At 61.4% G+C, this 114299-nt stretch carries 105 protein-coding genes and 2 other RNA genes (2 of these 107 cut by a window edge); 47 read left to right on the forward strand and 60 right to left on the reverse strand.

Translation table 11 applies throughout. The features are described 5' to 3' along the window. Positions 1–888, reverse strand: partial view of a tRNA (adenosine(37)-N6)-dimethylallyltransferase MiaA gene (gene miaA, locus PR017_RS08940; RefSeq protein WP_111223026.1) — the 5' portion only. It extends 6 nt beyond the left edge of the window; 888 of the gene's 894 nt are visible here — the first part of the coding sequence; its start codon is at positions 886–888; its stop codon lies beyond the left edge, outside the window. Here miaA and serB point away from each other — a divergent pair. Both serB and PR017_RS08950 read left to right on the forward strand, forming a co-directional pair. Then, complete coding sequence (serB, locus tag PR017_RS08945; RefSeq protein WP_111222898.1) at positions 887–1777, forward strand: phosphoserine phosphatase SerB; 891 nt, start codon at positions 887–889, stop codon at positions 1775–1777. The two genes, miaA and serB, sit on opposite strands and share 2 nt — an antisense overlap. A gap of 49 nt (positions 1778–1826) precedes the next feature. After that, positions 1827–2396: a GNAT family N-acetyltransferase gene (locus PR017_RS08950; protein WP_111223025.1), complete on the forward strand. Its 570-nt coding sequence runs from the start codon at positions 1827–1829 to the stop codon at positions 2394–2396. Positions 2397–2399: 3 nt separating this feature from the next. Here the strand turns inward: PR017_RS08950 and PR017_RS08955 are convergent, their stop codons facing one another. From PR017_RS08955 to PR017_RS08970, 4 genes are all read right to left on the reverse strand, one after another. After that, positions 2400–4130: a Do family serine endopeptidase gene (locus PR017_RS08955; RefSeq protein WP_111222897.1), complete on the reverse strand. Its 1731-nt coding sequence runs from the start codon at positions 4128–4130 to the stop codon at positions 2400–2402. A gap of 209 nt (positions 4131–4339) precedes the next feature. After that, positions 4340–5311: a protease modulator HflC gene (gene hflC, locus PR017_RS08960; protein WP_111222896.1), complete on the reverse strand. Its 972-nt coding sequence runs from the start codon at positions 5309–5311 to the stop codon at positions 4340–4342. A 1-nt stretch (position 5312) separates the two neighbouring features. Continuing rightward, positions 5313–6434 (reverse strand): FtsH protease activity modulator HflK, encoded by a 1122-nt coding sequence (gene hflK / locus PR017_RS08965; RefSeq protein ID WP_111222895.1) that lies wholly within the window; start codon positions 6432–6434, stop codon positions 5313–5315. 240 nt (positions 6435–6674) lie between these two features. Next, positions 6675–7187, reverse strand: coding sequence for a dihydrofolate reductase (locus tag PR017_RS08970; RefSeq protein WP_111222894.1), 513 nt, complete (start codon positions 7185–7187; stop codon positions 6675–6677). Between the two features lie 224 nt (positions 7188–7411). Between PR017_RS08970 and yghU the strand changes: the two genes are divergently transcribed. Beyond that, on the forward strand, positions 7412–8281 hold the full coding sequence (gene yghU / locus PR017_RS08975) for a glutathione-dependent disulfide-bond oxidoreductase (RefSeq protein ID WP_111222893.1): 870 nt from the start codon (positions 7412–7414) through the stop codon (positions 8279–8281). A 59-nt stretch (positions 8282–8340) separates the two neighbouring features. Here yghU and PR017_RS08980 read toward each other — a convergent pair whose 3' ends face one another. After that, positions 8341–8712, reverse strand: coding sequence for a c-type cytochrome (locus tag PR017_RS08980; RefSeq protein ID WP_240539171.1), 372 nt, complete (start codon positions 8710–8712; stop codon positions 8341–8343). A gap of 246 nt (positions 8713–8958) precedes the next feature. Here PR017_RS08980 and nhaA point away from each other — a divergent pair, with 246 nt between their 5' ends. Continuing rightward, positions 8959–10173 carry a Na+/H+ antiporter NhaA gene (nhaA, locus tag PR017_RS08985; protein ID WP_111222892.1) on the forward strand — a complete coding sequence of 405 codons (1215 nt, stop codon included), beginning with the start codon at positions 8959–8961 and terminating at the stop codon, positions 10171–10173. Positions 10174–10194: 21 nt separating this feature from the next. On the opposite strand, the gene PR017_RS08990 is transcribed toward nhaA, so the two are convergent. After that, positions 10195–11130: a thymidylate synthase gene (locus tag PR017_RS08990; RefSeq protein WP_111222891.1), complete on the reverse strand. Its 936-nt coding sequence runs from the start codon at positions 11128–11130 to the stop codon at positions 10195–10197. A gap of 130 nt (positions 11131–11260) precedes the next feature. Between PR017_RS08990 and ssrA the strand changes: the two genes are divergently transcribed. From ssrA to PR017_RS09010, 4 genes are all read left to right on the forward strand, one after another. Continuing rightward, positions 11261–11621: a transfer-messenger RNA gene (ssrA, locus tag PR017_RS08995) on the forward strand. 118 nt (positions 11622–11739) lie between these two features. Beyond that, positions 11740–12246, forward strand: a complete 507-nt coding sequence (locus PR017_RS09000) for an SspB family protein (RefSeq protein WP_111222890.1) — start codon at positions 11740–11742, stop codon at positions 12244–12246. Between the two features lie 40 nt (positions 12247–12286). Then, positions 12287–12481, forward strand: coding sequence for a DUF4169 family protein (locus PR017_RS09005; protein WP_111222889.1), 195 nt, complete (start codon positions 12287–12289; stop codon positions 12479–12481). Positions 12482–12566: 85 nt separating this feature from the next. After that, positions 12567–12788, forward strand: a complete 222-nt coding sequence (locus PR017_RS09010) for a ribbon-helix-helix domain-containing protein (RefSeq protein WP_111223023.1) — start codon at positions 12567–12569, stop codon at positions 12786–12788. 23 nt (positions 12789–12811) lie between these two features. Here PR017_RS09010 and PR017_RS09015 read toward each other — a convergent pair whose 3' ends face one another. Beyond that, a complete protein-coding gene (locus PR017_RS09015; RefSeq protein WP_111222888.1) occupies positions 12812–16708 on the reverse strand; it encodes an AsmA family protein in 3897 nt (1298 codons plus the stop codon). An 88-nt stretch (positions 16709–16796) separates the two neighbouring features. Beyond that, a complete protein-coding gene (locus PR017_RS09020; RefSeq protein WP_111222887.1) occupies positions 16797–18209 on the reverse strand; it encodes an FAD-binding oxidoreductase in 1413 nt (470 codons plus the stop codon). A 348-nt stretch (positions 18210–18557) separates the two neighbouring features. On the opposite strand from PR017_RS09020, the gene PR017_RS09025 reads away from it, so the two are divergent. From PR017_RS09025 to PR017_RS09040, 4 genes are all read left to right on the forward strand, one after another. Further along, positions 18558–19352 (forward strand): transporter substrate-binding domain-containing protein, encoded by a 795-nt coding sequence (locus PR017_RS09025; protein ID WP_111222886.1) that lies wholly within the window; start codon positions 18558–18560, stop codon positions 19350–19352. A 65-nt stretch (positions 19353–19417) separates the two neighbouring features. After that, entirely contained in the window at positions 19418–20089 is a 672-nt protein-coding gene (locus PR017_RS09030) for an amino acid ABC transporter permease (RefSeq protein WP_111222885.1), read from the forward strand. Continuing rightward, entirely contained in the window at positions 20086–20745 is a 660-nt protein-coding gene (locus tag PR017_RS09035) for an amino acid ABC transporter permease (protein WP_111222884.1), read from the forward strand. The genes PR017_RS09030 and PR017_RS09035 overlap by 4 nt, the downstream gene beginning before the upstream one ends. Continuing rightward, positions 20723–21448, forward strand: coding sequence for an amino acid ABC transporter ATP-binding protein (locus PR017_RS09040; RefSeq protein ID WP_111222883.1), 726 nt, complete (start codon positions 20723–20725; stop codon positions 21446–21448). The genes PR017_RS09035 and PR017_RS09040 overlap by 23 nt, the downstream gene beginning before the upstream one ends. 9 nt (positions 21449–21457) lie before the next feature. Here the strand turns inward: PR017_RS09040 and PR017_RS09045 are convergent, their stop codons facing one another. After that, positions 21458–22495, reverse strand: a complete 1038-nt coding sequence (locus PR017_RS09045) for an aldo/keto reductase (RefSeq protein WP_111222882.1) — start codon at positions 22493–22495, stop codon at positions 21458–21460. Between the two features lie 91 nt (positions 22496–22586). On the opposite strand from PR017_RS09045, the gene PR017_RS09050 reads away from it, so the two are divergent. From PR017_RS09050 to PR017_RS09060, 3 genes are all read left to right on the forward strand, one after another. Next, positions 22587–23492: a LysR family transcriptional regulator gene (locus tag PR017_RS09050; RefSeq protein WP_111222881.1), complete on the forward strand. Its 906-nt coding sequence runs from the start codon at positions 22587–22589 to the stop codon at positions 23490–23492. Positions 23493–23645: 153 nt separating this feature from the next. After that, complete coding sequence (locus tag PR017_RS09055) at positions 23646–23993, forward strand: HNH endonuclease (protein ID WP_111222880.1); 348 nt, start codon at positions 23646–23648, stop codon at positions 23991–23993. 18 nt (positions 23994–24011) lie between these two features. Beyond that, entirely contained in the window at positions 24012–24257 is a 246-nt protein-coding gene (locus PR017_RS09060) for a hypothetical protein (RefSeq protein WP_111222879.1), read from the forward strand. 70 nt (positions 24258–24327) lie between these two features. On the opposite strand, the gene PR017_RS09065 is transcribed toward PR017_RS09060, so the two are convergent. Beyond that, the gene (locus tag PR017_RS09065; protein ID WP_111222878.1) at positions 24328–24996 is read right to left on the reverse strand and encodes a YiaD family glycine zipper/OmpA-like lipoprotein; all 669 of its coding nucleotides are present in this window, start codon (positions 24994–24996) and stop codon (positions 24328–24330) included. Positions 24997–25290: 294 nt separating this feature from the next. Between PR017_RS09065 and PR017_RS09070 the strand changes: the two genes are divergently transcribed. Next, positions 25291–27762: an ATP-dependent helicase gene (locus PR017_RS09070; protein WP_111222877.1), complete on the forward strand. Its 2472-nt coding sequence runs from the start codon at positions 25291–25293 to the stop codon at positions 27760–27762. Positions 27763–27805: 43 nt separating this feature from the next. Here the strand turns inward: PR017_RS09070 and PR017_RS09075 are convergent, their stop codons facing one another. Next, positions 27806–28225 (reverse strand): GNAT family N-acetyltransferase, encoded by a 420-nt coding sequence (locus PR017_RS09075; protein WP_111222876.1) that lies wholly within the window; start codon positions 28223–28225, stop codon positions 27806–27808. Between the two features lie 45 nt (positions 28226–28270). Next, entirely contained in the window at positions 28271–28768 is a 498-nt protein-coding gene (locus PR017_RS09080; RefSeq protein ID WP_111223022.1) for a GNAT family N-acetyltransferase, read from the reverse strand. A gap of 316 nt (positions 28769–29084) precedes the next feature. On the opposite strand from PR017_RS09080, the gene PR017_RS09085 reads away from it, so the two are divergent. From PR017_RS09085 to PR017_RS09095, 3 genes are all read left to right on the forward strand, one after another. Then, entirely contained in the window at positions 29085–30362 is a 1278-nt protein-coding gene (locus PR017_RS09085) for a sugar MFS transporter (RefSeq protein ID WP_111222875.1), read from the forward strand. A gap of 106 nt (positions 30363–30468) precedes the next feature. Beyond that, entirely contained in the window at positions 30469–31095 is a 627-nt protein-coding gene (gene pncA, locus PR017_RS09090) for a bifunctional nicotinamidase/pyrazinamidase (RefSeq protein WP_111222874.1), read from the forward strand. A gap of 44 nt (positions 31096–31139) precedes the next feature. Continuing rightward, complete coding sequence (locus PR017_RS09095; protein ID WP_240539158.1) at positions 31140–32255, forward strand: glycosyltransferase family 4 protein; 1116 nt, start codon at positions 31140–31142, stop codon at positions 32253–32255. Between the two features lie 10 nt (positions 32256–32265). Here PR017_RS09095 and PR017_RS09100 read toward each other — a convergent pair whose 3' ends face one another. After that, the gene (locus tag PR017_RS09100; protein ID WP_240539157.1) at positions 32266–33645 is read right to left on the reverse strand and encodes a polysaccharide biosynthesis protein; all 1380 of its coding nucleotides are present in this window, start codon (positions 33643–33645) and stop codon (positions 32266–32268) included. A 207-nt stretch (positions 33646–33852) separates the two neighbouring features. On the opposite strand from PR017_RS09100, the gene panC reads away from it, so the two are divergent. Beyond that, positions 33853–34728 carry a pantoate--beta-alanine ligase gene (gene panC / locus PR017_RS09105; RefSeq protein WP_111222872.1) on the forward strand — a complete coding sequence of 292 codons (876 nt, stop codon included), beginning with the start codon at positions 33853–33855 and terminating at the stop codon, positions 34726–34728. A 1-nt stretch (position 34729) separates the two neighbouring features. Continuing rightward, on the forward strand, positions 34730–35551 hold the full coding sequence (gene panB, locus PR017_RS09110; RefSeq protein WP_111222871.1) for a 3-methyl-2-oxobutanoate hydroxymethyltransferase: 822 nt from the start codon (positions 34730–34732) through the stop codon (positions 35549–35551). A gap of 9 nt (positions 35552–35560) precedes the next feature. On the opposite strand, the gene PR017_RS09115 is transcribed toward panB, so the two are convergent. Next, positions 35561–35815 (reverse strand): DUF2164 domain-containing protein, encoded by a 255-nt coding sequence (locus tag PR017_RS09115; protein ID WP_111222870.1) that lies wholly within the window; start codon positions 35813–35815, stop codon positions 35561–35563. Between the two features lie 125 nt (positions 35816–35940). On the opposite strand from PR017_RS09115, the gene PR017_RS09120 reads away from it, so the two are divergent. Both PR017_RS09120 and PR017_RS09125 read left to right on the forward strand, forming a co-directional pair. Next, on the forward strand, positions 35941–36663 hold the full coding sequence (locus PR017_RS09120; protein WP_111222869.1) for an AzlC family ABC transporter permease: 723 nt from the start codon (positions 35941–35943) through the stop codon (positions 36661–36663). A gap of 2 nt (positions 36664–36665) precedes the next feature. Next, complete coding sequence (locus PR017_RS09125) at positions 36666–36977, forward strand: AzlD family protein (protein WP_111222868.1); 312 nt, start codon at positions 36666–36668, stop codon at positions 36975–36977. Between the two features lie 27 nt (positions 36978–37004). On the opposite strand, the gene PR017_RS09130 is transcribed toward PR017_RS09125, so the two are convergent. Beyond that, positions 37005–38840: an aminopeptidase P family protein gene (locus PR017_RS09130; protein WP_111222867.1), complete on the reverse strand. Its 1836-nt coding sequence runs from the start codon at positions 38838–38840 to the stop codon at positions 37005–37007. A 288-nt stretch (positions 38841–39128) separates the two neighbouring features. On the opposite strand from PR017_RS09130, the gene PR017_RS09135 reads away from it, so the two are divergent. Beyond that, complete coding sequence (locus tag PR017_RS09135) at positions 39129–39293, forward strand: hypothetical protein (RefSeq protein WP_162854792.1); 165 nt, start codon at positions 39129–39131, stop codon at positions 39291–39293. Positions 39294–39497: 204 nt separating this feature from the next. Here PR017_RS09135 and PR017_RS09140 read toward each other — a convergent pair whose 3' ends face one another. After that, positions 39498–40376 (reverse strand): 50S ribosomal protein L11 methyltransferase, encoded by an 879-nt coding sequence (locus PR017_RS09140; RefSeq protein ID WP_111222866.1) that lies wholly within the window; start codon positions 40374–40376, stop codon positions 39498–39500. Between the two features lie 217 nt (positions 40377–40593). Continuing rightward, positions 40594–41199 carry an SCO family protein gene (locus PR017_RS09145; RefSeq protein WP_111222865.1) on the reverse strand — a complete coding sequence of 202 codons (606 nt, stop codon included), beginning with the start codon at positions 41197–41199 and terminating at the stop codon, positions 40594–40596. 231 nt (positions 41200–41430) lie between these two features. Between PR017_RS09145 and PR017_RS09150 the strand changes: the two genes are divergently transcribed. Then, on the forward strand, positions 41431–41895 hold the full coding sequence (locus PR017_RS09150) for a chemotaxis protein CheW (RefSeq protein WP_111222864.1): 465 nt from the start codon (positions 41431–41433) through the stop codon (positions 41893–41895). A gap of 211 nt (positions 41896–42106) precedes the next feature. Here PR017_RS09150 and PR017_RS09155 read toward each other — a convergent pair whose 3' ends face one another. Further along, positions 42107–42595 carry a CreA family protein gene (locus PR017_RS09155; RefSeq protein WP_111222863.1) on the reverse strand — a complete coding sequence of 163 codons (489 nt, stop codon included), beginning with the start codon at positions 42593–42595 and terminating at the stop codon, positions 42107–42109. Positions 42596–42659: 64 nt separating this feature from the next. After that, entirely contained in the window at positions 42660–43250 is a 591-nt protein-coding gene (locus tag PR017_RS09160) for a 3'-5' exonuclease (protein WP_111222862.1), read from the reverse strand. 269 nt (positions 43251–43519) lie between these two features. Here PR017_RS09160 and PR017_RS09165 point away from each other — a divergent pair, with 269 nt between their 5' ends. Next, the gene (locus PR017_RS09165; RefSeq protein WP_111222861.1) at positions 43520–44056 is read left to right on the forward strand and encodes a GNAT family N-acetyltransferase; all 537 of its coding nucleotides are present in this window, start codon (positions 43520–43522) and stop codon (positions 44054–44056) included. Positions 44057–44081: 25 nt separating this feature from the next. On the opposite strand, the gene ligA is transcribed toward PR017_RS09165, so the two are convergent. The 8 genes from ligA to PR017_RS09205 form a co-directional block, all read right to left on the reverse strand. Then, the gene (ligA, locus tag PR017_RS09170) at positions 44082–46232 is read right to left on the reverse strand and encodes an NAD-dependent DNA ligase LigA (RefSeq protein WP_111222860.1); all 2151 of its coding nucleotides are present in this window, start codon (positions 46230–46232) and stop codon (positions 44082–44084) included. Positions 46233–46309: 77 nt separating this feature from the next. Beyond that, complete coding sequence (gene recN / locus PR017_RS09175; protein ID WP_111222859.1) at positions 46310–47983, reverse strand: DNA repair protein RecN; 1674 nt, start codon at positions 47981–47983, stop codon at positions 46310–46312. A 13-nt stretch (positions 47984–47996) separates the two neighbouring features. Then, positions 47997–48869 carry an outer membrane protein assembly factor BamD gene (locus PR017_RS09180; protein ID WP_206423232.1) on the reverse strand — a complete coding sequence of 291 codons (873 nt, stop codon included), beginning with the start codon at positions 48867–48869 and terminating at the stop codon, positions 47997–47999. Between the two features lie 223 nt (positions 48870–49092). Then, a complete protein-coding gene (lpxC, locus tag PR017_RS09185; RefSeq protein ID WP_111222858.1) occupies positions 49093–50049 on the reverse strand; it encodes a UDP-3-O-acyl-N-acetylglucosamine deacetylase in 957 nt (318 codons plus the stop codon). 302 nt (positions 50050–50351) lie between these two features. Next, positions 50352–52091: a cell division protein FtsZ gene (gene ftsZ / locus PR017_RS09190; RefSeq protein WP_111222857.1), complete on the reverse strand. Its 1740-nt coding sequence runs from the start codon at positions 52089–52091 to the stop codon at positions 50352–50354. 98 nt (positions 52092–52189) lie between these two features. Beyond that, positions 52190–53521 carry a cell division protein FtsA gene (ftsA, locus tag PR017_RS09195; protein ID WP_111222856.1) on the reverse strand — a complete coding sequence of 444 codons (1332 nt, stop codon included), beginning with the start codon at positions 53519–53521 and terminating at the stop codon, positions 52190–52192. Beyond that, the gene (locus PR017_RS09200; RefSeq protein WP_111222855.1) at positions 53518–54450 is read right to left on the reverse strand and encodes a cell division protein FtsQ/DivIB; all 933 of its coding nucleotides are present in this window, start codon (positions 54448–54450) and stop codon (positions 53518–53520) included. The genes ftsA and PR017_RS09200 overlap by 4 nt, the downstream gene beginning before the upstream one ends. Beyond that, the gene (locus tag PR017_RS09205; RefSeq protein WP_111222854.1) at positions 54438–55364 is read right to left on the reverse strand and encodes a D-alanine--D-alanine ligase; all 927 of its coding nucleotides are present in this window, start codon (positions 55362–55364) and stop codon (positions 54438–54440) included. The genes PR017_RS09200 and PR017_RS09205 overlap by 13 nt, the downstream gene beginning before the upstream one ends. Before the next feature lie 133 nt (positions 55365–55497). On the opposite strand from PR017_RS09205, the gene PR017_RS09210 reads away from it, so the two are divergent. Beyond that, entirely contained in the window at positions 55498–55872 is a 375-nt protein-coding gene (locus PR017_RS09210) for a hypothetical protein (protein ID WP_133255668.1), read from the forward strand. Further along, complete coding sequence (locus PR017_RS09215; protein WP_111222853.1) at positions 55869–57173, forward strand: MFS transporter; 1305 nt, start codon at positions 55869–55871, stop codon at positions 57171–57173. Before PR017_RS09210 ends, PR017_RS09215 begins: the two co-directional genes overlap by 4 nt. A 95-nt stretch (positions 57174–57268) precedes the next feature. Here PR017_RS09215 and murB read toward each other — a convergent pair whose 3' ends face one another. The 17 genes from murB to PR017_RS09300 form a co-directional block, all read right to left on the reverse strand. Next, positions 57269–58243: a UDP-N-acetylmuramate dehydrogenase gene (murB, locus tag PR017_RS09220; protein ID WP_111222852.1), complete on the reverse strand. Its 975-nt coding sequence runs from the start codon at positions 58241–58243 to the stop codon at positions 57269–57271. Continuing rightward, positions 58240–59655, reverse strand: a complete 1416-nt coding sequence (murC, locus tag PR017_RS09225) for a UDP-N-acetylmuramate--L-alanine ligase (RefSeq protein WP_111222851.1) — start codon at positions 59653–59655, stop codon at positions 58240–58242. Before murC ends, murB begins: the two co-directional genes overlap by 4 nt. Further along, entirely contained in the window at positions 59652–60776 is a 1125-nt protein-coding gene (gene murG / locus PR017_RS09230; protein WP_111222850.1) for an undecaprenyldiphospho-muramoylpentapeptide beta-N-acetylglucosaminyltransferase, read from the reverse strand. The genes murC and murG overlap by 4 nt, the downstream gene beginning before the upstream one ends. A gap of 4 nt (positions 60777–60780) precedes the next feature. Beyond that, positions 60781–61935, reverse strand: a complete 1155-nt coding sequence (ftsW, locus tag PR017_RS09235; protein WP_111222849.1) for a putative lipid II flippase FtsW — start codon at positions 61933–61935, stop codon at positions 60781–60783. Between the two features lies 1 nt (position 61936). Then, positions 61937–63349, reverse strand: coding sequence for a UDP-N-acetylmuramoyl-L-alanine--D-glutamate ligase (murD, locus tag PR017_RS09240; RefSeq protein ID WP_111222848.1), 1413 nt, complete (start codon positions 63347–63349; stop codon positions 61937–61939). Between the two features lie 7 nt (positions 63350–63356). Continuing rightward, entirely contained in the window at positions 63357–64457 is a 1101-nt protein-coding gene (gene mraY, locus PR017_RS09245) for a phospho-N-acetylmuramoyl-pentapeptide-transferase (RefSeq protein WP_111222847.1), read from the reverse strand. Positions 64458–64486: 29 nt separating this feature from the next. Beyond that, positions 64487–65920: a UDP-N-acetylmuramoylalanyl-D-glutamyl-2,6-diaminopimelate--D-alanyl-D-alanine ligase gene (locus tag PR017_RS09250; RefSeq protein ID WP_111222846.1), complete on the reverse strand. Its 1434-nt coding sequence runs from the start codon at positions 65918–65920 to the stop codon at positions 64487–64489. Then, positions 65917–67380 (reverse strand): UDP-N-acetylmuramoyl-L-alanyl-D-glutamate--2,6-diaminopimelate ligase, encoded by a 1464-nt coding sequence (locus PR017_RS09255; RefSeq protein ID WP_111222845.1) that lies wholly within the window; start codon positions 67378–67380, stop codon positions 65917–65919. The genes PR017_RS09250 and PR017_RS09255 overlap by 4 nt, the downstream gene beginning before the upstream one ends. Before the next feature lie 65 nt (positions 67381–67445). Continuing rightward, positions 67446–69197, reverse strand: a complete 1752-nt coding sequence (locus PR017_RS09260) for a peptidoglycan D,D-transpeptidase FtsI family protein (protein WP_111222844.1) — start codon at positions 69195–69197, stop codon at positions 67446–67448. Next, on the reverse strand, positions 69197–69691 hold the full coding sequence (gene ftsL / locus PR017_RS09265) for a cell division protein FtsL (RefSeq protein ID WP_111222843.1): 495 nt from the start codon (positions 69689–69691) through the stop codon (positions 69197–69199). Before ftsL ends, PR017_RS09260 begins: the two co-directional genes overlap by 1 nt. A 1-nt stretch (position 69692) precedes the next feature. Further along, on the reverse strand, positions 69693–70718 hold the full coding sequence (gene rsmH / locus PR017_RS09270; protein ID WP_111222842.1) for a 16S rRNA (cytosine(1402)-N(4))-methyltransferase RsmH: 1026 nt from the start codon (positions 70716–70718) through the stop codon (positions 69693–69695). A 17-nt stretch (positions 70719–70735) separates the two neighbouring features. Then, positions 70736–71173 (reverse strand): division/cell wall cluster transcriptional repressor MraZ, encoded by a 438-nt coding sequence (gene mraZ / locus PR017_RS09275; RefSeq protein WP_111222841.1) that lies wholly within the window; start codon positions 71171–71173, stop codon positions 70736–70738. Positions 71174–71578: 405 nt separating this feature from the next. Next, positions 71579–71975: RNase P RNA component class A (gene rnpB, locus PR017_RS09280), an RNA gene on the reverse strand. Positions 71976–72042: 67 nt separating this feature from the next. After that, on the reverse strand, positions 72043–73236 hold the full coding sequence (locus tag PR017_RS09285) for an NAD(P)/FAD-dependent oxidoreductase (protein ID WP_111222840.1): 1194 nt from the start codon (positions 73234–73236) through the stop codon (positions 72043–72045). Positions 73237–73336: 100 nt separating this feature from the next. Beyond that, a complete protein-coding gene (locus PR017_RS09290; RefSeq protein ID WP_111222839.1) occupies positions 73337–73894 on the reverse strand; it encodes a lytic transglycosylase domain-containing protein in 558 nt (185 codons plus the stop codon). 283 nt (positions 73895–74177) lie between these two features. Beyond that, positions 74178–74939, reverse strand: a complete 762-nt coding sequence (locus PR017_RS09295; RefSeq protein ID WP_111222838.1) for an N-acetylmuramoyl-L-alanine amidase — start codon at positions 74937–74939, stop codon at positions 74178–74180. Continuing rightward, positions 74936–75643 carry a J domain-containing protein gene (locus PR017_RS09300; RefSeq protein WP_111222837.1) on the reverse strand — a complete coding sequence of 236 codons (708 nt, stop codon included), beginning with the start codon at positions 75641–75643 and terminating at the stop codon, positions 74936–74938. Before PR017_RS09300 ends, PR017_RS09295 begins: the two co-directional genes overlap by 4 nt. 227 nt (positions 75644–75870) lie before the next feature. Between PR017_RS09300 and PR017_RS09305 the strand changes: the two genes are divergently transcribed. The 4 genes from PR017_RS09305 to PR017_RS09320 all read left to right on the forward strand — a co-directional run bounded on the left by PR017_RS09305 (position 75871) and on the right by PR017_RS09320 (position 79989). Continuing rightward, positions 75871–76746 carry a DMT family transporter gene (locus PR017_RS09305; RefSeq protein WP_111223019.1) on the forward strand — a complete coding sequence of 292 codons (876 nt, stop codon included), beginning with the start codon at positions 75871–75873 and terminating at the stop codon, positions 76744–76746. A gap of 83 nt (positions 76747–76829) precedes the next feature. Continuing rightward, a complete protein-coding gene (locus PR017_RS09310; protein ID WP_111222836.1) occupies positions 76830–78041 on the forward strand; it encodes a pyrophosphate--fructose-6-phosphate 1-phosphotransferase in 1212 nt (403 codons plus the stop codon). A 57-nt stretch (positions 78042–78098) separates the two neighbouring features. Continuing rightward, positions 78099–78734, forward strand: coding sequence for a LysE family translocator (locus tag PR017_RS09315; protein ID WP_111223018.1), 636 nt, complete (start codon positions 78099–78101; stop codon positions 78732–78734). A gap of 112 nt (positions 78735–78846) precedes the next feature. Continuing rightward, on the forward strand, positions 78847–79989 hold the full coding sequence (locus PR017_RS09320; protein WP_111222835.1) for a lytic transglycosylase domain-containing protein: 1143 nt from the start codon (positions 78847–78849) through the stop codon (positions 79987–79989). Between the two features lie 8 nt (positions 79990–79997). On the opposite strand, the gene PR017_RS09325 is transcribed toward PR017_RS09320, so the two are convergent. After that, positions 79998–81377: a serine hydrolase domain-containing protein gene (locus tag PR017_RS09325; protein WP_111222834.1), complete on the reverse strand. Its 1380-nt coding sequence runs from the start codon at positions 81375–81377 to the stop codon at positions 79998–80000. 174 nt (positions 81378–81551) lie between these two features. Between PR017_RS09325 and PR017_RS09330 the strand changes: the two genes are divergently transcribed. From PR017_RS09330 to PR017_RS09355, 6 genes are all read left to right on the forward strand, one after another. Then, the gene (locus PR017_RS09330; protein WP_111222833.1) at positions 81552–82799 is read left to right on the forward strand and encodes a BtaA family protein; all 1248 of its coding nucleotides are present in this window, start codon (positions 81552–81554) and stop codon (positions 82797–82799) included. Then, positions 82796–83470, forward strand: a complete 675-nt coding sequence (locus PR017_RS09335; protein WP_111222832.1) for a class I SAM-dependent methyltransferase — start codon at positions 82796–82798, stop codon at positions 83468–83470. Before PR017_RS09330 ends, PR017_RS09335 begins: the two co-directional genes overlap by 4 nt. Before the next feature lie 135 nt (positions 83471–83605). Next, positions 83606–84397, forward strand: a complete 792-nt coding sequence (locus PR017_RS09340; RefSeq protein ID WP_111222831.1) for a glycoside hydrolase family 25 protein — start codon at positions 83606–83608, stop codon at positions 84395–84397. Positions 84398–84475: 78 nt separating this feature from the next. Then, positions 84476–85705 (forward strand): lytic murein transglycosylase, encoded by a 1230-nt coding sequence (locus tag PR017_RS09345; protein ID WP_111222830.1) that lies wholly within the window; start codon positions 84476–84478, stop codon positions 85703–85705. Between the two features lie 224 nt (positions 85706–85929). After that, on the forward strand, positions 85930–86520 hold the full coding sequence (locus PR017_RS09350) for an AAA family ATPase (protein ID WP_161959394.1): 591 nt from the start codon (positions 85930–85932) through the stop codon (positions 86518–86520). A gap of 147 nt (positions 86521–86667) precedes the next feature. Then, positions 86668–87588: a DMT family transporter gene (locus PR017_RS09355; protein ID WP_111222828.1), complete on the forward strand. Its 921-nt coding sequence runs from the start codon at positions 86668–86670 to the stop codon at positions 87586–87588. Positions 87589–87961: 373 nt separating this feature from the next. On the opposite strand, the gene metF is transcribed toward PR017_RS09355, so the two are convergent. From metF to PR017_RS09375, 4 genes are all read right to left on the reverse strand, one after another. Then, positions 87962–88867 (reverse strand): methylenetetrahydrofolate reductase [NAD(P)H], encoded by a 906-nt coding sequence (metF, locus tag PR017_RS09360; RefSeq protein WP_111222827.1) that lies wholly within the window; start codon positions 88865–88867, stop codon positions 87962–87964. Between the two features lies 1 nt (position 88868). Continuing rightward, positions 88869–89894, reverse strand: coding sequence for an ArsR/SmtB family transcription factor (locus tag PR017_RS09365; protein ID WP_111222826.1), 1026 nt, complete (start codon positions 89892–89894; stop codon positions 88869–88871). 178 nt (positions 89895–90072) lie between these two features. Further along, complete coding sequence (gene ettA / locus PR017_RS09370) at positions 90073–91722, reverse strand: energy-dependent translational throttle protein EttA (RefSeq protein ID WP_111222825.1); 1650 nt, start codon at positions 91720–91722, stop codon at positions 90073–90075. A gap of 200 nt (positions 91723–91922) precedes the next feature. Then, the gene (locus tag PR017_RS09375; RefSeq protein ID WP_111223017.1) at positions 91923–92672 is read right to left on the reverse strand and encodes a ribonuclease T2 family protein; all 750 of its coding nucleotides are present in this window, start codon (positions 92670–92672) and stop codon (positions 91923–91925) included. A 167-nt stretch (positions 92673–92839) separates the two neighbouring features. Here PR017_RS09375 and PR017_RS09380 point away from each other — a divergent pair, with 167 nt between their 5' ends. Genes PR017_RS09380 through PR017_RS09395 form a run of 4 tightly spaced genes read left to right on the forward strand, consistent with a single transcriptional unit; the run spans position 92840 to position 97617 of the window. Further along, positions 92840–93772 (forward strand): alpha/beta fold hydrolase, encoded by a 933-nt coding sequence (locus PR017_RS09380; RefSeq protein ID WP_111222824.1) that lies wholly within the window; start codon positions 92840–92842, stop codon positions 93770–93772. A gap of 16 nt (positions 93773–93788) precedes the next feature. Beyond that, positions 93789–94748, forward strand: coding sequence for a DMT family transporter (locus PR017_RS09385; protein WP_111222823.1), 960 nt, complete (start codon positions 93789–93791; stop codon positions 94746–94748). A gap of 17 nt (positions 94749–94765) precedes the next feature. Continuing rightward, positions 94766–95968 (forward strand): succinate--glutarate CoA-transferase, encoded by a 1203-nt coding sequence (gene caiB / locus PR017_RS09390; RefSeq protein ID WP_111222822.1) that lies wholly within the window; start codon positions 94766–94768, stop codon positions 95966–95968. Continuing rightward, positions 95965–97617, forward strand: a complete 1653-nt coding sequence (locus PR017_RS09395; RefSeq protein ID WP_111222821.1) for a thiamine pyrophosphate-binding protein — start codon at positions 95965–95967, stop codon at positions 97615–97617. Before caiB ends, PR017_RS09395 begins: the two co-directional genes overlap by 4 nt. 45 nt (positions 97618–97662) lie before the next feature. Here the strand turns inward: PR017_RS09395 and PR017_RS09400 are convergent, their stop codons facing one another. The 4 genes from PR017_RS09400 to PR017_RS09415 form a co-directional block, all read right to left on the reverse strand. Continuing rightward, entirely contained in the window at positions 97663–99387 is a 1725-nt protein-coding gene (locus PR017_RS09400) for a peptidoglycan D,D-transpeptidase FtsI family protein (RefSeq protein WP_111222820.1), read from the reverse strand. Positions 99388–99580: 193 nt separating this feature from the next. After that, positions 99581–99925 (reverse strand): RidA family protein, encoded by a 345-nt coding sequence (locus PR017_RS09405; RefSeq protein ID WP_111223016.1) that lies wholly within the window; start codon positions 99923–99925, stop codon positions 99581–99583. Positions 99926–100007: 82 nt separating this feature from the next. After that, positions 100008–100346 carry a protein tyrosine phosphatase family protein gene (locus PR017_RS09410; RefSeq protein ID WP_111222819.1) on the reverse strand — a complete coding sequence of 113 codons (339 nt, stop codon included), beginning with the start codon at positions 100344–100346 and terminating at the stop codon, positions 100008–100010. Positions 100347–100438: 92 nt separating this feature from the next. Beyond that, a complete protein-coding gene (locus PR017_RS09415; RefSeq protein ID WP_111222818.1) occupies positions 100439–101287 on the reverse strand; it encodes a DUF4432 family protein in 849 nt (282 codons plus the stop codon). 249 nt (positions 101288–101536) lie between these two features. Between PR017_RS09415 and PR017_RS09420 the strand changes: the two genes are divergently transcribed. Beyond that, on the forward strand, positions 101537–102958 hold the full coding sequence (locus PR017_RS09420) for a L,D-transpeptidase (RefSeq protein ID WP_111222817.1): 1422 nt from the start codon (positions 101537–101539) through the stop codon (positions 102956–102958). A gap of 73 nt (positions 102959–103031) precedes the next feature. Here the strand turns inward: PR017_RS09420 and PR017_RS09425 are convergent, their stop codons facing one another. From PR017_RS09425 to PR017_RS09450, 6 genes are all read right to left on the reverse strand, one after another. After that, entirely contained in the window at positions 103032–103748 is a 717-nt protein-coding gene (locus PR017_RS09425) for a ParA family protein (protein WP_111222816.1), read from the reverse strand. A 219-nt stretch (positions 103749–103967) separates the two neighbouring features. Continuing rightward, positions 103968–105116, reverse strand: coding sequence for an iron-containing alcohol dehydrogenase (locus PR017_RS09430; protein ID WP_111222815.1), 1149 nt, complete (start codon positions 105114–105116; stop codon positions 103968–103970). Then, on the reverse strand, positions 105113–106498 hold the full coding sequence (locus tag PR017_RS09435; protein WP_111222814.1) for an aldehyde dehydrogenase family protein: 1386 nt from the start codon (positions 106496–106498) through the stop codon (positions 105113–105115). Before PR017_RS09435 ends, PR017_RS09430 begins: the two co-directional genes overlap by 4 nt. 263 nt (positions 106499–106761) lie before the next feature. Next, positions 106762–108132: a glutamine synthetase family protein gene (locus tag PR017_RS09440; protein WP_111222812.1), complete on the reverse strand. Its 1371-nt coding sequence runs from the start codon at positions 108130–108132 to the stop codon at positions 106762–106764. A gap of 117 nt (positions 108133–108249) precedes the next feature. Then, entirely contained in the window at positions 108250–109821 is a 1572-nt protein-coding gene (locus PR017_RS09445) for an amino acid permease (protein WP_111222811.1), read from the reverse strand. Between the two features lie 116 nt (positions 109822–109937). After that, positions 109938–110705: an N-formylglutamate amidohydrolase gene (locus PR017_RS09450; RefSeq protein ID WP_111222810.1), complete on the reverse strand. Its 768-nt coding sequence runs from the start codon at positions 110703–110705 to the stop codon at positions 109938–109940. 178 nt (positions 110706–110883) lie between these two features. Between PR017_RS09450 and PR017_RS09455 the strand changes: the two genes are divergently transcribed. The 4 genes from PR017_RS09455 to PR017_RS09470 form a co-directional block, all read left to right on the forward strand. Beyond that, complete coding sequence (locus tag PR017_RS09455) at positions 110884–111756, forward strand: MurR/RpiR family transcriptional regulator (protein WP_111222809.1); 873 nt, start codon at positions 110884–110886, stop codon at positions 111754–111756. A gap of 187 nt (positions 111757–111943) precedes the next feature. Beyond that, positions 111944–113041 carry an ABC transporter substrate-binding protein gene (locus tag PR017_RS09460; RefSeq protein WP_111222808.1) on the forward strand — a complete coding sequence of 366 codons (1098 nt, stop codon included), beginning with the start codon at positions 111944–111946 and terminating at the stop codon, positions 113039–113041. A gap of 76 nt (positions 113042–113117) precedes the next feature. After that, on the forward strand, positions 113118–114035 hold the full coding sequence (locus tag PR017_RS09465; protein WP_111223015.1) for an ABC transporter permease: 918 nt from the start codon (positions 113118–113120) through the stop codon (positions 114033–114035). After that, positions 114032–114299, forward strand: partial view of an ABC transporter permease gene (locus PR017_RS09470; protein ID WP_111222807.1) — the start only. 560 nt of this gene lie beyond the right edge of the window; 268 of the gene's 828 nt are visible here — the first part of the coding sequence; the start codon lies at positions 114032–114034; the stop codon falls past the right edge of the window. Before PR017_RS09465 ends, PR017_RS09470 begins: the two co-directional genes overlap by 4 nt.

Consider the following 114299-nt stretch of genomic DNA (forward strand, 5'->3'; position numbering starts at 1 on the left):
GATCCGCTCCCAGCTTTGATCCATCTGGTTACGAAACCAGGTCATCTGCCGCTTTGCATATTGCCGGGTCCCAGCCGAACCGAGTTCGATGACCTCCTCTCGACCGATTTCGCCGCGCAACATCGCCGCAATCTGCGAGACGCCGATAGCCTTCATGACGGGCTGTTGCGGCGAAAGGCCGAACGTCAGCAGATCGGCTACCTCTTTCTCCGCACCATCAGCAAGCATCACCTCGAACCGGCGTTCGATGCGCTCGTGCAGCACCTGCCGCTCGGGCAGTACGACGATCTTGCGGGCGCGGGCGGGGTCGATGATGACCGGTCCGGCAAGTCCCTGTAGCGCGGCGAGCGACTGGCCTGTAGCAAGCTTCACTTCAAGCGCCCTGACGATGCGTTGCCCGTCCTGCGGCTTGAGGCTAGCCGCCATCGCCGGGTCGCGCTGCGCCAGTTCACGGTGGAGCGGTTCCGCCCCGTCTTCGATAAGCCGCTGGCGCAGACCCTCACGAAGTTCGGCCGGGATTTCCGGCATGGGAGAAAGTCCGCCTGTCAAAGCCTTGAAATAGAGCCCGGTTCCGCCGACGATGACCGGCATGCGACGCTCCCGGCGGAGTTCTGCCAAAAGCTCCGAAATCTGCCGCAGCCACATTCCGGTCGAATAGGCATCTCCGGCCGGGACGTGACCGTAGAGATGGTGGGGAATGCCCTTCGTATCCTCAATGGATGGGCGCGCGGTGAGGATCCGCAGCGTGTCGTAGACCTGCATGCTGTCGGCATTGATCACCACGCCGTCGTACAGGCTGGCAAGCTCCACGGCCATGCCGGACTTGCCGCTGGCGGTCGGCCCGGTTATCAGGATCGCGTCGATGTCGTTCACAGGGTTTCCCATCATGGCCTTCGTTGCCACGCTTATTGCCAATCCGTCAAACCCCGTTCTCGTCTCCCGCCTCGCGGAACAGGCGGCCGATGCGGTGAAAGCATCGGGACTTTATTGGCTGGCTGATGGCATCGCCTGCGACATCGCCCTCCGGGACGGCACCGACCTGGACGCTGCGGAGGCGAGCCTCAGGAGCGTAATCGGCAGCGGACCCATCGATCTCGTCATCCAGGACGCCGAGACACGACGCAAGAAATTACTGGTGGCCGACATGGATTCAACGATGATCGCCCAGGAATGCATCGACGAGCTGGCAGCCGAAGTCGGCCTGAAGGATCAGGTCGCGACCATCACCGCGCAGGCCATGAACGGCGAGATCGACTTCGAACCCGCCCTGCGCGCCCGCGTCTCGCTGCTGAAGGGGCTGCCGATCTCGGTCGTCGACGAAGTGATCGCCAGGCGCATCACCCTTACACCCGGCGGCCCGCAACTGATCGCCACCATGAAGGCGAAGGGCTTCTACACCGCCCTCGTCTCCGGCGGCTTCACTGTCTTCACCAGCCGCATCGGCGCCACTCTCGGCTTCAATGAAGATCGCGCCAACGTACTGCTGGAAGACAATGGCGTGCTCACCGGCTTCGTCGCCGAGCCGATCCTCGGCCGGCAGGCAAAGGTCGATGCCCTCACCGAAATCGCGGCCACCCTCGGCATCTCCACCGAGGACGCGATTGCGGTCGGCGACGGAGCCAACGATCTCGGTATGCTGGAGCTCGCCGGCTCCGGCGTCGCCCTGCATGCAAAACCAGCGGTCGCCGCTGAGGCAAGAATGCGCATAGACCACGCCGACCTTACTGCGCTTCTGTATATTCAGGGTTACCGCAAAACCGACTTTGTCGACGCGTGAATCGCCGGTAGCGATTTCAAGACTTCAAGAGACGGAAGGAACTTTGGCCATGATCATTCTCGAAACCGACCGCCTGATCATTCGCAACTGGCGCGAACCGGACCGTGATTTTTTCTTCGAGGTGAATTCCGACCAGAAGGTCATGGAATTTTACCCCGTCCGCCGGGACCGGGCCAACGCGGATGCCTTCTTCGACCATCTGCATCGGCTGATTTCCGAAACAGGCCTTGGCTTCTATGCGCTCGAAAGCAAGGCGACCGGCGAGACCGTCGGGTTCTGCGGTCTTGCCCGCACAGATCTCGAACCGTTCATTCCGCTCGGAACGGTCGAAATCGGCTGGCGTATGCCGGTGCGGTTCTGGGGACAGGGGTTCATCAGCGAGGCGGCAACTGCCCTGCTCCGTCACGGCTTCGAGACCCTACACCTCGACGAGATCGTCTCCTTCGCCGTCCATAACAACCACCGCTCAACCGCAGTCATGCGACGCATCGGCATGCACCGGGATATGAACGGCGATTTCGATCATCCCCGCGTCCCCGACAGCAAGCCGGCGCTGAAGCATCACGTGCTCTACCGGCTGACGGCAGACCAGTGGCGCGACGCCGAAGGTGCGGCCTGATACCTACTCTAGCGGCACGGCAATGAAGCGCAGGTCGCCGTTGGGCGCGGCGATCATCATCTGAGCGTTGCGACGGCCTTCCTTTTTCAGTGAGGTCACCTTGGCCGAGATCGATCCAGGCGTCTTCATGAACTCCTGCGCCACCTCGACGATCACGTCGCCGGGCTTCAGGCCCTTTTCGAGGGCCGGCGATCCCGGCGCCACCTGCATGACGACGACACCGTCGACGCTGTCGGCAATACCGAAGGTCTTGCGGTTGTCGGCGTTGAGGCCGGCGAGCTGCATGCCGAGCACGGTCTGGACTGTATCGGCGTTCGGAGCCGGTGCAGCGTCGCCCTGGTCTTCCTGATCGTCGTCCATCCCGTCGTCATCGCCAGCGCCGTCGCCGTCCGGGTTGATGACGCCATTGCCGTTGGAGCCCCCGGGCGCCGCATCTGGAACCGTGGATTTGTCGTCTGCCGCAGCGGGCGTGTCGTCCAGCTTGCCGAGCGTCACCTTGACTGTCTCCTGCTTGCCGTTGCGCATCACCACGACATCGACGGCCTTGCCGACCGGACTTTCGGCGACGACCCGCGGCAGGTCGCGCATTTCGTTGACAGCCTTGCCGTCAAAATTGAGAATGACGTCGCCCGCAATGATCGAGCCATTGTCGACCGGACCGCCCTTGATGACACCCGCTACCAGCGCGCCCTTGGCCGACGGCAGTCCGAGGCTCTCCGACACATCGTCGGTGACAGGCTGGATACGCACCCCCAACCAGCCGCGACGCGTCTCGCCAAAATCCATCAGCTGCTTGACGACGCCCTCGGCGATTTCAGACGGCACGGAGAAGCCGATGCCGATGGAACCGCCGCTCGGCGAGATGATCGCCGTGTTGATGCCGATCACCTCACCGCGCATATTGAACAGCGGGCCGCCGGAATTGCCCTTGTTGATCGCGGCGTCCGTCTGGATGAAATTGTCGTAGGGGCCGGCATTGATGTTGCGGCCACGCGCCGAAACGATCCCGACCGTCACAGAGCCGCCAAGACCGAAGGGATTGCCGACGGCCATCACCCAGTCGCCGATACGCATCTGGCTGGAATCACCGAAGTGAACCGACTTCAACGGCTGCTTCGGCTCGACCTTGAGGACGGAAAGGTCTGTCTTGGTGTCGGTACCGACGAGCTTTGCCTTCAGCTTGGTGCCATCCGGAAAGATCACCTCGATATCGTCGGCGCCCTCGATGACGTGGTTGTTGGTGACGACATAGCCCTTCGGATCGATGACGAAGCCGGACCCCAGCGAACTGACCTTGTGATTGTTGCTCTGCCCGGGCTTATCCTTGAAGAAGTCGTTGAACAGATCCTGGAAAGGCGATCCGTCCGGCATCTTCGGCGTCGACACGGTGCCCTCGCCCTTGACCTTCTGCGAGGTCGAGATGTTGACGACGGCGTCTAGCAACCCGGCTGCGAGATCGGCAACCGAGGCAGGTCCTGCCATCGGAGGGCGCGGGGCGGCAGGCGCCGCAGATCCTGCCGGTGGAACCGGCAACGGACCTGACGGCGTCGGCGGGGTCGTGGCGTTCGGCGGCGCGGGAGTGGCCGGCATGGTGCCCGGCACGCCTGACAGGACATTCGTCGTGCCTTCCGCATAAGCCCGTTCGAAGCCGTTGAAAGTGGAGCCGGCGACAAGGGCCGCGCCAGCCATCAGGGCAAGCGAACGTCGAAGGGTCGGGCAAGCGGTCGAAGCCATCAGGCATCCTCATCAAAGGGTCAGGTCAGATATTACAGCATCAGCATAGGGCGGAATGATGAAGGGTGGAATCGCCTTTTTCGCTAATCCCCGCCCTTGATGACAAAGGCCGGGCACCGTGCCCACTTCCCTGTGGTGGGAGGGCACAAAAAAATCGGGCCACCCTTTGGATGGCCCGACATGATTGCGATCTAACCTGTAAGCCAGCGTCAGTTGACGGCTGGCGCTCCCGGCAGGGCGAGAGGTGCGCTGGCCGATGGCGCGGCCAGGGCGGGTGCGCCTGGCTGCGGTGCAGGCGGCATGCCGTTCGGGTTCTGGAAATACCGGAAGAAATCCGATGTCGGCGACAACACCATCGTCGTCGTCCCCGAACCCAGAGCCGTCGTGTAGGCGGCCATCGACCGGTAGAACTGGAAGAAGGCAGGATCGCGCGAAAATGCATCCGCAAAGATCCGCGCCCGCTCCGCTTCGCCCTGACCGCGCAGGACTTCCGAATCCTTGCTGGCGTCGGCAACGATCTCGACGACCTGGCGGTCGGCGACAGCACGGCGACGCTGGCCTTCTTCTGTGCCCTCGGCGCGCAGCAGTTCCGCTTCCGCCAGGCGCTCGGCGCGCATGCGGTCGTAGGTCTTCTGCGACACGTCCTGCGTCAGGTCGGTGCGCCGGATGCGGACGTCATCGATCTGGAGACCCAGCGTTTCCGCATCCTTGTGCAGGTCGTTGCGGACTTCGAGCATCATCGATACGCGCTCGTCGGATAGCGCGGCATCGAATTCGCGCAGACCGTAAACCCGACGCAGAGAGGCGTCGAAGCGGGTACGAAGCTGCGATTCGGCCGCCGTGCGGTCACCCGACACGGTTTCACGGAACTTGCGGGCATCGGCGATGCGATAGACCACGAAGGCATCGACATCGAAAGTGGCGCCGCCCTTAACCTGAACGCGGATGTTGTCCAGATCGAAGCGCAAGGCCTGCTTGGAGACATACTGGACGCGGTCGGCGTCGGCGAAGGCGAAAGGCAGCTTGAAATAGATGCCCGGCTCGGACTTCACCGACTGGATCTGACCGAAGCGGACCAGAACGGCCTGCTCGCGGGCGTTGACGACGAACACCGACGAATAGACGATGAACAGGAGCACGACGATGGCGATGACGATCGCCGGAAGACGACTGGAGGACATGTTACTTACCCCCCTCTGTCGCGGCAGCCGGCGGAACGACCTTGCCGATCCCGTTCAGCGGCAGGTAGGGCAGCACGCCCTGCTTCTGGTCGATGATGACCTTGTTCGAATTCTTCAAGACGGATTCCATCGTTTCAAGGAACAGGCGTTCGCGGGTGACATCGGGCGCCTTGACGTACTGGTCGTAGACCGACACGAAGCGCTGGGCCTCACCCTCGGCTTCCTTGACGACACGGTCCTTGTAGGCGGCCGCTTCTTCGCGGTTCTGCGCCGCCTGGCCGCGTGCGCCACCGAGCTTCTGGTTGGCATACTGGTTGGCTTCTTCGACGAGGCGCTGCTTGTCCTGGTCGGCACGCTGCACTTCTTCGAAGGCATCGGCAACTTCGCGAGGCGGAGCGACATCCTCGATGTTGACGCGGTTGATGGCGATACCCGAGCCGTAGCGGTCCATCGTGCCCTGGATGATGTTCTGGACTTCGCTGGCGATCGGCTGACGGTTGTCGCGGAATGCATCCTGTGCCGGACGACGACCGACGACTTCACGCATAGCGCTCTCGGACACCTGCTGCAGGGTTTCTGCGGGATTTTCCAGATTGAATAGATAGGCCTTGGGGTCGCTCACCGTGAACAGCACCGTGAACTGGACGTTCAGGATGTTCTGGTCACCCGACAGCATCAGGCCGGAGGTGGAATTTGCACTGCCGCGTCCACCGATGCTCTGCAGCTGTTCGGTGACCTTGACGATATTGATCTGGTCCATCGGCCAAAGGTGGAAATGAAGACCGGGAAGCGAGACTTCCTCTTTCGGCTTGCCGAAGCGCAGTTCGACGCCGCGCTCGTCCGGCTGGACGGTGTAGATGCACTGGATAAGCCAGAAAACGACGACGACCGCAGCAACGATCAGGAAAATGCCGCTGTTGAAACCGCCTGGAATGATTCCCCGCAGGCGCTCCTGGCCGCGTCGGATGATGTCTTCCAGATCGGGAGGACCGCCCCCGCCGTTGCCGCGCGGACGGTTGGGACCCTTGCCCCAGGGGCCTGGCTTGTCGCCACCGCCACCATTACCGCCGCCGCTGCCACCGCCGCCCCAGGGACCGCCGCCATTCTGATTACTCCAGGGCATTAAAACCTCATCGTTCGTGTAATTCTTGACACGTTGTCCGGCCCTGGTTCCCCGCGGCAGCAACGATTGCCCTCGTTATAGGTATCGACGATGTCGCTTTCAACGCAACCTCTGGAAGTTGGGCCGCATAATTGGAAAAATAGTAGATTTTTAGAGCTTAAATGCACTTTAGCGTGTTTCGCGGCAAAGCCGTTGCAAACCTTGAAGCGGGCAGAGCCACGCCTGTAATCCGCACGACTTTCACCGGCGACGATACGTCACGAAGCGCGTTGCAAAGCTGTCTCGCTCGCCAGCGGGGACTGCCAACTCGGCCTCTTCCTGCCATACCGCCGGGTCGATCGCCGGGAAGGATGTGTCTCCCTCAACCTCTGTCTCGATGTGCGTCACATACATGCGCTCGGCGGTCTCCATCGCCTGGCGATAGATCTCTCCGCCACCGATGATGCAGATTTCATCCACCCCATCAAGCCTTGCCCTTTCGGATGCTTGCGCAAGCGCATCCTGCAGGGAGTTCACAACGGTAACGTCTTCTGGAGCGAAATTGGGGTCGCGGGTGACGATGAAGTTCGGCCTTCCCGGCAGCGGCTTGCCGATCGACTGGAACGTCTTGCGGCCCATGATGACCGGCTTTCCCGACGTCAATGCCTTGAAACGCTTGAGGTCGGTGGACAACCGCCATGGCATGGCACCATCCCGGCCGATGATGCTGTTTCGCGAAATCGCGACGACGATGACCTGCCTTATGTCCGACATGGAACCTGCATCCCTTCAATCCATCAGCCGCGCCGGCACCGATACTGGCACGGTCGGCCTTCCCGCCTGTCCTTATCGCACCATAACCACCGATGCCATACAAAGGCTCGATCGAGCATCAGTCTCGCGACCGCATCGCAAAAGTAGACCTTGCCTGCGAAATGCAGCATACCATTTGGTCCTTGCCTCAAGCAAAAACCGGCAATCCCGACTGGAGTTAACCGATGACCGAGAACACCGAATACAAGCCCGCCAGCGTCTGGACATGGGACAAGGCAAGCGGCGGGCGGTTCGCCAATATCAACCGGCCCATCGCCGGAGCCACCCATGAAAAGGCGCTTCCTGTCGGCAAGCATCCCCTGCAGCTCTATTCCCTGGCGACACCCAACGGTGTGAAAGTCACGGTCATGCTCGAGGAACTGCTGGCCCTCGGCCACGAAGGGGCTGAATACGATGCCTGGCTGATCCGCATCAACGAAGGCGACCAGTTCGGCAGCGACTTCGTCGACATCAATCCGAATTCCAAGATCCCGGCCCTGATGGATCGCAGCGGACCGACACCGGTACGCGTTTTCGAATCAGGCTCGATCCTGTTCTATCTCGCCGAAAAATTCGGCGCCTTCCTGCCGACGGAACAGCCGATCCGCACGGAATGCATGTCCTGGCTGTTCTGGCAGATGGGCAGCGCCCCCTATCTCGGCGGCGGCTTCGGCCACTTTTACGCCTACGCACCGACAAAGATGGAATACCCGATTAACCGCTTCACGATGGAAACGAAACGCCAGCTGGACGTCCTCGACCGCCGGCTTGCCGACAACGAATATCTGGCCGGCTCGGACTACACCATCGCCGATATCGCAGTCTGGCCTTGGTACGGTGCGCTGGCCAAGGGCTGGCTTTACGAAGCAGCCGAGTTCCTGCAGGTCCAGGAATACAAGAACCTGCAGCGTTGGACCGACCTGATCGGCGAACGCCCCGCAGTCCAGCGCGGCCGCATGGTCAATCGCGTGTTTGGAGAACCGTCGAGCCAGTTGCACGAGCGCCACGATGCCGCCGATTTCGACACGAAGACGCAGGACAAGAACCCGTCGTAAAAAGTCAGAGGCAGTTTCTCACCGCCCACATACGGCCCCGGCTTTCGGGGCCGTTCCCATCACGGATTGGCGCGCAGGTATGCAATTACGTCTTTGATCTCGCTGTCGCTCCATAGCCCCCAGAACGGCATTGTGGTGCCCGGCACCTTCTTCTTCGGACTGGAGAGAAACGCCGAAAGCGCGGCCTCGTCCCACACCAGTCCCGCGGCACCGGCGTCGCTCATGGCCTTGGAATATCGATAGCCGGCAACGGCCCCGGCAGGCCTGCCGACGACGCCCTTCAGATAGGGACCGAAGCCGTTCCTCTCGCGGTCAACCACATGGCATTGCGTGCAGAGCTGGAAGACTTTCTTGCCATGCGCAATATCCTCGGCCGACACCCCCGTCGCTCCGCCGATCATCATAGCGACTGTGAAAGCCGCCACCTGCATCTTCCGCAAAATCAAAGGTCTGAGGCACTCCATTTCGCGCTGATCTCCTCGACGGCCAGTTGCAGCGAAACGCGATACGCCGTTTCAGGCTGAAAATCGCTTGGCTTTATAGTCGCAGTGCCGGTGATTTCGAAGACCCGAGGACAAAACGCCTGACACGCGCTTCCAAACCCGGGCACAGCCTCGCGATATCTAAATTGCCGGTTTCGTCTGGATTTGCACGCCTGGATAGTCCAAAACAGCAGAATGAAAACAGTAAAAAAATCGAAGTTTCCAATCCGGCCGATGTCGTTCGTGCGGCATTTCTTGGAGAGTTCGTCCGCAGGCGGCATCGTTCTCATGGTGTCCGCAGTGGTGGCGCTGGCCGTCGCCAACTCACCCTTCTATCCTGTGTATGCGGACACCCTGCATCTCTACGTCGGAGGTCTTTCGATACTTCATTGGGTCAACGATGGCCTGATGGCAATATTCTTTCTGATGGTCGGCATGGAGATCAAGCGGGAAGTTCTCGACGGCCAGTTGTCGACCTGGTCGCGCCGGATCCTCCCTGGTGTCGCAGCGATCGGCGGAATGCTGGTGCCCGCCCTCATCTATCTCTCGTTCAATCTCGGGGAAGCCGGGCATCCGAAGGGCTGGGCTATCCCGTCTGCCACCGATATCGCCTTCGCTCTCGGCGTCCTGTCGCTGCTCGGGCCGGCAGTCCCGACATCGCTGCGCGTTTTCCTGACGGCCCTCGCAATCATCGACGATCTCGGCGCAGTGCTGATCATTGCGGTGTTCTATACCGGCGACCTCAATGTCTATGCGCTCGGCGGCGCTGCCGTGACACTGCTCGCGCTGGTAGCACTCAACCGCGCCGGCGTGACACGCCTGGTGCCTTACTTGGCGCTGGGCGCAATCCTGTGGTTCCTGACGCTGCAGTCGGGCATCCATGCGACGCTCGCCGGTGTCGCCCTCGCCTTCACCATCCCGCTGAGGGCCATCGCGAAGAAAACAGATACGGAAGCCTCTCCGCTGCTGACGCTGGAGCACGGCATACAGCCCTGGGTCAATTTCCTGATCGTGCCAATTTTCGGGTTTGCCAATGCCGGCGTTTCGTTTGCCGGACTGTCGCTTGGTGCTTTCGTCGATCCCGTCCCGCTCGGGGTGGCAACCGGCCTGTTCCTCGGCAAGCAGCTTGGCGTCTTCGCCTTCTCGGCCGCAGTCATCCGCATGGGTTGGGCGGAACTGCCCCGGCACGCGACCTGGCTTCAACTCTACGGCGTCGCCCTTCTCTGCGGCATCGGTTTCACCATGAGCCTGTTCATCGGCCTGCTGGCCTTTGCCTCGGACCCGATGCTGCAGGATGAAACCAAGCTCGGCGTCCTGCTCGGCTCGTTCTTGTCTGCAATTGTCGGCGCGATACTCCTCAAGACCACCGGCAACAACGATACCCAGCCGGAGAGGCCGGCAAGCGCCTGATCCCTTCGCCGTGCCCGGTCGCTACACCGCGACCGGGGCCTCGATGGCCGGATGCGGATCGTAGCCGCTGACCTCGAAGTCCTCGATGCGATAATCGTCGATGCTGTCTGGATGGCGCAACAGGCGAAGCTTCGGAAACGGCCGGGGCTCGCGACTGAGGATCGTGCGGGCCAGATCGACATGGTTGAGATAGAGGTGCACATCTCCCCCGACCCAGATCAGTTCGCCCGGCGTCATGTCCACCTGCTGGGCAACCATATGGACCAGCGCCGCCTGCTGGGCGAGATTGAACGGATTGCCAAGGCCGACGTCGCAGGATCGCTGGCCGACCAGCAGCGAAAGTTTGCCTTTCTTGCCCGACCCAGAAGCGACGCCCTCTTCTGCGATATTGCTGACATAGAACTGGTAAGTCATATGGCACGGGCTGAGCGCCATCCGGTCGAGTTCACCGACGTTCCAGGCGTGGAACAGCATGCGCCGGCTGGAGGGATTGGACTTCAGTGTCTGGATGACAGCTGCGATCTGGTCGTGCTCCTGACCGTCCGCATCCAGCCACCGCCGCCACTGCTTGCCGTAGACAGGCCCGAGATCGCCCCACTCCTCAGCGAAAGCGTCGTCGCCGAGCACGCGCTCCTCGAAGGCCTCCTGCGAAATATCGTCGCCGGTTGCCTTGCGATATTTATCGAGCGGCCAGTCGGTCCAGATCCGGACGTTCTCGCGCAGCAATGACTGGATGTTGGTCTGCCCCGTCAGGAACCACAGCATTTCCTTGACGGCCGTTTTCCAGAATACCCGCTTGGTGGTGTAGACCGGGAAACTTCCATCGGACAGGTCGAAGCGCATCATCGCGCCGAACGTCGACAGCGTGCCGACGCCGGTCCTGTCGATGCGTCGGTCGCCTTTCTCCAGAAGATGTTCCAGCAGATCCAGGTACTGGTATTCGGGGTGCCGGGCCATGAGAAATCCTCTTACGTTGCCAGTTTCGTAGCGTCGCTCCGCCGCAAAACCAAGCCATGCCGGCAGTCGGGACCGGCTTCTCCCCCAGTTTCATCGCCTATCGAGAAAATGCCAAGCAAATTTGCCACGAGGCCTTCCATCGGGCGCGAGAAGACACTATATCGGTGTTGCCGGTTTTCGGACCGGCTATGGCGATAAATGAGCGATGTAATAAGCCTATTGGACCCGGGGGCGGTACCCGGCGCCTCCACCAAAAACCGGCCAGTGATGATCGGCTTTTGATGGGGGCGAAATAGGATCGACAAGGGTGTAAAGATCTACTTTTTGCTCGGCATTGTACCACCGTTATCGGACTAAATCTGTAGTTGCAAACACCAACTATGCGGAAGCTCGTCTCGCTGCTTAATCGCAGTGTGACACTTCAAATCAAGTCCTGAAGGTTCGCACCTTAAGGCGGGGTTCGGAGGTACCTGGCAACAGAAACCTCCACCTTCTCCCTTTTTCGGAAATCATGTATGGTCGGTCGACATGACTCGCGCGTCGGGGGTTTTCCGAATCCGCCTGCTGTGGCATAGAGCCTTGAAGACGGCCAACGAAAGACGGGAAAGCATGGGGCAGGATCATATCCGCTACGATATTCTGGCACAGGACGCTCTGCGCGGAGTTATCCGTAAGGTTCTGACCGAGGTCGGCACGACCGGCCGCCTGCCCGGCGACCACCACTTCTTTATCACATTCCTGACCGGCGCCGCTGGTGTGCGCATCTCCCAGCATCTGAAGTCGAAGTATCCGGAACAGATGACCATCGTCATCCAGCACCAGTTCTGGGAACTGAAGATCACCGAGACCCATTTCGAGATCGGTCTGTCGTTCTCGGATGTACCGGAAAAGCTGGTGGTGCCTTTTAACGCCATCCGCGGTTTCTATGACCCGTCGGTGAATTTTGAGCTCGAATTCGACGTGCCTCTCAGCGAAGAGGAAGAATTGCCGAGCGGCGAGATCACCGCATATCCTGTCAATACGGATACACCGGTCGAGCACGTCGCCATCAATGAAAGCGAGCCGAAGAAGCCCGGCTCCGTCGTGTCGCTGGATGCCTTCCGCAAGAAGCAGTGACGCGTCCACGGCTTCATGTGATGCGTTGAGGAGCGGATCGATGACTGCAGAGATCGTCAACCTGAAACAGTTTCGAAAGCATCAGGCGCGCTCCGACAAGGAAAAGCAGGCCGAGCAAAACCGTATCAGCTTCGGCCGCACCAAGACCGAAAAGAGACTGACAACAGCGCTCAACGACAAGGCCAGCAAGGCGCTGGACGACGGACACATCGTTCAGCCGCCTGACGAAAAATAAGCCGCAAGCTTGGCGGATGCACGCAATCAAATGCGTCCGGTCGATCGTTTACAGTCGTTTCCGAAAAAACGTCCACCGGGCCATCATGATCCGCAAACACTCCGCCACGCTCCATGGCCACCGCACCAGCTTCACGCTGGAGGATGGCTTCTGGGACGAACTGAAGCTGATTGCCAATGCCCGGGGCCTCTCGCAGGCCGCCCTTATCGCCGAAATCGACGATGCAAGATCTCCCGAGAGCAATCTGTCGTCAGCACTGAGGCTCCATGTCCTCCAATGGCTGAAGGACGCTGCCAGAAAAGAGTGACGACCCGCGACTGCCCCGCCTGATCAGAACTTTTGCGGTGGAGTGGAAAAATCCGGAACAGTCAGTGGCGCCTGTAGAGGTAGCTGCTGCTGCGATTTGGCTTTCTGTTCGGCATCGGCTTTTGCCTTGGCCTCAGCTTCGGCCCGTGCCGCCTCGTTTGCCTGAAATTTGGCCAAGGCTTCAGCACGTGCCTTCGTTGCCGCCTCGATCTTAGCCTTTGCCGCAGCATCGGCCTTTGCCTTTTCTTCAGCCTGCGCCTGAGCTTCGGCCTGTGCCTTGGCCGCAGCGTCGGCTTCAGCCTTGGCGGCGGCATCGGCTTCCGCCTGCAGCTTAGCCTTCGTCGCCGCCTCCGCCTGTCGCTGAGTCTCGGCTTGTTCGGCGAGCACTCTCAGGCGCTCCTCCTCGGCCTTGCGCTGCTCCTCAATGACCGCATCCTGCTGGCGCTTGATATCGCGCTCGGTGGCTGCGAATTTGGTGACCGCCACCTCGCGCCTCAACCGCTGCTTTTCCAGCACGCCCGATTGCAGCCGCTCGACCCGGCGTCGTTCGCGCTCGAAAGCCCGCAACGACAGGAAGCTGGTGACCGCACTGGAATCGACGCTACGAGTCGGTGTCGCCAGCGGCCCCGTGAAGCCGAGACGCAGGGCGGGATTGGCACCACCGACAGCATCTGCGCCGGCGTTGAGCGAAATGGCAAGCGCACCACGAATGGTCTCGTCGGACAGGTTGATGTCGGCATTGCCGGTCAATTGCGCCGTATCGGTCATGGCAACGACATTGTCGATCCGCACCCGTCCGCCCGAAATATTGAGCGGCATCGTCAGCGGCTTCAACACCGCATCGCCGTTGTTCAGCAGCGCCTGCACGATCGGCTCCACCTTGTCTGCGGTCACGGCGCCCTGGATCTGGTCGGTGGCCGACAGCAGCGATGGCAGGATGCCGAGATTGAGGCCGCGAATACGCGTTTCGCCAAGCATCACCTGGCCGGAGCCGCTCGCCGAGGCCGCGAGATCGCTGACGCTCTTGCCGCTTGCCTCCATGCTGAGCGAGAGCCCTGCCCTCCCGCTCGCCACAGGGGCACCGTCGCGCTGCCAGCCGATGACGGCCAGATCAGCATTGCCGAGATCGATCTTCGTCTGCAGCAAGGCATTGCCATCATTGTTGGCGAGCAGCAGGCGGCCGCCGATCGTTCCACCGCTCCATTTGCCCGCCATGTCGTTGAACTGCAGGGCATCGCCCTTGTATGACATGTTGGTGGTGAAATCGGATACGGGACCGAAAATGCCTGGCCACATCTGCTTCGCCGACAGTTTTACGTTGATGTCGGTGCCGGTGAACATCGGCAGTCCCAGCTTGGCCCTCGTCAGGCTGCCATCGGCCGGGTCCGTCATCGGGCCGAAGATGGCCTCTCCGAGCCACCCGAGATCGGCTTCCGTCATGGCAATGTCGCCGCTTGCCTTGATGTTGTGTGCCTTGCGGTCGAAGGCCAGCTTGCCGGTCACGCCGTTGCTGGCGAATTGCCCCTTGATGTCGGAGAACGCCACCTTGTCCGAATCGATGGTTGCGGTAGTCTGGAGTTTCGCTGGCAGGCCGGGGCCCATCTGCGGCATGCCGATTCCGTTCATGACCAGATACGGATCGAGATCGGCGCTCTCCATCGACAGCGCCATCGTGCCGTTGAGGAATGTCGCCGGCCGGACATCGACCTTGCCGTTGGCAGTAAACGACGTCTTGTCCGTGGCAAATGTGAGTGCCGCATCGGCAGGGTCGTTATCGGTCGCCGAAACCTTCAGGGTCAGGCGTCCGTTGGCATCGGCATCGACGGGCAGCGGATCGAGGCCCGCCTGGCCGAACAGGATCGAGGTGACCGAATTCTCGAGCGTCGCCTCGAGCGTCGTCGTGCCCTTGCCGGTCAGCGCCAGGAGGTCGGACATGCGGTAATCGAGGTTGACGCGGCTGCCGTTGGAGACGCCGGCCAGCGTCAGTGCCAGCCCGTTGCCTTGGTCCCCGCCCAGCGTCAGCGCACCGCGAAGGGCCGTGTTGCCGTACCATGCACCATTGCGCACCAGGCGGTCGACGACCGGGTGATGCGGCAGGTGCTGGCTGAGCATCGTGAAAAACGATGTCGGATCGGCAGCCTTGAAGGTAATTTCGCCAGATCCCTTGTAGTCGAGCAGCGAGCCTGACGCGCGCCCGGTGGCGGTAATCTCTGCGCCGGCAACGTCGCGCACGAACAACTTGTCGAGCTTCAGAGCTCCATCGGCAATGCCGAACGTAGTCTCGACATCGCTTGCCGCGATGCCGAAGGCGGAGAACTTGTCTGCTTTCAGATGGGCGTTGATCTTGTGATCGAGAATGTTTTCACCCGGTTCCTGTCCGGTAAACAGGCCGGTCAGGGCGCGCAGCGCGTCGAGATCGAGGGAATCGCCATTGAGATCGACAGCCAGCGTCGGCGCCTGGTTTTCCGGTATCTGACGATCCAGCCGCCCCTTCAGCGTCGCATCGCCGATGGCAATCTCGAGGTTGTCGAAACGCTGCCGCAAATGGGTCAGGTTGACGTCCGCCGAAAAGCCGGCGTCCTTCAACTCGCGGATGGACGGATCGACGGTGCCGGACAGCCATGTGGCGAGCCCCGAGGGCTGGCTTGAGGCCACCAGGAGGTTGCCGGTGAAGTTCGGGTCGCCCTGCAGCAGCAGCTTGCCCTTGGCTTCCACCTGGGTGCGTCCGGGTAGCGTGCCGACCGCCTTGTCAACAGTCCAGCCGGCGCCCGCTGGTTCGAGATCGAGCTGCACGTCGCGCAATGTCGTGTCGCCGGCAACGATTGCAGGCAGGCGTACCGTCGCCTTGCCCGGCACTTGCGGCACCGGTATCTCCGCGGCGATGGCAATGAGGTTGCTCAGCCTTTGCCGCGCGGAAACTGCGGGGTTGCGCGTCGTCTTGCCTTCGCTGCCCTGATTTCCGAGCCGGTTGACGTCGATCTGCTGTCCATCCGCCGTCAGCAGGAACTCCGGCTTTGGCCCGGTATCGAGCGTGGCCTCGCCGGTGATGACATAAGGGTCGTCGGAAGCACCGAGCTCCAGGCGGTATTCGGGAATACGAATACGGTCGTTGGTGAGTTCGAACTTGCCCTTGGCCCGCGGCTCGCTCGATTTGGCGTCGCCCGACACCTTGCGCGCCTGGCGGGTTTCGATGCCGGCCGAGAACGTACCGAGGTAATCGGGCTTGCTCGCCACCAGCTTCAGTTCGCCATCGAGATCGATGCTGACCGGGTGGCTTTGCGGCACCAGGCGCGTGCGGACCTTCAGCACGCCGTTGTCATCCAGCTGGCTACTGGCGATGGTGAACTTCCCATGCTCGCCATCGAGCGCTGCCTCGCCTTCGACCCGCCACGGACCGGCCAGCGATTTCGCGGACATCTCGGCATTGAGATCGGTAATATGTCGCGTGCGCCCGGATTGCTCGTCGATGAACTCGACCGAGCCACCATCCACATGGACGTTTTCCAGCACGACGGATTTCGCCGGAATTTCCGACTGGCTGCCGCGCATCCAGTCCAGCGTTCCATCCTTCAGCAGCCGGAGGCGGACCTTCGGCTGGGAGATGCGCATATCGAAGATCAGCGCCTCGCCAGACAGGAAAGGCGCAAGCTCCGCATCCATCGCAAATTCGGAAATCTGTACAATCGGCGTCCCGTCCGGCTCCTGGCCGACGCGCACGTCATGCAGCGTTACTGAGGGAAACGGCAGCAGGCGGGCATCGACGGAACCATGAACGGTGACCTTCTTGCCGATGATACGGCTGGCCTGCTCCTCGAAACTCTGCCGGAATCCGGTCCAGTCGATGAAGAGCGGCGCCAGCAGCGCCACGAACAGCACCACCACCAGAACGCCACCCAGAAAGACCAGGACCTTGCCTAACAACGCGTTGAATCTCCATTCCTCATGCCCGTCACGACACTAGCGCCATTCGCGTCGGGGGCAAGGCAAACTCATGGTAATATTCCATTTTTCAGTCTGCATGAAAGATTTTGCCAGGATTGAATATGCCATCGGGATCGAGACCGCGCTTGATCTGGCGCATCAGGTCGACGGCACCGCCGAGCTCCTGCTCGAGAAACGCCATCTTGCCTTGGCCAATCCCATGTTCGCCCGTACAGGTGCCGTCCATGGACAGCGCCCGTGCATTGAGACGCGCCACAAATGCCTCGGCAACGGCGACACCTTCGGGCGTCTTGTCGTCGAACAGAAGCAGGACGTGGAAGTTTCCATCACCGGCGTGCCCGACGATCGGCCCCAGCAGTCCATGCGCCTCGATATCGGCCTGTGTTTCGACGACGCACTCGGCAAGCCTCGAAATCGGCACGCAGACGTCCGTCGACAAGGCCGCCATTTCAGGCGCTAGCGCGCGGCAGGCCCAGTACGCATCGTGGCGGGCCTTCCAGAGCTTGTTGCGCTCCTCTAGATTGACGGTCCATTGAAACTCGTCCCCGCCACATTCGGCAGCGATCTCGCCGAATTCCGCAGACTGCAGCGGCACCGTTTCCTCGGTGCCGTGAAATTCCAGGAACAACGTCGGCTTCTCGGGATAGGAGAGACCGGAGTAGCGGTTGCAGGCACGCACCTGCATGCTGTCCAGCAATTCGATGCGGGCAACGGGAATGCCCATCTGAATGGTCATGATGACAGCGTCACAGGCCGCCTTGATGGTCGGGAAGGCGCAGACGCCACCGGCGATCTTCTGCGGAATGCCCTGCAGCCGCAGCGTCACCGATGTCAGGATGCCGAGCGTCCCCTCGGATCCGACGAACAGCCGGGTCAGGTCGTAGCCGGCGGAGGATTTGCGGGCCCGGCGGGCGGTGCTGATCTCCTCGCCGGACGCCGTGACCGCCGTCACCGCCAGAACATTGTCCTTCATCGTCCCGTAGCGCACCGCATTGGTGCCGGATGCGCGGGTCGACGTCATGCCGCCGATCGAGGCGTTGGCCCCGGGATCGATGGGGAAGAACAGGCCGGTATCGCGCAGGTAGACGTTGAGCTCCTCACGCGTCACGCCGGGCTCGACGACGCAATCGAGATCCTCCGCATTGACTGCAAGAACCTTGTTCATCCGACTCATATCTATCGATATTCCGCCATTCGGCGCATTGATCTGGCCTTCCAGCGACGAGCCCGTGCCAAACGCGATGATGGGCACCTTGTGCTCGGAACAGGCGCGCACCGCAGCCTTGACGTCGTCGCTGCTCTCGGCAAACAGCACGCCATCGGGCAGCTGCGAGGGAATGTATGTCGTAGTGTGCGCGTGCTGGGCACGAAAGGCATCGCCCGTCTGGAAACGGTCGCCGAAAGCCTGCTTCAGAATGCCGAGAACGGCAGCAACGCCCGCCTCGTTGCGTGTTCCTGCTCTTGCATCCGCCAGCGCCATTGCGCGATCTCCCATGCGATCTCGGCAGGACCTGCCAGGCCCCGAAGGGCTTCTATGAGACAAGCGATCCGTCCTGTCCAGCCCAACATAGGGTCCAGCGGTCTCACGGAACGACACCGGACCTTCCTCTCCTGCAGATCGGAATTGCGGCTGCGACCAACAATTGATGCAGCGTTAGAGAACCGACATATTGCACAAAATCGCGGCATGTGCGTTTTCGGCAAGCCGCCTTTGGGCTCGTGGAAGACCTCGGACCTGCCACATCGCGCCAGTCCCGGCGGCCCCCGTCTGGCACGCGAATTGCGTAGGCCTTGTTGAGTTTTCATTCGAGTTTAAAAGGACAAGCCTATGAAACGCCAACAGTTCCTCCTCATGGCCGCACTCGCGATGATGACGGTCGGCACCGTCTCCGCTCCCCATGTGGCGCGCGCAGACGCGCTCAGCGACATCACCGCCCGTGGATCGATCCGCGTTGCCGTGCCGCAGGACGCACCGCCCTTCGGCACCGTCGGCCCGGACATGGAACTGCAGGGGCTCGACATCGACATGGCGAAACTCATCGCCTCCAAGCTGGGCGTAAAGGCGGAGCTGGTGCCGGTGACGCTGCCCAACCGCATCCCCTACCTGCAGACCAACAAGGCCGACATCGTCATCTCCAGCCTCGGAAAGAACCCGGACCGCGAGAAGGTCATCGACTTCACCTCCGCCTATGCGCCCTTCTTCAACGGCGCCTTTGCCCCAGCCGACCTGAAGATCACGTCCGCTGCCGATCTCTCGGGCAAGACGGTTGCCGTGGCCCGCGGCGCCATCGAGGACCTCGCGCTGACCAAGATCGCCCCGCCGGATGCCATCATCAAGCGCTTCGAGGACAATAATGGCACGATCTCGGCCTTCCTTTCGGGCCAGGTCCAGGTCATCGTGACAGGCAACGTCATTGCCGCTGCGATCCTCGAGAAGAACCCGCCGAACCGTCCGGAACTGAAGTTCCTGATGAACAAGTCGCCCTGCTATATCGGCCTCAACAAGAACGAGGACGCCCTCAAGGGCAAGATCAACGAGATCATCGCGGCTGGCAGGGCCGATGGATCGATGAACAAGATCACCCAGAAATGGCTCCACCAGGACATTCCGGCAGACCTCTGACCGCTCCTGATTAAGGCTGGCGCCCCTGCGGCGTCGGCCTCCCGACCGGAAGCGGAGGAACCTGGATGCACTACCATTTCGACTTCGCCTGGCTTGGCGAATATTACCCCATGCTGATCAAGGGCGTCGGCATCACGCTGGAACTGACCGCCGTCGGCGCGGTCTTCGGCATCGCGCTCGCCATCGCCTGCGCATGGGCCCGCTCGCTCGGCCCCCGCTGGCTGAGGCCCATCGTCGTTCCCTATGTCGAGTTGATCCGCAACACGCCCTTCATCGTCCAGCTGTTCTTCATCTTCTTCGGCCTGCCCGGCATCGGCATCAAGCTCGGGGAAATGCAGGCAGCCAATTTCGCCATGGTCATCAATCTCGGCGCCTACGGTTGCGAGATCATCCGGGCCGGCATTCAGGCGACACCGCGCGGCCAGTTCGAGGCGGGCGCCAGCCTTGCGATGACGCCGTTCCAGACATTCTGGCATGTGATCCTCGTCCCCGCGCTGCAGCGCATCTGGCCGGCCTTGTCGTCGCAGATCATCATCGTCATGCTCGGCTCGGCTGTGGTCTCGCAGATCGCTGCCGAAGACCTGACCTTTGCCGCGAATTTCATCCAGTCCCGCTCGTTCCGCGCATTCGAGGCCTATTTCGTCTCGACGACCATCTACCTGCTGCTGGCAATCATCCTGCGCCAGCTCCTGTCTGGCCTCGGCCGCATTCTCTTTCCCCGCAGGAGCCCCCGATGATCCAGTTCACCACCTGGGATATCGTCCGCAACCTTCTCTATGCCACCCGCTGGACAATCCTCCTGTCGCTGGTCTCCTTCGTTGGTGGCGGCCTGCTCGGCATGGTGCTGCTCTACCTGCGCACCGGCAAGCGGCGGATGGCAAGGATCTTCGTCAAATACTATGTCGAACTGTTCCAGGGCACGCCGCTGCTGATGCAGCTTTTCCTCGCCTTCTTCGGCATGGGCCTGTTCGGCATCGATGTGCCGGCCTGGCTTGCAGCCGGCGTCGCGCTCATCCTCTGGTCGGCCGCTTTCCTCACCGAAATCTGGCGCGGTTGCGTCGAGTCCGTCGTCAAGGGCCAGTGGGAGGCATCCGCCAGCCTCGGCATGGGATACGCCCAGCAGATGCGCCATGTCATCCTGCCACAGGCCCTGCGCGTCGCGGTGCCGCCGACCGTCGGCTTTTCCGTGCAGGTGGTGAAAGGCACGGCGCTGACATCGATCATCGGCTTTGTCGAACTGTCGAAGGCCGGCACCGCCATCACCAATGCTACCTTCGAGCCGTTCACCGTCTACGGTTTCGTCGCCCTCATCTATTTTGCCCTTTGCTGGCCTTTGTCGAAGAGCAGCCAGATCCTTGAAAGGAAGCTCAATGTCGCTCATCGAAATCACTGAGGTGCGCAAGAGCTTCGGCAGCAACGAAGTTCTGAAGGGTATCAACATAAACGTCGAACCCGGCGAGGTCATCGCCATCATCGGCAAGAGCGGCTCGGGGAAATCCACCCTGTTGCGCTGCATCAACGGCCTCGAACTTATCGACGACGGCTCGATCTCCGTCGCCGGTGCCCAGTTCCTGCCCGACGAATTGCACCTGAAAGCGCTGCGGCTGAAGGTCGGCATGATCTTCCAGCAGTTCAATCTCTTTCCGCACCTGACGGCCGGCCGCAATGTCATGCTGTCGCAGACGGTGGTGAGAAAGACGTCGAAGGCTGATGCAGAAGCCATGGCCCGAAAGATGCTCGAACGCGTCGGCCTCGCCCACAAGTTCGATGCCTATCCCGACGAGCTCTCCGGCGGCCAGCAGCAGCGCGTCGCCATAGCCCGGGCACTGGCCATGCAGCCGATCGCGCTGCTCTGCGACGAGATCACCTCGGCGCTCGACCCTGAGCTCGTGTCGGAAGTGCTGGCCGTGGTCCGCGAACTCGCATCCGAAGGCATGACGCTGCTGATGGTCACCCACGAGATGAAGTTCGCCCGCGACGTCTGCTCCCGCGTCGTCTTCATGCACGAAGGCCGCGTCCACGAAATCGGCCCTCCGGAAGAGTTCTTCAGCAACCCCAAAACGCCGGAGCTGAAACAGTTTCTGGGGATGCTGTGAGGCGGGAACCTATGGCAACATCGGCGGATTGAGCCGCGCAAATCCCTCCTGCCGGCGATATGGATAGTAGGGATAAGGCGCTGCGACAGCACTTGCCGCATCGAGACGGGCAATCTGCTCGCTGGTGAGGCTCCAGCCGACAGCGCCGAGGTTTTGCCGGAGCTGTTCCTCGTTTCGAGCCCCGATGATGACGCTCGAGACGGTTGGCCGGCTGAGCAGCCAGTTGATTGCGATCTGAGGCACCGAACGTCCGGTTTCCCCGGCAATCCCGTCGAGGACATCGACGATGTCGAACAGCTTGTCGTCATCGACGGGCGGCCCGAACTCTGCCGTCTGGTGAAGCCTGCTGCCTTCCGGCAAAGGCTGGCCACGGCGGATCTTGCCAGTCAGCCGCCCCCAGCCGAGCGGGCTCCAGACCAGCGCGCCGACACCTTGGTCTGCGCCAAGCGGCATAAGCTCCCATTCGTAGTCGCGGCCGACCAGCGAATAATAGACCTGGTGCGCGACATAGCGCGGATGGCCGCCCCGGTCCGCTGCCGCCAGCGATTTCATCAGCTCCCATCCGGCGAAGTTCGAGGCGCCGACATAGCGGACCTTTCCTGATGAGATGAGATCGTCCAGCGTCGACAGCACCTCCTCCACCGGCGTATGGGCATCGAATGCGTGGAGCTGCAGCAGGTCGATGTAATCCGTGCCGAGCCGGCGCAACGCATCTTCTGTCGTCCGGATCAACCGCGAGCGCGAGGTACCGGCATCGTTGGGGCCGTCGCCCATCGGTAGCGCCATCTTCGTCGATATCAGCACGCTGTCGCGGCGGCCACGGATCGCCTGTCCCAGCACTTCCTCCGAGGCACCGGCCGAATAGACGTCCGCCGTATCGAAGAGGTTGAGGCCAGCCTCCAGGCAGATGTCGACGAGGCGGCGGGCTTCGACGACATCCGTCGTCCCCCAAGCACCAAACAGCGGGCCGCTGCCGCCAAACGTCGCTGCGCCAAAACTCAAGGCGGGAACTTTAAGGCCGGATCGGCCGAGATATCTGTAGTCCATTGTCGTCTCCTTGCGTTTCGCCAAAGGTAGATTGCAACGGCGAAGTGAACTAGACTGCCGCAGCGATCAGCATTCATGAGTTGAATTCACAATGAGAAAGACCGACGTAAACCGTTCCGGCGAAATGGAGATCTTTGTCCGGGTGGTTGATCTCGGCGGATTTTCGGCCGCCGCCCGTGCCAGCCGCCTCACCCCATCGGCAATCAGCAAGCTCATGACGCGGCTGGAGGGGCGGCTCGGTACGAGGCTGCTCAATCGCTCCACCCGCACGCTGCAGCTAACGACGGAAGGCAGCCTTTTCTACGACAGCAGTGTCCGGATCCTGGCGGACATTGCCGAGGCTGAACGCAACGCTTCGGTGGGCGAATTGGCGAGCGGCCGTATACGAATCAACACGAGCGCGTCTTTCGCCAATTACGTTCTTGCGCCGCTCGTCCCGCAATTTTTAAAGCTTTATCCCGCAGTCACGCTGGAGATTACCGTTACTGACGCCGTCGTCGACCTCATGGCCGAAAACACCGATGTGGCAATAAGGGCCGGTCCGATGAAGAGTTCGCAGTTGCTCGCGCGCAAGCTCGGCGGCACGCCGATGGCGATCGTCGCGACACCAGGCTATCTTGAGGAGAACGGCACGCCGCGCACGCCAGCCGATCTCGACAGCCACCGCAAGATCGCTCTTTCCTATCGGCGCGCCGTTGCCGGCTGGCCATTGATGGTGGACGGCAAGAGCGTCTCGAAAAAACTGGTCAACACGCTCGAAGCGAGCGATGGCGAGGCCGTGCGACATCTCTGCCTGGCCGGCGGCGGTCTGGCACGACTGGCAAGCTTCACCATCCGGAGCGATCTTGCGGCTGGACGCCTGCTCGCCGTACTCGACGACTGCAATCCCGGCGACATCGAGGCGTTCCACGCCGTCTATATCGGCGAAGGCGGTCCTGTCCCGGCGCGGGTTCGTGCTCTGCTGGATTTTCTGGCAGAGCACGTCAGGCTGTCATAGGCCAAGAACAATGCTTCGCAAATGCGAGGCTGAGATGACTGCGGAACATCGTTGCTCCATCCCGTCAGAAGCGATATCTGCGGGAGACGCCTGCATCGATCGAAACGATACGAATGCACGACAGCACCAGCTCGCAAAATTGACCGAGGACAGATGGCCCGCAAGAACAGAGACGACTTTGAATCATCGAACGCGGAGCCGGAGCCAACGATTTGCCTGCTGTGCGAGCGCGTGATCCCGGAGGACCAGAAGGACGCCCACTATCTCATCCCGAAGAGCAAGGGCGGCAAGGAAACCGTTTACCTGCACCGCGTCTGCCACAACCAGATCCACGCGATCTTCACGGATGCGCAACTCGCAAAGAAGTTCAGCACGATCGAGGCCATTCTCGAGGATCCGGCTGTACAGACGTTCGTCGCGTGGATCAAAAGCAAGCCGCCGGGATTTGCAGACTTGGCCAAGGAGTCCGGACAGGCTTCGGGCCGGGGGCGCAAACGGTAGTATCCGGGAACACAGGCCATGACCCTGGATGAGCTCATCGCCCGCTATCGCCCGCATCTGGACGATGAATCCGTCGGGGTCAGGCGGAGCTGGGAGGAGATGTTTACCTACACGCTCAGGCTCTATCCGAGGGACACGCCTCTGGAAGCCTTCGATGTGCATAGCCTTGAGCAAAGGCTCATCTCTGCCGGCCTCCACCCGCCCGTCGTCAACGGTTACGTCAAACGCTGGGCCGATTTGCTCGCGCGCGCGCAGGACCTCTAACCTCTAACGGCATGAGTTCAGCCCATCAGGGGCGGCGCGGGTATGGCCCGCGTACGCCCTCCATCGGCAATCAGCCGTTTTGGGTGATTGGCGCTATCTGGATTTCGACGCGACGGTTCTGCGCGCGGCCGGCTTCGGAGGCGTTGCTGGCGACCGGCTGTGTCGGGCCGAAGCCGACGGCGGAGACACGGCGCGGATCGATGCCCTGGGTGCCGAGATAGCCGGCGACCGAGTCTGCGCGACGCTCCGAGAGCTCCTGGTTATGCTGCATGCTGCCGGTGGAATCCGTATGGCCGTTGACGTCGATCAGCGTCTTGTTGAACTTGCGCAGAACGATTGCCACCGAGTTCAGCGTCTGGTCGAACTCCGGCTTTACGAAATACTGGTCGGTATCGAAGGTAATCGCCGACGGCATGTTGAGAATGATACGGTCGCCGGTTCGCGTGACGGAAACGCCGGTGCCCTGCAGTTGCTGGCGCAGTTCCGATTCCTGCTGGTCCATGTAATTGCCGATAGAGCCGCCGGCGAGAGCGCCGATGCCTGCTCCGATCAGCGCCGCGTTGCGCCGTCCAACAGGTGAGCCGCCGACGGCAAGGCCCGCAATTGCCCCGAGCCCCGCGCCGATGGCAGCGCCACCCGCAGTGTTCGAAACCTTTTGCTCGCCCGTATAGGGATCCGTGGTCGTGCAGGCATTCAGGAAGGCAGCCGAGACGGCGAGTAGGACGAATTTCTTGATCATGGACGAGGGCCTCTGCTTCGATGACGAGACGTGTATCAAGGATTGCGGCAATATCATGAAAAATAATGACAGCCCCTTGTCAACGCACAGATTAGGCCCATGCGCATTGTCGCGCAGCATTGGCGGTGGTCGATGAGCGAGGACATTGCCGAGCAGAAGACGACGAGCCATAGCGCCCTGCTGTCGCCGAATCACGCATTGGGGCGGCTCTGATCGCGGGCGGGATGGCAATAAGGGAATGAAAGCAGAACATCTTTTCTGGCCTTTCGATTCCGAATCACTACATTACGCGACATGACGATAGGACAAGACGACATTCCCTTCTTCGACGAAGAGCCCGAGCACGCCGAGCCAAGGCGCCACGAGCCGGCTGCAGCGCGTCCGCAGGCTGCCGGCGGCATCGCGGCGCGCGCCATGGCTGCGCGCGATGTCGGCCGCGTGCCGGATTACCTCGCCGGCCTCAACGCCGAGCAGACAGAGGCTGTCGAGACGCTGGAGGGGCCGCTGCTGGTACTGGCCGGCGCCGGCACCGGCAAGACCCGCGTGCTCACCACCCGTATCGCCCATATCCTGTCGACCAACCGCGCCTTCCCCAGCCAGATCCTGTCGGTGACATTCACCAACAAGGCGGCGCGCGAGATGAAGGAGCGTGTTGCGCTGCTGGTCGGCGGCGCAGTCGAAGGCATGCCATGGCTCGGCACCTTCCACTCAATCGGCGTCAAGCTGCTCCGCCGTCACGCGGAACTGGTCGGCCTGACATCGGATTTCTCCATCCTCGATACCGACGACGTCGTTCGCCTGATCAAGCAGATCATCCAGGCCGAGGGCCTGGACGACAAGCGCTGGCCGGCGAAGCAATTCGCCGGCATGATCGATGGCTGGAAGAACAAGGGACTGACACCGCCCGATATCGCCGAGGGCGATGCCCGTGCTTTTGCCAATGGCAAGGGCCGCGAACTCTATGCTGCCTACCAGGCGCGGCTGAAGACGCTGAACGCCTGCGATTTCGGCGACCTGCTGCTGCATCCGATCACCATGTTCCGCCAGAACCCGGATGTCCTGAAGGATTATCACCAGCGCTTCCGCTATATCCTCGTCGACGAGTATCAGGACACCAACACCGCGCAGTACATGTGGCTGCGGCTCTTGGCCCAGCGGCCGAAGGGCGAGATGCAGAATGTCTGCTGCGTCGGCGACGACGACCAGTCGATCTATGGCTGGCGCGGCGCCGAGGTCGACAACATCCTGCGCTTCGAGAAGGATTTCCCGGGCGCCAAGGTGATCAAGCTCGAGCGCAACTACCGCTCGACCGAGCACATCCTCGGCGCCGCTGCCCATCTGATCGCCCACAACGAAGGCCGGCTCGGCAAGACGCTTTTCACCGACCGCAGCGATCCCGAGGACGCCAAGGTTCAGGTTCACGCCGCCTGGGACTCGGAAGAGGAAGCCCGGGCGTTGGGCGAAGAGATCGAGCAGCTGCAGCGCGGCGGCCACGCGCTGAATGACATGGCGATCCTCGTGCGCGCCTCGTTCCAGATGCGCGAGTTCGAAGACCGCTTCGTCACGCTCGGCCTCAACTACCGCGTCATCGGCGGTCCACGCTTTTACGAGCGCATGGAAATCCGCGATGCCATGGCCTATTTCCGCCTGGTCTGCCAGCCGGCCGATGACCTCGCCTTCGAGCGCATCGTCAACACACCGAAACGCGGTCTTGGCGACACCACGGTGCGCGCCCTGCACGACTATGCCCGCGCCCGCAATATACCCATGCTGGCCGCGGCAGCCGACATTATCGAGACTGACGAGATGAAGCCGAAGCCGCGCAAGGCTTTGTACGACGTCGTGATGTCCGTCCGCCGCTGGCAGGAACGGCTCGAAAACGCACCCCACACGGAGCTTGCCGAGCAGATCCTCGAGGAATCCGGCTACACCGACATGTGGAAGAACGACAAGTCGGCTGAAGCGCCGGGCCGCCTCGACAACCTGAAAGAACTGATCCGCTCGATGGACAGTTTCGAGAGCATGCGCGGCTTCCTCGAACATGTCTCGCTGGTCATGGATGCCGAAAACAACGAGAACCTCGATGCTGTCTCGATCATGACGCTGCATTCCGCCAAGGGGCTGGAATTCAAGACGGTCTTCCTGCCCGGCTGGGAGGAAGGCCTGTTTCCCCACCAGCGCTCGCTCGACGAGAGCGGACGGGCGGGTCTCGAGGAGGAACGCCGGCTTGCCTATGTCGGGCTGACGCGGGCAAAACGCCTCTGCCACATCTGGTTCGTCTCGAACCGCCGCATACACGGCCTCTGGCAATCCACCCTGCCCTCCCGCTTCCTCGACGAATTGCCAAATACGCACGTGTCCGTCGCCGAGACCGAGCAATCCTATGGCGGCTATGGGCGCAGCGCCTACGGTCAGTCACGCTTCGACAAGGCCGAGCCCTTTTCCAACAGCTACGGCACGCCGGGCTGGAAACGCGCCCAGGCCAACAAGACCGATGCAACGCGCGACAACTGGGGCTCGCGCTCCGGCCACGCGGTCGAGCGCATCGGCTACGGCGAAAGCGGCCCGAAGGCGCGCACCATCGACGGCGAACTGGTGGCAAAGTCGACCACCGACACGCCCTCGCGCTTCGCGGTCGGAGAGCGCATCTTTCACATCAAGTTCGGCAACGGCAACATCTCCGCCATCGAAGGCAACAAGCTGACCATCGAATTCGACAGGGCCGGGCAGAAGCGGGTTTTGGATGGGTTTGTGGAGAGGGTGTGAGGTGTTCTCATCATTTGCGGCAGATGGCGAACCGTGACAAAGATTACAACATCTTGCGCAGGAAGAACCGCTGCATCTCGCCCGGATAGTGATCGAGCACGCCGAAGACGGTATAGCCTTGCTTCTCGTAGAAGCCTGGCGCCTGAAAGCTGAATGTATCCAGCCAGACGCCAACGCAGCCTCGCTCTCTCGCCCAGCCTTCCGCCTGTTGCAGCATCCTGGCACCAAGGCCTTGTCCACGAAAGGCTTCGGGGATCACGAGCAGTTCTACGAAAAGCCAGTCGTAGCTGTAGCTCGACCATAGACCACCCCGCACCGTACCAGCCTCGTCGCGCAGCAGGATTGCGAGCGGGCCCCAGGGCCCATCCACCTTGGAAGCATTGTAGTCGATCAGCGGTTGGCGAATTGCGTTGTATTCGTCATCGCTAGGCTGGGTGACAAGCTCGAGGTCAAGGCCAGACATGTCATTCTCATGTCGTTCGGCTAGGAACATTCCTGCAGGCAGCGGTCAGGTTCCGTAGAACGCCCTGTGATAAACGACAACGCCTTGTCGCGTGTCATCTCCGAAGTCGAGTCTTTGGAAATATTCCGCCGGGACTCCGGGAAAGCGCAAAGTGGGGCCAGCCTTGAACCCGAAGCGGGCGTAGTAGCCGGGGTCGCCGAGGACGACACATCCAGCCGCGCCACGGGCTTTTATCTGGTCAAGTCCAGCTTCGATGAGCCTCGCTCCGATGCCCTGTCGCTGCTTGTCGGGTCGCACGGCGACCGGCCCGAGCCCGTACCAGTCGACGACCTTGCCATCTATCTCGACCGGAGAAAGAACGACATGTCCGACAATCTCTCCATACTTTTCTGCCACCAGCGACACCGTCAAAGCGCCTCCGGCTCTAAGACCGTCAACAATAGCGCCTTCCGTTCCGTCGCTGTGGGGAGCGCCGTTGAATGCGTTGGTCACGAGCACGCGAATTGGCTGAATGTCGCTGGTATTTTCGGGTCTGATGATCATCTGAAGCTTGTAGCAAAAGAGAGAAAAACTGCCAAGAAGCAACGCTTTGGCGCCGTTTGCGCAGCCCACTCGCACACTGAATTACCATCAGCCGCCACCGGTTCGACACCGCCGAGCCTCAATCCTGACGCTATGCTGCACTGCAAAAAACACAATGCTGCGGTGCTACCAATTGTCGCTGACTGCTTTATATCGTCGCATACGGCCCCGCCCCTCGCGCTCTTTTGCGGATTTTCAGCGGGCCGCTGCCAATCTGCCGCCCGGCAGGGCCTGAAACGTTTCAGGCGCGGCGACAACAGTTTTGAGGATCAATAAAGTGGCTGGGATAACAACAAGCAGCTCTGCTCCGGCAGGCGCAAAAGCGCCCGCAGGACAGAACCATCAATTTGCGCTTATTGCGCTCACCTCTCTCTTCTTCATGTGGGGCTTCATCACCTGCCTGAACGATATTCTGGTTCCGCATCTGAAAAACGTTTTTCAGCTGAACTACACGCAGTCGATGCTGATCCAGTTCTGCTTCTTCGGCGCCTATTTCATCGTCTCGCTGCCGGCGGGCGCGCTGGTCAAGCGCATCAGCTACAAGTGGGGCATCGTTGTCGGCCTGGCGATCTGCGCCGTCGGCTGCCTGATGTTCATCCCGGCTGCCAGCTACCGCGTCTATGCGCTCTTCCTCGCAGCCCTCTTCGTGCTCGCGTCCGGCGTCACCATCCTTCAAGTTGCCGCCAACCCCTATGTGACCGTGCTGGGCCCGCCCGACACGGCAGCCAGCCGCCTGACGCTGACCCAGGCTTTCAACTCGCTGGGCACCACCATCGCGCCGATCTTCGGCGCCCTGCTCATTCTCTCCGCAGCCACCGTTGCCGTCACCAACGCAACGCCCGAGCAGCTAGACGCGATCCATGCCGCCGAAGCGGCGACGGTGAAGTTCCCGTATTTGATCCTGGCAGCCGCCTTCCTGGTGCTCGCCGTGATCTTTGCGGCGCTCAAGCTTCCCGATGTCGACGAGGAAGAAGACCTTGACCCGATGCACGGCGGCGGCTCTGCCTGGCAGTATCGCCATCTGGTGCTCGGCATGATCGGCATCTTCGTCTATGTCGGCGCTGAAGTCAGCATCGGCAGCTTCCTGGTCAACTTCCTCAGCCAGCCCGATATCGGCGGCCTGACGGAGTCAGAGGCAGCCCATTATGTGTCTTACTTCTGGGGTGGCGCCATGGTCGGCCGGTTCATCGGTGCCGTGGTCATGCGCTACGTCGACGATGGCAAGGCGCTGGCCTTCAATGCGCTCATCGTCGCGATCCTGCTTGTGGTGACCGTGATGACCACAGGCCATGTCGCCATGTGGGCCATCCTTGCGGTCGGTCTCTTCAACTCGATCATGTTCCCGACGATCTTCTCGCTGGCGCTTCACGGCCTCGGCCGCTTCACCAGCCAGGGCTCCGGCATCCTTTGCCTCGGCATCGTCGGCGGCGCGCTTCTGCCGGTTCTGCAGGGCGTGCTGGCCGATACGATCGGTATCCACCTCGCCTTCCTGATGCCGATCCTATGCTACGCCTACATCGCCTATTACGGCATCAAGGGCCACAAGCTCCGCTAACGGCTTGAACCCAGTGCGCCTCGTACGCTGTGCGGGGCGCAAAACACTTGATCCTTCCGCGCCGTCTTGGCATCGTGCGCCAAGACATGGATGGAAGGACGTGACGATGAAGGCCCTGCTGCTGATCGATATCCAGACCGGCTTCTGCCCCGGTGGAAACCTAGCCGTTCCAGGCGGCGACCAGATCGTGCCCGTCGCCAACAGACTGATCGACAGCGGCAAGTACGACCTTGTCATCGCCTCGCAGGACTGGCACCCCGAAGGCCATGGCAGCTTTGCCTCCTCCCATCCCGGCAAGAACCCTTTCGACATGGGCATGCTCTCCGGCAAGCCGCAGATGATGTGGCCGGACCATTGCGTCCAGGATACCCCGGACGCCGCCCTCCATCTCGACCTCCATGCCGGCGCCATCGATTTCATCCAGCAGAAGGGCCAGAACCCTGAGGTCGACAGCTACTCCGCATTCCGCGACAACGATCAGGCGGCCCTGACCGGCCTCGCCGACTATCTGCGCGAGCGACAGGTCACGGAACTCGATCTCTGCGGCCTCGCCACCGATTACTGCGTCAAGTTCTCCGCCATCGACGCCGTCGAGATGCTGCCCGGCGTCAGGGTGCGTTTCATCGAGGACGCCAGCCGCGGTATCGACCCTGCCGGCGTAAAAGCCGCCATCGACGAAATGCGCGTGCGCGGCGTGGCGATCATCGACAGCGCCGAGGCGCTCAACGCCTGAGCGATTGGCGGAGGCGCTAAACCTTCCTTCACGAAGATCGCCGAATGTGGCGGAAACGCCATGGGGCCATTGCCGTGCAAACCATCACCATCAACGGCCGCTTCCTGACGCAGCCCCTTTCGGGCGTGCAACGGTTCGCAAGGGAGCTGACACTGGCGCTGGATGCCAGGATCTCGTCTGGCAATGTGCCAGATGCCCTTAAAGAGGTTAACTGGCGCCTCGCCGTCCCCGCTGGGTCCGCCGTTGACCTCGATCTTCACGCCATCGGCGTCGATGCATTCGGCGCGGGGCCCGGGCACGTGTGGGAACAGACTGCGCTGTATGCTCATGCCCGCAAAGGTCGATTGCTGGGCTTCGGCGGCAGCGGCCCGCTGCTGCACCGGCGCCAGGCGGTTGTCATTCATGACGTGACGATCTTCCGCCATCCGGGCTCCTTCAAGCGCAGCTACCGGCTACTGCACGCCGCCCTCGGCTTTGCACTGACCCGGACGGCAAAGATCGCCACGGTCTCGGAGTTTTCCCGCCGCGAACTCGCCTCTGTCTTCAGGGTGGCGGCCGCCGGTATCGATGTCGTCTACAACGCGGTCGATCATTTTGCCGCCATTGCGCCGGATACCGGGATCATCAACCGGCTCGGCCTCTCCACGAACGGCTTCTTCGTGCTGGTCGGCACCATGAAGCCCAACAAGAACCTGGAGTTTGCCATCCGCGCCTTCGAAGCCCTTGGCAACACCGGCCAGAAGCTGGTCGTGGTCGGCGGCAGTGCGCCGAGCGTTTTCAAATCGAAGGACGCGGCCTCGACCGGCAGCATCCTCTATCCCGGCAGGCTGACCGATGCCGAGATCGTGGCGCTGGAACGCCACGCGACCGCCTTCGTCTTCCCGAGCCTCTACGAAGGTTTTGGCATTCCGCCGCTGGAGGCGATGACGCAAGCCTGCCCGGTCCTGGCGGCAGATATCCCGGCAGTTCGGGAGGCCTGCGGCACGGCCGCCCTCTATTTCGATCCGACCAGACAGGAGGAACTGACCGACGCGATGCGCCGCATCTGCGACGATCCATCCCTGCGCCAGTCTTTGCAGGATGCCGGCCGGATGAATGTCAGTCGTTTCTCCTGGGATACAAGCGCCGGCCGCATCCTCGACATGCTGGCAGCCCTCTGACGCAGCCGCGCTAGGAGGTGGCCGCCGCGCTGAACAGCCGCCTGAAATAGCTGTACAGCCCGGCGAGGCAAAAGACGCCGCCGCCGATCACGCCGACAGCCACTGAGGGCCAGAGCGCCTGACCGTAACCGGCAGTCGCCGCAACCGGGATGGCAAGGCCCACTGCCGCAAAAGCGACCGGTTGCCAGACGAAATCGAACGGCAGCGTCACCAGCACCCTTAAACCAACCACCATGGCCAAAAGTGCACCGACCATGCCGCCCGCCATCAACGGTCCGCTTGCGCCAAGCATTGCTGAAATTGCCAGCGTCCCGCCGTTCAGCAACAGGCAATCGACGGCCGATAGCAGGAAAATCGACAGCAGCCTGTGCCGAAGATGCGCCGGTGTCGGCAGCATGTTGAGCGTCAGCGCCCGGCAAAGCGCCAGCCCGACAACGAAGGGTGCAGCACTCATGAACCCGTCCCGGAGAGCCGGCGCGATAACGAACAGGCCGATGGGTTGCAACAGGGCAAAAATGCCGGCAGCCGTCATCAGCGTAAAGCCGGTCAGCAGCGAGTAATAGGCACCCAGTTGCGCCTTGAAAGCACCGGTTTCGCCGTCCCGGTCGTAAAGTGCCACGACATCGGGGTATTGGATCGCCTGCAGCGCCGAGACGATGAGCACGAAGGGCCGCTGCAGCAAATCGAGCGCCAGCAGCGCGCCGGCAGCACCGGTTGGGCCGAGGACACTGGTCAGGATCGCCTTCAGGCCGATTGGTGCCAGCAGGCCGACGACCGAGGCGCCGGCTGCGACGCTCCCATAGACGAAATGCTTACGGGCAACGGTAGCGTCGAACCTCGCGCGCTCCCGCGCGACGCTGCGGGTCAGCGCCACCGCCAGTAGCGAGTAGACCACATAGCCAGCCAGAAGCCCTAAGACCGCAGACATGAAGGTCGGGGCCAGCAGCGCTCCGTTGAGCGTGCCCGCGGCGAGGATTGTTGCGCGCGATCCCTGAAGCCTCGAAAAGGTGCGAAATTCCTGGCGGAAGCGCAGCATTGTCAGATGCAGGTCGCTCGCGCCTTGAAAGATCGCCACAAGACCGCCAACCAGCGCCACGCCGACAGGCACGGCAAACAGGATCGACACCGCAGCCGCGACCACACAGATAAGCGCGCAAGCGGCAAACTCGACCTTCAGAGCGCGCCGTTCTGTCGGCTCGCTTCCCGTCTGGCCGGGGTAAAACCGGCTGCAAGCAAAGCGGATCCATTCGAAACAGAGGATCGCTGCAAACTGGCTGATGGAGATAAACAGCGAGTAGGCGGAATAATCGGCAGGCGACAGCCAGTGGGCGACGACGATCAGCAGCCCGAATGCCACCGCCGCCTGATAGAAATATGCCACCAAAGCCACGATCTTCGCCATTCGACCACATAAGCGCAAAAAGCTGACGAAAATGCTAAGTCGCCGCTCATTCCGTGGTTGGCAGCGCAGGTTCCGCGCGAAGCGCCGAATTGCCTTTGGCATCGCGGCGCGCTAGGAGAGCCTGCCGTTTCGTGGATGGGATGCATGGCCGGCTAGCGGGACTTCGGTTTCGCCCTGCGTCGGGAGGAATGATCTATGGACGTGACCAGCACCATTGCGGAGATGCGCGCCAGGCTTCTGCCGCATCTGCGCGCCGGACGACGCATCGGCCTCGTGCCGACCATGGGCTATCTGCATGCCGGACACCTGGAACTTGTCCGCCGGGCGCGGAGTGAAAACGACATCGTCGTTACCTCGATCTTCGTCAACCCGCTGCAATTTTCGGCCGGCGAGGACCTGTCGAAATATCCGCGCGATTTCGAGCGTGACAGCGCAATGCTGCGCAAGGCCGGAGTCGACTATCTCTTCGCCCCGACGCCTTCAGACATGTATCCGAAACCGATGCAAGCCGTCGTCGACGTGCCCTCTCTCGGAGCCGAACTCGAGGGCTCCGTGCGTCCCGGCCACTTTGCCGGCGTCGCCACCGTCGTGACCAAGCTCTTCAACATCGTCCAGCCCGACAAGGCCTATTTCGGCGAGAAGGATTTCCAGCAGGTAACCCTGATCCGCCGCATGGTCGAGGATTTGGCGCAGCCGGTGACCGTCGTCGCTGTCCCGACGGTGCGCGATATCGATGGTCTGGCGTTGTCATCGCGCAATAGCTACCTCACCGCCGATGAGCGCGCCGCTGCCGTCATCGTGCCACAAGCGCTCGCAGAAGCCGAACGCCTCTACGCGGCGGGCGTCCGGGAGCCCGCAGCGCTGGAAAGTGCCCTCACCGACTTCATCGCGCGCGAGCCGCTCGCCACGCCCGAAGTGGTCGCCGTGCGCGATCCGCAAACTCTGAAACCCTTGGCGGCCACCGGCGAAAGCCCGATCCTCGTCGCCCTCTTCGTGCGGATCGGAACAACCCGGCTGCTGGACAACCGCGTCATCGGTCAAATCAAAGCCCGCAGCGAAAAGGCCGCCTGACATGAGTGCCACGACCTCCGCCAAGCGCATCACACCAGCCCGCATCGAAGCGATGAAGGGCACGCGCCCTGTCGTCGCGCTGACGGCCTACACGACGCCGATGGCGCGTCTGCTCGATCCTCACTGCGATCTGCTGCTGGTCGGCGATTCGCTCGGCATGGTGCTCTACGGCCTGCCGACCACGGTCGGCGTGACGCTGGAGATGATGATCGCCCACGGCCAGGCCGTGATGCGCGGCGTCGCCCACGCCTGCGTCATCGTGGACCTGCCCTTCGGCACCTACCAGGCCTCGAAGGAACAGGCATTCCTGAGCGCTGCCCGCATCATGAAGGAAACCGGCTGCGACGGCGTCAAGCTCGAGGGCGGACGGGAAATGGCCGAGACCGTCGCCTTCCTCACCGCGCGCGGCATTCCCGTCTTCGGCCATGTCGGCCTGATGCCGCAGTTGGTCAACACCAACGGCGGATACCGCGCACTTGGTCGCTCGGACAAGGAATCGGACAAGATCCGTGACGATGCCGCCGCCATCGGAGAGGCTGGCGCCTTTGCCATCGTTATCGAAGGCACGGTAGAGCCGCTGGCCCGCGAGATCACTGCGAGCCTTTCGATTCCCACCATCGGCATCGGCGCCTCGCCTGCCTGCGACGGCCAAGTGCTCGTGTCCGACGACATGCTCGGCCTGTTCAGCGATTTCAAACCGCGCTTCGTCAAGCACTTCGCCAATCTCGCGCCGCTGATCTCGGAAGCCGCCGCAGCCTATGCGGAAGACGTGAAGGCGCGGTCGTTTCCCGGGCCTGAACATACGTTTCAGCCGAAAAGCTGACTCAATACGTCAGGTCTCGTCAGTGCGTTCGCGCTCGAGCAGATAGATTGCCTCACCGAAATCCTCCATCTGCTTCGTCAGCGCCGCATGGGCGTCGCGCAGACCCTGGTTGTAGAAGAATGCGCCGATATCGTTGGCGAAAAACTCCAGCAGGAATTCGGCCGGCAGCACGCCGATGGTCTGGTCGAGCTCATCGGCGAAATATTGCCGGATGCGCGTGACGGCAGCGGCCTTCTCCTCCTTGGGTAGAATGATCTTCTTCATCTGTGCCCTCCTCGAGCGCCGCAAGGTTCAGCGAAATCGATCCATCGATCAAGGAAATTCAGTTGCCGCTGCCGGCCCCTCGCCTTACAGGGAAGCCCGCAACCGGAAATAATGCAGGGCTTGAGATGAATCGCGCGGACTTTCAGGAGGGACTACGCGGCGGTATCCTCGTAGGCCTTGCCTCCACACCCTTCGGCGCCCTGTTCGGCGCCATCGCCCAAGGCCACGGCCTGTCGCTCGGCGAACTGACATTGATGAGCGGCATCGTCTATGCCGGTGCCAGCCAGCTGGTCGGCCTCGATCTATTCGGTCACGACGTCGCCGCTTGGCTGATCGTCCTGTCGATCCTGGCAGTCAACTTTCGCCATATCCTCTATTCGGCGGCCATTGCCCGCTACATCAGGCACTTCAACGGCATCCAGAAGGCCCTGACCTTCTTCCTGCTCGTCGATCCGCAGTTTGCCGAGACGGTGAAGCGCGGCGAAGCCGGCAAGCAGGTCAGCTTTTCCTGGTATATCGGCCTTGCGTTGATGGTCTATATTCCCTGGGTATTCGCAAGCTTCATCGGCGGCCTGCTGGGCAGCCTGATCGGCGATCCCCGCTCGATCGGCCTTGATGTGCTGCTGCCCCTCTATTTTCTCGGCATCGTCATCGGCTTCCGCAAGCGCGACAATTTCCTGCCCGTCGTCGTCGCCAGCGCCGTCGCCGCCGTCGTCGCCTACCGTTATGTCGGCTCGCCCTGGCATGTCAGCATCGGCGCGCTTGCCGGCGTCGCATTGGCCGCCCTCCTGCCGCCAGTTAAAAGCAACCGCAAGCCCGACCTCGCCGTCGAAAACCACGAGGTGTGACGATGACACAATTCGATCCCCACATGCTGTTGCTCATACTCGCGGCTGCCGGCGTAACCTACCTGACGCGCATTGGCGGCTACGTTCTCATCACCCGAATGACCCGCATCCCGCCGCGCATGGAGGCCGCCCTCAACGCCGTGCCTGCCGCCGTGCTGACAGCGCTGATGGCCCCTACCTTCTTCAACGGTGGCATCGACCTCAAGGTGGCGCTGGTAGCAGCAGGATTGGTCGGCCTTTATCTGCCGGCCAGCGCAATGCTCGTCACCGGCTGGATCGTCGTCATGGCCTGGCGCCAGTTCATCGGCGCCTGATCCTAACTTCGCGTGCAAAGTTCGGCCTCAGTGGCCGAGCGGCAGCGTCGCATTCTCCAGCCAGCTGCGCACTTCGGCGTCATGGATAAGCGGCATCAACGCCTCGCGGGTGCGCGCGTGATAGTCGTTCAGCCAGTGAAGCTCGTCATGGGTCAGCAATTCCGCAATGATCAGGCTGCGGTCGATGGGGCAGAAGGTCAGCGTCTCGAAACCCAGCATGTCGATATCGCCGCCGTCGATCGGCTCCGCATCGCGGACATAGATCAGGTTCTCGATTCGGATGCCGAAGCTGCCGGGGCGATAGTAGCCGGGCTCGTTCGACAGGATCATGCCGGGCAGCAGTTCCTGTGTCGAGAGACGGGCAATGCGCTGCGGGCCTTCATGCACCGACAGGAAGGAGCCGACGCCATGGCCGGTGCCGTGGGCATAGTCGGCTCCGGCCTTCCAGAGCGCGATGCGGGCCAGCGGATCGAGATCGCAGCCGCGCGTGCCGACCGGAAAGCGCGCCGTGCTGATGCCGATCATGCCTTTCAGAACCAGCGTGAAGAACTGCCGCTGCTCCTCCGGCACGGTGCCGACGGCAACCGTACGGGTGATGTCGGTGGTGCCGTTGATATATTGAGCGCCCGAATCGAGAAGGTAGAGTTCACCAGCCTGCAGCAGCCGGTCGCTCTCCGTCGTCACCCTGTAATGGATAATGGCGCCATGCTCGCCGGCTCCTGAAATCGTGTCGAATGACAGGTCCTTCAGCGGATTTTGCATCGCCTGGCCGACTTCGGCCCTGACAGCCTCGAGTTTACGAGCTGCGTCGATTTCCGAAACGGTGGCCGGCTTCTGCGTCTCCAGCCAATGAAGGAAGGTCACCATCGCCGCGCCGTCCTGCAGATGGGCAGCAGCCGAGCCATTCAGCTCCGCCTGATTCTTACGGGCGCGCGGCAGTCGTGCGGGATCGCTACCCTCCACAACCTCGCCACCGGCGCTGCGGATAATGTCGGTCAGAGCCTGCGCTGCCAGATCCGGATCGACCATTACGCGCGCGCCATTCGCGGAAGCGGCATTCAGCCTCTCGACCAGATCGGACGGGGGAAATTGCTGGCAAAGTTGCGCCAGGTAGGCTTCCGCCTCGATATTGGTCTTGCGCTTGTCGAGAAACAGCTCCGCCCTGCCGCCGGCATGAATAATCGCCCGGGCGAGCGGATGCGGTGTATGCGGCACGTCATTGCCGCGAATATTAAAGATCCAGGCGATCGACGAGGGATCGGTGACCAGCACGGCCGCGCAGTTCTTCTCTTCCAGAAGCCGTGCAATAGCGCCGATCTTCTCGCTGGCAAGCACGCCGGCCTGCTCCACCGTCTGGATGGTCACGGGTCCGAGCGGCTCGGCAGGGCGGTCTGTCCACAGGCGATCAAGCGGATTGTGCGGCAGGAACACAAGCGTGCCGCCGATCTCGCCCAACGCCTTTTCCAGCCGTCGCACTTCCGCGCCGGTGTGCAGCCACGGGTCGATCCCGAGCCGAAGCCCCTTGGCGGCGTGCTTCGTAAGCCACTGGTGCGGCGGTTCTCCAACGAGATCGCCACCGGAAAACACTGTCGTATCCACCTGCTCCAGCAGCTGAGTCGTGTAGCGGCCATCGACGAAAACAACGGCCTGCGATTGCGTTACCAGCGCCACGCCGGCTGAACCAGTGAAGCCGCTCAACCACGCCAGTCGCTCCGAGCAGGCGGGCACATACTCGCCCTGGAACTCATCGGCGCGCGGCACCAGAAATGCATCGATCTCGAGAGCTGCAAACGAGGCTCGAAGCCCCTCGACGCGTTCACGGCCGAACTGCGGTGTGGAAGTGACATCAAAAGACTGGAACATGGGGCATCCAAAAGCTGACAAAGCGAATCCGCGTATGGCGGTTGCCTGCATGTTATCCCAATTCGCCACCATTGCGAGACGCGCCCCTCGCATTAATGCCTGTTAATGCCCGTTAACGACTGCGCCTATTTCATGGGCAGAATCGAGCGATTATGACTCAATCACGACAATACCCATAACATAAACGCATAGCTCCCATTCCGCATTAAATCTGTGCTGCACTGCGGGATAGTTTATAAGGGGTTCATCAGACGGGTTGAAAGCAACCCACCCAAAAGGAATACCACTATGAACACTCCCCGTTTCGCATACAGCAGCCCGATGCAGGCTGGCGAACGCCGGACCGTACGTCACGTAATCGGCGCCCTGCGCGTTGCAGACAGCGAAGCTTCCCGGATCATCGGCGTAAGCCGCGGCGACGTGCGCAACACGAACACCAGCTACGCATTCTAGGATCGGTCGATACGGCTTCTCCTCCCGGCCGACGACTGACGAGAATGCGAAACGCCCGCTTGAGCATTTCCTCCCCTCTGCTCGCGGACATGATCAGGTAACACTGATCTGCAAGGCGACACCTCTGGTGTCGCCTTTTGCATTTCCGGGGAAATTCAATAACTTGGAAAAAAATCTGGAATCACTGCGCGAGGCGGTCAAGGCTCAGGCGCGGTCGAGATGGATTGTCACCCAGCCGTTGCGCCAGATGGTACGGACATGGCGCAACCGTGCCCCGTTATAGGCGGCAATCACTTTCCAGCGTTGGGCTGCAAGGATACCGGACAGGATGACAGACCCGCCGGGAGCAAGGTGGTTGGCAAGCTGCGGCGCCATGCGGATCAGCGGCCGCGCAAGGATGTTGGCGATAATCAGGTCGAAAGGGCCATGCCGGGAAAAGGCCGTCGAGTGAAATCCAGGAGCGGTTTCGAGCGAAATTCCCGAGGCTATGCCGTTACGCACGACGTTTTCGCGGGCGACCCGAACCGCGATGGGATCGATGTCGGTGGCCAGCACCGGAATATTCTTAAGTTTTCGCACGGCAATGGCCAGCACGCCGCTGCCGGTGCCGAGATCTAGCGCATTGCGGACGCGGCGGCTGCGCATCACCGTCTCGATGGTTTCGAGGCAGCCGGCAGTCGTCCCGTGATGACCCGTGCCGAAAGCCTGGCCGGCATCGATCTCGATAGCGATCTCGCTGGCGCGGATCTTGTCGCGATCATGGGAGCCGTGGACGACGAAGCGGCCGGCGCGCACCGGCTTCAGGCCGTCGAGCGAGCGGGCGATCCAGTCGACGTCGGGGATGATCTCCTTGTCGATCGCAAGACCCGGATAGGCGTCGGCCAGTAGCGCCTCGAACCGAGGGCGAACGTGCTCTTCCTGATCCGCATAGAGGTAGATCGAGGCTTCCCAGATATCCTTCTTCTCGTCGATCTCGGATGTCGCGATCGGCAGTTCCTCGTCTTCGAAGACAGGCGTCATCAGGTCGAGGATCCGCTCGGCATCGCGCTCGGTCGTCGTCACATACAGGCGAATCTCATTCAACGCTTCGGTCTCTCATCGTCGTTCAGTCCAGCCGGTCGATGGCGGTTTGCAGGTGTCGTACCCCGCGACATGGCGCAAAAGCAAGCGGTGGACGACGGGAAGCCCCATTACCGGCGGGTTCATGGTCACAAAGCTCATCGGGCGCCGCGTCTCATGCCTACCTGACGTATCGTGGAGCGTAGAACCGCCAGACCGACAGGTCCGGCACAGCCACCCCCTACCCCTTGTCAATCAGGTTCTGCAGCTTCTTGACGGCCGTATCCGGATTTTCCTGATAGGCAATGGTTCCTGCAAACCGGCCCTCCGCGTCCAGAAGATACACAGATGCCGAATGGTCCATCGTATAGTCGCCATTCGGATCCTTGGCGTCGAGCGGCACCTTGACCGCATAGACGCGGAAACCGTGCACCATCTCGGTCACCTTGTCGGTCGGCCCGGAAATGCCGGTGATGCGGCGCGAAACGTTCGAGACGTACTCGTTCATGATGGCAGGTGTGTCGCGTTCCGGATCGACGGTAATGAAATAGGCGCCGAGCTTGGAGCCATCCGGATCGACCTTCTGGAGCCAGCCATCCATTTCGAAGAGCGTCGTCGGGCAGACGTCGGGGCAATGCGTATAGCCGAAGAAGACCGCCGATGGCCGGCCGCGGAATGCCTTCTCGGTGATTGGCTGGCCGTTTTGCGCCACCAGCGTGAAGGGAACGCCAAAGGGGCCGCCTGCAGCAGCGGATTCAGGCGGTCTGGTGAAATAGAAAGAGCCCGCCCCGAGGAAGCCGGCCATCAAAGCGACTAGGACCCAGATCGCAATACGAAGTTTTTTCATGATGGATTCCCGATGCCAAAGCGGCCCGTCCAATGGAGTACCTGTTGAGAGGCTGCAGGGATACCGCTTCGGGCGGGCAACCGCAATTCAACACGCCGTCACCCATATCGAATATGCGCGATACCTTGGAAATCGGCACAACGTTAAGCTGATCGTAACCAGTCTCGGTCAACATGTTTTTCAACGGCAAACCTCAATGATTCCGCTCAGACGCTCCGGAAAGAACTTCACATGTCGAACGCCATCAAACAGTCGGGTGCCTACCTGGAAATCGTTTCTTTCCACCTTGCCGATCAGGAATTCTGCATCGACATCATGGCGATCCGCGAAATCCGCGGTTGGGCGCCGGTAACGCCGATGCCACACACCCCGCCCTATGTTCTCGGTCTCATCAACCTTCGCGGCGCGGTTATCCCCGTCATCGACATGTCCTGCCGTCTCGGCATGAAGATGACAGAGCCATCGGAGCGCTCTGCCATCATCGTCACCGACATCGCCGGCAAGCTGGTCGGCCTTCTCGTCGAGCAGGTGTCGGACATGATGACCATCAAGAGCGAAGACCTGCAGCCGGCACCGGAAATCATCCCGGAAGCACAGCGCGCCTTTTGCCGTGGCATCGTGGCCCTGGAAAAGACCATGGTCTGCTTCCTCAACCTCGACACCGTCATCGCCGACGAACTGGCGCAGGCCGCCTGAGCCAAGTTTTCGACATACACGGCAGTCGTGCAAGCCGATCGTCTCTGGCACACCGATCGTCGCTACTGCACCGGTCGTCATCCTCGGGCCTGTCCCGAGGATCTATCCAGCTCCCTTTTTGTCGACCAGCAGATCCTCGGCACAAGGCCGAGGATGACGGTGGGCGCTGACCGCTCAGCGAGGGCCAGACTGATACCCGCTTTCACGAGCCTCAGGGAGCGGGCTTGCCTTTTGTCCAGGTCACCGTCTGACCGTAGAGCGGGATGGTCGAGATCGACATCTTTGCCGAACCATCCGTCAGTTCGCGCGAATGGGCAAGATAGATCAGCGTGTCGTTCTTCTTGTCGTAGATCCGGTTAACGACAAGCTTCTTCCAGATCAGCGACATGCCGGACTTGTAGACCTCTTCGCCGCCCTCTGACAGGTTGATATCGTTGATTTGGATCGGACCTGTCTGGCGGCAGGCGATGGAATTGTTGGACGGGTCCTCGAACCATTTCCCCTTGCGCAGACGGTCGATCACACCACGGTCGAAATAGGTAACGTGACAGGTGACGCCGGTGATTTCCGGATCCGGGACGGCATCGACGAGGATATCGTTACCCGTCCAATCGACACCGACCTTGCCGACGACTTCGGCCGAAGCAGCGCCGGCAATGAGTGTGAGAATGGAAGCAGCGGCAAGAGCGAGGCGGCGCATGGAAAACTCCTTGTTGATCTCGCGCCGAAGATAAGTCGCAGGCGGATCATTGCAAGGAGAGACGTCAGCGCTTGCGGCAGGTACAGGGCTCGTAGCCGCGTGATGTCAGGCGACCGATCGTCATGCCGATTGCGGCTGGAATGCCGCCGACATCGACCGCCTTTACCGCCTTGGCCATCTCGATAGCGGCCGAGGCACAGATGGCTGCGTCTTCAGCGGCATTGTGATGCTTGAACCTCAGCGCCAGATGCTCGGCGATCACATTCAACCGGTGCGACAGAAGCTGCGGCCAGATACGCTGCGCCATTTTCAGGCTGCAGAGGTAGAACAACTCCGGATAGGACTGCCGGTAGTGATCGAGGCTCGCCCGCCAGACGCTGAAATCGAAGGACGCATTGTGGGCGATCATCGTGGCGCCGCGAAAATCCTCGTGGAACTCCTCCATCACCTCGGGAAACGAAGGTGCACCCTCGACATGCTCCGGCCGGATGCCGTGAATGGCGATGTTGAAACCCGAAAACCGCATTTCCTTCGGCCTGATCAGCCGCTCCTCCACCCGCACCACACGCCCGTCCTCAATCCACGCCAGTCCGACCGAACAGGCGCTGCCGCGCTGTTCGTTGGCAGTCTCAAAATCGATGGCAATAGTTTTCAAGGGTGATGTCCGATTCGTCTGATCAGTCAGTAGTAGCGAGGCTTGAGCCTTGAAGCAATTTGGCAGTGCGGTTGACATTCTTCCGCTGCTGAGGAAATCTGGGAGAGTGATCGGATCGCTCACCAACGTCATGCTTCACATCACCACCACCCTTCCAGGGTGTGGGGACGCGTTGCCGGGCTAAAACCCGACCGATCATCCCGACAACCCTGCCCGAGGCGAGCAGGGTTTGGGAACCGGCTCTCCTTGGCCAAACAAGGAGAGACCCCATGAATGAGACGCCGAACCCTGACAAATTGCGTGCCGTCGCACCTCCTGAAGGCTTGCTGGTGCGCGCAGCAGAGATCGATGATGCCGAGGGCATTGCGGCAATCGCTAACCTTCCCGGTTTTCGCGCAGGCACGCTGCGTCTTCCCTATCAGACGACGGACGATACCCGTCGCTGGCTGTCAAAAGCGGAGGCGGCATTGCCGCGTCTGGTTGCCGTCCTCGACGGAAAAATCGTTGGAAACGCAGGCCTACGGCGGTTTGAGGGCCGCAGGCAGCATGTCGGCAGCATCGGCATGGGCGTCCATGACGCATACACCGGCCGCGGCATCGGCAACGCCCTGTTGGGTACGTTGCTGGACTGCGCCGACAACTGGCTGAATATCCGACGCGTGGAACTCACCGTCTATGCGGACAACGTAGCCGCCATCGCGCTCTACAAGCGTTTCGGCTTTATCGAGGAAGGCCGGCTGATGGACTTTGCCTTTCGCGCCGGGTCCTACGTCGACGCCCTGACCATGGCGCGCCTGCGCCACTGAGGATGATGAAGGCTGCGGCCTTCCCTCACCCGATCAGCGCCAGCCACTCGTCCTCGTCCATCGTCTGCACTCCGAGCTCGCGCGCTTTGTCGAGCTTGGAGCCAGCACCGGGCCCGGCGACGACGATATCGGTCTTTTTCGAGACGGATCCCGCCACCTTGGCACCGAGGCTCTCCGCCGTCGCCTTGGCCTCGTCGCGCGTCATCTTTTCCAGCGTCCCGGTGAAGACCACGGTTTTCCCGGCCACCGGGCTTCCGGACGCCTTGGGCTTCTCGGCATCCTGCGGGCGCACCTCACGCAGCAGTCGCTCGATGACCTCGCTGTTGCGCGGCTCCTTGTAGAACTCGACGATGGCGCGGGCGACGACCTCGCCGATACCCTCGATGGCATTGAGGTCGTTCCATGCATCTCCCGTCAGCGGCGCTGCCTCGCGCATCGCCTCTCCGAAGGCCTCATATGTGCCGTAGGAGCGGGCCAGCAGCTTGGCATTGGTCTCGCCCACGTGGCGGATGCCAAGTGCATAGATGAAACGCTGCAAGGCGATCTCGCGCCGCCCGTTGATGGCGGCATAGAGCTTGCCGACGCTGACCTTGCCGAAGCCATCGATATTCTCGAGCCTGGTCAAGGACGCCTTCTGCCGCTCCTCCAGCGTGAAGATATCCGGCGCGGTGCGGATCTGCAGGGCCGGGTCGTCGCTTTCGAAGAAGAAATCGATCTGCTTGGCGCCCAGCCCCTCGATATCGTAGGCATTGCGCGAGACGAAGTGCTTCAGGTGCTCCTTGGCCTGCGCCTGGCAGGCAAAACCACCGGTGCAGCGGGTGACCGAATCGAGCTTGCCGGTCTTCTCGTTCAACTCCCGAACCGCATGACTGCCGCACACCGGGCAGACCTTTGGAAACTCGTAGGCGACACCTGCGGCGTCGCGCTTCTCAAGCACCACATCGACGATCTGCGGAATGACATCGCCGGCGCGCTGGACGATGACAATATCGCCGATGCGGATGTCGCGCCCGTCCCGCAAGGCCTCGCCGCCATTGCCGATGCCCTTGATGTAGTCCTCGTTGTGCAGCGTCGCATTGGTCACGACGACACCGCCGACGGTAATCGGCTCCAGCCGCGCCACCGGCGTCAGCGCGCCCGTTCGCCCGACCTGGATATCGATGGCTGTCAGCCGCGTAAACGCCTGCTCGGCCGGAAACTTGTGCGCAGTCGCCCAGCGGGGGCTGCGCGAGCGGAAGCCGAGCCTAGCCTGCAGCGCGAGATCGTCGACCTTGTAGACGACACCATCGATATCGTAGTCGAGATCGGCGCGCTTCAAACCAATATCGTCATAGTGGCTGAGAATATCGGTTACCGATTCCAGCCGCTTCATCAGCGGATTGATCGGAAAGCCCCAACGCCCGAAAGCCTCGACCATGCCGAGTTGGGTATCCGCCGGCATCTCGGACATCTCGCCCCAGGCATAGGCGAAGAACCGCAGCTTGCGGCTTGCCGTCACCTTGGCGTCGAGCTGGCGCAGCGAGCCGGCGGCCGTGTTGCGCGGGTTGACGTAGGTCTGCTTGCCCTCCGCCGCCATCTGGGCGTTCAGCGCCAGGAAGTCGCTCTTGGCCATGTAGACCTCGCCGCGCACCTCGACGACATCAGGCGCATCCTTCGGCAGCGTGTTCGGGATCTCCTTGATGGTTCGGATATTGGCAGTGACGTTTTCGCCCGTCGTCCCGTCGCCACGCGTCGCGGCACTTACCAGGCGGCCGTTCTCGTAGCGGATCGACATCGACAGCCCGTCGATCTTCGGCTCGGCGGTAAAGGCAATCGACTGGTCCGGCAGGCGGCCGAGGAAGCGGTAGATACCGGCGACGAAATCCTGCACGTCTTCTTGCGAAAACGTGTTGTCGAGCGACAGCATCGGCCGCGCATGGGTGATCTGGGCAAAGGTCTCGGACGGAGCAGCGCCGACATGCCGCGAAGGACTATCGATTCGCACCAGCGCCGGAAAGCGCGCCTCGATCGCATCGTTGCGCCGCTTCAGTGCGTCGTAATCGGCGTCGGAGATCTCCGGCGCATCCTTGCCGTGATAGAGCGCGTCGTGGTGGGCAATCTCGCTCGCCAGCCGCTCCAGTTCGGCGGCTGCATCGGCCTCGGTCAGATCCTCGACGGAGATAGCTTCGCTCGGCATCCATATCACTCCACAGTTTGAGTGGATCTTTCTAGAGCAATTCCGGCCGATGAAAAGATGCACTGCGACAGCAACGCTCAGCCGTTTCCGGATAACAGCCGTGCAGCAGCGGCCCGCGCCTCGTCTGTGATCGAGGCACCGGCCAGCATGCGGGCAATTTCCTCGGTCCGGTCCTCCGGCTCCATCGTCGCCACCCGCGTGGTGATCTTATCGGAACCATCGGCAGACGGGCCCTTGGAAATCAGCAAGTGGGTCGCAGCGCGGGCCGCCACCTGCGGCGCATGGGTGACGGACAGAACCTGCACCTTCTCCGACAGCCGCTTCAGCCGCTGGCCGATGGCATCCGCTACAGCCCCGCCGACGCCGGTATCGATCTCGTCGAAGACCAGCGTCGGTGCCGAGCCGCGGTCGGCCAGCGCCACCTTCAGCGCCAGCAGAAAGCGCGACAGCTCGCCACCCGACGCCACCTTCATGATCGGTCCGGGCCGTGTGCCGGGGTTGGTCTGCACGTGGAATTCGACGACGTCGATGCCCTCGGCGGCGCCGGCCGCCGGATCGGTTGTGATCTCGACCATGAAGCGCGCGCGCTCCAGCTTCAGCGCCGGCAACTCGGCCATCACGGCGTCGCTGAGCGACGTTGCGGCATGATTGCGCTTCTCGGAAAGGCTGTGGGCGGCACGATCGAAATTGCCCTTGGCAACCGCAAGTTCGGCATCGAGCTTGGCGAGCTTCTCCTCGCCGGCATCCACCTCAGCGAGATCGGAAATCATCTTCTCGGCCAGATCAGGCAGGCCGGTGACCGGAACGGAATATTTGCGCGCAGCTCCGCGCAAGGCAAACAGCCGCTCCTCGACCCGCTCCAGTTCGCGCGGGTCGTATTCGGTCTTGCGCAATGCCGCCTCGACTTCCATCTGCGCGTTCGACAACTGGTCGAGAGCTGCGTCCAGCAGGGCGACGGTGTCTTCCAGCAGGCCGGGAGCTTCCTGGCTCTTGCGCTCGAGGCGCCGCACCAGCGAGGCGATATGCGGCACGGGAGAGGCATTGCCGTTCAGGAACTCGGAGGCCTCGGAAATATCGCCGGCAATGCGCTCGGCTTTCATCATCTTCGAGCGGCGCTCGGCAAGATCGTCCTCTTCGCCATCCTGCGGAGAGAGCGTTTCCAGCTCCTCGACGGCGGCGCGAAGATAATCGGCCTCGCGGGCGGCAAGCTCGATCTTGTCGCGATGCTTCTTCAAAGCCCGCTCGCATTCGCGCCACTGGCGGTAGAGGCCGGAAACGGCGACGACCTCATCGGTGAGACCGGCAAAGGCATCGAGCAAGGTGCGATGGGCGTTGGTGTCGACTAGAGCGCGGTCGTCGTGCTGGCCGTGAATTTCCACCAGCAACTGCCCGGCCTGACGCATCAATTGGACGCTCAGCGCCTGGTCGTTGACATAGGCCTTGGTGCGACCGTCTGCAGACTGGGTACGTCGGAAAATGAGGTCGCCTTCGTCGTCGATACCGTTTCCACGGAGCAGCTTGCGGGCGCCATGGTCGAGGGCAACGTCGAAGACGGCGGTGATCTGGCCGCGTTCCTCGCCGTGGCGGACGAGCCCACCATCGCCACGGCCACCCATGGCGAGCGACAGGCTGTCGAGCAGGATTGACTTGCCAGCGCCGGTCTCGCCGGTCAGAACCGACAGCCCTTTTTCGAAGGCAAGGTCCAGCCGCTCGATCAGGACTATATCGCGGATCGAAAGCTGGACCAGCATCTCTTATTGGTTCTCAACTGCTACCGAGAAGAAGCTTCTTGCCGGCCCGTGCGATCCACGATCCCTCGTTCTGGCGTGGTTCGACGCCACCGCTCTTCAGCAGCTTGTACGAGTCGGCATACCACTGGCTGTCAGGGTAATTGTGGCCGAGGACGGCGGCAGCAGTCTGTGCCTCCTCGACGATGCCCATGGCGTAATAGGCTTCGACGAGACGCGCCAGCGCTTCCTCGATCTGGTTGGTGGTCGGATAGTTCTCGACGACAACGCGGAAGCGCGAAATAGCGGCGAGGTAATCCTTGCGTTCCAGATAGTAGCGGCCGACCTGCATTTCCTTGCCGGCCAACTGATCCTTGGCAAAGCGGATCTTCGCCTGCGCATCATCGACGTATTCCGACTTCGGATAGTTGTCGATCACCTTCTGCATCGCCTCGATGGTCTGCTGCGAGGCGCGCTGGTCCTGCGTGACGCTAACGATCTGCTTGGCATAGGATGCGCCGACCAGATACTGCACGTAAGCGGCATCTTCGGAACGCGGATACTGCTTCATGTAGGTGTTGCCGGTCGTCACGGCGTCGTCATAGTTGCCCGTGCGGTACTTGACGAAGGTGCTCATGACCAGCGCCTTACGGCCCCAGTCCGAGAATGGCTCTTGGCGGGTGATGGCATCGAACTTCTTGCCGGCCTCGCCCATGTTGCCCGCCTTGATGTTAGCAAGGCCCTGATTGTAAAGCTGCTCCGGAGGATCGGTCTCTACGCCGAGCTTGGTGATGTCGATGTCCTTGTCCGACTGGCAACCGGAAACGAACGCGCCGGTCCCTGCGAGGAGAAGCGTGACGAGCAAAGCCCGCGCTGTAATCTTCATGCTTTCAGATCCTGCAAAACCCATTCGGAAATTCCCAATTACCGCCACGACAAAAAACGAGTGCTACCGGCCCGCGTTTCTATCCATAAAAGCGTCGTCAGGGCAACGCAATGATGAACCATTAACGCATTTTTGTGGCGCTTCCACGAGATTTACCCGCATCCTGCCACCTTGCCGCCTTTCGTCCGCCCAAAAAAAAGCCGCCCCCTTTCGGAGGCGGCCACCCTGGTCGAACATTATCTGGAGGTCATGCGGACCAGGGAGCAAACTCGGGTGCGTTGACGGCAACAAAGTCGCGCGCGGCAGGGCGGCGGCGCGGCACGGATGTCTCGACGACCTCATAGGCAGAGGTGTCGCTGAGCAGTGCCTTCAGCGCGTTGGCGTTCATCTTGTGGCCACCGCGATAAGAGCGGTAGCAGCCGATGAACTGCGTACCGGCCAGAGCCAGATCGCCGACCGCATCGAGCGTCTTGTGACGCACGAACTCGTCCTTGGCATAACGCAGGCCTTCGACATTGATAACCGTGTTGTCGTCGGAGATGACGACCGAATTTTCCAGCGACGAGCCAAGAGCGTGACCGGATGCCCAGAGCCGCTCGACATCGCGCATGAAGCCAAAAGTGCGGGCGCGCGAAAGTTCTTTCTTGAAGGTCTCGGCGTTCAGGTCGCCTTCCCACTTCTGGCGGCCGATCAGCGGGCAATCGAAATCGATTTCGACTTCGAAGCGCGTGCCGTCATAGGGGCGGAACTCGCACCATGAGCCGCCCGATTCGATACGAACCGGCTTGACGATGCGGATGTAGCGACGCTTGACGCCGAGTGGCACGATGCCGGTCTGCTCGAAAGCTTCGATGAACGGATACGAGCTGCCATCCATGATCGGCATTTCGGCCCCGTGAACTTCGACCAGAACGTTGTCGAGGCCAATGGCGTAGATTGCAGCCATCACGTGCTCGACTGTCGCGACAGAACGGGCCGCAGAAAAGCCGAGAACGGTGCAGAGATCGGTGTTGCCGACCTGCGAGGAGACGGCGCGGAGCTCGGTGACATCGCCGTTATCGTGGATACGCTGGAAAACAACGCCGGTGTCGGCTTCGGCAGGAAGGAAGGTGATCGACACGTCAGCGCCGGAATGAACACCGATTCCGGAGAGTGTGACGGGGGCTGCAACAGTTGTCTGAAAACCCAGCAATCCAATTGCCATTTACGTTCTGCCTTATCATCCTGCACCGAACCGACTTGCTTTAGAGAAACTGCGATGTCGTGGTTCGGTCTGTTACTTGGCACGAAATTCAAAGTTGATCCGAAGAGCGGATGCGATTCCGTAGTGCGCTTGGTATCTACATACGCGCCACGTCGCGGCAAACCAAATCACTGTTTCTTTCGCAATGTAACGGAATCAGGTCACTGAAATTCCTAGGTAATTTCGCGCTGCGTAGGCCAGATAAGACACAGCCCCCGGAGCAGATATCTGCGCCGGGGGCCAAAGTTTGCGGGGCTGCGGGATCAGTTAGACTGACGGCGCAGGAATGCCGGGATCTCGAGCTGGTCGTCTTCATTGCTCATGCGCGGATGTGGCTGCTGGCGACCGTGATCGTCAAGCTGGCCGCGACGCGGAGCATAAAGGCTTGCCTCGGCGGACAGCGCCCGGCGCTGCTGCGAAGCCGCTGTGGGGGCTGGAGCGGTCATGTCGGCGGAAACATCGTCCTCGTCGCGACGGCCAAGCGAATTGGTGATTCGCTTCAGCAGGCCCATCGGGCCGCGTTCTTCGGCAGCTGCGTGGTTCGGCTGTGCACGATGATCCATCTCGGCTTTGACGACCGGGGAGAAATCCTCGACCTTTGGCATGCGGACCGCTTCTGCCGTCTGGCGGATAGTCGGATCCTGGCGCATCGGTGCAGGCTGGGGAGCCTGCATGACGGGCTGCTGCATGACCGGAGCGGGCTGCGGTGCGGGCGCCGACTGACGCAGCACTGGTGCTGCGGCTTCCGGGGCTGCGAAGATGCGGCTCTGCGGACGGAAGGCTTCTTCCTGCATCACAGGCTGCTGGACCGGCTGGGGAGCTGGCGCAACCTGACGGGTGGTCAGCATTTCCAGTTCCCGCTCCATATCGGCTTCCGCCATGCGGATCGTCTGGGCGATAGGATCGGCAGCCTTTGGTGCCTGCGCGACATAGGCAGGCTGAGCAGCGGCCGGTGCCGGGGCAACGGCCGCAGAAGGACGGACAATCGGCTTCGGCATAGAGCGAAGTTCCATGTTGCGTTCGGCTGCCATGTTCATGGCACGGTCAATGCCGGTAGCAACGACGGAGACGCGGATGATGCCTTCGAGCGATTCGTCGAACGTTGCGCCGAGGATGATGTTGGCGTCCGGATCGACTTCCTCGCGGATGCGGGTCGCAGCTTCGTCGACTTCGAACAGCGTCAGGTCACGACCGCCGGTGATCGAGATCAGCAGGCCCTGTGCACCCTTCATCGAGGTTTCGTCGAGCAGCGGGTTGGCGATCGCAGCTTCTGCAGCCTGCATGGCGCGGCCATTGCCCGATGCTTCGCCGGTGCCCATCATTGCACGGCCCATTTCGCGCATGACGGAACGAACGTCGGCGAAGTCGAGGTTGATGAGACCTTCCTTGACCATCAGGTCTGTGATGCAGGCAACGCCCGAGTAGAGAACCTGGTCGGCCATGGCGAACGCATCGGCGAACGTCGTCTTGTCGTTGGCGATACGGAACAGGTTCTGGTTCGGGATCACGATCAGGGTGTCGACCGACTTCTGCAGTTCCTGGATACCCATTTCGGCCAGGCGCATGCGGCGCCCACCTTCGAAGTGGAACGGCTTGGTGACGACGCCGACGGTCAGGATGCCCTTGTTGCGGGCGGCCTGGGCGACGACGGGAGCAGCACCGGTGCCTGTACCACCGCCCATGCCGGCGGTGACGAAGCACATATGCGTACCCTGCAGGTGATCGACGATCTCGTCGATGCACTCTTCAGCGGCAGCGCGGCCGACTTCCGGCTGCGAGCCGGCGCCGAGGCCTTCCGTAACGTTGACGCCGAGCTGGATGATCCGCTGGGCCTTGGTCATGGTCAGCGCCTGCGCATCGGTATTGGCGACCACGAAGTCGACGCCCTGGAGGCCGGCTGTGATCATGTTGTTGACGGCATTGCCGCCACCGCCACCGACACCGAACACGGTGATGCGGGGCTTAAGCTCGGTGATATCTGGCTTCTGCAGCTTGATCGTCATGGTACCGTTCCTTCTTGTCTATGACCGCGTCGCCACGCCAGCCAATTCACTCAATGTGCTTGCCCGTGCCGGAAGGCATTGCCGCCCGGCCCGGAAACTCAAAAACTTTCTTTCAGCCACTGCCCGACCCGGGCAATGCGGCTGTTGTTGCCGCCGAGCGACGAAAGCAAACCGCTGCCGCCCATATGGGTTTCCAGATCCGCCACCTGCGGATAGATCATCAGGCCGACCGCCGTCGAAAAGGCAGGTCCCTTGGCTGCCGTCGGCAGGCCGGAAATGCCCATCGGGCGGCCGATGCGGACGTTGCGCGCGAGGATATGACGCGCCACTTCCGGCAGGCCGGTCAGCTGGCTCGCACCACCCGTCAGCACGACGCGCTTGCCGACGATCGGGCTGAAGCCCGAGCGCTGGATACGGTCGCGGATCAGTTCCAGCGTTTCCTCGATACGGGCGCTGACGATGCGCGACACCAGCGCACGCGGCACCTGGGTCGGCTGGTCGCGGTCATCTTCGCCAATTGGCGGGATGGAAATCATTTCGCGGTCGTCGCCCGGATTGGGCAGCGCCGAAGCGTGCACGACCTTCAGCCGTTCTGCATCCTCGATACGGGTCGACAGGCCGCGGGCCAAATCGGTCGTGACGTGATGACCGCCGATGCTGACAGCATCCGTGTGCACGAGCTTGCCTTCGGCAAACACCGAGATCGTCGTGGTGCCGCCGCCCATGTCGATGGCGGCGCATCCGAGTTCGACCTCGTCATCGACCAGGGCTGCGAGCCCGCTGGCATAGGGCGTTGCCACCATGCCCTCGACCGACAGGTGGGCGCGGTTGACGCTGAGTTCGAGATTGCGCAGTGCCGAGCGCTCAGCCGTCACCACATGCATGTCGACGCCGAGCGCGTCGCCGAACATCGCCAGCGGATCGCGAACGCCGCGCTCGCCGTCGAGCGAGTAGCCCGTCGCCAGCGAATGCAGGATGGCACGGTCCTGGCGCAGCGACTGCTGACAGGCGGCCGTCAAAACCTTCTTCAGATCGGTGGCTTCGACTTCCTGGCCGCCGAGATCGATGGTTGCAGTATAGATGTCGCTTCCGAGGCGACCGGCGGACACGTTGACGATCAGGCTCTCGACCGTCAGGCCAGCCATGCGCTCGGCAGCGTCGACAGCAAGGCGAATGACGCCTTCGACTGCATCGAGGTCTGCGATGACGCCGGTCTTGATGCCGCGCGAGCGCTGGTGGCCGATGCCGATGATTTCGATGTTGTGCGTACGGCCGGGAAGAACCTGCGTTTCCTCGCGCGGCGTCAGCCGACCGATCATGCAGACGATCTTCGTCGAGCCGATGTCGAGCACGGAGACGATATGCGAGCGCTTCGACGAAAGCGGCTTCAGGCGCGGCAGGCCGAAATGGGACGAACCGAATAAGCTCATGTGTCTTGTCCCGCCTTTTTCAGAGCCTTGGTTCTTAAATCCAGCGCCGCCTGTCGGCGCACCATCGCATCCGGCGTCAGTTCCACCGTCGTGCGATCTTCGAGACGAAGATCGACGGCAGCGATGTCGCGCGCTAGAAGGTTCTGTTCCTTGTCCAGCTTTGCCAGCTTTCCGAGCGCCTGCTGTAGGTCGTCTTCCGGCAGCTTGATGACGATGCCGCTGTCGAGATAGAGATCCCAGCGACGACCGGCGACACGCACGAAAGCCTTGACGTGGCTGCGAAGGTCCGGCCAGGCGGCAAACATGTCACCGACCGAAGCCGCGGCCTTCTCGGCTTCGCGCCCGACAAACAATGGCAGGGACGCAAACTTGTTGTCGCGCAGCGGCGCGATGACGGTGCCGTTCTGCTCGATCAGCGAGAGCTCGGCGCCATGCTGCCAGATACCGTAGGCGGCCTTCTCCTTGAGCTTCACCTCGATGGTCTTCGGATAGACCTTGCGGACTTCGACGTTCTCGACCCAAGGAAGGCTGGCAATCTTCTGGCGCGCGGCATCGACGTCGAGGGCGACGAGCGATGTCGTGCCGTCTAGGCCGAGAAGCTGCAGGATTTCGATTTCAGAAGTCTGGTCGTTGCCCGAAACCTTGACGTCCTCGATGGCAAAGCCGGCTGCTGCCGTCGTTGCCTGGGCTACCGTCTGTGTATGACCGCCGAGCGACATGCCATATAGGCCTGTCGCAGCGAGAAAGGCTACGGCGGAGACCGTGCCGAGATGTGGCGGAACGTAGATGCGCCCGGAGCCGAGGCTCACCAGAAAACGCACGGCACGACGCAGCGGCCGCGGCAGGACGAACAGGTCCTCCGGCTGGTCGAACAGCACCGGAGCACGGTGCCTGGAGCGCTTCATCCTCTTGACCGTCAACGCAAACATGACGCGTCCTCCACCATCCACCGGAGAAATTCGCCAAACGAGTAGCCGGCGTGGCCTGCCATTTCCGGCACAAGCGAAGTAGGGGTCATGCCGGGCTGGGTGTTGATCTCCAGCCAGATAAGTTCACCATCCTCGGAAAAGCGGTCGTCGTAGCGAAAGTCTGATCGTGTGACCCCGCGGCAGCCGATTGCTTGATGCGCCGTTAACGCTAATCTTTGTATTTTTTGGTAAATATTTGGTGAAATTTCTGCGGGAATTACGTGTTTCGAGCCGCCTGCGACATATTTCGAGTCATAGTCATAGAAGCTGTGCCCCTGCGGCACGATCTCGGTGACTGCCAAGGCCTTGTCGCCCATGACGCCACAGGTGAACTCGCGGCCGGCAATGTAGCGCTCGACGAGCACGTCGTCGCCATAGCGCCATTCCGACGAGGTGATGACCTGCGGCGGGTGCGCCTGGTCTTCCTTGACGATGACGACGCCAAAGCTCGAACCTTCCCGGACCGGCTTGACGACATAGGGTGCCGGCATCGGATGCTCGGACCCGAAGTCGAAACGGCTCATCAGCAATGATTCGGCAACCGGCACGCCGGCATCCGCCGCCACCAGCTTGGCGCGCGACTTGTCCATCGCCAGCGCAGACGCGGCAACGCCGGAATGGGTGTAGGGGATCTGCAGGTATTCAAGCACGCCCTGGATCGTGCCGTCTTCGCCGAAGGGGCCGTGCAGAGCATTGAAGACGACATCGGGCGCAAGATCGGCAAGACGCGCCGAGATATCGCGATCGACGTCGATCAACGAGATCCGGTAGCCCTGCCCTTCGAGAGCGTCAGCGCATGCCTTCCCCGACGACAGGCTGACCGGCCGTTCCGAGGAAAAACCGCCAAACAGGACGGCTACATGCTTCTCACTCATCGATACCCCCAAAAATACAGCTCTTTGCGACAGCACGCTTGCGCGAAGCTTTTACCGGGCGATTCCACCGGCTTCTGAATGAGCCTATTAGAGCGTCATTATAGTTAACGAAGCGTTTACTTTGGTTAACCCGATGCATCTTTTGCCGCCATCAACACAAAAGAATCAAAACCCGGATGGCAATTACCCTCTTGGAATCAGAGCTTTAGATCCGTGGCAAGAGGCGCCTTCGATTTTCTTAATCCTGGACATCACCTCGGCGGGAGCCTCTGATCGGCAACATGCAACCACCGCGATAAGGGAGCGACGCCGAGTAACGGTAGACGCGCTGCCGGCTCGACTAGAAATTCATGCGGATCAGCCGGAGACAGACGACGCTGCAGACATTATTGTGCGGCGCATCAACGATTTCGTTCGGGAAATTGCTACTTTGGCGTTTGCGCCGGTCTTAAATTGCGTTAAGGGCCGTGAAGTTGAACTTAGCATTCCGGATTGGTCACGAAAATGAAACAAGCGATATCGCCATTATCGCCGGCTCCCTCGTCGCGAAACAGTGCCGCCCTGAATTCGCCGTCACGCGTTCTGCTGGCAAGCCTGATCGGCACCACCATTGAATTCTTCGACTTCTACGTCTACGCGACGGCTGCTGTCCTCGTTTTCCCGACGCTGTTCTTTCCGACCAGCGATCCGACCACCGGCGTCCTGCAATCATTCGCGACTTTTTCCATCGCCTTCTTCGCCCGTCCGATCGGCGCCATCGTGTTCGGCCATTTCGGTGACCGCATCGGCCGAAAGGTGACGCTCGTCGCAGCCCTGATGACCATGGGCATATCGACGGTACTGATCGGCTTCCTGCCCTCCTACGCCTCGATCGGCGTGGCCGCGCCTCTGCTGCTGGCGATCTGCCGCTTTGGCCAGGGCTTCGGCCTCGGTGGAGAATGGGGCGGCGCGGTGCTGCTGGCGACGGAAAATGCTCCGGAGGGCAAGCGCTCCTGGTACGGCATGTTCCCGCAACTGGGCGCGCCGGTCGGCCTGTTCCTGTCGTCGGCCGTGTTCTGGCTGCTGCTGCACTTCATCTCCCAGGAAGACTTCATCACCTGGGGCTGGCGCGTGCCGTTCATCGCCTCGATCGTCCTGATCGGCATCGGCCTCTGGGTCCGCCTGTCGATCACCGAAACCCCGGAGTTCAGCGAAGCCGTCGCCCGCAAGGAGCGTGTTGCCGTTCCCGTGGTCGAGATCCTGAAGAACCACAAGCGCAGCCTTGTCCTCGGCACCTTCGTGGCGCTGGCAACCTTCGTGCTCTTCTACATCGGCACGGCCTACCTGCTGTCCTACAACGTCAAGGTCCTGAAGATCAGCTTCCTTGATGCGCTTCTCGTGCAGATCGTCGCCTCGGTGTTCTTCGGCATCTTCTGCCCGATCGCCGGCAAGCTGTCGGACCGCTTTGGCCGCCGCGCCGTGCTCGTCGCCACGACGGTCGGAATTGGTGTCTTCTCGTTCTTTCTGCAGACCCTGCTCACCGGCGGCCTCACCGAGATCTACATCTTCGCAGCGGTGAGCATGGCGTTGATGGGGATGACCTACGGTCCGATCGGCACTGCACTGGCAGCTCCGTTCCCGGTCGCGGTGCGCTACACCGGCGCCTCCATCACCTTCAACTTTGCCGGCATCTTCGGCGCGTCGCTGGCACCCTTTATCGCCACCTGGCTCGCCAGCAACTACGGCCTTGCCTATGTCGGCTACTACATGGCAATCGCCGCCTTCATCACGCTGGTCTGCATCCTGCTGTCAGGCAACGAAGAAATCTGATCCAAACAATCGCATCAAAAAAGGCCGCGAAACACATGTTTCGCGGCCTTTTTTCTAACTACGTATCGGTTCCCAGCAGGCGCTCTGCTATTTACCTACTCCGTCGTCGCACCATGGAACGGGCGAACCTCGCGGCCATCCATGAAGGTTCCGAGCCGCTTGATTTCCCATTCCAGCTTGACGCCGGATTTCTCGAACACCTCGCGACGAACTTGCTCGCCGAGATATTCCAGATCGTAGCCGGTTGCCTGGCCCATATTGATCATGAAATTGCAGTGCAGCGAAGACATCTGCGCTCCGCCAATGACGAGACCACGGCAGCCCGCTTCGTCGATGACTTCCCAAGCGGAAAGGCCCGGCGGGTTCTTGAACGTCGAGCCACCGGTCTTTTCGCGGACCGGCTGAACGGTCTCGCGATGATTGCGCACCGCATCCATGTCGGCACGGATCTTGGCCTTGTCCTCGGTGTAACCCTCGAACACCACATCGGTGAAGATCAGGTCGGCCGACGCTGACGAATGGCGATAGGTGTAGCCCATGTCGGCATTGCTCAGCACATGCTTGTTGCCGCTGCGATCGACGGCATGGACCTCGACCAGCCGGTCACAGGTCTCGACGCCGTTGGCGCCGGCATTCATGCGCGCCGCACCGCCTATCGAGCCTGGAATTCCGTAGTAGAAATGGAAACCGCCGATGCTGTTGTCCATCGCCATCGCCGCGACATGCTTGTCGGGGCAGATGGCCCCGGCCTTGATCCGGTTTTCCCCGGCCAGTTCGAGCGAGCCGAACCCCTTGGCCGAAAGCCTCAGCACGACGCCGGGAATACCGCCATCACGCACGAGGATGTTCGAGCCGACACCGACGACCATCAGCGGCACTTCCGGAGGCAACAGCTTCAGGAAGGTGACGAGGTCATCCGTATCGTGGGGCTGGAACATCAGCTCCGCCAATCCGCCGGCACGAAACCAGGTGACGCGATCCATCGGCGCATCCGGTGTCAACCGTCCGCGAATATCCTTGACGCCGTCGCCCAAAGACGCGAGCAGCTTTTCTCCATTGACCTGCTTCATACGGATTTACCCGAAAGGCCTTCCAGTTCCTGTGGCAGCGCTGCGGCCCAGTAGGTTATGCTGCCGGCCCCTAACAAGACCACAAAATCCCCAGGCTTTGCAATCTCGGCGACCATTCCTGCCAGACGATCCGGTGATGGCAGATAACGGGCGTCACGATGGCCGCCGGCCTTGATGCGCGATACCAGCGCTTCCGAATCGACGCCCTCGATGGGCTCCTCGCCGGCCGAGTAGACCGGCGCGAGAAAGATGCTGTCGGCGTCGTTGAAGCAGGCGGCAAATTCCTCGAACAGGCTCGAAAGCCGCGTAAACCGGTGCGGCTGGTGAACGGCGATGATCCGTCCGGAGCATGATTCGCGTGCCGCCTTCAAAACCGCTTTGATCTCGACGGGATGATGCCCGTAATCGTCGAAGATCTTCACGCCGTTCCACTCGCCGGTCAACGTGAAGCGGCGCTTGACGCCGCCGAACGCCGCAAGGCCACGGGCGATGTCTTCGTTGGAAATGCCGAGCCGGTTGGCAACGGCAATGGCCGCCGTGGCATTGGCGATATTGTGCCGGCCGGGCATCGGCAGCACCAGATCCTTGATCTCGATGACCTTGCCGGTGCGACGACGGCGGATTTCGATGTCGAACAGCGACCGCGTGCCGTCGATGCGGACATTCATGAAGCGCACATCTGCCTGCGGATTTTCCCCGTAGGTGATCACTTTGCGGTCCTCGATACGGCCGACCAGCGTCTGGACTTCCGGATGATCGAGGCACAGCACGCCGAAACCATAGAACGGGACATTTTCGACGAACTGCCGGAAGGCGGCCCGTACTGCATCGAATGTTCCGTAGTGATCGAGATGCTCGGGGTCGATGTTGGTGATGACGGCGACGTCGGCCGGCAGCTTCAAGAAGGTGCCATCCGATTCGTCGGCCTCGACCACCATCCACTCGCCCTCGCCCATGCGGGCATTGGTGCCGTAAGCATTGATGATGCCGCCGTTGATGACGGTCGGATCGAGCCCCCCGGCTTCGAGCAGCGTCGCCACCATAGAGGTCGTGGTTGTCTTGCCGTGCGTGCCACCGATGGCAATTGCATTGCGAAAGCGCATCAGCTCGGCCAGCATTTCAGCGCGGCGGACCACCGGCAGCAGCTTTTCGCGCGCGGCGATCAGTTCCGGGTTATCTTTCCGAATGGCGGTCGAGACCACCACCACTTCGGCTTCACCCAGGTTCTCTGCCTTGTGGCCGATGAGAACCTCGATGCCCTTGGCGCGCAGGCGCTGGACGTTGGCGCTGTCCGCCTGGTCCGAGCCCTGCACCTTGTGGCCGAGATTGTGCAGCACCTCGGCGATGCCGCTCATGCCGATGCCGCCGATGCCGATGAAATGTACGAGGCCGATGGCCTTAGGCAGCTTCATGCGCCTGCCCCCTTGAATTCTGCAATTGAACGTTTGTCGGCAATAGCCTCTACAAGATCCGCGAGCAAGTTTGCTGCGTCCGGCTTCCCCGTCGATTTCGCAGCAGCGGCCATCTTGGCGAGCTTTTCCGGCGAATTCATCGAGCCGCGCAAGATCGCCGACAGTTTTTCCGACGAGAGCTCCGACTGTGCAATGACCTTGGCTCCACCATTGGCGGCAAGCGCTGCGGCATTGGCCGCCTGATCGTGGTCGAGCGCATAGGGATAAGGCACCAGGATCGCCGGTCGGCCGATGACCGCAAGTTCGGAGACCGTCGAGGCGCCGGAGCGGCAGATCACGAGGTGGGCAGCCGCAATCCGCTCGGCCATGTCGTTGAAGAACGGCGCAATGGCTGCACCCATCTGCAGGTGCACGACGCAGTTGTTGACCGTCTCCATGTCCTCGACGCGGACCTGCTGGGTAATCCGCAGCCGGTTGCGCAACGGTTCTTCCAGCAGGCTGACGGCCGTCGGGATTGCCTTGGAAAAAAACTGCGCGCCCTGGCTGCCGCCGAAGACGACGAGATTGAATGGCTCATCCGGACCGGATGGATGATAGGGCGTCTTGGCTGCCTCGATGACCGCCGGCCGCACGGGATTACCGGTGGTCACCGTCTTTTCCGGGTACGCACCGCCATTGTCCGGCAGGAAGCCGCCGGCAATCGCCTTCACGCGGCCGGCCAGCGCCTTGTTGGCGCGGCCCATCACGGCATTCTGCTCGTGGATGACGGTCGGCACGCCCATGCGTGTCGCGGCGAGCAACGGGGGAATCGTTGGATAACCGCCGAAACCGACGACGCAAAGCGGGCCGATGTTGCGGATCAGCTTTCGGGCTGCGCGCATGCCAGTCCAGAGTGTCCAGAGCGAGCGGGCGAGATTGACCGGGTTCTTGGAGCCGATCGTTGCGGACGGCACCACATGGATCTCGTCGGCTGGAAAGGAGCCCGCATAGCGCTCGGCGCGGCTGTCGGTGACCAGATGCACGGAGTAGCCTCGGTCGCGCAGCTTGTAGGCCAGCGCTTCGGCTGGAAAGACATGGCCGCCGGTGCCACCGGCGGCGAGAAGAATGATGCCCTTGCTCATCGCATCACTCCGCCGGAACGCCGTGGGTTACGCGAAACAGGCTGCGCTCCTGCATGCGCTTCTCCGGTCGGTGACGGGTCAGCGCCAGGATGAAGCCTGCGGTCACGCAGATCGCAATCATCGACGAACCACCGTAGGAGATCAGCGGCAGGGTCATGCCCTTGGCCGGCAGCAACTGCAGGTTCACGCCGACATTGATGATGGACTGGATGCCGATCTGCAGCACCAGGCCGGCAACGGCGAAGCGGTTGAAGTCGTTCTTCTCACGGTAGGCATGAGACAGTCCGCGAAGAACAAGGACCGCGAAGATGCAGACCAGGAACATGCAGAAGATGATGCCGAACTCTTCCGCAGCCACCGAAAAGATGAAGTCGGTGTGGGCGTCGGGAATGATGCGTTTGACGATACCCTCGCCCGGACCGACGCCGAACCAGTCGCCGCGCACAATTGCCTCGCGGGCTGTATCGACCTGGAAGGTATCGCCTTCGCCGGTCAGAAACTTGTCGATGCGCAGCGCCACGTGCGGGAAGACGTAATAGGCGCTGAAAAGACCACCCACCCCCATGCCGCCGAGCACGAAGATCCACAGCCAGGGCATGCCGGCCATGAAGAACATGCCGGCCCAGACGGCCGATGTCAGGATGGTCTGGCCAAGGTCGGGCTGGGCGACCAGCAACGAGGCAACGATGCCAAACAGAATGATGGCAAAGAGGTTGCCGGGAATTTCAGGCTGGCGGGCATGCTCGGCAAAAAGCCAGGCGCAGACGACGACGAAGGCCGGCTTCATGAATTCCGAAGGCTGGATCGACAGGCTGGCGAGATTGACCCAGCGGCGCGAGCCCTTGACCTCGACGCCGAAGAACAACGCAAACAGCATCATCGCCAGCGATACGACGAGAATGATCACAGCCGTCCGGCGCACCTGACGCGGCGTCAGGAAGGAAATGCCGATCATCACGGCGACTGCCGGGATGAGGAAGGCGGCATGGCGCTTGACGAAGTGGAAGGGCTCGAGCCCGATGCGGGTTGCCACTGCCGGTGACGCGGCAAACGACAGCATGAAGCCGATGCCGAGAAGCAGGATGAAAATCCCGAGGAAAAAACGATCGATCGTCCAGAACCAGTCGGCCAGGGCCCCACGGTCTACGCGGCTTACCATCTCATGCGCCTCCTGTTGGCGAACCGATCAGCATGGTGATCCCTTCCAGCGCCGACACGTGTGCGACGAAGGAATCCCCTCTGACCTCGAAGTTCTTGTATTGGTCGAAACTTGCGCAAGCCGGTGATAGCATGACAGCAGCGCTGACGCCCTGATCCATCGCCGCATCAGCAGCCGCGTGCAGAACGGCGCGATCAAGCGTGCCGGAAATCTCGTATGGCACGGCCTCGCCCAACGTCGCTGCAAACTGCGGTGCCGCCTCGCCGATCAGGTATGCCTTGGCGATACGGGAAAACAACGGCGCGAGCGAGGCGATGCCTCCCTCTTTCGGCAAGCCGCCGGCAATCCAGTAGATCCGCTCGTAGCTCGACAAGGCCGGCGCTGCGGCCTCGGCATTGGTCGCCTTCGAATCATTGACAAACACGACAGTGCCGCGCCGCGCCACCGGCTGCATACGATGCTTCAGTCCTGGAAAGGATGTGAGGCCGGACTGGATATCCTCGACGGATACGCCCACCGCCAGGCAGGCGGCGATTGCCGCTGCGGCGTTCTGGGCGTTGTGGCTGCCGCGCAATGTCTGGATGCCGTCGAGATCGGCAATGGCATCCGTCTCTCCGGCCGATGCGCGGACAATCCGTCTACCGTCGGCATAGAGACCGTCCGACAACACCTGGCGGCGAGAGATGCGCATCACCGTGCCGCCGGCGCGTTCGATGCGGTCGGCAATGACTGTCGAGAAGCTGTCATCGACCCCGACGATCGCCGTGCTGCTGCCGGCCACAAGGCGCTCCTTGATATCGGCGTAATGCTGCATGGTTCCATGCCGGTCGAGATGATCGGGGGTCAGGTTGAGGAGGATACCGGCCGAGGGATTGAGCGTCGGGGCGAGATCGATCTGGTAGGATGAGCACTCGATGACATAGTAGCGCTCGGCCTGCGGCGGATCGAGCGTCAGGATGGCGGTGCCGATATTGCCACCCATCTGCGTGTCGCGACCGCTTGATCTGAGAATATGGGCGATCAGCGCCGTCGTCGTCGACTTGCCGTTGGTGCCGGTTATCGCGATGAAAGTGCAATCCGGCGCTTGGGCGCGACGCTCGCGAACGAACAGTTCGACATCGCCGACGATCTCGACACCTGCCGACCGGGCGAGGTCAACGGTCCAGTGAGGCTTCGGATGGGTGAGCGGCACGCCCGGCGACAGCACGAAGGTCGACAGCCCTGCCCAGTCGATTGTTCTAAGGTCGGCCGTGGGAACCCCAGCGGCCGACGCCTTTGCAACGCTGTCGGGATTGTCGTCCCAGGCGGTGACTTCAGCGCCGCCAGCCACCAGCGCCAGGGCCGTGGCGAGGCCCGAGCCGCCGAGCCCGAACAACGCGACCTTTTTACCCTTGAGCGTGGTGACCGGGATCATGTGTATCCTATCGCAGCTTCAGTGTGGACAGGCCGACCATGGCGAGCACGACGGCGATGATCCAGAAGCGGATGACGACCTGGCTTTCCGTCCAGCCCTTCTTCTCGAAATGGTGGTGGATAGGCGCCATCAGGAAGACGCGCCGGCCGGTCATCTTGAAGAAGCCGACCTGGATGATGACCGACAGGGTTTCCATGACGAACAATCCGCCGATGATCGCCATGACTATCTCATGCTTGGTGGCGACGGCAACCGTACCGATCATGCCACCCAGCGCCAGCGAGCCGGTGTCGCCCATGAAGATGGCGGCTGGCGGCGCGTTGAACCACAGGAAGCCAAGCCCCGCCCCGATCATCGCCCCGAGCACGACGGAAAGTTCGCCGGTCCCTGGCACGAAGTTGATCTGCAGGTAATTGGCGAACACGACGTTGCCGGCGAGATAGGCGATGACGCCGAACGACGCCGCTGCGATCATTACCGGAACGATAGCAAGACCGTCGAGGCCATCCGTCAGGTTGACCGAGTTGCCGGCCGCAACGATGACGAAGCCGCCGAACAGCACGAAAAACAGGCCGAGATTGATCATGAAGTCCTTGAAGAAAGGAAAGGCGATCGACGAGCCGAAAGTCGATCCGGCCGGACCCGATGCCAGCGCCGAGCGCATCATGAAATAGACAGCGATGCACGCAATGACGAACTCGATCAAAAGGCGCTTGCGGCCGGAGAAGCCCTTGTCGCTCTGCTTGGTGACCTTGAGATAGTCGTCGTAGAAGCCGATTGCGCCGAAGCCGAGCGTTACCAGGAGAACCGCCACCACATAGACGCTAGAAAGATCGGCCCACAACAGGCAGGAACCGACGACACCGGCGATAATCATCAGCCCGCCCATCGTCGGCGTGCCGGCCTTCTTGAAATGCGTCTGCGGTCCATCGGCACGGATCGGCTGCCCCTTGCCCTGGCGAAGGCGCAGCGATGCAATGATTCTCGGTCCGAACAGGAAGACGATCAGTGCCGAGGTGAACAGGGCGCCGCCGGTGCGAAACGTGATGTATCTGAACAGATTGAAGAATTTCACATGTTCAGAGAGGTCGACGAGCCAGATCAGCATCCAGGGCCCTTTCTCGGGTCAAAATTCAATTAGCTTTGCGGCTTCGTGTCGGAAACTGCAGGAAATTTGTCAAGCAAAGCCGCCACGATCTTGCCGAACCCGATCCCGAGCGACGACTTGATCATCAGCACATCGCCGGGCGCAACCGAGGAAAGAACGAAGGCGGTGAGCTCTTCCGTCGTCTCGCGATATTCGACATGCACTGTTTCAGGCAGCGCCTCTTTCAGGGCCAGCATCTCCGGCCCGGAGAGCCAGGCGTGTTCGATCCCCGCGGCAATCAGCGGACCCGCCAGATCGGCATGCACCCTACGCGCATGTTCGCCCATCTCGAGCATGTCGCCAAGGACGGCGATGCGGCGTCCGCGACCATCACCGGCACCCGTTGCCAGCAGCGCCATTGCCGCGCGCATGGAGGCGGGGTTGGCATTGTAGCTTTCGTCAATGACCGTGAAGGTGCCCGCCCCGATCGTCAGCCTGTGGCGTTTGCCGCGGCCCTTTTCCGGCTGCAGCGTCGCCAGTGCCTCGATGGCCCTGTCGAGGTCGCCGCCGACCAGCGTTACGGCGCCGAGCACGGCGAGCGCATTCTCGGCAATGTGGCGACCGGGCGCACCGATGGCGATCTCGAACGTCTCGCTGCCGAGCGTCAGCCAAAGGGCCGATTTCTCGTCGGAACCGTTGAATTCCGCCAGCCGGAAGTCGGCCTTGGCATGCTGCCCGAAGCTGTAGATCCGGGTGATGCCGAGCGCCTGCGCCTGGCGCTCAAGGAACGAGAACTGGTCGCTGTCGCGGTTGAGGATGATATCTCCGTCAGGCTCGAGACCCTCGAAGATCTCCGACTTCGCGGCGGCAATTTCCTTGATGCTCTTGAAGTTGCCGAGGTGGGCGGCAGCCACCGTCGTGATGATCGCCACATGCGGGCGGACCATCTTCACCAGCGGTCTGATTTCGTCCGGATGGTTCATCCCGATCTCGAAGACGCCGAAGTCGGTATCGATTGGCATGCGCGCCAGCGTCAGCGGCACACCCCAGTGATTGTTGTAGGAGGCGACCGAGGCATGGACTTTGCCGGAGGGCGAAAGCACGTGACGCAGCATCTCCTTGGTCGTGGTCTTGCCGACCGAGCCGGTAACGCCGATGATCTTTGCGCGCGACCGATGCCGGCCGGCGATGCCGAGCGTGGTCAATGCCGCCAGCACATCCTCGACGACGATCATTGGCACGGTGAGGCGCCCGAGCGCTGGCAGCCGCGCTTCGCTGACAACCAGCAACGACGCGCCATTGGCCATCGCCATGCTCGCAAAATCATGCCCATCGACGCGGTCGCCCTTGATGGCAAAGAAGGCTTCGCCCGGTCCGATCGAACGGCTGTCGATGGAAATTCCCGTAATACCCGCCGGCAACGAGCCAACAGGCCGGCCATGCATGATGTCGATCAGGTCTTCGCTTGTCCAAAGCCAGCTCAAGTTGTCGTCTCCCCTAGTGCCCGGCGCACTTCCGCATGATCCGAGAACGGCAAGGTGACACCGGCGACCGTCTGGCCTTCCTCGTGCCCCTTGCCGGCCACGATCAGCGTATCGCCGGCCTTCAGCATGTCGACTGCGGCGCGGATAGCCTCGGCACGGTCCGCGATTTCCGTAGCTGAGGTGGCCGCAGCCATGATTTCGGCGCGAATGGCAGCCGGTTGTTCAGAACGCGGATTGTCGTCGGTGACGATGACCACGTCGGCCAGCCGGCAGGCGATCTCGCCCATGATCGGCCGCTTGCCGCGATCCCGGTCGCCACCGCAGCCAAAGACCACGATGACACGACCGGTGGTAAAGGGTCGCACAGCCGCAAGCACGTTTTCCAGCGCATCCGGCTTGTGGGCGTAATCGACATAGGCAAGCGCGCCGTTGCGCGTCTGGCCGATCAGCTCAAGACGACCGGAAGCTCCCTGGAGTTTTTCCAGCGCCTGCATCGCCACGGCTGCCGGAACGCCGGTCGAGATCGCAAGGCCGGCTGCAACCAGCGCATTGGCAATCTGGAAATCGCCGGCGAGCGGAATGTGAACCTCGAAGATCTCGGTGCCGAAATGCACCTCGGCGACCTGCTTGTGGCGCGAATGCTCGACCCGCTTCAGCGTCAGGAAATTGCCCTTGCGGCCAACGGTGCGGATGTCGTGGCCTGCCTGCCGGGCTGCGGCTATGGCCTGATCCGACCATGCGTCGTCGGCAAAGATAACGGCCGGCGATCCCTGCGGCAGCAGCGTATCGAACAGCCGCATCTTGGCGGCCATATAGGCCTCCACGGTCGGGTGATAGTCCATGTGATCGCGGCCGAGATTGGTAAAGCCAGCAGCCTTGAGACGCACACCATCGAGACGGAACTGGTCAAGCCCATGGCTGGATGCTTCCATCGCGGCATGGGTCACGCCCTCGTCGGCAAGCTCGGCCAGCAGTTTGTGCAGCGACACCGGATCCGGCGTCGTCAGCGAGCCATAGTCGTTGCGGCTGGGGGAGATGACGCCGGTCGTGCCGATCATTGCGGCGGTGCTTCCGGCATGTGCCCAGATCTGGCGGGTGAAGGAGGCAACGGAGGTCTTGCCGGCCGTACCCGTGACGGCGACCATGGTTTCCGGCTGGCGCCCAAAAAAGCGCGCGGCTGCCAGCGCCAACAGGCGGCGCGGCTCGGACACGGCAACAACGGGAACCTTATCGGTATCGGCTACATGCTGGGCGAAAATTACCGCGGCGCCGCGCGCAGCAGCATCGGCAACGAAGGCGGCGCCATCGGCTTTGCTGCCGGCAACCGCGACAAAGGCCATTCCCGGCGTAATCTGCCGGCTGTCGGCGGAAAGACCCGTGATGTCGATGTCGCCCAGCGAGCCGCCGACCGGTCCGTTCAACTCGGGAAACTCGGTCCCGACGAGATCACGCAATTTCATGGCGTCTACTTCTTTGTTCTAGGCCTGCCCGCCCCACGCGAATCGACCGCGCTATCCATTCAATCTCAATAAGACACCAGCAAGGCGGAGCCGCCCTCACCGAATTTCGGTTTTACACCGAGAATCGCTGCCGAACGGGCGATGATATCGCGCGCGATGGGGGCTGCCGTATAGGCAGAAATCGTGCCCCCGTGCTCGCCGGTCAACGGTTCGTCGCAAAAGCTCATGACCACATAGCGGGGATTGTCGATCGGGAAGGCTGCGAGGAAGGTGTTGAAGTTGGCGGTGTGGGAGTAGCGACCGTTGACGACCTTGTCCGCCGTGCCGGTCTTGCTGCCGACATCGTAGCCGGGAACGCGGGCGGCACGACCGGAACCCTTGGAGCCATTGAAGTCTAGCAGGAAGCGGACATCGTCGCTGGTGCTCTTCTTGATAACGGTTTTAGCCACAAGGTCGGCCTGCTCTGCGGTGCGCGGCAGGAAGGTCGGCTCGATGAGCTTGCCTCCGTTGACCAGCGCCGCACCGGCCACAGCCGTCTGCAGCGCCGTCGTCGAGACGCCGTGGCCGAATGAGATGGTGATCGAGTTGATCTTCTTCCAGACTTTCGGCTGGCTTGGCGTCTTCACCTCGGGCAGTTCCGTTGGCATGCGGGTCAAGAGACCGAGGCGCGTCAGGAACTCCTTGTGGGCGTCGATGCCGACGAGATCGGCGATCTTCGCCGTCCCGATGTTGGACGAATACTGGAAGATTTCCGGAACTGTCAGTACGCGGCCCTGGCCATGGAAATCGTGGATCACGAAGCCGCCGATGCGGATCGGCGCGCTGGCATCGAAAGCGTCCCGAAGCGTCACCTTGCCGCTGTCGAGCGCCATCGCCATCGTGAAAGTCTTGAAGGTCGACCCCATTTCGAAGGTGCCGTTCGACATGCGGTTGAGCCAGCCTTCGGCTGCACTTGCGTTCGGCTCGTTCGGATCGAAATCGGGGGCCGACGCCATGGCGATGACTTCGCCGGTCTTGACGTCGAGGACGATGGCGCCGCCACCCTTGGCCTTGAAGTTGACGACCGCCTTGGTCACGACATCGCGGGCAATGGCCTGGACGCGAACGTCGATCGACAGCTTGACCGGCTCAAGCGGCTCATTGCTGGTCATGCCGACGGCGGCGAGATCGGCAAGGCCCTGGTCGTCGATGTACTTTTCCATGCCCATGACGCCGCGGTTGTCGATGTTGACATAGCCGAGGATATGCGAGGCCGTCGGGCCGCCGGGATAGAAGCGGCGCTTTTCAGGCCGGAAACCGATGCCGGGAATACCGAGCGCCAGGATCTGGCTCTGCTGCTTTGGCGTCAGCTGGCGCTTCAGCCAGGCGAAGTGCGACGTGTTGGTCGAAAGCTTCTTGTAGGTGCCCTTGAGATCGAGATCCGGCAGCACGGTCGAGAGTTTTTCGACGGCATCGTCGACGTCGACGATCTTGTTTGGCTCGGCAAACAGCGACACGGTGCGGATGTCGGTCGCCAGCAGCGCCCCGTTACGGTCGACGATGTCGGGCCGCGAGGCCATCAGCCTGTCGGCCGGCAGAATGCTCGATACCGTGTCGGGCATGGCAGTGCCGTACTCGACCAGTCGCGCGCCGATGATGCAGTAGACGACGCCGAAGCTCACGCTCAACAACAGGACGCGGCTCCTCGCCTGGCCTGTCTTGCGCTTTCGCGATCCCTCGACAACAGCGCTGGCGAGCGCGTCGACTGGCTTTCCATTGTTACCGGCAGAAAAATGTGCCTTGCTCTTCAAGAGCATGATGCGGGACAGAAAAGACATCAGCGCTTCACCGATCCCGTTTTGATATCGTCGACACCGGACTTGCCATGCTTGGCCGGTGCCAGCCTTGCGACCGGCTTCGGCGCAGGCTTGGCCGCCACGTCGGCAATAACCTTGCGGATATCGGCATCGCTGTCGTCGCCCTTGGATGGGCCAGGCTTTGCGGTCGGCTTGCCGTCCATGATACCCGGGGGTTGCGGTAGCTGGCTGCGCAGCATGGGCAGTTCGTTCGGCTGCACGAGCGATGTCGAAAGTGTCGGCTGCAGCTGCAGTTCGCTGTTATAGTTGGCGACCAGACGCTCGAGGCGGTTCGGCTGCACGACCAGCGCCCAGTCGGCCTTCAGCAGCTCGATGGTATCCTTCTCAAGCTTGATCTCGGATTCGAGGTGATGAACCTCCTCGAGTTTGAGCTCGGCGCGGTGCTTGATGGTGTAGGTCACGGCTGCCGCAGTGGTCATGACGCCGATGAGCACGATATCGAAGGTCTTCAGCATCTCAACCTCCAAGCTTTGCAAGAGTGGCAAGGTTCGGCAGCTCGAAAATCGAAACGTCGGCTGCTTCCGCCGGCGCAGCGGTTCGCACAGCAGCACGCAGCTTGGCCGAACGGGCACGCGGATTGAGCTCGGCTTCGACCTCGCCGGCTGAGACGACCTGCTTGCCGATGGCATCGAAAGTCGCCGCCCGCTCGTGTACGACTGGCATATGGCGCGACCCCGTCGAGCGGCCCGAACGATCTGTGAGGAACTTCTTGACGATCCGGTCTTCCAGCGAATGGAAGGTGACGACGACGAGGCGGCCGCCGGGTTTCAAAGCCCGCTCGGCGGCAAACAGCGCTTCGGCCAGTTCACCGAGTTCGTCGTTGACGAAGATGCGCAGCGACTGGAAGACACGGGTCGCCGGATGGATCTTGTCCTTGGCCTTACGGGGTGTCACCAGCTCGATCAGTCCTGCAAGATCACGCGTCGTCTCGAAAGGCTTTTCGGCGCGACGCTTCTCGATGGCATGGGCGATGCGCGGCGCCTGCTTTTCTTCGCCAAGAAAGACGAAGATGCGGATCAGGTCGGCGAGCTTGGCATTGTTGATGACGTCGGCAGCAGAGACGCCCTTGGCCGACATGCGCATGTCGAGCGGACCGTTCCTCTGGAACGAGAAGCCGCGCTCGGCCTCGTCGATCTGCATTGAGGACACGCCGATATCGAGAACGATGCCGTCGAGACCGCCCTCCGGTGCGTGCTCTGCCAGCTGAGAGAACTGCGAGTGAATGAGAGTGAGTTTGCCGGGATGAGCTTCGACCAGCGACTGGCCTGCCGCAATCGCCGTCGGATCGCGGTCGAGCGCAATCACATCGGCACCCAACTCCAGCAGCGCCGACGTATAGCCACCAGCCCCGAAAGTTCCGTCGAGAATTACCTTGCCGGGCGCAGGCTCCAGCGCCCTTACGACTTCGGCTAGGAGAACCGGAATATGACGAAGCGGCCCGCTACCGGCTTCAGCACAATCTCCGCCAGGTTGAGCTTCCATTCCGTCCCCTCGTTGTATCAGGAACGCATGCCCGCCAGCCTGCGCTCCTCTCTTGCGGTTGCCTGCAGGGCTTGAAACGCCTGCGGCTCCCAAAGCTGAAAGTAGTCCGCCCGACCCACGAAGGTCACCTCGTCGGTGATTCCGGTGAAATCGCGGATGAAATCCGTGACCATCAACCGCCCTTCGGCATCGAGCTTCATGAACACCCCGCCCCCGTGGATGAGGAGCGACATCTGATTCGCCTGCGACGAAAAAGGATCTTCCGCCGCAATCTGTTGCTCGAACCGGTCGAGCAGATCCAGTCCGCCGATGCTGATCGCCGGAAACACGAAATCCTGGAAGCAGTACAACTCCGGAATGGCGCGCTCCGACAGCACCGATCGAAATACCGAAGGCACGGAAACCCGGCCCTTGGCATCGATCTTGTTTGTCGCGTTCGACAGGAAGCGTTTCATGACGCGAAACACCCGTTTCCATTGGTCGCGCGAAAATCATTCGCCCACATTCACTGCCGCCATCACACAGATCTTCGCCCGCCGGAAAAACAATTGCCTTCCCGGTCTCCCCGAGAGGAGCTCGACCTTTGCTTTGCGATGATTGGGCCTCGATTTGCCCCTTTGCAGTGCGAATTTGGGATACCATGGGACCATATGGGCGTCAATGGGATGCGGCCTGCGGAAGCCGGTTGCAGTCCCTCATATTCATAGGCCGTTAAGCTTAACGAAAGGTTAGGAAGTGCGGCATTTGCCCGCCGCGAACGCTTGGGCGTCGATCGCATCGCTTGAAAAAATTGGACATTTGACTATCGATTAGCGACCGCAAATAAAGGGCGCGAGGCGCCACCGCAGTGCTCGAAAAAAATTACCAGTTGGCCTGTAAGCCGGGTTCTGTAAGGCCCCGACCGAAGTCGGAACGTGGCAGCCATTCATCTGGGACGACACTTGCGTGCCGCCTCGTGCAACCCACCCGGATGACAGGCCCGGAAACAGGCTGGTGAGCTTGCGCTCACCGCGTCATCCCTATTCGGTTTTGCTCCCGGTGGGGTTTACCATGCCGTCGCTGTCACCAGAGACGCGGTGGGCTCTTACCCCACCCTTTCACCCTTACCCGGTCGGAACCGGGCGGTTTACTTTCTGTGGCACTTTCCCTGAGGTCACCCTCGCCGGACGTTATCCGGCACCGTGTTTCCGTGGAGCCCGGACTTTCCTCACCCCACCGCCTTTCGACATTGTGAAGCGCGGCTGCCCGGCCAACTGGTAGGCGCTCATTAGCCGAGGCCGTCGGCAATTGCCACCTTAAATCCAAAGACGGGAGGCAAATCCTTTCACTGGCGAAAATGTGGTGCAAAATCCGTGCTGTAGGCGTCGTCGTTGATTCGACCCTGCAGCAGCAATTCCGCACCAAGCCGGCCGATTTCATCCGAACTCTTTGCCGACGTGCCGCTGCAGCCGGTCAGGACGGCAATGCGCGGCGACGCCGTGTAGCCGATCATCGGATAGGTCGACGGTGAGAAAGAGGTGACGCAGGCGCCCGACGATATCGACAGGGGCCGCAAATCGGGAACCAGTCGTCGAACTATCCGCGTCAGGTGATCGCGTACCGAGGCCCGGCCATCGGTGCGAAACCACGCGCGCATCTCGGCGTCGCTGCTGATGTCGTAGTCGTCGGGATCGCCGCCGATCTTGAGGTAGTACTTGCCGTCGGGATAGCGGATCGGCGGCAGCAGATAAATACTGTCGATGTCATCCGGCCCCTTGGTGATCAGCGACGGCATGGTTCCGAGCGCCATGGCATCGGCTTCGCTGATCTCGAAATAGGCAATCGTCCGGCCACGAACAATCATCTCGACCGGAGCCGCCAACAGGCTGGCGGCGATGGAAAACCCGCCGGCAGCCAGCAGCGCCTTCTCCGCCCGGTAGACGCTACCCTCTCCCGTCGTCACCACGGCACGGCCGCCCTCGTCGCGGATCGATACTACGGTCTCTTTCAGCACCTTCGCTCCGACCTTTTCGGCAAGCAGCGATTGCGCCTTCACCAGCCGGCGCGGGCTGATATGGCCGGCACCCTGTGGTTCGTAGATGCCCTCGCTGCCGCGATTGAACGCAAAGAACGGAAACCGGGCGCGCAGGCCCTCGTCATCAAACCGCTCGGTACGCACTTTCAGAGCCACGGCAGCTTTGGCGACCTGATCGATATAGCCATCTGCGCCACCCTGCCTCGGCCCGACCGCAAGGCAGCCAACCTGGGAGTAGAAGGCAATGCCGCTTTCCCGTTCCAGTTCGCGGTAGCGCGCAATCGACCGGTTTGCCAGCAAGGCCCAGTTCGGATCCGGATCGATCGTCCGGGTGATACGACCCTCGTCGTAATGGCTGGCGAAGACGCCGCTGTGGACCTTCCGATCCGCGGGTTCGTCAGGTCCTATCACGGCGACGCCGTTCGTCTGGCGGGCGAGGTGGCGAGCAGCCGCCGCCCCCATCATGCCGCGGCCGATGACGATGAACTTGAAATCCGCTGCCATGTCAGGTCTCCATCGATATCGGGAATCGATAGCATGACAATCGGCTGGATTTCCAGATGAAGTTCACCTGATAAACAATTCGCCTTCAAGCACTTGCCGCCTAGTCGAGAAGCGCCAGGACCTTGCCGCAGTACCGCTTGGAAACCGGGTTCATGCGGGTCGCGCCGTGGCCGGCATTGTATTTGAGGATGGTATTGCAGGTCTCGCCACCGCCGAGCGTCTGCGCCAGGGCCAGATACTTCATGCCGATGCGGATATTGGTATCGGGATCGGCAAGCCCCTTGACCGAGCCGGAATAACCCATCATCCGCGCCGTTGCCGGCTTCACCTGCATAAGCCCGACCTCGCCATGGCTGCCGCGCATACGCGGGTTGAAGTTGCTTTCGATCTTGATAACTGCAGTTGCCAGGGCGACATCGACGCCGTTCTGCTTGGCATATTTGGTGATGATCTCGGAATAGCGATTGTCGCTCGGCCCCGGAGCGTCTGTGTTGGCGGTGCTAGCCGTTGCATCCTGCCTGGCGTAGCCGATGCTGCGGCCGAGTGTCTTGAACGATTTCGTCTCGACCCTGACCCGGTGCTGGCCTGCAAAAGCGCAATCGTATCCCATCAGCAACATGCTTGCGCATGCCGCCGTCGCAACAATCAAATTTTTCATTCAGTCTCTCGTCTCCGGGTGGGATCGCAGCGGCGGCGCATGGCGCTTGCCCTGCCGTCGGGACAGCCATCTCGATGGCCAGTTCCCGCAAAGATCCACGTTGTCGTCTACGGCTGCTGTTCCGGATAAGTGAACGGTTCAGCGCCGCTGTTCATCGGCGCCGTTAGACCATCGCAATGCGCAGATAATAGGGAAATGCTGTGGCAGCGTCCGGATCTGCGGCCTTTTGCGATGCCGCAAGCCGCAAGCAGGCATCCAAAAGACAATCGGACAGGCGCAATCTTCAGGCGAAGTGCGGTAACGCGCGCAGCAAGCGATGCAGCGTATCGATGGTCGAGAAATCGGCGATCCCGTCGACCCGTTCCTGGCGGAAATGCCGCTGGAAAGCCTCGACGTCGCCGGCCATGGCTGCGGAAAAATCGCCATTGATTTCCGTGCCGTAACCATAGAGCGACAGCATCGACTGCAGCGCCTCGACCGGCTGCCCGCTGTCGCCCATCTGGAAAAAGCGCCCCCCGGATATCGGCGATGGATTGACCCAGTGACCGACCCCTGCCGCATGCAGCTTTGCCCACGGAAAGCGCTCGCCGGGATCGACCTTGCGAATGGGTGCTATATCGGAGTGACCGAGCACCCTTTCCGGCGCTATGGACCAGCGCTCGACGCAATCGCGACACAATTCGATGACCGCATCGATCTGCGCATCGGGGAATTGTGGCAAGCCGCCCGGGTGGCCTGCATTGGCGATCTCGATGCCGATGGAGAGCGAGTTGATATCGTTCTCCTTGCGCCAGACACCCTTGCCCGCATGCCAGGCACGACGCGCTTCGGGCACGAGTTGCAGCACCCGGCCGTCTTCATGGATGAAATAGTGGCTCGAGACCTGGCTTTCCGTCCGACAGAGCCAGTCGAGGGCGCCATCGGCCGTGCCCATGCCGGTGTAGTGCAACAGGATCATATCCGGCTTCCGCCCACCTGCCCGCTCGCCGTGGTTCGGGGACGGTTGCACCAGGGCACCGCTGTAGTCAGCCGCAAACGACGTCATGCGGCGCGGCGTTCCTTCTCGATTTCCTCGTAGGCAGCGTTCAGTGCCGCCATCCGCTCGTTGGCGATGACGTGGAACTCCTCGGGCACGCCACGCGATACGAGGCGGTCGGGATGATGTTCATAGACCAGGCCGTGGTAGCGCTTGCGGATCGTCGGGAAATCGTCGGAAGGCTTGACGCCCAATACCTTGTAGGGATCGCGCCCGTTGCCGGAAACATGCCGCGCCATGATCTGCTCGAAGCGCTCTTCGTTCATCTGGAAGATCTCGGCGATGTGGGCGAGGAACGAGATTTCCTTCTCGTGGATCAACCCGTCAGCCTTGGCGATATGGAACAGGCCATCCAGCACGTCCTCGAGCACGGGGCAGTTTTCACTGCACGTGACGCACAGCGTCGCCAGACGTTCGGCATAGGCCTCGTAACCAGCCACGTCCTGGCGCGCAAGATTATAGAGGCGCGCGACGTTCTTCGCCTGGTCATCCGGAAAGTCGAAGATCTCCCTGAAGGCATTGACTTCGTTCTCGGTTACGACACCGTCAGCCTTCGCCATCTTGGCGGAAAGCGCAATGATCGCGACCGAAAACGCCACCTTGCGGCGGGTTTCGGGGTCGCCTTCGAACAACGTCCGGATGGCTTCGACCACGCCTGACAGGGCATTCCCCGCAGTGCCGACGGCATTCAGCAGCTTTTCCCAGATAGACATGACGATCCCGATTACCCTAAAGAAGAAGCAACACGTTGATCAAAGAATGGTTGCGAATGCAAGCTGACCATTGGCCGCAGCGTTGAAAACACCTTTCACGAATAGGTAATGATCTAACCATAAATGCCGCTCCCATCGGTTTCGATGTTCTGCGCATAAGGCAAATGAATTGGACAGGCGCGCTCCGGCCTGTCAGCGCTGGTGTCACCTTTGTCCCCGGAGCCTTCATGCCCTTTGCAGACCGACCGCAACTTCTCGGCCTCGCCCTCGGGCTGATCGGCGTCCTGATATTCAGCGCAACACTGCCTTTGACACATATAGCATTGAACGGCTTCTCCCCGGCCTTCATTACCTTCGGCCGCGCGCTGGTCGCCTCCGCTGCGGCCATCGCGACGCTGCTCGTCCTGCGCCGGCCGCTACCGCGCGGTCACTTCGGCCAGTTGTTCGCTGCCGGCCTCTGCGTCGTCTTCGCTTTTCCCGGTTTTTCGTCGATCGCCATGCAAACCATTCCGGCAAGCCACGGCGCCGTCGTCCTCGGCCTGCTGCCGTTGTTGACGGCCATCTTTGCAGCTCTCATCGACGGGGAGCGGCCCGGGATACTGTTCTGGATTTGCGGCGTCATCGGCGCCACGCTGGTCGTCAGCTTCTCGGTGACGCAGAACGGTTTCCAGATGCAGCCCGGCGACCTCTGGCTGTTTGCCGCCGCGGTCATCGTGGCGCTGGGCTATGTCCTGCTTGGCAGGCTTTCGCGCAGCCTGTCGGGTTGGGAGGCGATCTGCTGGGCGCTGGTCGTGACGCTGCCGATATCGCTCATCGGCACCGCGATCACAGCCTCGAGCGGTTTTCACGCGCCAACGGCGACAGCGTGGGGCGCCTTCGCCTATCTCGGGCTGATGTCGATGTTTGCCGGCTTTCTCTTCTGGAATGCAGGACTTGCGATCGGCGGCATCGGCCGCGTGGCGCAGGTCCAGCTGATGCAGACCTTCTTTACGCTCGGCATTTCCGCCCTCGTCCTTGGCGAGCATGTCGGACTGGAGACCGTGGGCTTCGCGATGCTGGTCGCCTTCGTCGTCTGGCTTGGACGCAAAGCGCGCCATTCGTAAATTCTTTACTTTACAGCCCTGCCTGCCTGTCGCATCCATCAGGCAACACCGAGTTGACGCACTGACCTTGCAAGGAGGCAACCATGGCCAGACAGAAAGTCGCAATGCTCACCGCCGGAGGGCTCGCGCCCTGCCTGTCGTCCGCTGTTGGCGGGCTGATAGAGCGCTACACGGACATAGCGCCCGACATCGAGTTGATTGCCTATCGCTCCGGCTACCAGGGTGTGCTTACCGCCGACCGGATTGAAATTACCCCCGCCATGCGTGAAAAGGCGCATCTGCTGCATCGCTATGGCGGATCGCCGATCGGCAACAGCCGCGTCAAGCTGACCAACGCTGCCGACCTCGTCAAGCGTGGGATGGTGAAGGAAGGCGAGAACCCGTTGCGTGTCGCTGCAGAACGGCTTGCATCCGACGGCGTCACCATCCTCCATACCATCGGCGGCGACGATACAAACACGACGGCAGCCGATCTCGCTGCCTACCTCGGCGCCAACGGCTACAACCTCACCGTCGTCGGACTACCGAAGACGGTCGATAACGACGTCGTGCCGATCCGGCAGTCGCTTGGCGCCTGGACGGCAGCCGAAGTCGGCGCCCACTTCTTCGATAATGTCAGCAACGAGCAAACGGCGGCACCGCGCTCGCTGGTCATCCATGAGGTCATGGGCCGCAGCTGCGGCTGGCTGACGGCAGCAACGGCGCGCGCCTACATCCAGAAGACCAGCGCCAACGAATATGTCGATGGCATGATGACCAACGCCGCGATGAAGAGTATCGACGGTCTCTACCTGCCGGAGATGGCTTTCGACATCCATTCCGAGGCCGCCAGGCTGAAAGAGATGATGGACAAGAACGGCCATGTGACGCTCTTCGTCTCCGAAGGTGCCTGTGTCGATGCCATCATCGCCGAGCGCGAGGCTGCCGGCGAAAACATCAAGCGCGACGCCTTCGGCCACGTGAAGCTCGACAGCATCAACGTGGGCAACTGGTTCCAGAAGCAGTTTGCAGCCCTTCTCGATGCCGATCGGTCCATGGTCCAGAAATCCGGCTATTTCGCCCGCTCGGCGCCGGCCAATATCGACGATCTCAGGCTGATCCAGGGCATGGTCGATCTCGCAGTCGAAAGCGCCCTCAACAAGGTCTCCGGCGTCACAGGCCATGACGAAGGCCAGGGCGGGAAGCTGCGTACAATCGAGTTCCCGCGCATCAAGGGCGGCAAGAAGTTCGACATGTCGGCAAAGTGGTTCGGCGAAGTGATGGAGCACATTGGCCAGCAATACCGCGAAGGATGATTGACGAAGCGTGAAGACGATGTCTTCGCTGGTGGCGGATGGGATGAGGATGATTCGATGTCCGTTGAAACCTGGCTTGCCTTCGCCGCCGCTTCTGCCGTTATGCTGGCGATCCCCGGCCCGACGATCCTGCTGGTGATATCGTACGCGCTTGGCCACGGCCGGCGCACGACGCTCGCAACCGTCGCCGGGGTGACGCTCGGCGACTTCACCGCGATGACCGCCTCGCTTGCCGGCCTCGGTGCCCTGCTGGCAACTTCGGCAGGCCTGTTCACGGTGCTCAAACTGATAGGCGCAGCCTACCTGATGTTCCTCGGTATCAAGCTCTGGCGCGCCACTGTCGTGACCGGGCCGATGGGCGACAACGATAACCTTCCCGAGGAAACATCGTCCAAGATCTTCCTGCACGCCTATATTGTAACGGCGCTAAATCCCAAAAGCATCATCTTCTTCATCGCTTTCGTTCCGCAGTTCCTCGACCTCGGCAAACCGTTTCTGCCGCAAACCCTTATTCTGGAAGCAACTTTCCTCGTCCTCGCAGCCCTAAATGCGTTTCTCTATGGCCTGCTCGCCGACGCTGCGCGGGGCTACATCCGCAAGGCCAGCGTGCAGCGTGCGGTCAACAGGACAGGGGGAACGTTGCTGATTGCGGCCGGTGCCGTAACGGCCGGATACCGGCGAATGGCGGCTTAGTCGCCGTCCCACCTTGCGGGGCTGTCACGAATAGGTTAATTGGCGTTCATAATTTAATTCCCCTGTGACCGAATTGCATCGCAGGTGGAACGCAATTTTCGAAAGAGACAGCATGATAGCCAGCGGATTTACGAGCCTGAAGCGCAGCGTCGCCGTCTCGGCAATCCTTTGCGGTGGCCTCGCGGGTTGTGCCAGCACCCAGCAGCAGACAGCCCAGGCCGATCTCTCTCATACGACGACGAACGTCCCCCACCCGACATCGACGGCACAAGTTTCCACAACTGCAACGCCCGGCTCCACGACGGCGATTGTGTCGCAGGCCCAGCCACAGGCGACAGCGACCCTTTCAAAATCCGGCCGCCTGCCAGGGACCGAGACAGCCATAGTGACGGGCCCACGCCTTCCGGCTGCCCAGGCCTCGAATATGCAGGACCGCATGGGGCAACCTGTCGGAAAATCCGGCAAGGGCAGCGAAGCGCAGGTCGCGATTGCCTCGGTCACCGGTGATCCGTCGGCAAATACCTCGGCGTCAGCCGCCTATGCATCTTCGGACGATATGCTGGTTCCTTCGGTCGTTGCCATTCCCACACCAAATCCTTCCCGCCCCGGCGATCTCACGCAGACCCCGGCCTCGGGCTCGGCGCTGGTCGAAAGCGGCAACGCAATCCCGATGACGCCGGAAATGGTGGCGATCCAGGCCGTCGTGCCGACACCGCGCCCGGGCGAGGCCAGCCCCTTCACCGCAACCCAGGTTGCCTATGCCGCCCCCTCTCAGGCTGCAAACCTCACCTACGCTGACAACCGTCTTCATTACGACTTCAACTTCGACACGACAGGCCCAAGCATCGTGCCCGCCGTTCTGGAAGAGAGAAGCGATGACAATGTGTCCTCCGAGGAAAAAGGCCACATCACCACGCTGATCGAGAAATATGCGAAACTCTACCAGGTGCCTGCAGCACTGATCCACCGCGTCGTGCACCGCGAAAGCCGTTACGACCCGAAGGCTTTCAACAATCGCGGCTATTTCGGCCTGATGCAGATCAAGTACAACACGGCAAAATCCATGGGCTACGACGGCCCCGCCTCCGGCCTGTTCGATGCCGAGACCAACATCAAGTATGCCGCAAAGTATCTGCGCGGTGCATGGATGGTGGCCGACAACAAGCTCGACACCGCAGTCGCCCTTTACGCGCGCGGCTATTACTACGATGCCAAGAACAAGGGCATGACCAACGTCGCCAACGGCAACTACTGAGGTTCCCGTCAGGTTTTTACAGTTTTGAGCGCATCGACGATCTTTTGCACAAGAATCTGAGGCCGGTAGTTCAATTCGTCCGGAGTAAGTCCGAGGCGAACGACAACGATATTGGCCGACGGCACGATCGCAACGCTCTGCCCGTCATGACCAACCAGCCAGAACGTATCCAGCGGCAATCCGAAATGCCGGCTTCCACCGCCCGGGGCTGACAACCACGCCTGGCCTTGGGTGAATATCCCGTTGGATGCTTTCGTCGGCGTCCGCATCGCGCCCACGAAGCCCTCCGGTAGCAACCGCTGCCCATGCCAGACGCCATCCTGAAGCAGGAATTGCCCAAACCGCGCCCAGTCCCTGGCCGTCGCGTAGAGATAGGATCCGCCGACAAGGGTGCCGTGCTCGTCCGCCTCCAGCACGGCGCTCGACATGCCGAGCGGGGCAAACAGGGCATCGTGGGGGTAGTCCCGGGCCGCATGCTGATTGTCGAACCTGTTCATCCAGATCCGCGACAGCAGCACCGCAGTCCCCGTGGAGTAATGAAATTCCTGCTTTGGAGGAGAGACCTGCGGCGCACTTGCAGCCATCGCCGCCATGTCCGGCTCCAGGAAGAGCATCCGCGTCACATCGGTGACCGAGCCATAGGATTCGTTGAAGGCAAGGCCGCTTTCCATCGCCAGGAGGTTTGCCACCGTGATCTTCGATCGGCCGTCGCCGTGCCATTCCGGAAGCAGGTCGGCATCATCGAAGGACATCCGCCGCGCCTGCATGAGGCGCCCGATAATCGCTGAATTGACAGTCTTGGTCATCGACCAGCCGAGCAGCGGCATGCCGGCATCGAAGCCTTTGCCATAGCTTTCGGCTACCAGCCTGCCATCCTTGATGACCACGATCGCCCGCATCCCGGGCCCGCCAACGGCAGGATCCTTGATCATATCAGCGATAGCCGCATTGGGTTCGCCGGCTGCGTTATCGCCGTCCGGCCAGTCGGCATCCCGTCCCGTCACGACCGGAACGCGAGGCATCGACAAATGTGCGGCCATCTTCATGTCCCCGTCGGGCACGCTGGCGCAACCGAGCGGCCCGCGATAGACGGCGAAATTGGGAGCAAACAGGCCGAGCATCCGGGCAGAGACGACGCCCTCGTCTCGGGAAATAGAGAGGCGAACAAGCCTCAGCGCCGGATTGCCGGGCGCCTGCACGTCTTCGGAGAGGATAGCCTGGGGATCCCGGCCCGAAATGAAGACGCCGGAGCAAACTATCTTGGCGGCATAGCCATCGGCTACCCTCAGCAGATCGGGTGGTGCGACTGCGAGCCAGGCGGCGGCACCTGCCACGCCCGCCATTGTGGCCCCCGCCAATACCAGCCCGATCTTCGCTCTCAAACGCATCGCACGTCTCCGCCAGTTCGGTGACGAAACAAGCAGCAAAGTCGGCAGCGATCAAGAGGTGACCCATCAATAGACCGAGAGGGCCCTGTTGGCTGCGGCCCCGCCGCGCCGGCCTGTCACGCGGCTGTAGCACTGCCGCGTTACATGCGCCGAACCGCAACGGGGTGACGAATCATGACGGAATTCGCTTCGGACAGCAGCTTCCCGAAGAACAGGAAGATCAAGGACGCGCTCCTCCAGCACAAGGCGCTGTCAAAGGCCGGCTTTTCCGAGCGCCTGTTCGGCCTTCTGTTTTCCGGCCTCGTCTATCCGCAGATCTGGGAAGACCCGGATGTCGACATGGAGGCAATGGAACTCCGTCCGCACCACCGCATCGTCACAATCGGCTCCGGCGGCTGCAACATGCTCGCCTACCTCTCGCAGAACCCCGCCTCCATCGACGTCGTCGATCTCAATCCGCACCATATCGCGCTGAACAGGCTGAAGCTCGCAGCATTCCGGCTGTTGCCTGGCCACAGCGATGTCGTCCGCTTCTTCGGCACGCCGGATGTCGGCGTCAACAGCCAGGCATTCGACCGCTTCATCGCCCCCGGCCTCGATGAGGCGACCAGCGCCTACTGGAACGGCCGCGACATGCTCGGCCGTCGCCGTGCCACGGTGTTCAACCGCAACATCTACCGCACCGGCTTGCTTGGCCGCTTCATCGGCGCCGCCCATCTGCTCGGCCGCCTGCACGGCGTCAAGTTTGCAAAGCTGACGCAAGCCCGCACCCTGGAGGAACAGCGCCAGTTCTTCGATACCGAGATTTCGCCGGTCTTCGAGCGGCGGATGGTGCGCTGGTTGCTCGGTCGCAAGAGCTCGCTGTTCGGCCTCGGAATTCCTCCGCAGCAATACGACGAACTGGCAAGCCTTGCCGGCGACGGCTCCATCGCTGCGGTCCTGAAGTACCGGCTGGAAAAGCTCATCTGCCATTTCCCGATGAGCGAAAACTATTTCGCCTGGCAGGCCTTCGCCCGTCGCTATCCCGAAGCCGACAAGGGGCCCCTGCCGACCTACCTCAGACCGGAACACTTTGCAGCGATCCGGGCCAATGCAGAGCGCGTCACCGTCCATCATCTGAACTTCACCGAGTTGCTCGCCACCAAGCAGGCAGCGTCGATGGATCGCTATGTGCTTCTCGACGCGCAGGACTGGATGAACGATGCCCAGCTCAACGAACTCTGGGCCGAAATCAGCCGCACGGCGGCAACGGGCGCCCGGGTCATTTTCCGCACGGCCGCCGAGAAAAGCATCATCGAGGGGCGCCTCTCGCCTGCCATCCGCGACCAGTGGGAATATGTCGAGGAGAGGTCGCACGCCCTCAACGCCCGGGACCGCTCGGCCATCTATGGCGGCTTCCACATCTACGGTAAAAAGCCATGAGCCGCGTCGAGGCCGGCCCGGAGCCTGAAGTCGGCGGCCATGCCGGCCTCATGGACGGCATGTACCGCTATCAGCGGCACATCTACGACGTGACCCGCAAATACTACCTGTTCGGCCGCGACCGCACGATCAACCACCTCAACATGCCCTTCGGCGGCTCGCTGCTGGAAGTCGGCTGCGGCACCGGCCGCAACCTGCTCTACGCCCACCGCCGCTTCCCGTCCGCCCGGCTCTTCGGCCTCGATATCTCACAGGAGATGCTGATATCGGCCCGGGCAAGCTTTCGCCGAATATCGCCGATGCCGGATTTCAAGGTTGCCGATGCGACCAACTTCACGGCGCAGGAATTCGGCACCGAGGGTTTCGACCGGATCATGATCTCCTATGCGCTGTCGATGATCCCCGACTGGAAAGCCGCCATCGACGCCGCAATCGATGCCCTGAACCCCGGCGGTGAACTGCATATCGTCGACTTCGGCCAGCAGCAGCGCCTGCCCGGCTGGTTCCGCAAGGGGCTGCAATCGTGGCTGCGAAGCTTCCATGTGACACCCCGCGCAGACCTTCAGTCCGTGCTGGAAGAACGCTGCATCAGGCTTGGCGCCAGGCTTTCCACTGAAGATATCGGTCGAGGCTATGCGATACGGGCAGTTATTGTGACGCCACGCACATAATTAGCTTGAAGATAACGCATTTTTTACGTTGATATGATGAAAACGGCTTTAGTGCCTTTTCCGCCACGGCTGCGATTCGTCGGCTGAAAACTTGAACTTGGGCAGAATAACACCTCACCTGGATACGGGACGCCCATGCGCCGGCTTTTGTTATGTTTACTGCCGTTGGTCCTGCTGCTGAGCGGCTGCAATTCGAGCTATGACTTCATGGAGACGAAGTCGATCCCGAAATCCCGCTTCCGCGATACCAAGCCGCAGGATTTCGGCGCCGATCACCCGCAGCTGCGCCCCATCCACGGCATCGACATTTCCAAATGGCAGGGCGACATCGACTGGCGGACAGTCAAGTTGTCCGGCGTAGCCTTCGCCTTCATCAAGGCGACCGAAGGCAAGGATATCATCGACACCAAGTTCCAGGAATATTCGAGCGAGGCCCGCGCTGCCGGCATTCCGAGCGCCCCATACCATTTCTACTATTTCTGCTCTTCCGCCGACGAGCAGGCTGACTGGTTCATCCGCAACGTGCCGAAATCGGCCATGGTGCTGCCGCCGGTGCTCGATGTCGAATGGAACGCGGAATCCAAAACCTGTCGCCTGCGCCCCGATGCCGTTACCGTGCGGGCGCAACTGCAGCGCTTCATGGACCGTCTCGAGGCCTATTATCACATGCGGCCGATCATCTACACGTCTGTCGATTTTCACCGCGACAACCTCGTCGGCTACTTCAAGGAATACCACTTCTGGGTCCGCTCGGTCGCCAAGCATCCAGGCGTCACCTATGCGGATCGCCGCTGGGCCTTCTGGCAATATACTTCGACCGGTGTGATCCCGGGCATCAAGGGGCCGACGGACATCAACGTCTTTGCCGGCAACGAAAAGAACTGGCGGAACTGGGTCGAGGCGGTGACCAAGCTCAAGAATTCTTGAAGTCGGGGCCATTTCGTACTTGCATCGCAGCGCATGTTCTGTGAAAGCGACCTCATCCGTAAGCAACGAGGACCGCCCATGGACCGCTTCAACGCTCGACGCACTGCACTCGCGATGATCTTCGCATCAACAATGGCAGGTGCTGCCGCGGCCCAGACGAGCGCCCCGGCCCCGCAGAACCCGACACCGGCAGCCGCCTGCGGCGGTGACCTTTCCACATTTCTCGAAGGCGTCAAGGCCGATGCGATCAAGGCAGGCGTAACGCCGGAAGCCGCTGAAAAGACGGTCGCCGGCGCCCAGATCGACCCCAAGGTCCTAGCCCGCGACCGCGCCCAGGGCGTGTTCAAGCAGACCTTCCTCGAATTCTCGCAGCGCACCGTCAGCCAGGCGCGCCTCGACATCGGCCGCAAGAAGATGACGCAGTACGTCGACGTCTTCGCGCGCGCCGAAAAAGAACATGGCGTGCCGGCCGGCGTCATCACGGCCTTCTGGGCCATGGAAACCGACTTTGGCGCCGTGCAGGGCGATTTCAATACCCGCAACGCTCTCGTCACGCTCGCCCATGACTGCCGCCGTCCGGACCGCTTCCGCGAACAGCTGATCGCGCTCAGTGAACTCGTCCAGCGCAACGATGTCGAACCGGCAACGACCCAGGGCGCCTGGGCCGGCGAGATCGGCCAGACGCAGCTGCTGCCGAAGACCATCATCGCTTACGGCGAGGATGGCGATGGCGATGGCCTGGTAAAATTGCGCGAGAGCGCCCCGGACGTCATCCTGACGACTGCCAATTTCCTGCAGTCGCTGGGCTTTCAGCGCGGCCAGCCCTGGCTCCAGGAAGTGACGCTTCCGGCAACGCTTCCATACGAAAAATCCGGCATCGGTGGCACAATGACCGCCGCCGACTGGTTCGCCCTCGGTGTCAAGCCACGCGACGGCAACACCTCCTTCGGCAATCTGGTCTCTGCGCTGATCTTGCCGCAGGGCCGCTTCGGCCCGGCCTTCCTCACCTACCCCAATTTCAACGTCTATCTCGCATGGAACCAGTCGTTCATCTACACGACGTCGGCCGCCTATCTCGCGACCCGCTTCGCAGGCGCCCCGACCTATAACAAGGGCACGCCCGAGAAGGGCCTGAGCGACACCGACATGCGCGCGCTTCAGACCAAGCTCAAGGCGCACGGCTACGACGTCGGCGAGATCGACGGCATCCTTGGCTCCGGCACCCGTATCGCCATCCAGAAAGAACAGTTCCGCTTGGGCCTCCCTGCAGACGGCTGGGCCACGGAAGCGCTGCTGAACGCGCTCTGAGGACGCAGACTGCTGAGGAATACGGGGGCGGCTCTGAAGGTCGCCCTTGGGAATGACTGTCGCATCAATGCGCGAGTGCCCACATATCAAGTTTCAGCAGCCTTCGCCTTGGCGCCGTCAGAGGGTTGATAGTCCGACTTCGTCCCGGACCGGCGACTGCACGGCATCGAAAAGATCCGGCACAAAGCTCACCGCTTCGATTTTAACTGTTGAAACAGGAACGCATGGGCATTTTGATTTCCGGCAGTTCCAACGTAGGCAAGACGACATTCGCGACACGCCTGGCTCGCCTGCTTGGATGTGACACGATTTCAACGGACAGCCTCGCCCGTCATCCCGGGCGACCTTGGCCGGAGGTACGGCCGCCTGTCGCTGAATACTATTCACGGCTTTCCGATGAGACCATCTATTGGTTTCTAAGGGTTCATCACGAAAACATGTGGCCGGCCATACGGCAGCAGATTGACGCCAGGGTCCATGGTCGAGCGCCTTTTATAATTGAAGGCTCTGCGCTTCGCCCCGAGTTTATAGCTCCGATTGTCTCTAACGAGATATCTCCTGTCTTCCTGTATGCTGACAACGACGTCCTTAGGGAAAGAATGCGATCCGAGGCCGAATATACCCAACGCGATCAAGCTAGACGCGCCATCATCGACAAATTCATAGACCGATCCCTGCGCGACAATTCGGAAATGCACCTCGCCGCTCGCAGCCATGCCATCCCGGTCGTGGACACCTCTGATGCCGTCGCAGTATCCAGTCTATGTGAAGAGCGCGTGCAGCGGGAGCTGAGTGCAAATTCACGACAATCCTGAGGTTCCCAATAAGGTGGGGGATCGTTTTGTACCCCCTCACCGCCCCTTCAACTCCACTCCGACAACAGCCCTTGCACGGAAAGCGGGAATCGGGTGGATGCGGGGGTGGGAGCTGCGATTGTGTTGCTTTGGACTGGGGGAGCCGGGATGGAAGCTGACAATCGCATGAATGCGCTGACCTGGGGGCTGCTTGTGCTCCTCAGCCTGATCTGGGGCGGGTCTTTCTTCTTTGCGCGTATCGCTGTGCACGATGTACCGCCGTTCACGCTGGTCTTCCTGCGGCTGATCCTGGCTGCCGTGGCTCTGCATCTCTATATCGGTGGCCGATACGGTATCTACGGCCTGCTGCGCAGCCACTGGCGGCAATTCTTGCTGCTCGGGCTCATCAACAACGCCATCCCCCACGCCATGATCTTTCTCGGCGAGACCGAGATTGGCGCCGGCCTTGCCTCGGTGCTGAACGCCACGACGCCGATCTGGACGGTCATCGTCGCCCACTACGCGACGCAGGACGAGAGACCCGGTCGTGCGAAGATCATCGGCTGCTTCGTCGGGCTGATAGGCACCGTGGTGCTGGTGGGGCCGGGAGCGCTGGATGCCGCAGGTGCGCCGCTCTGGGCGCTGCTGTTGCCCATCGTCGCTGCCATGTCCTATGGCCTTGCCGGCGTCTATTCCAAGCGCTTCAAAGGCATCCCCGCGCCTGTGACCGCCGCCGGCCAGCTGACCGGCTCGTCGCTGATCATGCTGCCGGTTTCGCTGCTGGTCGATCAACCCTGGACGCTCGCCATGCCGCCGTTGCAGACGATTGCTGCTATTGTCGCGCTCGCCCTGCTGTCGACCGCCTTCGCCTATATCCTCTATTTCCGCATCATGACGCTTGCCGGCGCCACCAACACGTCGTTGGTCACCTTGCTGGTTCCACCGAGCGCCATCCTCCTGGGCTTCGTCTTTCTGGGCGAACGGCTGGGCGCAACACAGATCGCCGGCATGCTGCTGATTGGTCTCGGACTTGTCATCCTCGACGGACGGCTTTTTTCGCGGAGGGCACCCTCGACGCCAAAGACCTGAGCCAAGGGATGGCGTTAATCTGACGTTAGCATTCGTAAAGAATACACGATTATTTTGACGTTTAGAATCAACGGTTAACGACAAAACATTGGCGAATCTCGCACAGCGCGCTGCGGTGCAGTATGGAAATCGCTTTCAGGCGACATATTTGTGACATAGGCTTTAAGGGTTAACGGAGGAGGCAGACCATGGGACTGACGCAATCCATCAACGTCCTTCTGATCAGTGCAGCATTTATGTTCGTCGTGACGATGCTATTCATCTGAGACGCCGTTCGCGGCGATCCGCGACCGGAAATGCAGGCTTCTCTTAGCTTAACATACGGGTTTGAATTGAGCGCCGGTCCTGAAAAGGCCGGCGCTTTTTTCGTCGTTCAAGCAGCAGCGCCGGCCGCCTCTACAATTTTGGTGCGCTTGAAACCCAGCCGGTCGAGCACAGCGCCGACCAGGGGAGCGCGGTTCATCGTGTAGAGATGAAATTCACGGTGGCCCCGGCGCACGAGATCCTCGATCTGCTCTGAAGCGACATCGGCCGCAACCTTGGCCCGCTCTTCCGGCTTGTCGTCGAGCCCGGCAAAGCGGTCGTCCAGATAGGACGGGATACTGGTGCCGCACATGCCGGCGAAGCGCTTCAGCTGTGTCAGGTTCTGGATCGGCATGATGCCCGGCAGCACGGGAATGGCGATACCGGCCGCCCGTACCCTCTCCATGTAGGTCTCGAAGACGTCGTTGTCGAAAAAGAACTGGGTCAGCGCACGGTCGGCGCCGTTGTCGGCCTTGCGCTTCAGCATGTCGATATCGGCAGCCGTGTCGCGGCTCTCAGGGTGCTTCTCCGGATAGGCAGACACCGAGATCTCGAAATCGCCGATATCCCGCAAGCCCGCCACCAGCGCTGCGGCATTCTCGTAGCCGCCGGGATGTGGCTGGTAAGCGGTGCCCATTCCGCCCGGTGGATCGCCGCGAAGGGCAACGAAGTGCCTGACGCCGGCCGCCCGAAGCTCATCGACGACCCGGTGCGTGTCTTCGCGCGTGGCGCTGACGCAGGTCAGGTGCGACGCGGTCGGCAGCGGTGTCTCGGCAATCATCCTGCGCACGGTATTCAGGGTCGGTGCCTTGGTCGAGCCGCCGGCCCCGTAGGTGACGGAGACAAATTCGGGCTGCCATTCCGTCAGCTCAGTGATGGCGGCCCAAAGCTGGCCTTCCATATCGGGCGTCTTCGGCGGAAAGAACTCGAAGGAGATGCTGAGGTCGCTGCGCCCCGTATCTGGTGTCGAAGTCATGTCAGGCCCTCTTTTCTGCGCTTAAGGTTGGTTGACGGCTTTCACTGCTGGCGATCAGCAGCCGCGGATCGCGCGCTACCCAGATCGTCACTGTCAGATCCTCGCCACTTTGCTTTCCGGAATGAAGGTCCCTGACCTCCTCCAGCTCCAGCCCGGCCTTCTTCAACCACTCCTCCATCGTCGCGTGGCTGAAGCCGAGGCGAAGATGGGCGTGGTCGTCGCGCAGGTATTCCAGCGCGTGGGGGGCGAGATCGACGATCACCAGCCGGCCGCCCGGCCGCAGCATGCGCGCAGCCTCGCCGATCGCCAGTTCCGGCTGGTAGAGAAAATGCAGTACCTGGTGAATGGTGATCAGGTCAAAATCCTGCGCCTCGAGCGGCAGGTTGAAGATATCCCCGTGCCGCACCGAGGCGGTGGTGATATTCGCCTTGTCGAGATTGGCGCGCGCGACCGCCAGCATGTCGCGGCTGGCATCGACGCCGATGGCGCGGCGGTAGACGCCAGACAGCAGCTGCAGCATCCGCCCCGTTCCCGTGCCGAGATCGAGAAACGTGTCGATCGGCCGGGTGCCGATCAGTTGTTTAAGAGCAGCGTCAACATCCTCGTCGGCCACATGCAGGCGGCGCAGCTCATCCCATTCGGCAGCGTTGTGGCTGAAATAGGCTTGAGCGCGTTCAGCGCGGACATGCTTCACCGAACCGAGACGTTCGCTGTCGCGCAGCAGGACAGGGTCGCTGTCGTCGGCGTGACGCAGCAGCGTGCGGGCGAGATGCACCGCAGCACCATCCTGCTTGAGGCGGAAATAGGCCCAGGCGCCTTCCTGGTAGCGATCGATCAGGCCCGCCTCGCCCAGAAGCTTCAGATGGCGGGAAATACGCGGTTGGGATTGGCCGAGGATTTCGGTGAGGTCGGTGACCGTCAAATCGCCGGCGGCCAGCAGCGCCAGCAGCCGGAGCCGCGTCGGCTCGCCGGCCGCCTTCAGGACATCGACCAGCCCTTCGAGACCAAATTTAACAAGATCCACCATACACGCACCCAATCAAGACATAAACATATCTTTATGTAATTGGGGGCCATGGCGCAAGTGGGAAATGGAAGGTCGCTACTGTCTGATACAGAGCCAGCGACCCGGCATTTCAGGTCGCAAATGAAAACCCCCGCAGCTGCGGGGGATCTCGGATTGGTAAAGTGCTCGCCCCTAGCGATCAGCGCGTCAGGCGCTTGTAGGCCTGGCTGCTCGGGTTCAACGCATCGGCACCGAGGCGGCGGATCTTGTCCTGCTCGTAGTCCTCGAAGTTGCCTTCGAACCATTCGACATGGCTGTCACCCTCGAAGGCGAGGATGTGGGTCGCCAGCCGGTCGAGGAACATGCGATCATGGCTGATGATGATGGCGCAGCCGGCGAAGGATTCCAGCGCGCTTTCCAGCGCACCGAGCGTTTCGGTATCGAGGTCGTTGGTCGGTTCGTCGAGGAGCAGCACGTTGCCGCCAGCCTTCAGCATCTTAGCAAGATGCACCCGGTTGCGCTGGCCGCCGGAGAGGTTACCGACCTTCTGCTGCTGGTCACCGCCCTTAAAGTTGAACGCACCACAATAAGCTCTTGAGTTCATGTCGAACTTGCCAAGCTTGATGATTTCGGCGCCGCCCGAGATTTCTTCCCAGACGGTCTTCGAGCCATCCAACGCATCGCGGCTCTGGTCGACATAGCCGAGTTGCACGGTGTCGCCGATGCGGATGCTGCCGGCATCGGGCTTTTCCTGGCCGGTGATCATCTTGAACAGCGTCGTCTTGCCGGCGCCGTTCGGGCCGATGATGCCGACGATGCCGCCGGGCGGCAGCTTGATCGAGAGATCCTTGATCAAAAGTTCGTCGCCAAACCCCTTGGAGATATTCTCCATCTCGATGACAACTTGGCCGAGACGCTCGCTGACCGGGATGATGATCTGCGCGTCGCCGGGACGCTGCTTCTCGGCGGCATCGACCAGCTGTTCGTAGGACTTGATACGGGCCTTGGATTTTGCCTGGCGGGCCTTCGGGCTGGAGGCGATCCATTCCTGTTCGCGCGAGATCGCCTTCTGGCGTCCTGCCTCTTCGCGGTTTTCCTGCTGCATGCGCTTGGCTTTGGCAAGCAGGTAGGCCGAGTAGTTGCCTTCGTACGGAATGCCGCGGCCACGGTCGAGCTCGAGGATCCAGCCGGTGACGTTGTCGAGGAAGTAGCGATCGTGGGTGATCATCATCACAGCGCCGGGATAGGCGCGCAGGTGCTTTTCGAGCCAGGCGATGGTCTCGGCATCGAGATGGTTGGTCGGTTCGTCGAGCAGCAGCAGGTCCGGCTGCGACAGTAGCAATCGGCAGAGCGCAACGCGACGGCGCTCACCGCCCGACAGGCTGGTGACTTCCGATTCCGGCGGCGGGCAACGGAGCGCATCCATCGCCATTTCGACCTGGCTTTCGAGGTCCCAGAGGTTCTGGCTGTCGATGATGTCCTGCAGCTTCGAGCCTTCTTCGGCCGTCTCGTCGGAGTAGTTCATCATCAGTTCGTTGTAGCGCTCAAGCACGGCCGTCTTCTTGGCAACGCCTTCCATGACGTTCTCGCGCACCGTCTTGGTCTCGTCGAGATGCGGTTCCTGCTCGAGGTAGCCAAGGGTCGCGCCTTCGGCGAGCCATGCTTCCCCGGTGAATTCCTTGTCCAGGCCGGCAATGATCTTCAGCACCGTCGACTTACCGGCGCCGTTCGGGCCGAGGATACCGATCTTGGCATCGGGGTAGAACGACAGGTTGACGTTCTCGAGGATTTTCTTGGCGCCGTAAGACTTGTTGAGTCCCGACATGTGATAGATGAATTGACGTGCCATTGCTGGGCTTCTCCTAGGCGCAAGAGATCTGGGTTTGAGCCGCTATGTAAGGGAAACCACGCCGCGCGGCAACGCCGAAACCGGCCTTGCGCCGCATTTGTCGACCATCGGGGTGACGCAATCAGCCAAACCGCCGACGTCCAAGCGTGACCCGCCGCTGACGATACCCATCGGACAACGCCGCCGCGCAGTCAGAAATCCTAGCGGCCGACGGCCTGTACCAGACCTTCGTTGCAGCCGAATGCGGTACTGCCGGCGCCCTGGATCAGCTTGCCCAGCCTCGGACCACTCTCGCCGGGCGATACCGCATCCTGCGACAAGCCGATGGTGAGCTCGGAAATCACCCGGGCGCTGCCGTTGCCGCGGCAGCTCATCTTGACGCGGTCACTGGCACCCTCGCCAAAACTTTTGTCGAACGCGGCCTTGATGCGTTCGGCATCCAGCGTCTTGCCGACGTTCGCCGCAAACAGCGCGCCCACGGCAGATGCGTTCAATTCATCGATCAAAGATACGGCAGTGCCGAAATATGCGTCTGCTGAGAGTTTCGTGCAGGTTCCATGCTTCAGCCACTCATGGCGCTCGAGGCCAGACTGCGTGCCCGGCATTGCCTTGTCGAGAGCGGCCTTGGTCGCCGCCGACAGTTCGACGGCAGGCAAGCTGTCCCAGCCATGGCTCCGGTCGGCCTGTTGCAGCGCATCCGGCACACCGCAATAGTTCTGCCGCATCGGCCAGAGCCCGTGCAGCGACAGGTGGGTGGCATCGAAGCCGTTGGCTTTCTCACCCCGGCACTCGGCTTTCTCGGCATTGGTAGCGCAGAATGCCGGCTCCCAGCTGGCCGCGAGGATAAACCTGGTCTGTCCATCGCGTGCTTCTGCCGGAAGGGAGAGGCTACCCAGCAAAACCGGCAGCAAGGCGAAGGCCGCCAGAAGCCTCAATGAAACAACCCGCATGACGACCACCCCCCAGGAACAATGAGAGAACAAGTAAGCAGATCGCACCGGCCCTCGCAAGCTGTAAATTCCACACCGCCACGTCATCATTATCCTGTGCGCCTCCCCGAAGTTGCATTGCAAAGTTCCAGCCATTGCTTTCAGGTGCGGCGATGCGAGGAGATCCCATGTTCCAAGAGATAAGACGGCACCAGAGCTTGACGGGCGCGACACTTGCCTACCGTCATCAGCCCGCATCGGGCACGCCGCGCGGCATCCTTCTCGTGCTGCACGGGCTTGCCGAGCATTCCGGCCGCTACGGTCGCTTTGCCGAGGCGATGGCGGACAACGGTTATCACGTCTACGCGCACGACCACCGTGGCCATGGCCGCACCAAGGCGCCGGATGCGCCGCTTGGCCAGTTCGCCCGCCGCGATGGCGTAGCGTGCGTCATCGCGGACGTCATGGCCATGAGATCGCTTGCGTCAGCGGCCCACCCCGGCCTGCCTGTCGTCCTCTTCGGTCATTCCATGGGCGGACTGATCAGCCTTTCCGCCGCCATCGCCCATCCCGCAGACTTCGATGCCGTCGCAGTGTGGAACTCCAACTTTCATCCCGGCCTCGCCGGGCGGGCTGGACAGTTGATCCTCGGCATCGAGCGCATGCTCAAAGGCTCGGATGTCCCGAGCGCCCTGCTACCGCGACTGACCTTCGGCGCCTGGGGGCAGTCCATCCCCGATCACCGGACGCTGTTCGACTGGTTGTCGACCGATCCGGCCGAGGTCGATGCATATATCGCCGACCCGCTCTCCGGCTTCGATGCCTGTGTATCGCTCTGGCGCGACCTGCTCGCCATGAGTTTTGCCGCACCGAAACGACGCCACCTCGCCCGGCTACGTCCCACCCTCCCAATCCATCTGGTGGCGGGCGCGCAGGATCCGGCGACGGATTACGGTGAAGCCGTAACCTGGCTGGCAAACCGTTTGAAAGGATTCGGCTTTTCGAATATCACAACGGAAATCTATAGCGAAATGCGGCACGAGACCCTGCATGAGGTCGATGCCAACAGGGCTACGGCGAACTTTGCCGCGTGGTGCGAACGCGTCTTGCCAAAGCCCTGACGCCGGAGGAATGCAGATGCAAAGCCCCAGCCATACGCTCAGCCGGCGCCATTCGTCGGAAATGACGATGGGCCTGACCCTGATGTTCGTGTCGGTCATGCTGTCGCCGATCGTCGACATCTTTTCCAAACTGGCGGCTGTCACTATCCCGCCGGTCGAGGTCACGGCGGCACGCTTTCTTTTTCAATGCCTGTTCGCGCTGCCGATGATCGTCTGGAAACGCAGTTGGGTGCCTGGCACTTGGCGGCAGAGAAGAATTCACGCCCTGCGTGGCGGCCTGCTGGTGTTGTCGATGATCACCTTCGTGACGACGTTGCAAGTGATGGAGGTTGCCGATGCCATCGCCATCTTCTTCGTCCAGCCGATCATCCTCACGGTACTCAGCAGCGTCTTCCTCAAGGAAACGGTGGGGTGGCGGCGTTACGCGGCCTGCGTCGTCGGCTTTTGCGGCGCCTTGCTGATCATCCAGCCCAGCTTCCAGCAGCTCGGCTTCGTTGCATTGCTCCCCGTTGTTACCGCGCTCTGCGGCTCGATCTTCGTGCTTTTGACGCGCGTTCTGGCCCATAGCGAACCGGCATCGTCGATGCAGCTGAACACCGGCCTCTGGGGACTGCTGTTCTCAGTGATCCTGCTGGCAATCGGCAGCCTCACCGGTAATGCCATCCTGTCGCCTGTCATGCCGGACGCCACGGCCGCACTCCATCTCCTCGGCGTCGGCGTGACGGCAGCCGTCTGCGGGATGCTGACACTTTATGCATATCGCGCCGTCCGGGCATCGACGCTCGCACCGCTGCAGTATTTCGAGATCATTTCGGCGACGATCTTCGGCTGGCTGGTGTTCGACAATTTCCCGAACATGCTGAAATGGGTCGGCATTCTCATCATCATCTGCTCCGGTCTCTACATCCTGTGGCGCGAGCGGCGGCTTGCATCCAAGCCGGTATCCGATACATCTCAATCGCTCCGCGCACCCTGATCGAAGATCTGCAAAACATGACCAACCGACCGATAAAAAAGCCACCGCTCGCAGGCATCCGCGTCATCGAACTCGCGCGCGTGCTGGCTGGACCTTGGGCAGGCCAGATGCTGGCCGATCTCGGTGCCGATGTCATCAAGGTAGAAAACCCGGATGGCGGCGACGACACGCGCCAATGGGGACCTCCGTTTGTCGAGGATGCGGAGGGCGCAAATCTCTCCGCCGCCTATTACCACTCGGCCAATCGCGGCAAGCGTTCCATCGTCGCCGATCTGCGCACGGACGAGGGCCAAGATCTGGTTCGCCGGCTGGCCATGACGGCAGACGTGCTGATCGAGAATTTCAAGCTCGGCGGCCTCGTCAAATACGGCCTAGACTACGAGAGCCTGCACAAGCTCAATCCGAAATTGGTCTATTGCTCAATCACCGGCTTTGGCCAGACCGGTCCCTATGCCAATCTCGCCGGCTACGACTACATCGTCCAGGGCATGTCCGGCTTCATGTCGATCACCGGCGAGACAGACGGCCAGCCGATGAAGGCCGGCGTCGCCATCGCCGACATTTTCACTGGGATCTACGCTGTCTCGGCAATCGAGGCGGCCCTGATCCATGCCCTCAAATCCGGTGAAGGGCAACTGGTCGACATGGCGCTGCTCGACGTCCAGGCGGCCGTGCTGGCGAACCAGAACATGAACTACCTGATATCAGGCAAGGCGCCGGAGCGGCTGGGCAATGCTCATCCCAACATCTCTCCCTATGAGGTGGTGCCCGTCGCCGATGGCTTCCTGATCCTCGCCATTGGCAACGATGGCCAGTTCCGCCGTCTTTGCGGCCTGCTCGGTATCGAGGCTATAGCCGGCAACGAGCGCTTCGCCACCAACAAGGCCCGCGTCGCCAACCGCATGGAAGTTCGTCAGCTCGTCTCGACCGAGACGCTGAAATGGACCAAGGCCGCCCTGCTGCAGCGCTGTGAGCAGAATGGCGTGCCGGCTGGTCCCATCAATACCATCGAGGAAATGTTTGCCGACCCCCAGGTGGTGGCGCGTGGCCTGCGCATCGATCTCGACGACGCAGCCGGCAACGCCATTCCCGGCGTTCGCACCCCGGTCATTCTCTCGGAAACACCCCTACGCTACGAACGGCCGAGCCCGAGGCTCGGCGAACATCAGGACGAGGTGCTGGCGGAACTCGCTGCGCTCGAAGGAAAGGCAAGATCATGAAACGCACAGGCGGCCAGCTCATCGTCGAGGCTTTGAAAGCCAATGGCGTCAAGCGCATCTCCTGCGTTCCCGGCGAAAGCTTCCTGGCCGTGCTCGACGCGCTGCATGACAGCGACATCGACGTTCTCGTCTGCCGCCAGGAAGGCGGTGCTTCAATGATGGCCGATGCCTGGGGCCGGCTGACCGGCGAACCCGGCATCTGCATGGTGACACGCGGCCCGGGCGCTACGAATGCTTCTGCCGGCCTCCATATCGCCCGCCAGGATTCCATCCCGATGATCCTCTTCATCGGCCAGGTGCAGCGCGATGCCCGCGAACGCGAGGCATTTCAGGAAGTCGAATATCGCCGCGCCTTCACCGAGTTCGCCAAGTGGGTCGGCGAGATCGACGATGCCGCCCGCATTCCAGAATTCGTCACCCGCGCCTTTGCCATCGCCACATCCGGACGCCCTGGCCCCGTCGTGTTGAGCCTGCCGGAAGACATGCTGCGCGACCTCGTCGAGGCGCCCGAGGCAAAGCCCTACATGCCGGTGGCGAGCCATCCCGGTAAAAGCCAGATCGACGATCTCCAGCGCCGGCTGATGGCGGCCGAGCGGCCGATGGTCATCGTCGGCGGCACGCGCTGGAACGACGAAGCGGTGGCATCGCTCCGCACGTTCGCCGAACGCTTCCAGCTACCGGTCGGCTGCTCGTTCCGCCGGCAGATGCTGTTCGACAATCTTCATCCCTGCTATGCAGGCGATGTCGGCATCGGCATCAACCCGGCGCTCGGCAAGGAGATCAGGGAGGCCGACCTTCTCATCCTGGTAGGCGGTCGTTTCTCCGAAATGCCGTCCTCCGGCTATACGCTGATGGATATCCCCTACCCGGCGCAGACGCTGGTCCACATCCATCCCGATCCGTCGGAACTCGGGCGCGTTTACCGGCCGGATCTTGCCATCTGCGCCAGCCCTGCCGATTTCGTCTCCGCTCTGGCGGATCTTCCCGCGCCGGCAACGCCCGTCTGGGCAGAGCGCACCGCCCGGATGCATGCCGCCTACCGCACATGGTCCAAAACCCCTGAAACCAGCCCAGGCGATGTCCACATGGGCCGGATCATGGACTGGATCGAGGCGAACACGGCAGCCGATACCATTTTCACCAATGGTGCCGGCAACTATGCGACCTGGCTGCATCGCTTCCATCGCTTCCGCCAGTTCAACACCCAGGCAGCCCCGGCATCCGGTTCGATGGGCTACGGCCTTCCGGCGGCGGTGGCTGCGAAGGCATTGTATCCGGAGCGTGAAGTCATCTGCTTTGCAGGCGACGGCTGCTTCATGATGCACGGACAGGAATTTGCGACGGCGGTGCAACACGGCCTGCCGATCATCACGCTGGTGATCAACAACGGCATGTACGGCACGATCCGCATGCACCAGGAACGCGACTATCCCGGCCGTGTCAGCGGCACGAAGCTCACCAATCCCGACTTCGCGGCCTTCGCCCGCGCCTATGGTGGCCATGGCGAGACGGTGAAGACGACGGCAGAGTTTGCACCCGCCATCGAGCGCGCACGGGCAAGCGGCAAGCCCGCGATCATCGAGATCGTACTCGACCCGCAGGCAATCACGCCAACGCGGACGCTCAACGAGATTGCCGGCCTGAAGTAGCAGGGGGCGGCCTGCCGCCGGGCCGCCTCTTTGGAACAAGTTAGATCAGTAGGATGCCAGTACGGCGCTGCCAAAATTCGGTTGCACACCCAAAAGCGGTGCCGCTCTGGTGATAATATCGCGAACCATCGGCGCGGCATTGTTGGTGGCGAAGGTCAGCCCCTTTTCACCCGTGCGCGGCTCGTCGCAGAAGCTGAAAACCACGTATCGCGGATTGTCGATCGGGAATGCCCCCAGAAAGTCGTTAAAGCTGAGCACATGCGAGTACTTGCCGTTGATGACCTTGTTAGCGGTACCTGTCTTTCCGCCGACATGGTAGCCCGGCACGTCGGCGCTCTTGCCGGAACCCTGCTCGCCGTTGAGCTTGAAAAGCGCCCGCAGCGTGTCGCTGGTGCTGGGCTTCACGACAACCTTGGCAACGGCGTCCGCCTCCGCCTGTGTGCGCGGCAGGAAAGTCGGCTCGATTAGCCAACCGCCATCCATCAAGGCAGCGCCGGCAACGGCCGTCTGTAGCGGCGTCGTAGCCACGCCATGACCGAACGCGACGGTAATGGAGTTGATCTTCTTCCAGACTTTCGGCTGGCTCGGCATCTTCACTTCAGGAAGCTCGGTCTGCATCTTCGACAACAGTCCTAGTCGTGCAAGATACGCCCTCTGTGCGTCCATTCCGACAATTTCGATCATGCGTGCAGTGCCGATATTCGAAGAATACCGAAAGATCTCGGGAACCGTCAGCCAGCGACGGGGCACGTCGCGGTCGTCGTGGATCGTGAAGCCGGCGACATGCAGAGACTGGGAGGCATCGAATGTATCGGTCAGCTTGACGCTGCCAGTGTCCATCGCCATGGCCATCGAGAAGGTCTTGAAGGTCGACCCCATTTCGTTGGTACCGTTCGTCATCCGATTGAGCCAACCATCGGCGCCATTGGCATTCGGTGCGTTTGGGTCGAAGTCCGGTGCCGACGCCATAGCCAGCACTTCGCCCGTCTTGATGTCGAGAATGACCGCGCCGGCCGATTTGCTCTGGTACTTCGTCAATGCATCCACGACGACATCATGAACTATGTTCTGGGCGCGGATATCGATCGACAGCTTCACCGGTTCAAGCGGTTCGCTGCTCGCAAGACCCGCCGACGTCAGGTCGGAAAGGCCCTGGTTATCGAGATATTTCTCCATGCCGGCAACGCCATGATTGTCGATATCGACATAGCCGAGCACATGCGCAGCGGTGCTGCCGCCGGGATAGAAGCGGCGGACTTCCGGGCGGAAGCCGATGGCGGGAAGTCCGAGGGCGAGGATCTCGCCCTGCTGCTTCGGTGTCAGCTGACGCTCCAGCCAGACGAAATGCGACCGCTTGTCGGACAGCTTGCGGTAGGTCGATTTCCTGTCGAGATTGGGAAAGATTTTCGTCAGCTTTTCGATGGTGTCGTCGACATCGACCATCTTGATCGGCTCGGCATACATCGAGAATGTCCGGATGTCGGTTGCCAGCAGCGCGCCGTTGCGATCCTCGATATCGGGACGCGAGGCCATGGCCGGACCTGCCGGAATGTTCGTCGTGTCCGCCTGCGGCTGCATGCCGAGGAAAATCAGCTTTCCGAACACCACGCAGTAGACGACGCAGAGAGTACCCGCCAGGATGCCGAGCCGAGACTTGCTCTGCCGCGACTTGCGGACATTGCCCTTTTTGGAATCCTTGCCGCGGGGGGCGCCAAGACTAAGCCTTATCAGGCGGTCGCTGCGAAGCGTAAGGGCGTGGATAAGAGACATCGTCCAACTTTTTAACAGGCACGGATGCGGTTGAAGACGGCAACCTTATAATCAGATTAACTTAGCGTTAAGGATATTAAGAAACCGTAAAGCCGGAGGCACCGCTGCCCTCACGGTTCCGTTACATTGGCCTATCCGCAAAAAAGCCGGCGAGGATAAGGCACCCGCCGGCTTTCTTTGTACAGGACGAAGATCAGCCGATTGCGGCTGTGACCGTGAACTCAACCTTGTATTTCGGCGCGGCAAGCTTTGCTTCGCTCGTGGCGCGGGCCGGCGTGTTGGCCGGGTCGACCCAGGCTTCCCAGGCAGCGTTCATCTCGGCGAAATAGGACATGTCCGAGAGATAGATCAGCGTCTGCAGGATCTTGGACTTGTCGGTGCCGGCAGCCGCCAGCAGGCGGTCGACTTCGGCCAGCGCGTATTTGCACTGTTCGGTAACAGTTTCGCCTTCGCCGACCTGGCCAGCGAGATAGACGGTGTTGCCGTGGACGACTGCGCCGCTCATGCGGGCGCCGGGGTCGATGCGCTTGATGCTCATGTGGTTCTCCTGATGGTAGTCGAATTCTATGGTCACGATGCCGCAGGGCGCGGCACCGGCAGGCATGTCCGCAGGGTGCGGATTACATGCGCATATGTTTGGTCTTTTCGTAGATCGCCGTCGAGCGCGCGCCGGAGCGGCAGTAGCCGAGCATCGGCCGCGGAAACTCGTCCAGCGCATCCATCATGCTGCTGACCGCCTCCTCGGTGACGCCCATCGGGCCGACCGGCACATGCGCGACGATGAAGCCAAGTTCCTCGGCGCGCGTCGCGATATCGTCGAACAACGGCTGATCCGGGCCTTCATGGTCTGGACGATGGCAGACGATCGACTCAAAGCCCATCGCCTTGATCTCGTCGAGATCGTCGACGGAGATCTGACCTGTGACCGAGTATTCGTCGTCGATCTTGCGGATATCCATGGCACATTCCTCCTTGAGACCGGTCTTTTGGATCGGGCTTTCTCTGAAACGGTAACGCTGATCTACGACGCGAGGCCGCGAGCGTCAACCGCTCAGCCGGCCTCGACAAAAGCAAAGCTTAGGCCGAAATTCCGCCCCTCGCCCGGTTGCAGAATATTGAACTCGCCGGCCTCTTCGAGCTCTGCGCGTGGTACCCATCGGTGCGACACCGGTTCGATCCCGAGCACATCGGCGGGTGCCTTCTGGTTGCGCCAGACCTGCAGAAACGGCAGTGTTCCGGCTGCAATCCGCACCCGCAGCGTCTTGCCGCCAATCGCCGCAATCGGCCCGAGAGACACCTCGGAAAACGCGCCCTCCGTTGCCGGCGCTGGCACGCAGAATATGCCGCCGAGTTCCTCTCCGAAAGTCCAGGGAAAACCACCGCCTTCCAGCATTTGCCCGGTCAGGCGCACCGCGTCGTCGAACCATTTTCCACCGATGTTCATGTGATACATGAGGAACACAGGCATCGGCTCGCTGCCGGTGTTGATCACCCGGTCATCGAGGAAAACCTCGCCCGTCGCCCCGTCGATCTTCCACAAGCGCTCAAGCCGCGCCGTGCCTCCTTCGGCCGTCATCACGTCGACATCGGCTCGGCATTCCGCATTGCCATTGTCGAAGCGCGTCCAGAGCACCCGGGCAGGAGTCGCCGAAAAAGACCCGTGCAACGGATAGGTCCGGCCGGAATGGGCGCCCTGCATGGGCTCGCGATGGCGGATATGATCCGGACCGCAGGTGAACAGGAAACCCTCGACTGAATGGGAAATCCGCGTATCGCCATCGTCCGGAACGGCTTTGCCGGGTGCAAGGTCGATGCCATCGACGACACACGCGCCGATATCCATCACCGACGCTTCGTCCAGGCTCAGCCTGGGCCCAGTATTGGCTGAAAATTCGATCATCCGCTTTGACCTCCCCTGCGCCAGCGCTGTCTGCCAGCCACCGCGCGTTAAAACACTGTTAACCATACCGACCGTGGCCTGCATCACGAAATCAGGAGCCAGCAACCAATCCCGCAGCGCGGCGTTACGTCGATAACCACAATGTGACGAATTTTTATCTTTTATTCAGCATGCTGCCGAAATATTCCACACTCGTGTCAAGATTGAAGTGTGTGTGGCAACCGACGACCGATCAAGGACAGACCTAACGTGAACCGATTCTTCCAGACAGGCTTATCGCTGGCCGCCGTGCTTGCCGCTTCCGTCACGACGCTATCGCCCGCAGACGCGCAGCAATACTACGGAGGCCAGAACAGTGACACGGTGTTGGTTGCACCCGATGGACGCATCCTGGAGCAGATCCCTGAACAGGGCGACGTCGTAATGACGCGCGACCGCCGTGGCAACCATGTCCTAGTCGACCGCTACGGTACCGTCATCGCAACCGAAATGCGCGCCAGCACCTATTACCCGAAGGCTCCGAGCCGCGATGGATATGGCGGCGGCGACACGAACCGTTACGGCGATACCGAACTCAGCAGCAATCGCGGCTATGGCAACGATTACGGCAACGGCCAGCCAGACAATTTCTACGGCCAGCGGGAACCCGGCGCCGTCACCGGCGGCATTCCGGGCAGCGGCTCAATCGAGCGCCTACCTCTGGACAACCAGGGAATTCCGGATGCCCAGGGCAATGGCGGCGGAAATGGCGACTATGCTTCGATCAACCCCGATGACGCCCCGGCGAGACCGAGGACGGCAGAGCCCGTCATCACCCTCAAGAACAAGTCGAAGATGGAGATTACCGCGCTTGAGGTGTTCCTCGATCGTAAGGGCATTTCACCTGGCGCCATCGACGGCCGGATCGGGGGCAACGTCACCAAGGCCATCTACGCCTACCAGCAGATGACGGGCCAGCAACTCGACCCGAACAACACCGACGCGATCCTCGAGGATCTCCGCAACTCGGGCGGCATGCCGATCGTAAACTACACGATCACGCCGGCAGACGCAGCCGGACCTTACGTCGCCGAAATTCCGGAAGACTATGCCCAGAAGGCAAGCCTGACATCGCTCGGCTACACCTCCACGACCGAGATGCTTGCCGAGCGCTTCCATATGGACGAGGGTTATCTGAAAGAAATCAATCCAGGCGTGGATTTCACCGTGCCGGGCTCTACGGTCAAGGTCGTCAGCATCGGCCCTCCGAAGACCGGCGAAGTCGCCCGCATCGTTGCCGACAAGGCCCGCAAGCAGGTGTTTGCCTATGACGCCAGCGGCGCACTGATATCGGCGTATCCGGCATCGATCGGTTCCACCGATACCCCCTCGCCTTCAGGCACGGTGACGGTCGAGCGCGTCGCCTTCAATCCGGGCTACACCTATAATCCGAAGATCAATTTCAAACAGGGTGCCAACGACAAGGTGCTGGACATTCCCCCAGGCCCGAACGGTCCGGTCGGCACCGTCTGGATGGCACTGTCGAAGCCGACTTACGGTATCCACGGCACGCCGGAGCCCTCCAAGATCGGCAAGTCCCAGAGCCACGGCTGCGTACGTCTGACGAACTGGGACGCGACAGAACTGGCAAAGATGGTCAAGCCCGGCACCGTCGTAGAATTCGTCGAGTAGAGAAAACCTGACACGACAAAAAAGCTGCCAGACACCCGTCCGGCAGCTTTTTTTTGTTTTCAGGCCTCGATTTTCAGGCAGCGCGGGACATCAGCCTGTGAGCTGCGATGCGCGCTGAGGATGTGAGCCGGACGGGCAGTTTCGCCAACATCTCCTCCGCGAATTCGCTGGCATTGTGACGCGCCTTTTCGAGGTTGCTGACCCTGGCCGGATCGAGCGTCTGCAGCGTGCCGCCGACGTCGAAGATATCGCGGAAGGCCGAGCGTTCGACGATCGGCGTTTCCAGCACCGATACCTGACGTTGGTTGAGCAGCGTCTTGACGGTCTGCAGGGCACGGGTCGTTACCATCGAATTGACTCGAGTGAGCACCACGGAATGATCGATGTGGATGCCGCCCCTCTGTGCCAGGTATTGCAGCAGTTCCAGCACCTGCGCGCCGCCGCGAGCATCCATGGCGCAGCCCTGGATCGGGATCAGCACATGGTCCGACAGGCCGATAGCCGTTGCCAGCAGCGGAGTGCGCGTGCCCGGCAGGTCGATGATGAAATAATCGGTCGATGCCTGGTTCTCGCGGATATGCAGCGGCAGCGACGTCGCGGTGACGAAGTCGATCACGGAGATGTTGGCAACCGGCCCGGACATCTCGCTCCAGTGCGAAATCCAGTGCTGCGGATCGGCATCGAGAATGGTGACGCGATAGCCTCTGCGAGCCAGTTCGGTCGAAAGCAGCAGAACCGCAGTGGTTTTACCGGCGCCGCCCTTGGTATTGGCAAATGTGATGACTGGCATGGTATGTCCTAGGCAAAGGGAGCTTCACCATCGCTCCGGCTTGCACCGGGGGTCATGGTGCGTTTAACCATCCTTTCGAATTATGGTTAACAAAGTACAAACGTCGCCACCCTCATTTCATGCGGACATTCTCATAATCACGTCGGAACAGCGATATAAAGCTGCGAGACCGGGAGCCCTTTCGCCTCCCCCGGCCGTCGTCTGGGCTCGCTCCAACGGCTAGAAGCAATCGCGAAACAGCGCCTTGGTGTTTTCCAGCGTCAGCGGAACAGGATTGCCGCCGGCGCTGGGATCTTCGATCGCCATGGCCGCAAGATCGTCGATCCTATCGCTGGCGATCCCCATTTTGGTGAGGTTATCCGGGACGCCGAGATCGGCCCGCAGCTGCAGCACGTAGTCGTAAAACCCGTCGAACCCGCCGGGAATTCCAAGATAGGCAGCAGCCCGGGCGATCTTCTCCTCGATCGGCTTCCTGTTGAACCGCAGCACAGCCGGCATGACGACCGCGTTGGTCATGCCATGGTGGGTATTGTAGACGGCGCCGATGGGGTGGGAAAGCGCGTGGATGGCGCCAAGCCCCTTCTGGAAGGCGACCGCACCCATGGCGGCAGCCGCCATCATGTTGGCGCGGGCCTCGAGATCGGTCCCTTCCCTGACTGCGCGCGGCAGGAACTCCTTCACCAGCCGCATGCCCTCGAGCGCGATACCGGCCGACATCGGATGATAGAAGGGCGAGGAGTAAGCCTCGAGGCAATGGGCAAAGGCATCCATGCCGGTGCCAACGGTGATGATCTTCGGCATCCCGACCGTCAGTTCCGGGTCGGAAATGACGACGCCGGGCAGGAACTTCGGGTGGAAGATGATCTTTTTGACATGCGTCACCGAATTGGTGATGACGCTGGCCCGGCCGACTTCCGAGCCCGTGCCCGCTGTGGTGGGCACCGCAACGATGGGCGCGATACCGTCGACGTTGGCGCGCGTCCACCAGTCGCCGATATCCTCGAAATCCCACACCGGGCGCGTCTGCGCCACCATGAAGGCGACGCACTTGCCGAGATCGAGGCCAGAGCCACCACCGAAGGCGACGACACCATCATGGCCGCCATCCTTGAAGGCCTTGACGCCGGCTTCCAGGTTCTTCTCGTTCGGGTTCGGGTCGACTTCGGCAAACATCGCCCGCCCGAGGCCCGCTTCTTCCAGAATGTCGAGAGCCGTCTTTGTGATCGCCATGGTCGCGAGACCACGGTCGGTAATGAACAGCGGCTTCTTCATTCCGAGGCTCTTGCAGGCCTCGGCCAGCTCCGAAATACGGCCACGGCCGAGCTTCAGGGAGGTCGGATAGCTCCAGTTGGCAGTAATCGCGCTCATGCTGTCACCTTCTTCAGATGGTAGGATTTGGGACGTGTCAGATTGTGGAAGCCAAGTACGGACAGCGAGCCGCCACGACCCGTTTGCTTGACGCCGGTCCAGCAAAGCGCCGGATCGAGATAGTCGGCGCGGTTCATGAACACGGTGCCGGTCTCGATCTCGCGGCCGAGCCGGGCGGCCCGATCCGCATCCTTTGTCCAGAGCGAGACCGTCAGGCCGTATTGGCTGTCGTTCATCAGTTCGAGCGCCTCGGCATCGCTTTTCACCTTCATGATACCGACCGCCGGACCGAAGGTCTCCTCGCGCATGAACGCCATGGAGTGATCGACATCGACGAGGATCTGTGGCGCGAGATAGGCACCGCCGTCATCGGCCGGAAATAGTTTCGGATCCACAAGTGCCTTGGCACCCTTGCCGACCGCATCGGCAATCTGTTCGCGGACGACCTTGGCAAACCGCTTGTGCGCCATCGGCCCGAGCGTCGTTTCCGGGTCGAGCGGATTGCCGAGCTTGTAGTTCGATACCCAGGCAACGGACTTTTCGACGAAGGCATCATAGAGGGTTTCGTTGACGTAGATACGCTCGATGCCGCAGCAGCACTGGCCGGAGTTGAACGTCGCCCCGTCCATCAGCGTGTCGACAGCGGCATCGAGATCGGCATCCTCCATCACGTAGCCTGGATCCTTGCCGCCAAGCTCCAGGCCAAGGCCGGTAAAGGTGCCGGCCGCAGCGCGCTCGACGGCGCGACCGCCTGCGACCGAACCGGTGAAATTGATGAAATTGAAGCTGCCTTCGGAGATCAGTGCGTCGGCGATATCGTGCTCGAGAAAGACATTCTGGAACACATCGGCAGGCACGCCGGCCTCGACAAAGGCCTGCACCATGCGTTCGCCGACCAATAGCGTCTGGGCCGCATGCTTCAGAATGATGACGTTGCCAGCCATCAGCGCCGGGGCAATCGTGTTGATCGCCGTCATGTAGGGGTAGTTCCAGGGCGCGATGACGAAGACGACGCCGTGGGCCTCGCGCTCGATGCGGCGCTCGAAGGTTGCGCTGTCCTCGACCACCAGCGGCGCCAGCGCGTCGGCTGCAATGGCCGCGACATAGTTCGAGCGCTCGTTGAAGCCGCGGAACTCGCCGCCATACTTGATCGGCCGTCCCATCTGCCAGGCCAGTTCCGGCACCACGTCATCGACCATCTCGTTCAGCCGCGCCACGCCCTTCATCACCAGTTGCACGCGGTCTTCAAGCGGCCGCCGCGCCCAGTCCTTTTGCGCCTTGCGGGCGCGGGCTACCGCCTCCCTCGCTGCCTCCAGCGACAGGCCGGGGCGCTCGGCATAGACCTCGCCGTTAACCGGCGAAATGCATTGAATCATGCTCATTCTCTCTGCTCCAAAAGGCTCAACAAACCAATGTCTTGACGTGACCTGCGGCACCATAGGCAAGGATCGCACGGTCGCGGGTGATGATTGTCAGGTCGTGTTCGCGGGCGGTCGTTTGGCATGGCCAAGTGCCGCGAGGGCAAGTGGCAGCAGCGATACATTCCGAGCGCTGTCGATGTGTCCCATGACGGCCTTCAAAGATCGAGGGCAAGCCTAGCATAGTGCCTCTAAGGCAACAACAACGCACAACCATTGCGATTATCTCACGCCCGCTCGAACCCCCTCGCCACTTCCCAGTCCGTGACGCGTCGGTCAAAATCTTCCTGCTCCCATTCGCCTGCACGGGTATAGTGATCGATGACATCGTCGCCGAGGGCTGCGCGCAACATCTTCGATTGCGTCATGGCAACCGTTGCCTCCCGCAGGGTCCGGGGGACTTCGCGCACGTCGCGGGCGGCGTAGGCGTCGCCGACAAACGCCGGTTCCAGCGCCATCTTTTTCTCGATCCCGTCAATGCCTGCCGCCAGTAGGGCCGCGAAGGCGAGGTAGGGATTGAGGTCCGAGCCACCGACGCGGCATTCGATGCGGATGGCTTTGCTGTCGGCGCCGCAAAGACGATAGCCGGCCGTACGGTTATCTGTGCTCCAGACGGCCTTGGTCGGCGCAAAAGTGCCCGCCACGAAGCGCTTGTAGGAGTTGATGTAGGGCGCCAGGAAATAGGTGATCTCGCCGGCATGGGCGAGTTGGCCGGCAATATAATGCTGCATCAGGGACGACATGCCGTGCTCGGCCTTTTCGTCGAAGAACAATGGTGTCTTGCCATCGACGCTCCACAGCGACTGGTGGACGTGCGACGAACTGCCGGCAGATGCGGCGCTCCACTTTGCAAGGAAGGTGATTGCCTTTCCCTGAGACCAGGCGATCTCCTTGCAGCCGTTCTTGATGATGACGTGCCGGTCCGCCATGGTCAGCGCGTCGGCATAGCGGACATTGATCTCTTCCTGCCCGGCCGATGCTTCTCCCTTGGAATTTTCGACCGGGATGCCGGCGCCCTGCAGGCCCTTGCGGATAGCGCGCATGACGCCTTCTTCCTTGGTCGTCTGGAAGATGTGGTAGTCTTCGTTATAGGCGCTGGCGAGCGGCAGGTTGCGATAGCCGGATGCCTGCGCCTGCTCGTAGCTCTGGTCGAACAGAAAGAATTCCAGCTCGGTCGCCATGAAGGCCTTCATGCCCATCGCTTCAAGCCCTGCCACCTGCTTCTTCAGAATGGCGCGCGGCGAATGCGGCACGTCGGCATGGGTGTGATGGTCGAGCACGTCGCAAAGCACCAGCGCCGTGCCCTCCAGCCACGGAATGCGGCGAAGTGTCGAAAGATCCGGCTTCATGGTGTAGTCGCCATAGCCCTTTTCCCAGCTTGTCGACGCATAGCCGGAGACGGTTTCCATCTCCATGTCGGTCGCCAGCAGGTAATTGCAGCTGTGGGTTTCCTTCCAGGCACTCTCGAGAAAAAACTCGGCCTGGAACCGCTTTCCCATCAGCCTGCCCTGCATATCCACCTGGCATGCGAGAACCGTGTCGATGCGCCCTTCGGCTACATCCTTCTTCAAATCGTCAAACGTATAGATGCTGCTCATAAAATCCGCCCTGACCCTTTAAATTCTGCGATCTCGTCGGTTCTTGCGCCCGACGCCCCTGCCGACCGCCCTGTCGAGGAGCCGCCCAAAGGCGACCCCTCATGGCTCGATTATCGCTCAGATTTCCCCGACTGCCTTCTCGGCAGCAGCAATGCTTGCCGCGCGACGGGCGACTTCCTCGCCGATCGGTGGCCCCTTGAAGCGCCGGTTCTCGAAGACCAGCCAGACGATGGCCGTCAGCACGAGAAAGCCGACGGTGATGTAGAGTGCCCAGTCGTTCGGCGGCTGTACGCCGATAACGAACATCACCACCATCGAGATCAGCGCCAGCACCGCCACGACGCGGAACAAGGTCGGACCGATGCTCCATGGACCCATTTTAGGCCATTTCGGCGTGCCGTAGGCCAAAAGTCCGAGGCCGATCGGAACGGCGAAAGAGAGGAACAGGAAGATGACGGTGCAAGACACGACGATGGCATAGGCCGAGGATTCGCCGATGGTGATCACCGAGGTGAGCCAGACGAACAGCACCGAGAGTATCGATCCCGTCCAGATCGCCGCAACCGGCGTGCGGAACTTGGGGCTGACCTTGGCAAGCGTGCTGGAGCCCGGAAGGCCCTTGTCACGCGAGAAGGCATAGATCATCCGCGACACGGATGTCACTGTCGCCAGACCGCAGAGGAACTGCGATACGAAGATGGCGATGTAGAGGATGATCTTGACGGTCGGGTTGACCTGGCTGTCCATCGCCCAGAAAAACACGTTCCAGCCCTGCTTTGCTGCGTCTTCCATGTTGGGCAGCACCAGAACGAAGGCGCACAGCATGATGTAGCCGATGACCGAGGCCCAGACTGCAGCAGAGACCATGCCCTTCGGCACCGAGACGGATGCCTTCACGGTTTCTTCCGATGTATGGGCCGAGGCGTCGTAGCCGGTGATGGTGTAGATCGGCAGCAGCAGGCCGAGCGCAAAGACCCAGGCACCCGAGACGGCCGGCCAGACCGGCGGCCCGCTCTGTGTTCCGTCCGCAGCCATCGTCGCCAATCCAGAATAGTTGGTGAAGGTGAACAACCGCGAGAACTCGTAGGACGGTGCGCAGATCAGGCACACCACGGTCAGCGCCAGAGCCGCGCCGAGGATGAGATAGCCGGACATGTCCGTGAGCTTGGCGGTGAGCCCGATACCCATGTGGTTGACCAGCGCCATGACGGCGGTGATCACGGCAACGAAGGTGATACGCACCACCACCGTATCCTCCATGCCGAAATAGGTGCCGAACGCACCGAAGAAGAAGTAATAGGTGCCGACATTGATGGCACCGAGAACGGTGATCAGGCCGAGCAGGTTGAGCCAGGCGGACAGCCAGCCTGTGAAGCGGTTGCCGAGGATGGAGCCCCAGTGATAGAGGCCACCGGCTGTGGGATAGGCCGACGAAATCTGCGCCAGAGCCAGCGCGAAGAAGATCGACATCAGGCAACCGACCGGCCAGCCGATGCCGATGGCGATGCCGCCTGCGCCGGACGTCGCCTGCGCCAGCGAATTGATGCCCCCCGACATGATGCAAATAATGGAAAATGAAATCGCGAAATTCGAGAACGAACTCATCCGTCGCTCGAGCTCCTGGGCGTAGCCCATGGAGTGCAGGATGCCGACATCCTGCTTCTTATCCAATTCGGTATAATCCGACATGTGAAACGTCCCCTTCAACCGAAAGTCCGCGGAATTGCGGACCGTCCCCTTTTATGGCGTGGCAAATATGTTGCCCCGCCTGCCGCAGTTTGACTGTTCCCCGGGGTCTTTATTGTTCAGGCGTCCAGGCTACGCTGGATCAGCCCTGTCAGATAATCGGCCATGACCCCTTGGCCGACATCATCCACGATCAGGTCGTTGCGGACCTCGATCATGACATTCTTCAAATGGTTCGATACGCCGTGTAGTTGCAACGTGTGGGTAACCCCATGTTGCGGACCGTAGGGCTGGTTTCGCTCTGTTCGATAGAGCGACGCGTCGCCTGTCAGCGCCAGCATGCGGTTCGCCAGCCGGTCATCCGTATCGTGCAGGATGCCGAGCTCGACCTCACGGTACTGGCCGTTATAAATCGGCGTAAAACTGTGAATTGTGACAATGACGCTGGCCATTCCCAGCGCCGTCCGGCGCGACAACAAATCGCGGATACGTTGATGAAACGGCAGATACAGCGCGTCGGTCCGCGCCCTGCGCTCCTCGCTATCCAGCTGTCGATTGCCCGGAATATCATAGATTTCGCTTACCTCCGGCATGGCTGCGGGAGAGCCCGGCGGACGGTTGCAATCGTAGATCAGCCGCGAAAAGCGCTGGTAGATCAGAGGCGCATCGAGATTGCGAGAGAGGCCCCTCGCAACCGCCAAAGCGCCCGGATCCCAAGCGATGTGGCTGTTCCGTGCATCTTCGGAAAGGCCGAGATCGCCGAAGCGCTCCGGCAACCGGGAGGATGCGTGCTCACAGATAACCACAACCGGGCTGCGCCCATCGGGCCGCTCGACAGCAACGCATTCCCCTTCTTGTTCGCTCAGCACAGCCTGATGCATCAGCATCCCGGGCCCCCACCCAAAGTTTAACAGAACCTTCACAGAAAAGAATTCTTCAGCTTATGGCGAGTGTCAACCGTAAACTGAAATTATCTCTTCAATTTAGACATTGACTCGATATGTGACAGCGTTGTTTAAAGTGTCATGGAGACAGGCAAAGACCGTCCCTGGGGGCTAAAACAGAGTGATCAACGCATCGAAAACCGTGGCTGACGTTATCCATGCCCATTTCGATGGGCTGACACGGGCCGAGAAGCAATTGGCGGAAAGCCTGCTGGACAATTACCCTGTCTCGGGCTTGGGAAGTATCACCACGGTTGCAGAAAATGCACGTGTCTCGACGCCGACCGTCGCACGCATGGTGCAGAAACTCGGCTTCAAGGGCTATCCGGAATTCCAGTCCCATCTGCACCAGGAGGTCGAGGCAACGATCTCCAATCCACTGACAAAACGCGGGCGCTGGGCAAGCAATGCTCCGGGCACGCACATTCTCAATCGCTTCGCCGATGCCATCAGCGCCAACCTGCGCCAGACGCTCACCGATCTCGATACCGCTACCTTCGACAGCGTCGTCTCTCTGCTTTGCGAGAGCCGACGCGAGCTCTATTTCGTCGGCGGACGCATCACCGGCGCACTGGCAGAATACTTCTTTACGCACATGCAGGTGATCCGCGCCAACACGACGCTGCTGTCCGCCAATTCGAGTTCATGGCCGCAATATGTGCTCAACATGAACCCCGGCGACCTGCTCATCATCTTCGACATCAGGCGCTATGAGCTTGAAATGGTGAGCCTGGCGGCAGCCGCCCGCCGCCGCGGCGCCGAGATCATCGTCTTTACGGACCAGTGGGCCTCTCCCGCCTCCAAACATGCAAAACATACCTTTCGCGTCCAGATCGAGGCGCCGTCCGCCTGGGACTCCTCTGTGGTGACACTGTTCATCGTCGAGGCTCTTATCGAGGCCGTCCAGAACTCGACCTGGGACGAGACGAGCGAGCGCATGAAGACACTGGAAGGCCTGTTCGAACAGACCAAGCTCTTTCGTAAAATCGGCTAGAGGAGAAGAAAAAAGGTCGGCAACACGACCACGCCGAAAACCGCTGACGCCATCGATATTCGAGCGCAGGGAGACGCGCCGACATCCCGGCAATTTCCCGCAAATCGAGTGCAAAACAACCGTCACACAAGCTTCACGCAATGTCATTAACAGCTTCGCCAGACACTGAAGATCAAGGAGAACAACAGTGACCAGATCTATTCATCGCCTCCTTTCGCTCTCGACCGCAATCGTCATGGCGTCCACCGCCATTGCCTCTGCCGCGCCGAGCGACGACCTCATTGCAGCCGCCAAGAAAGAAGGCTCGCTGACCACGATCGCCCTGCCGCACGACTGGTGCGGCTACGGCGACGTCATCGCAGGCTTCAAGGCCAAGTATGGCCTGACCGTCAACGAATTGAACCCGAACGCAGGTTCCGGCGACGAAATCGAAGCCATCAAGGCCAACAAGGGCAACACCGGCCCGCAGGCCCCTGACGTCGTCGACGTCGGCCTGTCCTTCGGTCCGTCCGCCAAGAAGGACGGACTGCTGCAGCCTTACAAGGTTTCCACATGGGACTCGATCCCTGACAGCGCCAAGGATTCCGAAGGATACTGGTACGGCGATTACTACGGCGTTCTGGCCATCGGCGTGAACAAGGACGTGGTCAAGGAAAGCCCGAAGAGCTTTGCCGATCTGACAGCCTCGAAATATGCCAATGCCGTTGCCATGCCAGGCGATCCGCGCACCGGCAACAGCTCGATGATGACCGTCTATGCAGCCGGCACCGCCAAGGGCGGCAAGGGCGGCGCTGAAACAGCCAAGCTCGGCACTGCATTCATGAAGGACCTCAAGGCCAGCGGTAATCTGGTGCCGGTCAACGGCAACGCCCAGAACATGGCGCAGGGCACCACACCGGTCCTCTTCGACTGGGACTACAACGTCCTTGCAATGCGCGACAAGCTCGCCGGCAACCCGCCGATGGATGTCATCGTACCGTCTGACGCCGTCATCGCCGGTGTCTACGTTCAGGCGATCTCCGCATTTGCGCCTCACCCGAACGCTGCCAAGCTCTGGATGGAATACCTTTATTCGGACGAAGGTCAGGTCGGCTGGCTGAAGGGCTATTGCCACCCGATCCGCTTCACCGACATGGCGACCCGCAAGGTCATCCCGCAGGCACTGCTCGACAAGATGCCAGCGGCTGAAGGCTATGCAAAGGCCATCTTCCCGACCCTCGAGGAACAGTCTGCAGCCAAGGCTGTCGTTGCTTCCGATTGGTCCAAGGAAATGGGCGCCAAGTAATCGGATCGATAATCTCTTGGCGGATGCCGGCACCAGCCGGCATCCGTTTTCATTGCTTGCTTCAAGGGTGTTGTGCATGAGTGTCGCGAATAACGCCTCCAGGTCACCGCCGGGATCGCCTGCGAAGGGGCCGACTGCCCGCCGGACCGGAGCCATCAACTGGGACTGGCTTGGCGTTGCGCCGTTCTTGCTGTTCGCTCTCTTCTTCCTGATCGCACCCGTTCTCTACCTGGTCACCGGCGCATTCGAGAATTCGGCCGGCGGATTCACATTCGACAATTTTATTGCGCTGACCTCCCCGACCATTCTTTCCGCGTATTCCCTATCGCTGCGCCTCAGCCTTGTCGCCGCGGCCCTCGGTGCGGTTGCCGGCTTGCTACTCGGATATGCCGTGGTGCTCGGCGGGCTGCCCCCCTGGGTGCGCACCGCGTTCATGACGTTTTCCGGGGTGGCCTCCAATTTTGCGGGTATTCCGCTCGCCTTCGCCTTTATCGCGACGCTCGGACGCCTCGGCCTGGTGACCGTGTTTCTGCGGAACGTCTTCGGCTTCAACCTCTATGGATCGGGCTTCAGCCTCTTCTCGTTTGCGGGCCTGGCGATCACCTATCTTTACTTCCAGCTGCCGCTGATGCTGCTGATCATCACACCTGCGCTCGATGGCCTTAAGTCGGAATGGCGGGAGGCTGCGGAAATTCTCGGTGCAGACCGCAGGCAATACTGGCAGATGGTCGCGCTGCCCGTGTTGATGCCGTCCATTCTCGGCTGCTTCCTGCTGCTGTTCGCCAATGCCTTCGGCACCCTCGTCACTGTCTACGCCCTCACCGGATCGAGCTTCGGGGTCGTTCCGATCGTCCTCTACCAGCAGATCCAGGGCAACGTGCTCTACAATCCGAACCTCGGATACGCGCTGGCGGTCGGAATGGTTGTCATCATGGGGATCAGCAACACGCTGTATCTGGTGCTTCGCAACAAAGCTGAGAGGTGGCGCCAGTGACCAAGCGTTTCCCCATCGTCTCGACGTTCATCGTGATCGTTGCAGCGTCCTATTTCCTGATACCGCTCTATGCGACCTTCCAGTTCTCGCTGCAGATGCTGCGCGGACAATGGAGCTTTGCAGCCTATCGGTCGGTATTTTCGAGCGAGAAATTCCTGGCGACCCTCGGCTTCTCGGCCACCGCATCCCTGCTTGCAATCATCGCGGGCGCTCTCATCGTCGTTCCGACCGCCTACTGGGTACGATTGAAACTGCCGAAAATTC

The sequence above is a fragment of the Rhizobium tumorigenes genome, assembly GCF_003240565.2.
In the GTDB taxonomy this organism is placed as follows: Bacteria; Pseudomonadota; Alphaproteobacteria; order Rhizobiales; family Rhizobiaceae; genus Rhizobium; species Rhizobium tumorigenes.

Excerpts from the sequence above, each read along its gene's own strand:
- PR017_RS08990 (WP_111222891.1), bottom strand. The coding sequence starts at position 11,130 with ATGGCCCGGCACCCCGAATACCAGTACCTGGATCTGCTGGAACATCTT.
- PR017_RS09290 (WP_111222839.1), bottom strand. The coding sequence starts at position 73,894 with ATGAAAAATTTGATTGTTGCGACGGCGGCATGCGCAAGCATGTTGCTG.
- PR017_RS09295 (WP_111222838.1), bottom strand. The coding sequence starts at position 74,939 with ATGACGTCGTTTGCGGCTGACTACAGCGGTGCCCTGGTGCAACCGTCC.
- PR017_RS09065 (WP_111222878.1), bottom strand. The coding sequence starts at position 24,996 with ATGATCAAGAAATTCGTCCTACTCGCCGTCTCGGCTGCCTTCCTGAAT.
- PR017_RS09400 (WP_111222820.1), bottom strand. The coding sequence starts at position 99,387 with ATGTCTCTTATCCACGCCCTTACGCTTCGCAGCGACCGCCTGATAAGG.
- PR017_RS08980 (WP_240539171.1), bottom strand. The coding sequence starts at position 8,712 with ATGCAGGTGGCGGCTTTCACAGTCGCTATGATGATCGGCGGAGCGACG.
- ftsZ (WP_111222857.1), bottom strand. The coding sequence starts at position 52,091 with ATGACGATCAAGCTGCAGAAGCCAGATATCACCGAGCTTAAGCCCCGC.
- PR017_RS09055 (WP_111222880.1), top strand. The coding sequence starts at position 23,646 with ATGGCCCGCAAGAACAGAGACGACTTTGAATCATCGAACGCGGAGCCG.
- PR017_RS09410 (WP_111222819.1), bottom strand. The coding sequence starts at position 100,346 with ATGGATATCCGCAAGATCGACGACGAATACTCGGTCACAGGTCAGATC.
- PR017_RS09210 (WP_133255668.1), top strand. The coding sequence starts at position 55,498 with ATGCATCTTTTGCCGCCATCAACACAAAAGAATCAAAACCCGGATGGC.
- panC (WP_111222872.1), top strand. The coding sequence starts at position 33,853 with ATGGACGTGACCAGCACCATTGCGGAGATGCGCGCCAGGCTTCTGCCG.
- mraZ (WP_111222841.1), bottom strand. The coding sequence starts at position 71,173 with ATGAAACGCTTCCTGTCGAACGCGACAAACAAGATCGATGCCAAGGGC.
- PR017_RS09095 (WP_240539158.1), top strand. The coding sequence starts at position 31,140 with ATGTGGCGGAAACGCCATGGGGCCATTGCCGTGCAAACCATCACCATC.
- hflC (WP_111222896.1), bottom strand. The coding sequence starts at position 5,311 with ATGTCCTCCAGTCGTCTTCCGGCGATCGTCATCGCCATCGTCGTGCTC.
- PR017_RS09260 (WP_111222844.1), bottom strand. The coding sequence starts at position 69,197 with ATGTCTTTTCTGTCCCGCATCATGCTCTTGAAGAGCAAGGCACATTTT.
- panB (WP_111222871.1), top strand. The coding sequence starts at position 34,730 with ATGAGTGCCACGACCTCCGCCAAGCGCATCACACCAGCCCGCATCGAA.
- PR017_RS09025 (WP_111222886.1), top strand. The coding sequence starts at position 18,558 with ATGAAACGCCAACAGTTCCTCCTCATGGCCGCACTCGCGATGATGACG.
- PR017_RS09205 (WP_111222854.1), bottom strand. The coding sequence starts at position 55,364 with ATGAGTGAGAAGCATGTAGCCGTCCTGTTTGGCGGTTTTTCCTCGGAA.
- ettA (WP_111222825.1), bottom strand. The coding sequence starts at position 91,722 with ATGGCACGTCAATTCATCTATCACATGTCGGGACTCAACAAGTCTTAC.
- PR017_RS09215 (WP_111222853.1), top strand. The coding sequence starts at position 55,869 with ATGAAACAAGCGATATCGCCATTATCGCCGGCTCCCTCGTCGCGAAAC.
- PR017_RS09150 (WP_111222864.1), top strand. The coding sequence starts at position 41,431 with ATGTCGAACGCCATCAAACAGTCGGGTGCCTACCTGGAAATCGTTTCT.
- PR017_RS09075 (WP_111222876.1), bottom strand. The coding sequence starts at position 28,225 with ATGTCTGGCCTTGACCTCGAGCTTGTCACCCAGCCTAGCGATGACGAA.
- PR017_RS09000 (WP_111222890.1), top strand. The coding sequence starts at position 11,740 with ATGGGGCAGGATCATATCCGCTACGATATTCTGGCACAGGACGCTCTG.
- ftsA (WP_111222856.1), bottom strand. The coding sequence starts at position 53,521 with ATGAGCTTATTCGGTTCGTCCCATTTCGGCCTGCCGCGCCTGAAGCCG.
- PR017_RS09380 (WP_111222824.1), top strand. The coding sequence starts at position 92,840 with ATGTTCCAAGAGATAAGACGGCACCAGAGCTTGACGGGCGCGACACTT.
- PR017_RS09045 (WP_111222882.1), bottom strand. The coding sequence starts at position 22,495 with ATGGACTACAGATATCTCGGCCGATCCGGCCTTAAAGTTCCCGCCTTG.
- ftsW (WP_111222849.1), bottom strand. The coding sequence starts at position 61,935 with ATGGTAAGCCGCGTAGACCGTGGGGCCCTGGCCGACTGGTTCTGGACG.
- PR017_RS09350 (WP_161959394.1), top strand. The coding sequence starts at position 85,930 with ATGGGCATTTTGATTTCCGGCAGTTCCAACGTAGGCAAGACGACATTC.
- mraY (WP_111222847.1), bottom strand. The coding sequence starts at position 64,457 with ATGCTGATCTGGCTCGTCGACCTCTCTGAACATGTGAAATTCTTCAAT.
- PR017_RS09180 (WP_206423232.1), bottom strand. The coding sequence starts at position 48,869 with ATGGGTTTTGCAGGATCTGAAAGCATGAAGATTACAGCGCGGGCTTTG.
- PR017_RS09285 (WP_111222840.1), bottom strand. The coding sequence starts at position 73,236 with ATGGCAGCGGATTTCAAGTTCATCGTCATCGGCCGCGGCATGATGGGG.
- PR017_RS09115 (WP_111222870.1), bottom strand. The coding sequence starts at position 35,815 with ATGAAGAAGATCATTCTACCCAAGGAGGAGAAGGCCGCTGCCGTCACG.
- PR017_RS09355 (WP_111222828.1), top strand. The coding sequence starts at position 86,668 with ATGGAAGCTGACAATCGCATGAATGCGCTGACCTGGGGGCTGCTTGTG.
- PR017_RS09145 (WP_111222865.1), bottom strand. The coding sequence starts at position 41,199 with ATGAAAAAACTTCGTATTGCGATCTGGGTCCTAGTCGCTTTGATGGCC.
- PR017_RS09340 (WP_111222831.1), top strand. The coding sequence starts at position 83,606 with ATGCGCCGGCTTTTGTTATGTTTACTGCCGTTGGTCCTGCTGCTGAGC.
- PR017_RS09165 (WP_111222861.1), top strand. The coding sequence starts at position 43,520 with ATGAATGAGACGCCGAACCCTGACAAATTGCGTGCCGTCGCACCTCCT.
- hflK (WP_111222895.1), bottom strand. The coding sequence starts at position 6,434 with ATGCCCTGGAGTAATCAGAATGGCGGCGGTCCCTGGGGCGGCGGTGGC.
- PR017_RS09465 (WP_111223015.1), top strand. The coding sequence starts at position 113,118 with ATGAGTGTCGCGAATAACGCCTCCAGGTCACCGCCGGGATCGCCTGCG.
- PR017_RS09020 (WP_111222887.1), bottom strand. The coding sequence starts at position 18,209 with ATGGCGCTGGCGGATGCAAGAGCAGGAACACGCAACGAGGCGGGCGTT.
- PR017_RS08950 (WP_111223025.1), top strand. The coding sequence starts at position 1,827 with ATGATCATTCTCGAAACCGACCGCCTGATCATTCGCAACTGGCGCGAA.
- PR017_RS09325 (WP_111222834.1), bottom strand. The coding sequence starts at position 81,377 with ATGCGTTTGAGAGCGAAGATCGGGCTGGTATTGGCGGGGGCCACAATG.
- murC (WP_111222851.1), bottom strand. The coding sequence starts at position 59,655 with ATGAAGCTGCCTAAGGCCATCGGCCTCGTACATTTCATCGGCATCGGC.
- murD (WP_111222848.1), bottom strand. The coding sequence starts at position 63,349 with ATGATCCCGGTCACCACGCTCAAGGGTAAAAAGGTCGCGTTGTTCGGG.
- PR017_RS09080 (WP_111223022.1), bottom strand. The coding sequence starts at position 28,768 with ATGATCATCAGACCCGAAAATACCAGCGACATTCAGCCAATTCGCGTG.
- PR017_RS09385 (WP_111222823.1), top strand. The coding sequence starts at position 93,789 with ATGCAAAGCCCCAGCCATACGCTCAGCCGGCGCCATTCGTCGGAAATG.
- recN (WP_111222859.1), bottom strand. The coding sequence starts at position 47,983 with ATGCTGGTCCAGCTTTCGATCCGCGATATAGTCCTGATCGAGCGGCTG.
- PR017_RS09120 (WP_111222869.1), top strand. The coding sequence starts at position 35,941 with ATGAATCGCGCGGACTTTCAGGAGGGACTACGCGGCGGTATCCTCGTA.
- PR017_RS09200 (WP_111222855.1), bottom strand. The coding sequence starts at position 54,450 with ATGTTTGCGTTGACGGTCAAGAGGATGAAGCGCTCCAGGCACCGTGCT.
- PR017_RS09395 (WP_111222821.1), top strand. The coding sequence starts at position 95,965 with ATGAAACGCACAGGCGGCCAGCTCATCGTCGAGGCTTTGAAAGCCAAT.
- murB (WP_111222852.1), bottom strand. The coding sequence starts at position 58,243 with ATGAAGCAGGTCAATGGAGAAAAGCTGCTCGCGTCTTTGGGCGACGGC.
- PR017_RS09330 (WP_111222833.1), top strand. The coding sequence starts at position 81,552 with ATGACGGAATTCGCTTCGGACAGCAGCTTCCCGAAGAACAGGAAGATC.
- PR017_RS09320 (WP_111222835.1), top strand. The coding sequence starts at position 78,847 with ATGATAGCCAGCGGATTTACGAGCCTGAAGCGCAGCGTCGCCGTCTCG.
- ftsL (WP_111222843.1), bottom strand. The coding sequence starts at position 69,691 with ATGCTGAAGACCTTCGATATCGTGCTCATCGGCGTCATGACCACTGCG.
- nhaA (WP_111222892.1), top strand. The coding sequence starts at position 8,959 with ATGAAAACAGTAAAAAAATCGAAGTTTCCAATCCGGCCGATGTCGTTC.
- PR017_RS09040 (WP_111222883.1), top strand. The coding sequence starts at position 20,723 with ATGTCGCTCATCGAAATCACTGAGGTGCGCAAGAGCTTCGGCAGCAAC.
- yghU (WP_111222893.1), top strand. The coding sequence starts at position 7,412 with ATGACCGAGAACACCGAATACAAGCCCGCCAGCGTCTGGACATGGGAC.
- PR017_RS09365 (WP_111222826.1), bottom strand. The coding sequence starts at position 89,894 with ATGGTGGATCTTGTTAAATTTGGTCTCGAAGGGCTGGTCGATGTCCTG.
- PR017_RS09035 (WP_111222884.1), top strand. The coding sequence starts at position 20,086 with ATGATCCAGTTCACCACCTGGGATATCGTCCGCAACCTTCTCTATGCC.
- PR017_RS09125 (WP_111222868.1), top strand. The coding sequence starts at position 36,666 with ATGACACAATTCGATCCCCACATGCTGTTGCTCATACTCGCGGCTGCC.
- PR017_RS09375 (WP_111223017.1), bottom strand. The coding sequence starts at position 92,672 with ATGCGGGTTGTTTCATTGAGGCTTCTGGCGGCCTTCGCCTTGCTGCCG.
- PR017_RS09440 (WP_111222812.1), bottom strand. The coding sequence starts at position 108,132 with ATGAGCAGCATCTATACGTTTGACGATTTGAAGAAGGATGTAGCCGAA.
- PR017_RS09255 (WP_111222845.1), bottom strand. The coding sequence starts at position 67,380 with ATGAAATTGCGTGATCTCGTCGGGACCGAGTTTCCCGAGTTGAACGGA.
- pncA (WP_111222874.1), top strand. The coding sequence starts at position 30,469 with ATGAAGGCCCTGCTGCTGATCGATATCCAGACCGGCTTCTGCCCCGGT.
- PR017_RS09135 (WP_162854792.1), top strand. The coding sequence starts at position 39,129 with ATGAACACTCCCCGTTTCGCATACAGCAGCCCGATGCAGGCTGGCGAA.
- PR017_RS09310 (WP_111222836.1), top strand. The coding sequence starts at position 76,830 with ATGGCCAGACAGAAAGTCGCAATGCTCACCGCCGGAGGGCTCGCGCCC.
- PR017_RS08955 (WP_111222897.1), bottom strand. The coding sequence starts at position 4,130 with ATGGCTTCGACCGCTTGCCCGACCCTTCGACGTTCGCTTGCCCTGATG.
- PR017_RS09155 (WP_111222863.1), bottom strand. The coding sequence starts at position 42,595 with ATGCGCCGCCTCGCTCTTGCCGCTGCTTCCATTCTCACACTCATTGCC.
- PR017_RS09010 (WP_111223023.1), top strand. The coding sequence starts at position 12,567 with ATGATCCGCAAACACTCCGCCACGCTCCATGGCCACCGCACCAGCTTC.
- PR017_RS09405 (WP_111223016.1), bottom strand. The coding sequence starts at position 99,925 with ATGAGCATCAAGCGCATCGACCCCGGCGCCCGCATGAGCGGCGCAGTC.
- PR017_RS09425 (WP_111222816.1), bottom strand. The coding sequence starts at position 103,748 with ATGCCAGTCATCACATTTGCCAATACCAAGGGCGGCGCCGGTAAAACC.
- metF (WP_111222827.1), bottom strand. The coding sequence starts at position 88,867 with ATGACTTCGACACCAGATACGGGGCGCAGCGACCTCAGCATCTCCTTC.
- PR017_RS09070 (WP_111222877.1), top strand. The coding sequence starts at position 25,291 with ATGACGATAGGACAAGACGACATTCCCTTCTTCGACGAAGAGCCCGAG.
- rsmH (WP_111222842.1), bottom strand. The coding sequence starts at position 70,718 with ATGGAAGCTCAACCTGGCGGAGATTGTGCTGAAGCCGGTAGCGGGCCG.
- PR017_RS09445 (WP_111222811.1), bottom strand. The coding sequence starts at position 109,821 with ATGTCGGATTATACCGAATTGGATAAGAAGCAGGATGTCGGCATCCTG.
- PR017_RS09345 (WP_111222830.1), top strand. The coding sequence starts at position 84,476 with ATGGACCGCTTCAACGCTCGACGCACTGCACTCGCGATGATCTTCGCA.
- PR017_RS09415 (WP_111222818.1), bottom strand. The coding sequence starts at position 101,287 with ATGATCGAATTTTCAGCCAATACTGGGCCCAGGCTGAGCCTGGACGAA.
- ligA (WP_111222860.1), bottom strand. The coding sequence starts at position 46,232 with ATGCCGAGCGAAGCTATCTCCGTCGAGGATCTGACCGAGGCCGATGCA.
- PR017_RS09435 (WP_111222814.1), bottom strand. The coding sequence starts at position 106,498 with ATGAGCATGATTCAATGCATTTCGCCGGTTAACGGCGAGGTCTATGCC.
- PR017_RS09060 (WP_111222879.1), top strand. The coding sequence starts at position 24,012 with ATGACCCTGGATGAGCTCATCGCCCGCTATCGCCCGCATCTGGACGAT.
- caiB (WP_111222822.1), top strand. The coding sequence starts at position 94,766 with ATGACCAACCGACCGATAAAAAAGCCACCGCTCGCAGGCATCCGCGTC.
- PR017_RS09130 (WP_111222867.1), bottom strand. The coding sequence starts at position 38,840 with ATGTTCCAGTCTTTTGATGTCACTTCCACACCGCAGTTCGGCCGTGAA.
- PR017_RS09315 (WP_111223018.1), top strand. The coding sequence starts at position 78,099 with ATGTCCGTTGAAACCTGGCTTGCCTTCGCCGCCGCTTCTGCCGTTATG.
- PR017_RS09005 (WP_111222889.1), top strand. The coding sequence starts at position 12,287 with ATGACTGCAGAGATCGTCAACCTGAAACAGTTTCGAAAGCATCAGGCG.
- serB (WP_111222898.1), top strand. The coding sequence starts at position 887 with ATGGCCTTCGTTGCCACGCTTATTGCCAATCCGTCAAACCCCGTTCTC.
- PR017_RS09305 (WP_111223019.1), top strand. The coding sequence starts at position 75,871 with ATGCCCTTTGCAGACCGACCGCAACTTCTCGGCCTCGCCCTCGGGCTG.
- PR017_RS09430 (WP_111222815.1), bottom strand. The coding sequence starts at position 105,116 with ATGAGCGCGATTACTGCCAACTGGAGCTATCCGACCTCCCTGAAGCTC.
- murG (WP_111222850.1), bottom strand. The coding sequence starts at position 60,776 with ATGAGCAAGGGCATCATTCTTCTCGCCGCCGGTGGCACCGGCGGCCAT.
- PR017_RS09300 (WP_111222837.1), bottom strand. The coding sequence starts at position 75,643 with ATGTCTATCTGGGAAAAGCTGCTGAATGCCGTCGGCACTGCGGGGAAT.
- PR017_RS08970 (WP_111222894.1), bottom strand. The coding sequence starts at position 7,187 with ATGTCGGACATAAGGCAGGTCATCGTCGTCGCGATTTCGCGAAACAGC.
- PR017_RS09335 (WP_111222832.1), top strand. The coding sequence starts at position 82,796 with ATGAGCCGCGTCGAGGCCGGCCCGGAGCCTGAAGTCGGCGGCCATGCC.
- PR017_RS09450 (WP_111222810.1), bottom strand. The coding sequence starts at position 110,705 with ATGCTGATGCATCAGGCTGTGCTGAGCGAACAAGAAGGGGAATGCGTT.
- lpxC (WP_111222858.1), bottom strand. The coding sequence starts at position 50,049 with ATGGCAATTGGATTGCTGGGTTTTCAGACAACTGTTGCAGCCCCCGTC.
- PR017_RS09050 (WP_111222881.1), top strand. The coding sequence starts at position 22,587 with ATGAGAAAGACCGACGTAAACCGTTCCGGCGAAATGGAGATCTTTGTC.
- PR017_RS09030 (WP_111222885.1), top strand. The coding sequence starts at position 19,418 with ATGCACTACCATTTCGACTTCGCCTGGCTTGGCGAATATTACCCCATG.